A 115343-nucleotide genomic window follows, 5' to 3' on the forward strand; every position below is an offset into this window, starting at 1 on the left:
AGCGACGTGTTGCGGTGGTAGATCCGGCCGGAGTAGGCGGAACAAAAATAGAGCCACGCCCAGACGGTGGTGAACCCGATGGCGAGTCCGACGATGTACGCCGGCACACGGAACGGATCGGGGAGCAGGAACCCGACGGCTCTGAGAAGCGCCCACCCGCCGGAAGTGGCGAGTAACCCGACCAGTCCCCGGCGAACATCAGGATCCTGAAACTTCCGTGCGCGACCGATAGCAGCGAAGCAGACGATACCGCTGAGCGCGAAGACGCCGATATATAGCTGTCCGACTATACCCAGATTGTGTAGCACTAAGTATAGGATAGTCTTTGCTAGCGAAGATAAACGTTAGCTTGTAGAACACAAATTGTTCTTTCAAAAATGTTTAACAAATTACCAATAATTGAGTGGATTTGATGCGGGGTATCACATCTCGAATCCAGAATGCTAAATGCGCATCTCTCATCGACCGGTTGTTTCAGATAAGATTCTGTCTGAAGAAGAGGATTTCAACAGAGCCGAAGTCAGAGATGTTGCGATTGAGAGAAGTTGGGCTGAGAACAGCTACGTCAAGCGAGCCCGGTCGTTGCTCGATTGAGTCGGTGGTCACTCCGAGTAAGAGGCTCGTATCCGGTGACACCCCAGTGTTTCATCGAGGAGCTCGCCGCCGTAACCAGCGCCTGATTCTTGTGGTTTCGAAATTCGAACGTGGATTGTTCAACCGATGTCGGATCCATACCCGCAATAACGGACGAGATTCTTGTCGTGAAAAATAGAGTCAAGAGTCACTCCCTCCGCTGTTCGAGTTCTAGCTGTGGTTCGCCCTCCTGTGTATGTGAGGGTACCCGCTTATGCCCTCGTACTGAGCTATCAGTGTATGGCACCTCTTGTTGACGACTCGCTCTCTGAGGAGACGCGGACCGACCTAGAGAACTTCGTCACCGACTGGATGGAAACACACGACGTCCCCGGCGCAGGCGTCGCTATCGTCGACGGAGATGAGACAGTCTACTCCGCTGGATTCGGCGCGAAAGACCTGGAATCGAACGCAGCGGTAACACCAGAGACGCTATTCGGGATCGGCTCAGCCACGAAGTCGTTTACCGCGGTTGCGATCATGCAACTCGTCGAACAGGGTGGCCTCGCCGTCAACAACCTCGTTGCCGACCACGTTGACCGGTACGAGGGGACAGACATCACCATCAGCGACCTCCTGACGCACAGTTCCGGGATGCCGAGCGATGGCAGCGCAGTTGCACTCATCTCTCGTCTCGTCGGGCTCGATCCCGTCGAAGTACCGATGAGCAGCTCCGACGACTTCGCTCGGCATCTCCGGGAGTCCAGCTCAGAGCGGCTGACCGACAGGGACCAGTTCTTCTACTACAACTCGGGGTACACTGTGCTCGGCGAGGTGATCGAAGCGATCACCGGTCAGTCGTACGAGGCGTACATCGAGGAGTCAATCCTCTCACCCCTGGGGATGGAACGCTCGACGTTCGACCGCCAGACGTTCGAGGACGATGGAGACCGGATGACTCCCTACTACAAGGAGGACGGGAACACGACAAAGGGAGAATTCCCGTTTGACGAGATTATCTATGCCCCTGGAGGGCTTCTGAGTTCGGTCGACGAACTCACGTCCTACCTGCGGTTTCATATGAATGGCGGCACTGTCGACGGGCGAGCGATCCTCGACTCGAGTCTTGTCGCGGAGATGCACGAACCGGTTTCGACGCGGCGGGTGAGCCTCTCCGGTACTCCACAGGAGTATGGTTACGGGTGGATGGTGTCCGAATTCCTCGACGATACGCTCGTCGGCCACGGGGGATCGATCACGGTGTCGACAGCGTACGTCGGCTTTCTCGAGGACGCGGGCGTCGGCGTCGCAGTCGCATGCCAGAGTCAGCCCGCCGCCCACCCGATGGTTCTGGGCCCCGCGCTCTTAGCCATCACGCAGGGAGCAGACCCTGTGGCCGCGGTCCCGCATTTCGCGCTCACTGAGAAGAACGACCTCGTCTCCGGCGACTACAGTTCCTATCGGGGCCTCATGGACGCGACTGTCGAGAACACTGGTGGGAGCCTTCAGCTGACGCTCTCGACGCGCATCGGTGAACAAACCGTCCCGCTCGTCCCCGAGACTACGCATCCCGAGGATCTCCGATACTACACTGTCGACGGACTCGGTGACCGCGTCCCAGCCGAATTCCGCGAAACTGACGACGGTCTCGAATTACTCTACGAGCGCTGGCGACTTCACGCGAAATAGCGTTCCGCGAGGGGCCGGTTACTCTCGGTCGAAGGATTCGACGGGAATCACCTCTCTGAGGCGAGATAGACGGGGACGCTCCGCTTTGACCCGCGATAGTGCGGTCCTCCCCTTTTGTGAGGTCCCCGAAACGGCTCTGTATGGATAAACGGTCTACGTTGACACGACATACGGATCTTCGAATCCCAGTCGGCGACGAGACGGTCGCGGCGAACCGGTATGAGCCACCGGATGGTCCGACTCCGGGGCCTGCCGTGCTGATGTACATCCCCTATCATAAGGACGACTTCATCACCTACGGCGCGTACGACCCGTTACTTGAGTACATCGCTCACTACGGCTATCACGTCGTAGTCGCCGACATCGTCGGTACCGGCGCGTCGACGGGTGTGAAGAACCTCCCACTCGAACCGGCTGAGGGGCCGGACGCAGCGACGATCGTCGAGTGGATCGCCGACCGTGAGTGGTGTGACGGACACGTCGGGATGGTCGGGAAGTCATACGGCGGGTTGACTTGCCTCAAGACGGCAGCCGAGAATCCGGAGCACCTCGACGCAATCGTGCCGATCCATGCGCCCCAAACCGCGTACCGAGATATTACCACCGGGGGCGCGTTCGCGTTTCACTCAATGGGCGGCCACTGGACAGCACTGATGCAGGCGCTTCAAGCGATGCCACCGACGTATCGCGACTCCGAGGGGCGGTGGGCAGAGGTCTGGTCCGAACGGCTCGATGGGCTCCATACGTACGACCCGTGGCTCTTCCAGTTCATGGACCACGAAGCGCGCGACGAGTACTGGGAGGGCCGAGACATCGCCGTCGAAGCGATCCGCGTGCCGACGCTCGCCGTAAGCGGGTGGCGCGATGGCTACCCACAGACGACCATCGAGTACGTCGAGGCCATCGACGCGCCGACGCGACTTGTCCTCGGTCCGTGGCGCCACATCATGCCCCACCGGGGCCGCGAGAGCGCGATCGACTTCCGCCGGCAGGTGGTTACGTGGCTTGACCATTTCCTGAAGGGCGAAGAGAACGAAGCCCTCGACGGACCGCCTATCCGGTACTGGACCGAACGCGACGGCGGAGGTATCGTCGACGGGGGCGTCTGGCGTGGTTGCGAGAAGTGGCCCCGGGCCGCTGACAGTGACGTACTGACGTGGACGCTCACTCCCGCTGGACTCGTCAGCGGAGAGGGCTTCGAGGGTGAGCCACTCGACGTCGAGTACGACGTTGACCACACCGTCGGCGTCGACTCCTTCGACCAGGGACGGCCCACGGACACGACCCCCGATGACGTCCGATCGCTGACCTTCGAGAGCGATCCGCTTGACCGGCCGATCGAGGTAACTGGGACGGGAACCATACGGCTCCGACTCGTTGCGACGACGCCTGATCCCGTCGTCTCGGTCCGGCTTATCGACGTCCATCCCGACGGCGAGGCGCGACTCGTCAGCCACGCCGAACTCCAAGCGAGTCGCCACACGGGCGTCGAGACCCCCACAGACCTCGTTCCAGGCGAGGAAGCAACGATCGCTATCGAGTTGAAACCAACATCGCACGTCTTCGAGTCCGGACATCGGCTGCGTGTCGCGATCGCCGGCGCGTGGTTCCCGGCGATGTGTCCCACACCCGGCGAGCAGTCGCTCACCGTTCGGTCATCGTCGACCAACCCTGCGGTCGTCCGGCTGCCCGGTCGTGAACACGATGGAGAGCCGACCTTCGGCGACGCAGTCGAGATGGCTAAGCCGGACATAGCTGTCGTCCCGACCGTGTCGCCGGCGATCGTCGACAGCGACCGATCGTGGAGCATCACCCGCGAGCAGCATCGCGACAAAGCGACGGTCGCAAGCTCGTCACGTCAGGTGGTCGACCTTCCACACGCCGAGCGGATGACGTATTCCCAAGCGATCGAGACCGCGGTCGTCGCCGACGACCCCGCCTCGGCGACGCTGAACCGACGAACAGAGATCGAAATCGTCTATCCGACCGAGACGATTCGCGTCGCCGCCGAAAACACGGTCTCTCGAGCAGTGACACAAGCGCACACGACCGTTTCGGTGAACGATCGCACCATATTCGACGAGACGTGGACACGCCTTTAGAGCACGTTGGGGAGACTCGACACTGGCTGTTCGTCCGGTCAACTAGCGCTTTGGGGCGACTAGAGGATCGAGGGAGCAAGGAAGTCTCTGCGTCTCGTATCCTGCAACGTGGCGACCCGGTCGAAGAAGCGTGTATCCGCGACTCCACCCTTCTATTCTCGGGGGCGTGTTTTTCCCGGGATCAGGAGCACAACTATTTATGAGCGATGTACTCATAGAGAACGCCCGGATCGTCGACGGGACGGGGGCGCCGTGGTTTCGCGGGGCGATCAGCGTCGAGGGCGACGAGATCGAAACGATCCACCGGGAGTCGTCACCTTCAGTGACGGCAGCCGAGACGGTCGACGTCGACGGCGCGGTCGTCTGTCCGGGGTTCATTGATACCCACTCTCACTCCGATATGGAACTGTTCGACGACCCGACGCTCGCGCCGAAGATCCGGCAGGGGATCACCACGGAGGTACTCGGACAGGACGGCTTCTCCATGGCCCCGATGTACCGCGACGGTGGCGCCGAGGAGTGGTCGAAGCAGCTCGGTGCGCTCGCTGGGCGTGTGGACACGGAGTGGACCTGGGGAAGCATCGGCGAGTATCTCGACGCGGTGGAAGCAAACGGGCTCGGCCCCAACGTCGGGATCTTGGTCGGCCATGGCACAGTTCGTTTCAACGTGCTCGGAATGTCGGACACCGCTCCGAGTGTCGACGAGCTTACCGAGATGGCCGAGTTAGTGACGGAAGCGCTCGAAGACGGAGCCTTGGGGTTCTCGACCGGCCTCATCTACACACCCTGTACGTATGCCGACACGGGGGAAGTGCAGACGCTGGTATCGAGGCTCGCTCCGTTTGGGCGCCCGTTCGTTGCCCACGTCCGGAGTGAGGGCCGATGGATCTGGGACGCGCTCGACGAGTTCGTCGATATCGGTGACGAGGAGGGGATACCGCTCCACCTCTCGCATTTCAAGGTCGCCGGACCCATGCAACAGGGGAAAGTCGACCGGGCGATCGCCCTCATCGAGGCTGCGAGAGAACGCGGCGTCGATATCACGGCCGAACAGTATCCCTACACCGCAGGAAGTACGATGCTCTCGGCGGTCCTCCCTCCCTGGGTCCACGCCACTGGACCCGACGGTGCAATTGAACAGCTTCAGGACGAGGCCGCCCGCGAGCGAATCACTCGCGACATCGAGGAGTGGCGGATCCCCGGATGGGAGAACATTGGCGCCCTTGCCGGGTGGGAGAACGTCGTCATCGCGAACGTCGAGTCTGACGAGAACGACCACCTCGAAGGGATGAGTGTCGCGGAGATCGCGACACAGCGCGATGTCGAACCGGTCGAGGCGGTCTGTGACGTGCTCGTTGAGGAGGAACTGAGCGCGAGCATCTCTCTTCACATGCTCGACGAAGGCGACGTCAGAGACATCCTCTCGTATGAGCGCGTGTGTGTCGGTACCGACGGATTGTTCGGGGGAACGCCGCACCCACGAGTGTACGGAACCTACCCTCGAATCTTAGGTCGCTACGTTCGCGATGAGAACCTCTTGACCGTCGAGGAGGCGGTCAGAAAGATGACCTCACTCCCTGCCCGTGCGATGGGCCTCGACCACAAGGGAGTCATCAGAGCGGGGATGGACGCCGATCTGGTCGTCTTCGACCCAGTGACGGTTGGCAGTCAGGCCACCTTCAAGAACCCCCGCCGGTATCCCCAGGGCATCGAGCACGTCGTCGTGAACGGAACGTTCGCTGTTCGTGACGGCGAGGCGACTGGTTCCCTGCCTGGACGAGCAGTTAGAAAATCAATGTAGGAGTGCTGGATGACGAATGGTACAAATAGGGCCACTTCGTTGCTGGGGTCAATGCCGGGGACGGAGGTCTTTGACGGCTCTTTGCCAACTCGATTCGAGGGTACTGTTTGTGTCTAATCATAGTGGTGTCGGATTTTCCTGACATCCAACTACGACGAAAGTCGTGGGCTTCCTCCTCGAATCTCTGTAACGTCGATTAACGTTGAATAATCGGCCTTCCGATAAACGGTTAACTGTGGGGAATTGTCGGTTGCATCCGTGATCAGAAGATAGAATTTCTAGAATTATAATATAAAAATTATGGCAGTATGATTTATATTGCTCTCACCAGAATTCAATTCGACGTATCTTGTGATCGAATCCCGAACACAACGAGCTACTGGTTTTCCGTTTCCGAGAGCAGGTCCCAGGTGTCAACTCCAACTGAAGTCCTCCGTCTGTCGCAAAATAATTCGCTGTGTTGTCCTGCGCAGTTCCACTCCACTTCATCGCATTGAGGTCAGTTCCAACAGAGTTCCCCGTTGAATCTCGTAGGCTGTCTCCAATCTCCTCACGAATAGCATCTTCAATTTGGCCGCCAACTCCGATATAGTACTCTCCTCAAGTGGTGTCCTTTCCTTGCATATGAAATGAGACGACGGAATCGTATCGACGATCTGCGATCTGCATGAGTCCTGGATAGCTCTGGATCAAGCGACAGGGCTTCTTGAGGTGCCAGCGCGAGAACGCCTTCTCCCTGAACCCGTGGATAGCCCACAGTGAGACATCATATCTCGCTGATTGCAATAGCCCGTATCTACGCATTACACAATCATCCGTTCCCCACTCGACATCTCCTCCGTGAATCGCAACTATAGTAGTGGCTAATAATAATTACTCACGTTTGGGATAGAGAGTTGGTCGAGCGCTGTATCAATGGCTGTCGTTAGCTCGTCAAGCGAGACAAAAAAGCGGTTGCTGAGAACCGATTGAAGCTGTCTCCAGCATTCCTCGACGGGATTTAGCTCCGGTGAATACCGACGGTAACGTCACGAAGGCGAGGTCGTCACGGGCCGCCAGGTCCGTGACGGACGATGCCTGAAAATACGGCGCTCCATCGAGGGCAACGGTCAAGTCTGCTTTAAATTCGTCCACAGTGATAAAATAAAATGTTTGGCGTGGTCTGCGGTGATGTATTCGGTAAATCGGGAAACGAAGCGATCACCGTCCTCGGTGATCGCGCCCAGTAAACACGTCCAATCACGTTGCCCAGAGAGTTCGACAGAGGGCCGCGTGCCGCGCAGAAACCACGCGACACGCGGCCCGACTTGTACAGATATCTTGGTTTGATCGATACAGACTACGGTGGCGTCCATCTCCCGTTGCGTTTTTTGAGCTCGTCGTGGAACCGTTCTTGCTCGTCTTCGTCGGCTTTGGCGGGGTTTTCATGACTCAACTTAGCCTCTTTCAGCAACCGCCGACAGGACGAGACTGAATACTTGACGCCGTGGGTCTCTTCGAGAAATTTTTGCGCGAGCGCCGGCGTCCACGCCGTCGCGTCAATACCAACCTCGTCGGGTGGTTCGTGCACGGTCTCTTCAAATTCTTCAAGCTGAGGTTCTGATGATTTTTTCTTCTAGTTCGCTTATCATCGGATCCGGCCAGATAGTCGCTGTTGAGTTCGTCCATCTTCCGTACCAAGCGATTCCAATCAATTCAGAAGTGCACAAGAGACCAGCGAACGATTCAGAGCCGCCACATGAGTGGCGACTGATGAATGTTCCAAAGTGAAAACCGCGCTTCAGGGCGGGGAGGATGTCAACGCGGCGTCGCCGACTCCGGGGGAACGAGTAAGACGTTGTTGTTCCCCTGCGCGACGATCGATTCAGCGGTGCTCCCGAGAAGCAGCCGCCGGAGGCGACTCGTCCCGCGGGCGCCGATGAGCGTCGTCGTGGCGTCAACGCGCTCCTCCTCGGCGACGATCTCCTCGACGGCGGCTCCGGAACGAACGTTCGTCTCCACGTCGATATCCATTCGATCGCGGAGTTCGTCAGCCATTTCCTCCAGGCGCTCACGAGCTTCCTGATCGGAGCCATCATCCCCCCGTTGTTCGGATCCGCGGACGTGCAGCAGCGTCGCCCGCTCTGTCGCGCCCGTCAGCGCCGGGAAGAACTCGTAGGCGCGCTCGGCGTTCTCTGAGAAGTCCGTCGCGTACAGCGCGTTCTGGAACAAGTGTTCCTTCTTCACCGCGGGACCGGTGTCCGTTTTTTCGATCCGCTCGACGAGCAGCGGTCTAACCGCTGTCCGAGCCACGTTTCGGACCGTTCCACCGATGAGCCGGTTGCGCAGCGGAGATTCCCCACGTGAGCCGACGACGATCATGTCGGCGTCGAGACGTTCGGCGAGACCGTTGATTCGGCGATGTGGTGTGCCGCGCGCGACGTGCGTCTCCACCTCGAATCCGGCCTCCTCGAACACCGCCCGCTGGGTCTTGAGCGCCTCGCGAGCGTCGGTCGCCATCTCCATCCCGGGCAGTCCGCTGGAGACGTTGTCGGGGACGACCGTGAGTAGGTGTACCTCCCTGACCCCGATATTGTCAAGACATTCGAGACAGGTTCGGGACTCGATCGCCGCCTTGTTCGCGTCAGACAGGTCGGTCGCGAATACGATCCGCATACCCCACCCTACGCAGCCATCACTAATATTGTTTGTTATGCGCAATACAAACCTAATCACAAATAGGGAGCGTCGTCCGGGGAGTCTATGTGGGTCGCCGTCGTGTCGAACGTGGATGAGCGAAACGCCACTGACGGTGGGAGTCCTCGGCGGCATGAGCAGCCAGTCGACGGTCGAGTACTACCGCTTACTCGACGACGGCATCAACGAGGCGCTGGGTGGTCATCACGCGGCCGACCTAGCGATTCGGAGCGTCGATTTCGGACAGATCGAACGCTACATCGCCGAGGAACGGTGGGACGAGGCCGGCGCGTTCCTCGCCGACGCCGCGCGCGACGTGGAGGCCGCCGGCGCCGACTTCGTCGTCATGGCGACGAACACGATGCACCGCGTCGCCCCCGCGATCGAGGACGCGCTGTCGGTACCGTTCGTCCACATCGTCGACGCGACCGCCGAGGCGATCGGCGCCGACGGAATCGACACCGTCGGCGTGCTCGGAACCGCCGCAGTGATGAATGGCGATTTCTACGCCGACCGGTTCGCTGACTACGGGATCGACGTGATCACTCCCGACGACGAAGCTCGAACCCTCGTCGACGACGTGATCTTCGAGGAACTGACCAGCGGCGTGATTCGCGATGCATCCCGGGAGGCGTACCTCCGAATCATCGACGATCTAGTAGACGCCGGTGCAGACGGCGTCGTCCTCGGCTGCACTGAGATCGAACTTCTGGTTACACAGTCCGATCGGCCCGAAGTCCCGCTGTTCGACACAACCGCGCTCCACGTCGAGCGCGCTGTTGAGTACAGTCTGCACGGCGTTCGCTGATCGCGCGAATGACGGAACGGCGGGACAAGGAGAGGCAGTGGTCCGAACGGTGATTAGACGAGCAGTTGCACGTCGGACTCGGCCATGTGCTGGAGCGCGGTGGCCGCGCCGACGCCGGTGACAACGTCGTCGTAGAAGTCGTCGTCGTCGTAGTCCATCAGCTCGATGGTCATCTGGCATGCCTGGAGTTCGACGCCCTGGTCGAGCGAGACGTCGATCAGTTCCTCGATGGTGGCGGTACCGTTCTCGTCGATACGCTTTTCCATCATCTTCGTCGCCATCTTGTCCATTCCGGGCAGCGCCGCCAGCGCGTTCGGCATCGGCATGCTCGGGTTGCCAACGGCCGACAGCTGGAGGTTTTTAGACTTCTCTTCGTGCAGGATATCGAGTCCCCAGAAGGTGTGGAACACGACGACCTCCCAGCCAAATGCGGCCGCGGTAGACGCCAAGATGAGCGGCGGGTACGCCATGTCGAAGGTTCCCTTCGTGGCGACGATTGTCATCTTCTTCTGGCCGTCGTCGGTGTTGGCTTCGAGCTGCGCAACCGAGTCTTCGAGCTCTTCGACGCGTTCGCGAAGCTCCGCCTCAGTCATCGTCTCTGCGTCGCCGTCGGCGGAGTTTGTGGAGGTGTCGGTGCTCATCTTACGCGGTCTTCTGGATGTAGTGCTTGAACTCGTCGCCGTCCTCGACCTGCTCGAGCAGCTCGACGCCCTCGGTGCCGGCCGCCCACCCGTCGAGGTCGCTCATGCTTCCGGGGTCGGTGGCGACGACCTCAAGCGTCTCTCCCTCGCTGAGGCCGTCGATTGCGGATTTCGTCTTTACGACGGGCATCGGGCACGATGCGCCTTTCACGTCAAGCGTCTCGGTGATGTCGAATGTGTCGCTCATTGGTTGATCACTCCGGTGGCGTATTGGAGCTATCACGCAATATCAGTGGGTGACATAAAACCATATCGGTTCTTGAAACCCAGCGACAAAAGTAACAGATACCTCCGATATAGAGCGAACTTCCGGAAAAATTGGTCTTCCGGACGGCAGCCGAGTTCGACGATACTCTGCAGATTAGTATTGTGGGTTGTGAGAACTTCTATGAGAACCCTTATGTTCGAGCCCCGAATACGAAGCGGTGCACACAATGAATCCCGATGATTTCCCGACGCCCGAGGCGGACGTCGACACGGTCTCTCCTGAGTCGCTCAAGAGCCGCATCGACGCTGGAGAGGAAGTCACGTTGCTTGACGCACGAATGGCATCCGACTACGAGGAGTGGAAGATCGACGGCGAAACCGTCGAATCCATCAATATTCCCTACTTCGAGTTCCTCGAGGACGATATCGGTGAGGATGTCCTAGACCGTGTCCCGGACGACCGCGAGGTCACCGTCCTATGTGCGAAGGGCGGCGCCAGCGAATTCGTTGCGGGCACGCTCGCCGAGCGCGGGTACGACGTGAACCACCTGGAAGACGGGATGAACGGCTGGGCGCGCATCTACGAGCGCGTCGAGGTCACGAACTACGACGGAGCGGGAACGCTGTATCAGTACCAGCGCCCCTCGTCCGGATGTCTCGGCTATCTACTGAGCGATGGCGACGAGGCCGCTATCGTCGACCCGCTGCGCGCGTTCACCGACCGGTACCTCGAGGACGCCGACGAACTCGGCGTCGAACTGGCGTACGCGCTCGACACGCACATCCACGCCGACCACATCAGCGGTCTCCGCGATCTCAACGAGGAGGGCGTCGAGGGCGTCATCCCCGAGAACGCCGTTCCACGCGGCGTCACGTACGCCGACGAGCTGACCACGGCGGCCGACGGCGACGAGTTCGACGTCGGCGACGCGACTATCGAGACGGTGTACACGCCTGGCCACACCAGCGGCATGACCTCTTACCTCCTTGGCGGGAGTCTGCTCGCGACGGGTGACGGCCTGTTCATCGAGAGCGTCGCCCGGCCCGACCTTGAGGAGGGCGACGATGGAGCGCCTGAAGCGGCCCGGATGCTCTACGAGTCACTGCAGGAGCGCGTGCTGACGCTGCCTGAGGAGACGCTCATCGGCGGCGCCCACTTCAGCGACGCCGCCGTGCCCGCAGACGACGGGACCTACACCGCGCCTATCGGCGACCTGAAAGAGCGCATGGCTGCGCTCTCGATGGACGAAGGCGAGTTCGTGGAGACCGTGCTTGCGGACATGCCGCCGCGGCCCGCCAACTACGAGGATATCATCGCGACGAACCTCGGACAGCAGACCGCCGACGACGAGGAGGCGTTCACCCTCGAACTCGGCCCGAACAACTGTGCTGCCAGCCAGGAATCCCTGGCTGACGACTAACGACCACATCAAATGGTACTCGATCCAGTTCCCTTGCAATTGTTCGCCGAGTACTTCCCGAACGGAATCAGTCGATACGCCATCGGCGGTCTGTTCGTGGGACTCGGCGCCAGCATCATCTACCTCGGCACGGGGATCAGCGCTGGCGCGAGCACGTTCCTCGAGTCGACGCTGTCGTACGTGTCGGGGCGTTCCCGGTTCCAGCAGTACGTCTCATCGCGCGATTGGCGGTTGGTGTTCACTGTGAGTATCATCGCCGGAGCCGCCATCTACTCGCTGACATTCGGTGATAACTTCCAGTACAGCACCGACGTGCAGGTGTGGCGTCTGTTCGTCGGCGGGATACTCGTCGGCGTCGGCACACGAGTCGGAAAAGGCTGTACGTCTGGCCACGGAGTTTGCGGAGTCGGGTCGGCCTCACGAACGTCGCTCATCGGCGTGGCGACGTTCCTTCTGGTCGCGATTGGCACCGCACAGCTGGTCGCTGCTATGGGGGTGAGCCCATAATGGCTGGCTCCGACCGCCACCCGTTGTTCCTGCCGCTGATCGCCGTCGGCGGTCTGGTGTTCGGGTTCGGCCTGGGCTACAGCCATATGGCACGCCCGGAGGTAGTGCTTGACTTCCTCCAATTCGAGGACCTCGGGCTTCCCTTCGTCATGTTCGGTGGGGCTCTCGTCACCGGAGTGGTCTATTTCCTCGCGCCGAAACTGCTCAAACGACCGGCTTTGACGAACCGAAGCTTCGAGCGGCGGCTGAAGCCGTTCGATAATCAAGTCCTCGTCGGCGGCGCCATCTTCGGCGTCGGCTGGGGCCTCTCGGGGATCTGCCCTGGGGCCGCGTACGCCAGCCTCGGCGTCGGGAACGTACCAATTTTGTGGGCGCTCGCCGGGATGTTCCTCGGCGCGTTCGCCCAGGGAGTGTGGCGCAGTCGCAATGACGCGAGCGACGCGGCGCCCACGGGCGCTGACTAACGCCGTTCAGTCTTTGATCCGCCAGGGAATTACCCAACTGACCGCGTGACTCAGGGTCCACCTGTCAAGCGGGTCCCGCCGCTTCCACCTCATTCGCCGCTGCGGAGAACCTGGTCGTCTTTTTCAATCCTCGCTACGGACCGATCGGTTCACGTCCGGCCGGCAGGTGGTTAAGCTACTCTGGAGGTGTCGGATTCACTCCGACGTGCCGTCGTTGGCTGCGTCGCCCGCCGAGTCGGGGCCCGTTGCGCCCGCGGCCTCACGGTCCAGCAGCGGTGAGTTCGGGTTCACGCAGCCGTCGCGACCACAGACGCCGGCATCGTCGCCCGCGCGTTCGACGCCCCCGGAAAGCCCGCCGATGTACCAGTCGGGGTCGTGACCCGCCTCCCGCTCGTGGTCATCCAGCGCCGTTCGTGCTCTCCGGAGAGACTCGAACGTCTCCTCGTAGGAGCAGTCGTCGCAGCTGACGAGGACGTCTGTCGGCATATCTCATTGTTCGTCCTCGAACGTGCTAAGTCACACTATCGGCGGCGCACCCGTAATCTGTTCTGAAGCAAGCGGAGTCAGCTCTCGGTGAATAAAGCTCGAGACTCCTGGATCCAGTATATTGTACACGGCTTGCAAAACTATTATATCGGTCGGCCTCGTATCGTTGGTCGATGAGCGAACGAGATCAGATCCGAGAGCAGAAAGCGGAAGAACTCAAGAACAACCGCAACACGTCGGATAGCGAAGAGAGCGTATCAGACCGTGACGAGCCGGTGCACGTCGAGAGCGCCCAACACCTCCAAGACCTCGTCGACGAGGGAGGTGTCGTCCTCACGGACTTCTACGCCGACTGGTGTGGCCCCTGTAAGATGCTCGAACCGACCGTCGCTGAGATCGCGGCGGAAACCGATGCGACGGTTGCCAAGGTCGATGTCGACGCCCAGCAGCGCCTCGCCCAACAGTACCGCGTCCAGGGCGTGCCGACGATGTACCTGTTCGCCGACGGCGAACAGGTCGAGCAGATGGTGGGAGTTCGCCAGAAGGACCAGCTCCTATCGCTGATCCAACAGTACGCGTAACGCCGGAGACGACCGCCCTCCGACAGTCGCCGGACGACCACCCGACGCGGGGGCCGCGACGCTCCCGGAGCGCTCACTGCATGTCTCCGCGATTTTTATAACGACCGCGGGGTAGCAACGACGCCGGTGCGATAGTATTGGACTAAATTCACAACATTAAAGCCCGACCAAACGGTATTGGGTAATGCGTACAATCGAGACAACCCATGAGCACTGAAATCGACATCACCGAGACCCTCGACGTAAAAGGCCTGAGCTGTCCGATGCCCATCGTGAAGACCAAGGGCGCGATCGACGACCTCGCCGCTGGCGACGTTCTCGAGGTCATCTCGACCGATCCAGGGAGCATAAGCGACATCGACGGCTGGGCGACCGGCACTGACGGCGTCACCCTCCTCGAACAGGAGGAGGGCGACGACGTATTCACGCACTACGTGCGGAAAGAGGAGTAAGCATGGACGAGATCGGAATTATCGTCTCCAGCGACGACCCGAAGAGCCTCGCGATGGCCACCAACCTCGGGCACGTCGCGCTCACGATGGACACCGACGTGTTCCTGTACTTCACTTTCGACGGTCTCACCCACCTGACAGAGGGCGAAAAAGACCTCTCCTCGGTCCAGCCACTCATCGAGGAGGGGATGCCTAACCCCTACGACATGTTGGGGCAGCTGATCGCCGACGGCGGAGACGCAGTGACTTCGGTCGCATGTACGACCACGCTGGACATGCTCCAGTGGGACCGCGACGCGATTGACGACGACGTGACTACGAAGTTCGCCGGAGCGGTCACCTTTCTCGAGGCGGCCGAAGAGGCGGACCAAGTCTTCACGTTCTAACGTCACTCCCCGTTTTCAGCCGGTCGCCTGACGAACAACGCGAACGGGCTTCCATACGGACCGCCAACCACAGACAGCGCTCTTCGAGAAAGTGTACGGTGAGTTTTGACGCGGTAGATGCTACTGGCGGCGTGACCGTTGGGGCCACGTGCAACGCCGAGGCGTTGTTGTCAGCGGGTGCTGATACCGAGGGCAGAGTACAGCGCGCACTTGCTCGTGAACGCGGTCCCGAGCATGAGCGCCGCGACGACCCCGAGCACGAGTGACACGACTCCTTGTACCTCAACCGCACCGGCGAGTCCCGCAAGTGACACTGCACCCGCGAGCGCGCCGACAGCGATTCGAGCGAGTTTGTCAGTGGAACCGACGTTCATTTCCATAGGATCAAATAAGCGCTCAAACTACAAGAAGGCTATTGCCTTATCATGGGAATATCACACCAGACAAAATGACACCAGGCGCTGCTCTGTCTGTACCAACCGAACGACGAACACAGTCACCATCTGTTTGTTCGCTTCAATTCAACAATCGTCGGAATACCGGTCAGATAGAGTGTCAATAGAGAGAAACCGAGACTGGCCTCGGTGTCGTCCGAACGCTTCTCACGGAGTTCGGGGCGCCGTCAGTTCGCCTCATTCAGATACCCGATCTCGACGAGTCGAACGGCTCACTTCTCGGTCGCGCCCTGCACCGAACGTTCAACCTGTAGAGCGGACACGTCGGCGTGCGAACCACGTCCGACTGCGCGCTCGGTATGTTCACCGCGCTGAAGCGCAGGTTTTTCTCTTCGACTATCCGGAAAACCTCGATCATCGGTCACGTGACTCGGGGGCGGTCATCGCGGTGGGACCGACGCAGGCGGAACGAGCAAGATGTTCGTATCCCCGCGGGCGACGACCGACTCGGAGACGTTTCCGAGCAGCAGCCGCCGCAGGCGACTCGTTCCACGCGCGCCCATCACTGTGAGTGTGGGATCGATCCGCCGCTCCTCAGCGAGTATCTCTTCGACCGCTTCGCCAGACCGGAGGGAAATTTCGGTCTCGACATCGATCCGGCCTTCGAGATCCGCCGCACGCTCGGCGAGGAGCTCGCGCGCGTCGTCGGCAGATTCTCCCTGAGTTTTCTGTTCGCGCTCGCGAACGTGCAACAGCGTCACCCGTTCGGTCGCTCGGCGCAGCCGCGGGAGGAACTCGTATGCTCGCTGGGCGTTTTCCGAGAAGTCGGTCACGTACAACACCTCCCGGAACAGATGCTCGTTGTGAACCGCTGTCACGCCGTCCGCGCCAGTCTCGGCATCGGCATCGATCCGCTCGACAAGCAGCGGAACTACCGAGGTGCGAGCGACGTTGCGGACGGTATCCCCGATGAACCGGTTACGCAACGGGCTCTGTCCGCGCGAGCCGATAACCGTCATATCCGCCGGCAACCGCTCGGCAAGGCCGTTGATGCGGCGGTACGGCGTCCCGCGAGCGACGTGTGTCTCCACCTCGAACCCGGCGGCCTCGAACGTCTCCCGTTGGGCGTCGAGCGCCTCGTGGGCATCACTGACGGCGTCCATTCCCGGCAGGCTGCCCGAGACATTGTCGGGGACCACAGTGAACAGGTGGATATCGGTGACCCCGATGGCGTTGAGACAGTGAAGACAGGTCCGCGAGCAGATTGCTGATCGGCTCGCCTCCGAGAGGTCCGTGGCGAACACGACGCGCATGCCCCGCGTTTGTGCTTCGGCTACAAATACTGTGAGGCGGCGGATCTTCGTGGCTGCCAGTAGCCGATATCGTCTCGGTTAGGAGGATCGAGGGGCTAAGTGCATTTCCTCAACCGGGACCCTACGGAAGCAGGAAAGGAGAGAATACAGCGCCGCATGGGTCTCAAACACGTTCTCCGTCTGCCGCCTGTCGCGACTTACTGGAGTGACGCTGTTCAAACTCGACGATCAGGCCGTCGATTCTTCTGTACCATTCGTCGAGATACTGGTGGAGGGAGTCGACGAGCTCGTCCGCATCGACCGGTTCAAATACGTGATAGCAGCCCCCGTCATTGTAACTGACAGGCCGGCGACTGACAGCCCCGACATCAACAAGTCGCCGGAGTGACCGGTACGCGGTCGATCGATCGCTGTCGATCGTATCCGCGACCTGTTCGACGGTGCATGGGTGCCCCTCCGTCGTGAGAACCTCGTACACCTCGCGGTCGAGCTCACTCACGCCGAAGACACACCTGAGTAGTCCCTCACACTGCATGGGCTGCTCAAGCTGTTCGGAGATTGATGTAGTCATAGTAGAAGCGATGCGTCGCCGATCGAAAAGTCTTGTGCAGATCTTGAACAACTGGGATCCAACGGTCGCGGCGGTCTCAACAGACTACCGTCGCCGCGCAGGTTGATGAGTCGCCGCGATTCCGAGGAAGTTGTCGAACACCGTCTTCGCGGCGCGTGCGTGTTCGACCGACTCGTCAGTGATTCCATCGAGAGCAGCCTGAATCCGTTCCTCTGGTAGATCCTTCCCTTCGGTGACCCACTCAGCCGTCTGTCGGTCGTATTCGGGGTGGAACTGGACGCCGTACGCCCTGCCGATGCGGAACGCCTGCACGCCGATTTCGTTGCGGGCGAGTGTCGTCGCCCCGGGCGGCACCTCAGCGACGCGGTCAGAATGCGTCTCGAAGCTCACGAACTCCTGCGGGACGCCATCGAACAACGGGTCGTCGCCGATCCGGGAGATCAGCTCGTAGCCGAGTTCGTACGTTCCCATGTCGACGACGCGGCCGCCGAGAGCCTGTGCGAGGAACTGGTGGCCCCAGCAGATACCGAGGATCGGCACGTCGGCTTCGTGAACTCGTCGGACCCACTCAGTCGCCTCGTGTATCCAGTCGTGGTCGTCGTATACTGAGGTCTGCGAACCGCTGATCACCACGCCGTTGAATCGCCACTCCGACGACGAGACCGAGGGTGGAAACACCCCCTCGCTGATCTTGTACACGGTCACATCGGCGTCGAGTTCGCGACGCAAGTTCTCCTCGGCTGGGGTCTCTCCGACCGACGCATCAAGCACGGCGAGTCTCGTTCCCATACGAGTGGATACGGGCGAAGAGCACATATAGTCTTGGATGTATTAAACAATACAACCGATTAGAAGCTCCACGTCTCGCGTGGGTCATGTACTGAGTCGCGCCCTCGACGATCTCTCGATTTAGGTGTGTCTCACCCTGTTGTCGATTTAGGTATGGCCCACCCTGTAAGAGGTCCACCCAGACGTGTGCAGTCGCTGGTTCGAGGTTGCGGCCTGTCGAGAAAATCGTCGCGGCGGCGAAATTCGAACGGTCAGTCGGCGACCGACGGTTCCGCACTCGACGGCGTCTCGCGGAGCTTGCGGACGCTGCTCACCACGACCGCCCCGCTCACGAGGAGCGCGGCGCCGAGGATGATGGCGAGACTGACAAGATCGAGCACCTCGATCCCGAGGTAGTTCCCGGCCTCGCGGACGGCGACTGCGATGGCGCCCAGCAGCAGCATCACGCCGAAGTACACCTTGATGTCGTCCTCGTCGACCAAGTTCGTCGCGCCGGCACCGATGCGAGCGCCGAGGGCACTCCCTGCCAGCAGCGGGACGACGATCGAAAGGTCGACCGCGCCGGACTGCGCGTAGAGGAACGATCCGATGCCGCCCGAGAAGACGATCTCGAACAGGTCGGTCCCGACCGCGACCGGGACGGGGACGCCGACCAGATAGAACAGCGCGGGCATGCGGATGAAACCGCCGCCGACGCCGAGGAACCCTGATAGCAGGCCCGTGGCGAATGCGACCGCGAGCACCATCCACAGCGAGACGGTGAAGCCACCGCGGATAGAGATCATCGGAGGGACGTTGTACGACTGAATCTTCTGAGCGATCGGAGGGATGTCGTCGGCACCCTCGTCGTCTTCTTCAACGTCGTGCGAGATACCGCCATCACCGCCTTTCAGCGCGGTGTAGGTGACGAACGCACCGATCGAGCCGAGCAGCCCGATGTAGGCGACGCTGACGACGCTTCCCGCTAGCCCGATGTGCTGGAGGTACTCCAGTCCGATTTTCCCGACTTCGATGCCGCCGGTTGTGCCAGCGATCATCAGGACTCCGAGCTTGTAATCAACCTGTCCCAGGTCGCGGTGTTTCAGCGTCGCGATGACTGATGTACCGAAGACGAACGCGAGACCGGACCCGACCGCGACATTCGGTGCATAGCCCATGACCAACAGCGCAGGCGTGACTAAGAACGATCCGCCCATCCCGAAGAATCCGAACAGGATCCCGATCAGGAGACCGAACCCTGTGAACATCACCAGTAATTCGGCGGCGACACCAAGGACCTCCATATCAGAGTCCCCGCAAGAGATCCGTGACGCGCTTCCCGAGAGTAGACTCGAGGAACCCGTAGCCGAAGTACAGTACGATCGCTTCCAGCAGAACCAATCCGATGAGCGCTGCTGCGAGCGTGGTTCCGCTCAGGCTGTCAAGGCCGAGCTGCAATATTGTGCTTACCATGGAATCCTCACATCACCCTCTATCCAGTCGGAGGGTATAATGGTTTTGCAATTGAGCTGCAAGACTGTATTCCGGTAACGAACCCATGGCGATGCATAAGTTATTGATGGCTACACGCCGCAGACGCGGTATCTTTGACACTCCAGAGTACAGCAGGTAGAACGGCCGTTTCCGTGCGCACCGGTGACATTGACCACTGACGTGTTGGGTCCTGAATTTAGAGATCGTCTTGGTACGACACATATCCGGGGCTACAGTATCGTGTGGTTGTCCGACTATCGCACACACAGACACGACCATGAGTGAATCGCATCCGACGGCGCGTGGATAGCGTCCTTTCGTCTGCGGGAGCATTCACCGCGCGCGAGGCACGAGAGCGGAATTGTATACTTAGTACACAAGTATTATGCTCGTGGGGGTAGTAGCATACGATATCCCATGCCCGATGCGATGTCCGACCAACTGCGAGAGGATATGGAATGTGAGGGCCTCCTCGAGTGTTTCCACGGCCTCAAACAACTCGACAGGGAGTGTTATCAAGCGCTCGTCGCCGCGGACGGCGAGTTGACCGTCGACGAGGTCGCTAAGCGCGTCGACCGCGAGCGCTCGACCGCCTATCGGTCGATCCAGCGACTCCTAGAGACGGGCTTCATCGAGAAGACCCAGGTCAACTACGAGCAAGGTGGGTACTACCACGTGTACTCACCCGCGGGCCCGAGCGACATCGCCGACGACTTGCAGCGGATGCTCAACGACTGGTACGCCAAAATGGGCCAGCTCATCGGCGAGTTCGAACAGAAATACGAAGAGCGCGAGTCGCCGAGCGCCGAAGCCGCCGAGCAGTAGCCGGTTCGAAGCCACGGTGCAGTTCGATCGCCCATCTGCGTCGGGTTGTTTTTGTCCCATCGGGTGAGTCACAGCCGTGGTGGACGTAGTGTCCAGTACGCCAGCCGCGACGACACGCAGGCGGCGAGGCTGATCATGCGTCGCAAACAGAACACGATCGGTCACAAAGCGGCTGTTCACCGAGGAACGGGAGGACCGAGATATCGAGGTGGTGGACGAACGGGATGAGTCAGACTACGTCGGCCACTGGTCCCGCGCAACGTCGAAGAAGCCGACCGTGCGGCGCTCAAGACGACCATCGGAGACGGATATCAGGTCTTCTCTACCCACAGAGACACCGAGTTCGCCCACGGCAAGCGCGACCGTAGACGCCTTCGGACTGGTCCAGACCATGGGAGCATCGCCGACGGATACGACTGAGAGGGCACCGGCGACAGACGATCACCGACCGAGTTCGAGCAGTTCACTCACGCGAACGTGGGTGAGAGAGATCTCGCGGCGGGACGGGTTGATCGGCCGGTCGTCTAGACGTGGGTCGTTCGGGTGACAAGGTGAAACCGACTGGTACTATCAGTTATCTATCGGTCCCCGAATAGTGGACTCGTGACCCGTGAGAAGTCTGGTTTCGAGGGACAGGAATCTACCAACGGGACGCCGACTGCCGGGCTGTTACCGTCAAAAGGCGTGTGTCCAGGGTTCGTGTTCGACGCTTTGTCGGCAGAACGTCGCCGGACACTCTGTCGCGTACTCGATCAGAACGACGGCCGTGATCTGAAAGACCTCGCGATGGACATCGCCGCAGTCGAGCACGGCACAGACGGGAGCGAGGGGTCGAACTACGAATGGGAGAGTGTGTACGCCTCGCTGTACCATCAGCACGTTCCCAAACTGGAGACACTCGATGTCGTCGCGTTCGACCGCGACACAAACACGGTCGAACCCGGCGAGCGGTTCGATGCCGTCGATGCTGCGCTCGAAGCCGTCGAAACCGCGCTCGACGGGTGGGCCCTCGGTGGGAGGAGCGATGGCTAATTCGAATGGGCCACGTGGTCGACCCCCTCGAATCCGCTGGCGCGGTCGCGACTGGACACAGACGGCCCAGCGGCAGTTCGATCCGACGGCTGGGAGTGACCTCACGAGCGTCATCGTCCTAGCGATCGCCGACGCGGACGGCGTACCCCCGCACCAGATCACGGAACCGACACTGTTCGAGTATGTCGACGTCGAGGCGGTTTCGCGACTCGTCGAGAACGCCTCGGGAACCGACGCGGGAACCGACTCCGTCCGATTCGGGTACGACGGCTCGCTGATCGAGGTCCGTGCTGACGGCCACGTCAGCGTATTCGTGCCGGTCGGCGACACCAAGTGATCCGCGATCCGTGGCCGAAGCGATCGGCGGCGGCGAGACGAGTTTGCAGCCGGCGGCAGATCGGGACAGTACAGGTGGCGATGTCGCCGACGGCGGGCTTTTAGCTCGCGGCTCCGTTTCGTCGATCGATGGATGTTGCTATCGTCACCGTCGGCGACGAGGTGCTCGCCGGGGAGACGGCGAACACGAACGCGTCGTGGCTGGCGGGCGAGATCGCCGGGATGGGCGGACGCGTCCGGCGGATACTCACGATGCCGGACGACCGATCGGCGATCACGGACCAGGTACTGGCGTGGAGCGACGCCTACGACAGAGTGGTCGTGACAGGCGGACTCGGCGGGACCCACGACGACGTGACGGCCGATGCCATCGCCGACGCGTTCGACCGCGAGTTGGCGGTCCGCGAGGAGGTGCGCGCAGCCGTCGTCGAGACGGTCGCCGCCTACCGCGACGCGAACCCCGAGCTCGTCGAGGAGCACGAACTGGAGATCGACGTCGCCGCGTGGGCGTCACTTCCGGAGGGTGCGCAGTACGTCCCGAACGACGAGGGGCTGTGTCCGGGATTCGTCGTGGAGAACGTGTACGCGATGCCGGGCGTTCCGAGCGAGGTGCGGGCCGTCTTCGGCCGCGTCGCCGACGAGTTCGCCGGCGACGAGGTGGCGCGAACGCTGTACACGTCCCAGCCGGAAGGCTCGATGATCGCGGCGCTTGACGGCGCCCGCAACCGGTTCGACGTGGCTATCGGAAGTTATCCGGATACCGAGGGGCACAACCGCCTGACCGTCCGCGGCGACGACGCGGACGCGGTACAGGAGGCCGCGGGGTGGCTCGCAGAACAGGTCCGCGTCATCGATCAAGAGTGATCCCCGACCGGAGCGGTGACTCCTGGTAACGACTGACCTCGACCGCCTTGCGCCTGGTAACACTCACGTCAGCGCGTGTTCAAGTTTCTCCGGTTCCTACGGGGTAGTAATGACATCTGTCTCTCCCACCCCAGGCATCCACCACGTCACGTGCGTCGCCGGCGACCCGCAGCGGAACATGGATTTCTGGGCGGAGACGCTAGGCCTGCGGCTCGTGAAGCGATCGATCAACCAGGACGACTCCGGTACGTATCACTTCTTCTTCGCCGACGCGGAGGGCACTCCGGGGACCAGCATGACGTTCTTCCCGTGGGAGAATCTCTCGCAGGGGAAGGTCGGCTCCGGACAGGTGTCGCGGACGGCGTTTCGCGTCCCTGAGGGAAGCCTCCACTACTGGGAGGACCGCTTCGACGACTTCGGCGTCGACTACGACGAGCGCGTCGAACGATTCGGGGAGACGGTCCTCCCGTTGCGGGACCCTGACAGCCTCCCGATCGAGCTGGTCGAGGTGGAGATCGCCGAGGACGATCCGACCGTGCCGTGGACCGAGTTCGTTCCCGCCGAGCACGCGATCCGCGGGTTCCACTCGGTGACGCTGTGGCTCGCAAACCCCGATTCGACGATGGACTTACTGGGCGCGATGGGGCTGGAAGAAGTCGGAACCGAGGAGTCGCCAGGAGACACCCCAGGTGACGAGCGGACCCGGTTTGCGGCCGCCGGCCCGGTCGGTTCGTACGTCGACGTGTTGCCGACTGTTCAGGCCGGCCGACAGGGACACGGCACCGTCCACCACGTCGCGTTCCAGACGCCCAGCGACGAGGATCAGTCCGCGATGCGCTCGGCCGTCCAAAGCCAGGGGTTGCGCCCGACCCAGCAGATCGACCGCCACTGGTTCCGGTCAGTGTACTTCCGAGAGCACAACGGCGTGCTGTTCGAACTCGCCACGAACGGTCCCGGCTACGACAGCGACGAGCCGCTCGACGACCTGGGCGGCCGGCTAGTGCTGCCGGGCGAGTTCGAGGCGCGGCGCGAACAGATCGAGGCGCAACTCGCGGACGTGACGGTACCGCTTGCCCCCGACGCTGAACCGACCGAAGCAGACGACTGACCGACCAATCGACTGGACGGTCAGGCGACTGACCGGACCTGAAAACGACCCGAAACGACCGGTTAGAACCCGCCGTAGCGGAGGTACACCATGTCCGCGATCAGGAGCAGCTGGAAGAGCCCCTGCACGAGTCCCACCTTCGCGTTCTGTTGGCCGATCCCCGAGATGATCGCCGGGTCTGGATCTGAAGAGATCATCTGCTTGTACATCCGGATTTCGCCGGGGAGGAGGAATCCGAACCCCTGCACGGAGAGGGCCGTGACGATACCGAGTGCGACCACGATCGCCGGCGTCGTCATCTCGAACTCCCCGATCGTCGTCGCGACCCACGCCAGCGAACCGACAGTCCCGATCACGAAGACCGCCTGCCAACGGCGGTCTCTGAACACGTCCATCCGGTACCCGAACAGCAGGAGGATCGGGACCACGTTGGCGGCGGTGAACAACGGGAGCCACACGCCGGCGTGGGGAAACACGCCGAGACGCTGTGCGAGGGTGATACCACCCGCGATCGTCGCGACCGCGAGCGCCGGGAGAAGAAACGCCGTCTTCGGTGTCAACCGCTCGAACACCGCCGCGCTCTGTTCGTCGTCCAGTCCGCCGATAACCGGGCCGAGCACGGCGCCGATGAAGATGTCGATGCCGGTCCACAACAACCCCGTCATCACGTGGACGTAGGTGTGGATCTGGACGGACGCTCCGGTCACCGCGTAGCCGAGTGCGGCCAACGGGATCGCCACGACGGCGACCGCGAACGCGGGGTTGCCGCGCCGCGCCATCCCCCGAACCGTTCCCCGGACAGATGTCGTTGACATGTCGTTTCGACGACGGTGGGACGAATTCATAAACGTACCCCCACCGTGTCCGCGGTTACTCACGCGAACCGCTGCCGATCACGACCGAGGAGCCGCCAGTCGTTCTCCGCTAGTCCGTCAAGTCGTGTCGCAACACACTGTCCCGATCGCGAGTCGCGTGAAGTCGACTACTCTTCGACAGTCACAGTGCCGTCTGCATCGACGGTGACGACGTACCCGTTGTATCGAAATCGGACATACCCGACAGTGTCGCGAAGGACTGCCGTGAGTGCATCCGGGTCCACCACGGCGGCGAGGGGCGGGTCAAGCTGTCCGGGCGGAACCCCGTCGCGTTCAGCGACTGTCGAGAGGATCGTGTGTATTATCTCGGGATTCGAAATAACGCTGATATATAAGCAGTAGTCGCAAAAAAGAGTTTTGTTCTCATCCACGCTGAAGTTAAATAAGTTGTTTTGGGCAGGGCAATACCAAATCTGTGTGCGGGAGAGTTATCCGATCGGGAGTGGCACCATCGATGTAATGGGCCCGCAGTCGGATCCGACGACCGTTCCGACCGATATCGGGGCGACCACCGCCCTCGACGACGCGCTGGCAGCGTTCGTTGCCCACGTCAGCAAGGGCGAGTCGGGCCGCCACCGGGGCGAGGTCGATCGCGTCGTCGGTGAGTTCGTGCGCAGCGCGGGCGAGCGAGGCGCCGCGACGGCCGCTGATCTCTCTGACCGACAGGTGGAGGCGTACGCGTCCCACCTCGCACGCCGATCCTGGGCGCGAGAAGAGGATCCAGACGCCGGGATCACCGGCCGAACAGCCCACCAGTACTTCGCGCTCGTCCGGTCCTTTTGCACGTTTCTGGTCGAGCGCGACGCCATCGAATCGAATCCCGCAAAGTCGACCGTCGCGACCGACGCGCTCCCCGATCGGTCGATCGGCGTCCGCGGCGACGACCGCGAGCAGTTCTGGAGCCCCGAGACCCGCGACGCGATCGTCCGATGGACGGACTGGCGTGCAGAGAACGCTCTCGATCACGGTTGGCTTGATCCGGCGCGAGCGACGCGGGACCGCGCGATCGTCGCCGTGCTCGCGTACTCGGGCGCTCGCGGCGCCGAACTGTTCCGCGACCCCCAGAACGACCGCCGGAGCGGACTCCGTTGGCGCCACGTCGATCTCGAGGCGGGGACGCTGCGCGTGTACGGCAAGACACAGGAGTGGCAGCGGACGCCGCTGTTGGAACCAGGCGTTGATCGCCTCCGGGCACATTACCGCCGGCAGGACCCGCCGATCGAGGAGTGGCCGGTGTTCGCCACGAGCCACCTCCCAAGCCTCTACCGCATCGTCCGGGAGGCCGAGAGCGTCGACGCCGAGCCCACGAGAGGGACGGTCTGGGAGCTGTTGCGTGAGCACGACCTCGTCCCGCCGGCGATCTCGACGGCCGGCGCACGAACCCTCCTGAAACGGCTCTCGGCCGAAAGCGGGATCACCGAGGACGGCGAACCGCTGCTGCCGCACGGGGCGCGGCGAGGGCTGGGCGACGAGCTATACGACGCGAGCGCGGAGTTGGCACAGGAGGTGCTTCGCCACCAGTCGGTCGAGACGACCCACGCGAGCTACCGCGACGACGACGTTGGGCGGCTACGGGAGGCCGCCGAGGACGCGCTCGATCCGTAGAAAGCTCGGGCGAGTTCGACGACGCTACTGAGCCCGTAGTAGTTCGACTGGAACCATAGTGATCAGTCTGCTCTGTTGAAATCCTCAAAGACAGAGAGGAACTGGTTGCTGAATGCAGAGGGTATATTCAGTAAATCACCCCCTTCGTTTCATCAACGAGAGGGCGGATTAGGCGATAGGCCTGTGCTGCTTGTCAAGCACCGAAGAATTATGAAATAGAGTCGATAGACGGATGTCTTGTTACCCTACTGAAAAGAATTAATACACGCTCGTCGGAAACACCTGCATGGACAGTCGACGAAATCTCTACGTCGCTGCGTTCGTTGGTGCGTCGTTGTCGTACATTTTCAACGTACTCGCGTTCACTGGGACGTTCGATGTGTTCCGTTGGTTTGTGTTCGCTGTTATTTTTCTCGGAGTTACGTACGGGTTCGAGAAGCTCATCGGCTGGCAGACTGGGTAACACTCTCGTGGCGGGTGATCCTGCGGTATCTGTCAGGCAGATATAGCGAACAGTACTTGCTGCGTATCAAATAGATGCTCAATTTAGAATCTCTGAGAGTAAAATGTTATTATCCGACTTTTCGAATGACCGATAATGAGTCAGGAGGCAGCCAACCGTTTAGTGGAATATCTCGATGCACAGGCGGACGATTACCTGAGAGGTGCGATTCACTATTCTGAGGGTGGGTATGAATCGCTGTATCTGCGTGAAGATGTAGATGCGCTGTATTCTGATCAAAAAATGCAGGAGTTGTGTGACTATTACCGCCACCAGAGCAACGTCCAGACTGCCGAGGAGCCCTTTTCATTAGGGAATTGTCACTGCAACGTTTCCTTCTATGATGATGCAATTATATTCCACTTTGCACAAGGCGACGATATCGGGACGGTAGTCACGCTAGAGCCAGAAGCCGGGCGAAACATTGTTGGGTTCATCACACAGTGCCTCAAGCAGCTTCATTTTAATTCTCCACAGAGTATCGAGAACGTTCCAGAGTGGCTTCAAGACTAACTTCTCAATGTCAATTTGTCCGCTGTATGCAGCACGGCCTCAAGAAACTATCAACGAGTGAGGGTTTCAACAGAGCCGATCAGGCGGAAAGTAGGGTGCTTCTGAGTGATCGCAGTACCGACAGCAGCCCTTCCTACCCGACTCAGAGTTCGGATCCCGGAGAGAATCTAGGGAGAAGTTGAACGCAGGTGGAACGGAGTTCGGGATCTTGTTGAAAAATCTACTTTTCTTCCCCTGTTGTCGAGTGAGATGGTATGTCCGATACCTCACGCCGACGGTTCCTGACGCTCGCGGGTAGTACTACGGTCGTCGCCCTCGCTGGGTGTTCGGGACTGGGGGATGACGACGAAACGGACTCGATGGATGAAGAATCCATGGAAGACGGGTCAATGGCTGAGAGTTCGACGGGTACCGAGTCCATGGAAAATGGGTCGATGACTGAGAGTTCGATGGATACCGAAACGATGGAAGACGAGTCGATGACCGAAGATTCGATGGAAGGAAACTCTACGGACGACGATGGCTAACGATCGACTTCCGATAGCAGAGCGTTCGTTCGCGACCCGGACTACCCCGGGAAAGGTCGAGTGGCCGCTATCGGTACCCGCTGGAGCGGGTATACGAAGGCTGGACATTGGGAGCACCGAATGGGAACAGAGTCTAGATGGAATTCGCAAAACACGTTTCAAATGTCGGTTCGGATACCGAATATGATCGAGTCGTTCCGGGAGCGGGACCTTCTCTCGCTCAGCAACCTCCTGTTCGCTGGATTCGCCGGAGTCACGGGAGTTGCAGGGTCGTACGCGGTCGCTGGCAACACGAGACGGTTCGTCGTGGCACCGATCGACGCGCTGGTCGTCCGGATGACGCCCGGAGAGATTGTTGCTTTCGTAATCCAGAACGTCGGCGAAGAGGGCCACCTCCTCCATCTCGCTCTCTCGTTCGCCATCGCGATCGGGGTACTCGCAGCCACCGCACGTGTTGGACTGGCCGTCGGTCGACGCGACGGGCGGCCCGTGACGGGCGTCGTCTTGGCGGGGAGCCTCGCGTGGGCATTCGCCGCCTCGATAACGTCCCAGCCGGCACTCGCGGTGGGTGCTGCCGCCCCCGTCGCGGTGTGGACCGCCGTCGGTACACTGTCGCCGACCACCGTCGGACAGGATCCCTCACGTCGGCGTATGCTCGTTTCGAGCGCAAGCGCCCTCGCTTTCGTCGGCGTATCGCTCGGACTGGGCCGGTCGACCAACGAAGGTGACTCCGTCACCGATGGTCCGACCGACACGAACGGTAAAGTAACCACGCTCATGCAAGACGCCGAGAAGACATCACTCGATATTTCCGGTGACACCCCCGGACTCGTGAGTTCGTTCGATGAGTTCTACAACGTCGACATCGCGGAGTTCGACCCCGACCTCTCGCCGGACGACTGGTCGATGACTATCACCGGCGAAGTCGGCACCGACGTGACCGTTCCGTTCGACAAACTGACCGACATGCCGACCGAGCACCGCTTCGTGACGCTCCGGTGTGTCGGCGAAGGGTTGAACGGTCACAAACTCGACACCGCCGTGTGGACCGGCACACCGCTGGCTCCACTGCTTGCGGAAGCCGATCCCGACGGCGAATGTGACTGTGCGATGCTCAAAGCCGAGGACGACTACTTCGTCCAGTTCCCGACCGAGGCCCTCGAGGACGCGTTTCTCGCTTGGGGGATGAACGGTCAGTCGCTCCCCAGATCCCACGGCCATCCGGTACGCGTGTTGGTCCCGGGACACTGGGGCGAAACTAATGTCAAGTGGATTTCCGAAATCGAGTTACTCGACGAGGAGATGGACGGCTACTGGGAACAGCGTGGCTGGCACGGGACTGGACCGGTGAACACTGTCGCCAAACTCTGGAGTGAGACCACCCTCAACGACGGACGAATTGAAGTCGCCGGCCACGCGTATGCCGGAACGCGTGGCATCGAACGCGTCGAGGTCTCCATCGACGGAGGCGATACGTGGCAGGACGCGGAGCTCTCGGAACCGCCCCCCGGAGACGACGTGTGGCGTCAGTGGCGTCACGCGTTCAGTCCAGACGGAACCCACGAGATCGTCGTACGGGCGGTCGACGGCGAGGGGACGCTCCAGCCCGAGAACCGGTCAGACTCGTTCCCGAGCGGGGCGACGGGCTGGGTCAAGAAGACCGTCAGTCGATGACCGCTGAACTGATACCAGCTCGACACGAGGTCACGAACGGATGGAGAAGGCACTCTGGTATCTGCTCGTCGGAACGCGGGGCGGTGAGAACCGCGCGCGGATCATCTCCGCACTCGACGAGCGGCCCCGGAACGCCAACCGGCTTGCCGAGTGCCTCGACGTCGATTACAACACAGTGAGACACCACCTCGAGATGCTACAGGACCACGACGTTATCGAAGCCGGCGGCGAAGAATACGGCAAACTGTATTTCCTGACCGATCGGTTCGAACAGCATCGCGAGGAGTTCGAGACCGTTCTGGAGGCGATGTAAATGGCCGGTTCGATGGGGCCGTGGATCCTGGTCGCGACCGCCCTCTCGGTCGTGAACGTCTCTTTCCTACTGGTGTTGACGCTTATTTGGGTACGCAACTACCGGACGTTCGGTTCGGAGATGACCGCGGGGTTGGCCGTGTTCGGCGGCGCGATGATTCTCGAGAACCTCGTCGCGATCTACTTCTTCTTCAGCAGCGGGATGCTCTACGTGGACTCCCACCGTGTCCAACAGTTAGTAGCGTCGCTCCGTGCGCTTCAGACAGTCGCACTGGCCTTTCTTACCTATGTCACTGCGAAATAACAGTGAAAGGCTGGTGCAGAGAAGATGGTCGACGCTGTTGAGGCCTTATCTTCGACGGGGTTGCTTCTGAATCAGCGCTGTTCCGACTCTATCCCCAGCGAACCAACCACCGAGGGCGACGTGGTCGATCCGTCTTCTGGTCGTTCCGCATGCTGAACCCTTTTCACTCGAAGCGACGAATCAGCGTGTGATGACTGACCTCGCGGACATCGACTTGGACTTCGTTCAGCTCGGAGGCACCGGCATTCAAACGAGCGAACTCCAGTTCGGCACCTGGCGCTTCGGCAAGGAGACCGAGGAAGGAAACGTCGAGATCGGCGAGAAACGGGCGCACGAACTCCTTGACGCGTACGCCGAGGCGGGCGGGCGATACATCGACACCGCCGACGTGTACGGCGGCGGCGAGAGCGAGCGGTGGATCGGCGACTGGCTCGCAGACCGCGACCGCGAGCGCTACACGATCGCCTCGAAGATCTTCTGGCAGATCCGCGACGATGACCCCAACAGCCGCGGGACGAACCGGAAGAACATCCGCCACCGGATCGACGCGCTGCTCGACCGACTCGGCACCGACTATGTGGACGTGCTGTACATCCACCGGTGGGACGACCAGACCGACGCCAGGGAGCTGATGAAGACGCTCAACGGCCTCGTCGACGATGGGAAGGTCCACTATCTAGGAGCGTCGACGCTTCGACCCAACGCGTGGAAAGTCGCGCGCGCCAACGAGATTGCCCGCAACGAAGGCTGGGAACCGTTCACGGTGCTCCAGCCGCGGTACAACCTCGTCGACCGCGAGATCGAAGGAGACTACCTCGAACTGGCTCGCCACGAGGACCTCGCCGTCTGTCCGTGGAGTCCGCTCGGGCAGGGCTTCCTCACCGGGAAGTACGACCGTGAGGACGGCCTCACGGGCGAGTCGCGCGTCGCCGAGTCCAGCCGGTTCGCGGATGCGTACCTCACCGAAGAGAACTTCGCCGTCCACGAGGAACTCGACGCCGTCGCCGACGAGGTCGACGCCTCGCCCGCCCAGGTCGCGCTCTCGTGGCTCATGCACCGCGACGGCGTCACGGCGCCGATTGTCGGTGCCCGCACCGCCGAGCAGTTAGAGGAGAATCTCGCGGCCGCGACGATCGACCTGTCAGAAGCGCAGGTCGACCGACTCACCGAGTCGAAAGGTGGGCCGTACGCCGAACTGTAACCCGACGCCCGCACTCGCGGGTGAACCGATTTCAGGCGTACAAATTTAACTGACCCTCCGGCGAAGGTGTGATAGTTCAACCGGGGTCATTCAGTATCCTTCGCGTCAAGTTCCACACCGTTCCATCCGGAGTAATCGCCGATTTACACACGGCTATCCCGGACGTACGGCGAATCAGCTACGAGAACATCTTCTATGCCAGCGACGGCGACTGGATCGAGTCGCTCGTCGTCGCCTCTGGCGCGGAGTTCGAGCCGACGAGCGTGATTGAGTCGCTCTCGCGCGTCGAGCTGTTCCACCACCAGTTGGCCGCTGGCGGTCCCGGCGACGGGAGCACTCACCGCCTCACGATCGTCGCACACGAGCCGTACCCGTTCCTCTTGGGCGTCATCCTCAGAGGGAAGGCACTCCCGAATCGGCTCGAACTCCGAGACGGAGCGCTCACCGGACTGGTCACGGTCGCGGAGTGGGCCGACTTCCGGGCCCTCGCAGACACGATCGAAGCGCAGTTCGGGCAGTTCGAGCTGCTGAGCGTCAACCAAGTCGAGACGATCGGCGCGCCGCTTGGCTCGGGCCAGCTCGACCGCGTTATCAGAGATGAGCTCACCGAGGAACAGCTGACCGTCCTCCGGACCGCCCACCGGCTGGGATACTTCGAGGTCCCGCGGAGGGCCTCCGCAGAAGACATCGCAACCGAACTCGACATCGCACAATCTACCCTCTCCGAACGGCTCCGGCTCGCCGAGGGGCGGCTGTTCGACCTAGTGTTCTACGCCGACGCTCCGAGGGACCAGCCCGAAGAGTGATCCGCGTCGGCGATCGGTCACCCGCCGTCCGGGCCATGCGTGCAACCGAAACAGATCACGTCGCGAACGGTCGATCCGCAATATCGGTTCCGGACCCGCCGGGATCTGAGTCCGCGACCCCCGGACTACATAAAGAATGATGATGATTCGGCGAATTCGGGGATGGTTACAGGGGGGTTTCGCCGCATGACGTATCTGCTATGTCGGGAGACAAGCCGTTGGAGATCGAGACCGGGACGAAATCACGGCGGAAGTTCCTGCGTATTGCGGGCGTCGCGGGTGCCGCTGGCCTCGCGGGCTGTGGCGGTGGCGGCGGCAACGGCGACGGCGGTGGCGGCGGCAACGGCGACGGTGGTGGCGGTGACGGCGGTGGTGGCGGCGGCGGTGGCGGCGGTGGCGGCGGTGATGGCCGCTCGATCGAGACGCGATTCTGGGAGGAATGGCCGGTCGAGACGAAGGGCGTCGACGTCAACGACGAGGCGATCCAGTTCGAGTACACGGCCGTGGAAGGCCAGTCCGTTCCCGAGGTCGACACCCACTTCGCGCAGGCGGAGACCCCGTGGATGCGTGAGTTCGCGCTGCTCGTCCAGCAGTCACTCAACGACATCGGCGTGCCGGTTAACCTGATCACCGTCCAGCCGAGCACCAGATACGGGGAGTTCTGGCGGGCCGACATCGGCCACCCGGTGCCGATCACGATGAATCTCCACGGACCGGACCCGCAGCGCGGGCTCGACCCGAACCCGTTCCTCATGCGCGCACACCCGGAGACAGGCGGGAACTACTACAACTACAAGAACGACGAGATTACCGAGCTCCTCGACGAGCAGGCGGGGACGATCGGCGACGTGGAGGCGCGGGCCGAGATCTGCCAAGAAATCCAGCGCAAACTCAGCGAGGACGCCTACCTCATCGCGGCGAACTTCCCGGAAGTCATCACGGTGGCAAACACCGCAGACTGGGAAGGGTACGTCCCGACGCCCGGCAACGGGACGACCCGGGACTCGTTCATCTGGACGCAGGTGAATCTCCAGCCGCAGGGCGACTCGACGACCTGGGTCAAGGGTGTCACCTCGGGGATGCAGGGCACGAACCTCCCGTTCTCCAGCGGCGGCCAGGAGGAGAAGCGCCTCCTCAACGTCTACGACGGGTTGTTCGACGCCTCTCCGGAGCTGGAGATCGTCCCCGCGCTGGCGACGAACGCGGACGTGGTTGACGATACGACCGTCGAGATGGACCTCCGGGAGGGAGTCGAGTGGCACGACGGCGAGCCGTTCGGCCCGGAGGACGTCAAGTTCAGCGTCGAACTGTACCAGCAGAACAACGCCCCACAACAGGGGGCGTTCATCCGGACGATCGACAACGTCGAGGTGCTGTCCCAGAGCGGCGGCGGGCGCGTCAGGTTCAATCTCACCGAGCCCGACGCGGCATTCCTCACCCAGCGGGTGGTTCGAAGCGCCATCATCCCGAAGCACCGCTGGGAGGACGTGGACAGCCCCGCCGAGTACAACCCCGACAACCCGGTCGGGACGGGTCCGTTCTCGTTCGTCAACTGGGAGCAGGGGTCCGAGCTCAGGCTCGAGAAACACGAGAACAACTGGATGTGGGACGACGACGTCCGCGAGGAGCTCCTCGGCGACTACTTCGTCCCCGGCGACGGGATCGACGAGATGGTCCACGCAAACGTCGGCAACGTCTCGACGCTCATCGGCGCGATGCAGTCGGGCGACATCGACGCCATCGGGACGACCGTCTCGAACCAGCAGGCCGAGCGCGCAGCCAACGCCAGCGGCGTCGAGAAACAGACCGCTCGCAACTACGTCCCGACGGACGTTCACCTGAGCCACCTGGTCCCGCTGTTCCGCGACAAAACGTTCCGCGTCGCGTTAAGCCACGCCTTCGACAAGGAGGGGTTCGTCGAGAACACGCTCGGTGGCCGCGGCGAGGTGATCAAGGGACAGAACCTGCTCACGCCGCTGTTGACTCCGTTCCACGGCGAGACCGAGCCGTACGCATACGACGTCGATCAGGCCCGTCAGATGCTCCGTCAGGCCGGGTACACGTTCGACGACAACGACATGCTCGTCTGGCCGGAGGGTGACGCCTGGAGCGCGTTCGAAACACGCGTCGAAAACGGCCACGCGACCCGCTCGGAACTGGATCAAAGCGACTTCTCGTAAGCAGATCTCCCACTACTCCCCATGAGCTTTCGACGCTTCCTGATAAAACGGAGCCTGATCGCGGCGATGCTGACGCTGATAGCCGTCAGTGTAATCTTCGTCACGTTGCGGATGTTGCCTGCGGACCCCTTCAGCGGGCTCGTCGCGTCCGGGGCGCTCACGGCCGAGCAGGTCGCGGAGGTACGCGCGATGTACGGGCTGGACGAGCCGATCTACGTGCAGTACTTCAAGTACATCCAGAACCTGTTCACGTTCCAGTTCGGCATCTCGCTCACCCAGCAGCGGCCGGTCGGCGAGATCATCATTCCGGCGCTGATGAACACTCTCGTCCTGTTGTTGCCCGCGCTCGTCGTGACCGCGATCATCAGTTCGTTGGCCGGGATGTACGCCGGGTGGAACCGCGGGTCGTGGTTCGAGCAGTCGAGCATCGTCGTGACCACCGTCTTCCGCGCGGTCCCCATCTTCGTGACGGGGATCCTCCTGCTCATCATCTTCTCGTACGGGCTGGGCTGGCTTCCCGCGTTCGGGATGCGGAGTTCGCTCGCGAACCCGGACGGCTACTTGGAGACGTACCTCTCGGTCGACTTCCTGAAACACTACACCCTCCCGTTCACGGCGACGGTGTTGTTCTACAGCGGCGACTTCCTGATGCTCGCCCGCAACTCCGTCGTCGAGCGGAAGGGCTCGGAGTTCCTCATGCTCCACCGCGCGAAGGGGCTGTCTGACATGGAACAGCTCGGTCGGGCCGGGCGCAACTCGCTGTTGCCGCTGGTGACGTACTTCGCGCTCCGGACGGGAATGCTGTTTCAGGGAGTCATCACCCTGGAAGTCGTCTTCGCGTGGCCGGGCATCGGTCGCGCGCTCGTCCAAGCGATCCTCAACCAGGACTACCCGACGGTCCAGGCGGCCGTGTTCATCATGGCGCTGGCGGTCATCGTGATGAACCTCACCGCCGACGTGGCGTACGCAAAACTGGATCCGACCGTCGAGGCGGGTGATGTCTGATGTCGGGATACTCACTCGACGTCGACACCGCGAAAGATCGGCTCCGCTCGGAGTTCGGCCGGTCCAGACGGGTGCTCGGCCACGTCTTAGAGGACAACGCGGCGAAAGTCGGAGTCGCGATCATCCTCGCATTCGGCTTCCTCGGCCTCTTCGGGCCGTACATCGCCCCGTATCACCCCATCGAGGACACGCTCCAACAGAGCGGATCGATGATGCGTCTGCAAGAGCCCGGCGGGAAGGCCGTCCTGGGGACGACTTCCTTCGGAAAGGACGTGCTGAGCCAGTTCCTCGCCGGCGCGCGGCCGACGCTCATCGTCGGCCTGTTTGGCGGCGTCGGGACGGGCGTTCTGGGCTTCCTCGTCGGTCTCACGAGCGGCTACTTCGGCGGCCGTGTCGACGAGTTCCTGATGCGGCTGACGGACCTGACGTTCGCGCTCCCGTTCCTGCCGATGGCGCTGGTGATCCTCTCGTTCGTGACGCCGAGCGTCTGGCTGATCACCGCCGTGTTGGTCGTCTTCCTCTGGAAGATGCCGGCGCGGGTCATCCGGTCGGAGGTAATGACCGTCAAGGAGCGAACGTTCGTCAAATCCGCCCGGGCGCGCGGCGCCGGACACATGCGGACGATGTTCTTACACGTCGCGCCGAACGTCTTGGGGATCGGGTTCCTCTACACCGCATACGCCGTCGGTTGGTCGATCGTCGCCGGGGCGTCGCTCGCGTTCCTCGGCTTCGGCGACCCGACGACCACCTCTTGGGGCCGGATGCTCCAACAGGTGTTCCGGTCGGGCGCGATCCGCGTAGCGTGGTGGTGGGTTCTGCCGCCCGCCATCGGTATCGGCGCCATCACAACGGCCGTCTTCTTGGTCGGACGGGCGTTCGAGGAGATAGTCAACCCAGACCTACAGACGGAGCAAGAATGAGTCTACTCGAAGTCGACGACGTGAAGATCACGTATCGGTTGCCGGACAGCCAAGTCCACGCCGTCAACAACGTCTCGTTCAGCATCGACGAGGGGGACAACTATGGACTCGTCGGCGAGTCCGGCTGCGGCAAGTCGACGCTCGCTAAGTCTGTCCTCGGACTCCTCGACGACAACGGCGAGGTCCAGTCGGGAAGCGTCCGATTCGACGGTCGCGAACTGAGCGACCTCTCCGAGCGGGAGTGGCAGTCTGTCCGCTGGGAGGAGATCTCGTATATCCCCCAGAGTGCGATGGACTCGCTCGACCCCGTGATGTCTGTCGGCGCGCAGATCCGACAGGCTATCCGCAAACACCGGAACGTGTCGAAAGCGACGGCGAACGAGCGCGTCGCCGAGGTGTTCGAGATGGTCGGGCTCGACCCAGCACGGACCGGCGACTACCCCCATCAGTTCTCGGGGGGGATGCGCCAGCGCGTCACCATCGCGATGGCGCTGGCCCTCGACCCCGACCTCATCATCGCCGACGAGCCGACGACGGGGTTGGACGTCATCGTCCAAGACAAAATCATCGACAAGCTGATGGAGATCCAAGAGGAGATCGGAAGCTCGCTCCTCTTGATCACTCACGACGTGGGCGTCGTCGCCGAGACCTGCGACGAGGTGTCGGTCCTGTACGGCGGGAAGGTGATGGAGCAGGGCGACACAGACCGGGTGTTCAGAACGCCGACGAACCCCTACACGATGGGGCTGAAGAACTCCTTCCCAGAGGTCGACGAGTTCGACGAGCAGGCCATCTCGATCCCGGGATCGCTCCCGGACCTCATGCGCGAACCGACCGGATGCGTGTTCCGAAACCGATGTCCGTTCGCGACCGAGGACTGTGAGCAGGGACACCCGCCGCTCGTCGAGACCGACAACGGGCAGGCGTCGGCCTGTTACTACACCGACCGGGCCGACCAGATGCGCGCCGACGCCGCCGACCCTGATACATGGGATATCGAAGCCCGCGACGAGCGTGACCGGACGGGCGGGACCGGCGACGCCATCCTCGAGACGCGAGAGCTCGAGAAGTGGTTCAAGCAGCCTCAGGGGATCCTCGAGGACCTTCGCGGCGACGATCCGGACTACGTCAAGGCCGTCAACGACGTCAATCTCACGGTCCACGAAGGCGAGATCGTCGGCGTCGCCGGCGAGTCGGGCTGTGGCAAGTCGACCTTAGCGGAGGTGATCGCTGCGCTCCAAGAGCGGACCGGCGGCGAGATCCTGCTCGACGGGACGCCGATCGACGAGTTGCTCGACCGGAACACCAAGGAGTTCCGGTCGCGGGTACAGTTTATCTTTCAGGACCCGTTCGACTCTCTCAACCCCCGCCAGCGGGTTCGAGCGGCCGTGTCGGAACCCCTGAAGATCCAGGGCGTCGACTCCGAGGAGATAGACCGGCGCGTCCGCCAGACCATCGCGGACGTCGGCCTCGAGCCGGCCGAGAAGTACCTCGACAAGCTCCCGGCCCAGCTTTCGGGCGGGGAGCGCCAGCGGGTCGCCATCGCGCAGGCGCTCGTGCTCGAACCGCAGCTGCTCATCTGTGACGAGCCCGCATCGATGCTCGACGTCTCGCTAAAGGCCAACATCCTCAACATCCTCCGCGAGATGGCCGACGAGCGCGACATCGGCATCGTCTACATCTCCCACGACCTCGCGAGCCTCACCCAGATCGCCGACCGCCTCGCGGTGATGTATCTGGGGAAGATCGCAGAACTCGGCGATACCGAGGACGTGGTCCGCACGCCCAAACATCCCTACACGGCGTCGCTCTTGGCGGCTTCGCCCAAGACCGATCCCGATATCGACCGTCAACGGGTGCTGCTACCCGGTGAGCCGCCCAACCCGGTGAACCTCCCGGACGGATGTAACTTCGCCCCCCGGTGTCCGAAAGCGGGGCCTGAGTGTCGCGGCGAGGAGCCCGGCCGCTCCGCGTTCGCGGCCGACGATCACGAGGCGGCCTGTTACTTCCCGGTCGAGGACGTCGAGACCGAGCTCCTGGAACGCTACGCCGAGGAACACGACCAAGAGGTCTCGCAGGCCATCGGCGACGAAGTGACGCTGTAGCCGGCCGCGACGCCTCTGCCGGCCGCTGTTTTCAGGACCGGTTCGATTCGCTGTCTGTCCAACGGTCGTTCGGACGCAAACGAACACCGGAGAACGTAGCGGGCGGACACGTGGCCTGCCGCCGAACCGACGGCAATCAGTCGCGCGTCCGGACGAGGGCGTCGACTGCCACCGGTCCGTCCTCGGTGACGACGACGGGATTGAGGTCGAGTTCGGCGACAGTCTCCACCGACGTCGCCAACTCGCCGAGGTTCACCAGCACGTCGACCACAGCGTCGACGGACAGGGGCTCGTCTCCACGTCGGTCGGTCAACAGATCCGCGAGCGCCGTCTGCTCGACCGCACGGCGCGCGTCATCACGCGAGAACGGCGGGACGAGCGTCGTGCTCTCGTCCAACGCCTCGACGAGGACGCCGCCCGGGCCGACGGTGACGAGCGAGCCGAACACGTCGCCGGGGGCGACCCCGAGAATCGCCTCGACGCCGTCTCCCACCATCGGTTGCACGAGGACGCCGGCCACGTCTGACTCGTCGGCGTGTGCCAGCGCCGCGTCCATCACGTCGCGGTACGCCTCCCGGACGGCCGCGGGCGACTCGAGGCCGAGTTCCACGGCACCCACGTCCGTTCGGTGGGGGAGCGCCGGCGAGTCGACCTTCAGCACGACCGGGTAGCCGACGGCCGCTGCGGCCGCGACGGCTTCCTCGGCGTCGGTCGCGAGGCGTGTCTCCGCGACGGGGACGTCGTAGGCATCGAGAAGCGGCGCGGTCTCCTCCCACGTCAGGACGCGCCCCCTCGGAAGGTCGAGCGCCGGCTCGTCAGTGGACGCCGAGCGCTCGCGTCTGGGGGGGCGTCCGAGTACGCGGTCGCGGTCTGCGGCGTACGTCGTCGTCGACGCGACCGCGTCCAGACACCGCCCCGGGTCCTCGTACACCGGAACCGACTCCCTGAGGCGAGCGTACGGCGGCGTGACGGTCGGGTCCTCGGGCGCCTTTCGGCCAGTCCAGAGCACGTACACCGGGTCGGCGGCGGCCGCGACGATGGACTGTAGATCGTCGGCGATAGTCTCCGCGCGCTCGTCGGTCCCCGGGAGGCCGATGGCGAAGACGTAGGCGTCGAAGGCGTCGTCAGACAGCACCGCGTCGGCGATCGCTGGAAGCGCCTCTGCGCCGTACCCGCGGATGTCCGCGGGGTTGGTGAACCCACCGTAGGTCAAGAGTTCCTCGACGTCCAGTAGTTTCTGTTCGGTTTCTCCCTCGATGGCGGGGAGCGCCAAGTCGCGCTCAGCGGCCATGTCCGCGAGGAGGCTCGCGAGGCCGCCGCTGGTCGAGGCGATGCAGACGCGGTCGCCGTCAGGGGCGCCATAGGCGGTGTGGGCGTTCGCCCGCGAGAGCAGGTCGGGGATGTCCGGAACCCGCTGGACGCCGGTCTGATCGAACGCCGCCTCCCAGGCGTCGTCGCTCCCGGTGAGCGATCCGGTGTGCGACAGCGTCGCCTCCTCCGCGAGTTCCGAGCGCCCGACCTTGACCGTCAGGACCGGAGTTCCAATGCGGGTCGCCTGCTCGGCGACGCGCATGAACCGCTCGGGGTCGTCAATTCCCTCGACGTAGGTGCAGATCACGTCTACCGTCTCCTGCACTGCGAGGTAGGCGACGTAATCGGTCAGCGTCAGATCCGCCTCGTTGCCGGTCGAGACGATGTGGCTGAAGTGGAGGTCCCTGTCGGCCGCCCGCTCGAAGAAGGTGGTGAACGCCAGCGCGCCGGACTGGCTGACGAGCCCGATACGTCCGGGCGCAGGTTCGCGCGAACACGTCGACGTGAGCGTCGCGCCACGGGCGGCCATCACCCCGATGCAGTTCGGCCCGACGACCCGGATCCCGGTCTCGGCAGCCGTCTCAGCGAGTTGAGACTCCAGCTCGATTCCCTCTTCGTCCGCCTCTGAGAATCCCGCAGTGAGGACGAGCGCCGACGGTACGCCCCGGTCGCCCGCCGCGGCCACTACGTCGACGACGTACTCCCGCGGCACGCTCACGACGACGACGTCGACCGTCTCGGGCACGTCGTCGATGTCGTCGTAACATTCGCGACCCCAGACCTCGTCGCGGCCGGGGTTGACGGGATAGAGCGTCCCCTCGAAACCGTACCCGAGGAGGTTCGCGACGAGATTCCCCGAGTAGAACGAGTCGGGACTGGCGCCGACAACGGCTACCGAGCGCGGATCGAACAGCGGGTCGAGTTCCGGGATCGCGAGCCCTGCGTCCGGTGCCGACGTGTCGATGTTTGGCATGGGAAGTGATAGCCTGTAAATCGGCCTCAAGGTACCCCCGAAGCGCCGCCATAGTAATCGCGATTTATAAGCGACCTGTGAACCGTCTCCACGATTTTAGTGGACTCCACGTCAGGAGCACACACATGACACGCGAAATCGCGCCCGGCATCCACTGGATCTATGAGGCCGGCCCCGACCGAACGGATTCGTGGGAGCTGGCCGACCGCGCTCCGGAGTGGTACGAGGCGGGGCGGGAGGCGTACGTCCCCCAGTGTGCGTACCTCGTTGACGGCGGCGAGGAGACGCTCCTGTTTGACACCCTCTCGCCGGCAAGTACCGACCACGTTCTCGCTGCCATCGACGACGTGGTCGGCGATCGGGGTCTCGACTACCTCGTCGTCTCTCACCCGGACGTCCCCCACGCCGGGAACGCCCTCGCAATCCTCGAGGAGCACCCCGAGGCGACGCTCGTCGCCCCCGGCTACGGCAACGACCACGAACTCTACCGCCTCGACGACGGGATCCACGTCACCGAGGGCGACCGGATCGACGTCGGTGACCGCACCGTCGAGTTCCACGAGGCGACGTTCCTCGACGCGCCCGTGTCGGTGTGGATGACCGAGCGGGAGACGGAGACGCTGTTCCCGGTCGACTGGATGGGATTCATTCACCTCGACGAGGAACGGTTGTCCTTCGTCGACGAACTCGACGGGAGCTTCGACCCGAGCAGGCTCGTCGAGTTCCACGGCCGAGTCCTGTTTTGGTACCAGTACGTCGACGTCGAGAAGACGAACGCGGAGATCGACGCGCTCATCGAGAAGTTCGACCCGGAGATCATCGCGCCCGCCCACGGGCTGGTCATCCGTGAAGACGCCACCGACTACATGGAGTTGATGAAAGACGTGACGCGCACCATCGACGAACAGGGCCGTATCGGCACCCTCGGGTGATCAAATGACAGAACACGACAGCGCGGAGGGACGCGCATGACGGTCCAAGTCACGCCCAGCGTCGAGTGGATCAATCAGTGTTACGACCACGAGGGAGGCCACGAGCACGTCTCGCTGTATCTCCTGCGTGCACCGGAGGGAACAGTGCTCGTGGACTCAGGGTCGTTCTACCATCGCGAGGAGATCACTGCCGCCGTCGACGAGGCGACCGACGGCGACGGCCCGGACGCCATCGTCCTCTCACACTCGGATTACCCCCACGCGGCGAACGTCTCGCCGCTGGGCGGCGACACCGGGAACGTCGAACTCGTCGCGTCGTCGGCTTCGCCGGCCCAACAGGGGCTCCCGGACGCCCGCAAGTGCGACATCGGCGGGTCGCTGACGATCCAGGGACGGGAGTTCAGCTTCATCGACCCGCCGCTGGCCGATCGGTCGCACACAACGTGGATCTACGATCACGGCGACGGTGTGCTGTTCACCGCTGACGGTTTCGGCAACTACCACGATCCCGGTCAGTGTGACTACCGTTCGGGTGATTTCGCGGAGGGGACTCCCGCACAGCGCGTGTACGAGTACCACCGGGACAACCTCGTGTGGCTCCGCTACGTCGCCCCCGAAAAGGTCGACCGCACGCTCGACGACATCTTCGCGTCGTACGACGTGACCGCGGTGGCGCCGATCCACGGAAACCCGATCGAGTCCGACGACCTCGACACCTACCGGGATCGGCTTCGCGCGGCGATGGAGCGGATCGCGTCCGAGCACCCCGTCTCGTGACCTGCTGGGCCGGCGAGAGAAACTGCGAGGGGCTGGAGCGGAAGCCACCGAGGTGAGCAGCGAGAGAGCCGACGCGGCTATCGGATCCCGGCGGCCTCGGCGCGACGGACGATCGTCCGGGCGCGCTCGACCAGCGGCGGATCGATCATCTGGCCGTCGACGGTGAACACTCCAGATCCCCCCTCGCTGGCCTCATCTTGCCGGGCGAGCACCGTCTCTGCCCAGTCGATCTCCTCGCTGGTCGGGGTGAAGGCCTCGTTGATAACCGGCACCTGGCCCGGGTGGATCGCGAGCTTCCCGTCGAACCCGAGGTCGGCGACGAACTCGGTCTGCTCTCGGAGCCCGGTCGTATCTTCGATGTCGGTGTGGACGGTGTCGAGCGCGTCGACGCCCGCGGCCGCCGCGGCGACGACGGTCCGCTGGCGGGCGTACAGCGACTCCGTCTTGTCGTCTGTCACGGTCGCGCCGACGTCGGCGGTGAAGTCTTGATCGCCGTACGCGACGGCCGCGACGCCGGGTGCGGCCGCGATCTCCTCGACGGCGACGACGCCCGCCGCCGTCTCGATCAGCGGAATGATGTCGACGTCGCCTGCCCCGAGGTCGGCGAGGCGGTCGTGGAGAGCCGCCACGGTGGCGGGGTCGTCCACCTTCGGGAGGACGATACCGTCGGGCGGATCGGCCACGTCGCCGACGACCGCGTCGACGTCAGCCCGTCCGGTCCGGTCGTAGGGGTTGACGCGGACCATGATGCTCGGAGTTGGGTCCGTGAGATCATCGAGCGCCGAGCGGACCGTTCGCCGCGCCTCCGCTTTCGCGTCCGGCGCGACCGCGTCCTCGAGGTCGAAGATGACCGCGTCCGTATCTGTCTCGACTGCCGTCTCGAGCATTTCGCGGTCGTCGCCCGGGGAGTACAACAGCGAGCGTCGAACCATACGGAGACCACGCGTATCGGGGTGAAAAATGCGGGGACGCCCCCGTCCGGTCAGTCGTCAGCCGCGTCGCCGACCCGCGCAGCCTCACCCGTCACTGGGTCTTCCGTCGGGTGGAAACACGCCGCCGCGTGGTCAGTCCCCGTCCACACGTCGAGTTCGGGCTCCGCCGACCGACACTGCTCGGTCGACTTCGGGCAGCGGGGGGAGAACCGGCACCCCGTCGGCGCGTCCTCCGGATCAGCGGGCTTCCCGTCGAGAAGGACCCGCTGACGGCTCCCCCGGGGGTCGGTCTCGGGGACCGCCGAGAGGAGCGCCTCGGTGTAGGGGTGTTTCGGGTCGCTCACGATCCGCTCGGTCCGCCCCGTCTCGACGAACCGCCCGAGGTACATGATCGACAGCTGGTCGGCGATCTGCGTGAGGCTCGCGAGGTCGTGAGAGATGTACAAGACGCCGATACCCTCGGTGTTCGCGAGCGACCGGAGGAGGTTGAGCACCTCGGCTTGGAGCGACACGTCGAGCATCGACGCCGGCTCGTCGCAAATGAGGAAGTCGGGGTCGATGACGAGCGCACGGGCGATGGCGACCCGCTGGCGCTGTCCGCCCGAGAGTTCGTTCGGGTACTTGTCCAGATAGCGCTCTGCCGGCGCCATCCCGACCTGTTCGAGCGTCTCGCAGACGGCCGAGTCGCGCTCGTCGCGTCGGTAGTCGTGGATCGTCAGCGGCTCCCCGACCAACTGCTCGACGGTCATCCGCGGGTTTAGGGAGTCGTAGGGATTTTGGAAGACGATCTGTAGCTTCTGGCGGAACGACTGGAGGTTGTCGTCTTGGTAGTGCTCGTGCGAGCGCCCGTCGAAGGTGAATCCCCCGCGCGTCGGCTTCTCTAAGAGTGCGAGCGTCTGGCCCAGCGTCGACTTACCACAGCCGGACTCGCCGACGACGCCAAGGATCTCTCCGCGCGACACCGACAACGAGACGCCGTCGACGGCACGGACGTGCGACTCGTCGTCGTTCAACACTTCGCCGAGGATCTCCCCGCGCTGTTTGTACCACCGGCGGACGCTGCTCGAGATCCCCGTTACGGTCGGCGAGACGCCGCCGATGGGGAGCCGCCCCAGTAGCGACTCCGAGCGCTCGTACCACTTGCAGAGCCCGTCGACTTCGAGCAGAACTTCGCCCGAGTCGGACCGCGAGCCCTCCGTGGATCCTCCCCACGTCGCGGCGTCCTCGGCGTCGCGGCGCATCCGAGCCGCGCGGTCGGCATTGTGGCACGCGACGCTGTGATCCCGGTAGGGGAGTGGCTCCACCTCCGGCTCGGTCGTCGAACACTCCTCGGTCGAGAACGGACAGCGCGGCTCGAAGACGCACCCGGTTGGACTCTCGTCGAGGCTCGGGGGCTTCCCCGGAACCGAGACGAGGTCGTCTCCGTCGTCGTCGAGCGCCGGGAACGCGTTCTTCAGCCCCATCGTGTACGGGTTCGAAGGGTTGATCAGGAGGTTCTCGACGCGACCTTGCTCCATCACCGTCCCGCCGTACATCACCGACATCTCGTCGCAGGTCTCGGCGATGACGCTCATGTCGTGGGTGATGAGCAGCAGCGAGCTGTCGGTTTCCTCCTGTATCTGGAGGATGTTGTCGATGATTTTGTCCTGGACGATCACATCGAGCCCGGTCGTCGGCTCGTCGGCGATGATCAGTTTCGGGTCAAGTGCGAGCGCCATCGCGATGACGACCCGCTGGCGCATTCCCCCCGAAAATTGGTGGGGGTAGTCGTCGATCCGCTCGGGATCGAGCCCGACTGTCTCGAACAGTTCGCGTGCCCGGCGGTCGGCGTTATCCTCAGAGAGTTCTCGGTGCGTCTGGATCGCTTGCTTCGTCTGTGCGCCGACGGTCATCACCGGGTCGAGCGCGTCGATGGCCGTCTGTGGAATGAACGCAATCTCCTCCCAGAGGAGGTCCTGTCGCTGTGAGGACGTCAACGAGCGGAGGTCCCGTCCCTCGAACTCGATCCGACCAGACTCGACCACAGCGTGGTCGGGTAACAGCCCGAGAATCGCCTTCGCAGTCGTCGACTTCCCCGATGCAGATTCGCCCGAGAGCGCGTAGTTGACTCCGTCGCCGATGCTGAACGAGACGCCGTTCACGCTGTGGAGCGACCCCTCACGCGTTTCGTACCGCACCGCGAGGTCCTCGACGGTGAGGAGCGTCATTCGCTCGTCCCGCAGGAGGACGCTCGGGGATCGGTCACGCTCCGGCAGCGGACATCGACACTCACCGCGGAGTCGTTATCGTGCCCACGTCGAACCATCCTTGTCGCGGTCTATCACGTACCATGTTAAGAACCCTCGGATCACACCGATCGGGTATATGGCGGCAGGGAGACAGTATCGTTCCCGCCGGACGTGTCCGCTGACGGCTCATGCCCCGTTTCGTCCGGATACCGAGGCGCGCCAGCTGTCGGGTTCGAGAGACGGACACACCGACGGTGACAGACCGTGACCACGTCGCTGGTCCGTCGGCTCGGCCGCTTCGACGCTGTCGTTATCACCGCCGTCCTGTGGTTCCTCGGCAAGTTCGTCCGCTTCGCGTTCCCGCCGCTATTCGAACGTCTCGGGACGGTTTACGACGTCTCCGCCGCTATGCTGGGTGGTGCATTCAGCGCCCTGTTGTTCGTCTACGCGGCTCTCCAGTTCCCGTCTGGCTTGCTCGCCGATCGGTTCAGCCCCGTGGCCGTCATCGGCGGGGGGTCGTTGCTCGCGGCCGTCGGGGCGCTCGCGCTGGCCGTCGACGGCCCGCTCCCCGTGCTCATCGGTGCGATGTTGATCATCGGCGCGGGGACCGGGCCCCTCAAGACCGTCAGCCTGCAGGTGCTCTCTCGAACGTATCCCGGCCAGACGGGCCGAGTGCTCGGCGTGTTCGACACCTTCGGGGCGTTCGGAGGCGCCGCGGCACCGGCGGCCGTGGTGCTGTTCGCCGGCTCACCCGCGGTGTTCGGCGCCGGTTGGCGGACGACGTTCCTCCTCGCCGGGCTCGTCGGGGTCGGTGTCACCGTCGCCCTCGTCGTCCGAGTTCCCGAACGGCTGCCCGACGAGGACACGGACGAGAACGCTGACCAGGGGTCGGTTGACGCCGAGGCCGCCGCCCCGGTCCGCGAGTACGGGGCGCTGTTCCGGGAGTGGCGCTTCTCCGTGTTCGTCCTCGTCACGAGCCTGTTCTCGTTCGCGTATAACGCCACGATCGCCTTCCTCCCGCTGTATTTCACGCGGGAGGCCGGATTCGGCTCGACCACCGCGTCCCTCCTGTTCAGCGCGCTGTTTGCGGTGAGCCTCGTACAGTTGCTCACTGGAGAGATCAGCGACCGGACCGGAACGCTCCCGGTAATCGTTCTCACAGTCGGGCTCGCGACGGTCGGGTTGGGGTCGGTCCTCCTGTTGACTGGCGTCGGCGGTCCGCTCGCGCTGGGCGGGGCAGTCGTCTGTCTCGGGATCGGCGCGCACGGCTACCGCCCCGTTCGGGGCGCGTACTTGATGTCAGTCATCCCTACCTCGGTCGCCGGTGGGAGCCTCGGCGCCGTGCGGACGATCCAGATGGTCGCCGGCGCGTCCTCCCCTGCCCTCGTCGGCGTTCTCTCCGAGACAGTGGGACTCCGGCCGGCGTTCGGCCTCCTCACCGCGGCGCTGCTCGCTGCGACCGGTCTCTCTATCCTGCTCTGGCTGGCCGACACGGCCTGAGACACTACTCTGACCCGTCCGATCGATGTTTTATGGACGGGTTGTGGATGGCCCGTATGCACGGGCGTCAGCAGTTGGCCAAGACGGTCGAAGAATCGGGTATCGCGGTCGTACCGGGCGTGTACGACGGTATCAGCGCGAGACTCGTCGAGCAACAGGGGTTCGCGTCGGGCTTCCTGTCGGGGGCTGGCGTCTCGAACAGCCGGCTGGCACAGCCGGACGTCGGCTTCCTCACGCTCCCGGACGTCGCTGACCAGTCGCGAGAGATCGCTGACGCGGTCGATATCCCGATTTGGGTCGACGCAGACACGGGCTACGGGAACGCGGTCAGCGTCCACCGAACGGTCCGGCGGCTGGCAGACGCCGGCGCGGCGGCCGTCATGATTGAAGACCAGGAGTGGCCCAAGCGGTGCGGCCACATGGCGGGCAAGTCCGTCATCCCCTTCGACGAAGCCGTGGCGAAAATCGAGGCTGCGACCGACGCTCGCGACGAGCACGCGCCCGACGTACTGTTGAAGGCGCGGACCGACGCGACCGAACCGCTCGGCCTCGAGGAGGCGATCGAGCGGCTGAACGCGTTCGCCGACGCCGGCGCGGACGTCGTCTTCGCGGACGCGCTGCGCTCCGAGGAGGACATCCGACGGGTTGCTGCGGAGGTGGACGCACCACTCTCAGTGAATATGGGATTCGGTGTTCGAAGCCGTCCGACGACGCCGCTGATCCCGGCCGCGCGGTTGGAGGAGATCGGCGTCGACGTCGTCATCTACCCGCGGCTCATCACCGCCGCGGCGACCGCCGGGATGAAGCGAGCGCTGGCGGAACTGGAAACAGCCGTCGAGACGCCCGAGGAGTACGAGGCTCCCGACGCAGTCGTCGACTGGGACTACTACACGGACCTGATCGGCAAGCCGGCTGTCGATGACCTCGAAGCGCGGTTCGCGACCGACGAGGACTGAACACGAGCACGCGGTGTGGATGGGGAACACGCCGGCTCGACGGGGGTACCGCTACGACAGCCATTCACCACTCGTGCGCGCCGCTGTCCGCTGGCCCGGTTGTTCGCTCCGCTTCAGCCACGCGGACGGAGCGCCGTCGGTTGCCGCCGGGCCAGACCAGTTCGTACTCGACGTCCGGTTCCCCGTCCCCGACCTGCTCAGACCAGCTCTCCTCCACGAGATCAATTGGCTCGCCGGCGACCTCCCACGTGACAGTCTCCCCGGGAGGCACCCGGCGCGAGAGGTGTGCGACAGGCCGATGTGGGTACCAGCCGTCGGCGTTGACGCCGCCGACGAACCAGCCGGGAACCTCGCCATCGTTTCTGACCGCGAACTCGAACACCGTTGTGCCGCCGGGTGAGACTGTCCCCGGCACTCGCCACTCGTCCAGTGTCAGCGTCGGTGCCGGCTCGGCCAGGAGTCGCCGCATCTGTTCGTCCGGTCGCCACGTGCCGGCCGGCCAGACGAGCGCGGCGTCGCTCGCATCGCCAGCCGCGGGGAGGTCGAACGCGACCCAGCCTGTCCCCATCTGGTTGGTGTACTGTTCGTCGCCCGACCCCTTCGACTGGCGTGCCGGAATCTGTTCCCATTGCCACGGCGCGTACTCCTCCCCGTCGAACCGGAACCGGAGGGCCGAACGCGAGGGCGGCGATCCCGAGTCCACGGACACCGACAGCACGAGGTACTGGCGGTCGGATCCCGCGACGAGTCGGTAGTAGTCGGTGTCCAGTTCGACGAGTGCCGGCTGGATCGCGTCGAGGTCGACGCGCAACTCACTCGCTGGGAGAGTCCCCGTCGTGGCGGTCGTCGCCGTGGATGCGTCGGTGCGTCGGTTCCTATGGTCGGCATCGCCGCCCCGGAGACAGCCGGCGGTGAGGGCACCAGCGCCGGCGAGCGCGGCCAACAGGGCGCGACGTCGCATGTCCGACTCTCCCAGTGGCGGCGCAATGTGCTTTCTGGAAGCACAAACGACGGGCTGAGCGGCGGCGACGGAGAACTCTGGGTCGATCTGCCCCCCGGTCTGCGATCTCTCCGTCGGCGTTATTTCTGAGCCGAGGACTGGCCACTTCCGAGGGAAGTCGATCCGACACAACGCCTACGGTACACGACCGTGAACCCGGCGGCATGGCCGATCCGACGCACCAAGAGCACCTCGACGGAACGCTGATCCGCGGCGGTACGAGCCGGGGGCTGTACGTGACGCCCGGCGAATTGCCGGACGACAGCGAGCGGCGTGACGAGGTGTTGATCGACATATTCGGGACGCCCGACCCGCTCCAAGTCGACGGGATCGGCGGCGGGAACTCTCACACGAGCAAGGTGATGATCGTCGACGAGAGCGATCGCGACGACGCCGACGTCGCGTACACATTCGGGCAGATCGGGATCGAGAACGCCGTCGTCGACTGGTCGGGGAACTGCGGGAACCTGACGAGCGGCGTCGGCGTCTTCGCGCTCCGTTCGGGGCTCGTCGACACCGCGGCCCCAGAGACTGAGCTAACCCTCTACAACACGAACACGGAGACGTACGTCGACCAAGTCGTTCCCGTCGCCGACGGCAAGCCGGCTGTCCGCGGCGACTACCGGGTCGACGGCGTCCCGGGGACTGGCGCCCGGATCGACTCATACTTCCGACGCCCAGCGGGCGCGGTCACCGGTCGCCTGTTCCCGACCGGAGAGCGCGTCGAGACGGTCACCGTCGTCGGCGACGACTACGCCGTCTCGATCGTCGACGTAGCGAACCCGAACGTGTTCCTCAGGGCCCGCGACCTCGGACTCGACGGAACGGAGCTGCCTCAGGAGCTCAACGACCCGGAGTTGCTCGATCGACTCGAACTGATACGGGGGGCCGTCTGCGAGCGCCTCGGCCTCGTGGAGGACCGACGCGACGCGGCTGACCAGCGGGCCGCGGTCCCGCAGGTCGCGCTGGTGTCGGAGCCCCAGTCGTACGCCACTGTCTCTGGCGACCGCGTCGACGCCGCCGACGTCGACGTCACCTCCCGCATCGTGACGACGCAGACGCCCCACCACTCCTACGCGACGACCGGCGCGATGTGTCTCGCCGCGGCGACCCGCCTCGGCGGAACGATCCCGGCTGAGTTCGCCCGACCCGGCGACGGACCGGACGTGACCATCGGTCATCCGAAGGGAACGATTACGATAGGCACCGAAACGGGGACCAGCGCGGGCGAACCGACTATCGAACGCGTCCGCGTCAGCCGCACCGCTCGACTGCTTGTCGACGGTGAAATGTACTACCGGGCCGACGCCGAGTGAGCTGACACCGCCGAACCGGGTGCCACCCGTTGGGCCGGCGGGCCCGGCGCGGGGTCGGCCTCAGCTACCGAGACCTACTCCGAGACCGACCTCGTCACGCGAGACCAAGGTTCAAATGCACATCCGCCGAATCGGGTCGCCATGGCCACACATGACATCGCTGTCATCCCCGGCGACGGGATCGGTCCGGAAGTCGTAGACGCAGCGCTTCCCCTCGTCGAGGATGCGGCCGCCGCGTCGGGCGTCACCTTCGAGACGACGCGTTTCGAGTGGGGGACCGAGTACTACCTCGACCACGGCGAAATGATGCCCGAAGACGCGCTCGACCGCCTCGAAGGGTTCGACGCGATCTTCCTCGGCGCCGTCGGCCACCCGGAGGTGCCCGACCACGTGACGTTGCACGGCCTCCTATTGCCGATCCGGAAGGGGTTCGATCAGTACGTCTGCAAGCGACCGAACGTCCTCTTCGAGGGCATCGAGAGCCCGCTCCGCGGCTACGGTTCCGGCGACATCGACTTCGTGGTTTACCGAGAGAACACGGAGGGAGAGTACGCTGACGTCGGCGGACGAGAACACCGGGGGCTGGCCCACGAGACTGCCGTCCAGTCTGCGCTGTTCACCCGGCGCGGGACCGAACGGATCGTCCGGGCAGCGTTCGAGGCCGCGACCGAACGCGAGGGACACCTGACCAGCATCACGAAGTCGAACGCGCAGGCCCACAGCATGGTCTTCTGGGACGACGTGGTTGCGGACGTGGCCCGGGAGTTCCCGTCGGTCGACGTCGAGCGCCTGCTCGTGGACGCCGCAGCGATGGACTTGATCCGCCGCCCCCACGAGTTCGACGTGGTGGTCGCCTCGAACCTCTTCGGCGACATCCTCACCGACATCGGCGCACAGATAACCGGGAGCATGGGGCTGGCGCCCTCGGGGAACGTCCATCCAAGCGACGAGTACCCCTCGATGTTCGAGCCGGTCCACGGAAGTGCCCCCGACATCGTCGGCCGAGGCGTCGCGAACCCCCTCGCGACGGTGCTCTCCTGGTCGCTCCTGTTCGAAGATCTCGGCGAGCGACGGACGGCAAACGCGCTTTGGGACGCTGTCGTGGATCAACTCGCCGCTTCGTCGGCGCCTCGGACTCCGGACCTCGGGGGGTCAGAGGGGACCGAGGCGGTCGTCTCCGACCTCCAGTCACGGCTGTGAAGTCGGCGGAGCGTTCGTCGGTGGGTGTCCGCTCGGTCGCGTGCTGGCGCCCGTACGAAGGTTGATTATCCGACAGCATCGTGGGTGCGACGTGCCACGTATCGACCCGCTGGAGCGACTCTGTGTCCACGAGAGCGTCGACGAGAAAGTCCCGATCGAGTCGTTCGCCGCCGCGCTCGACGACCTCCCCGTACCCGTTGAGATTGTCGGCGACGACGCGGGTCTCGACGAGACCGACGCGGTCGCGTCGTACCGACCACGCGACGGGTTCATCGACGCCGGCTGGGTGCACTGCATCCGCGCGGGGTACGACGAGTTCGACACCGAGGCGTACGAGGACGCCGGCACGCCCCTGACGAACAGTACGGGAATTCACGACACGACCGTCGGCGAGCTGGTCGTCGGGTACATGGTGATGTTCGCGCGTCGGCTCCACGTCTATCGAGACAAGCAGACCCGTCGCCAGTGGTACGACCCGCCGTACGATCGTCCGTTCACCGTTGATACCGAATCGGTGTGTGTCGTCGGGCTCGGAACGATCGGTCGGGGAGTCGCGACCCGCGCGAGCGCCCTCGGAATGGACGTCGTCGGCGTCCGCCGCTCGGACGCGTCGGTCGAGGGCGTCTCGGCTATCTATCCGCCGGACGAGCTCAACGAGGCGATCGGCGATGCTCGGTTCGTCGTCCTCGCGGTGCCCGATACTCCGGAAACGGAAGGGATGATCTCGACGGCAGAGTTTCAGCACATGCGCTCGGACGCCTACCTCATCAACGTCGCGCGGGGACCCGTCGTCGACGAGGACGCGCTCATCTCCGCCCTCGATGACGGCGTCATCGCCGGCGCCGGACTCGACGTGTTTCGGACGGAGCCGCTCCCGGAATCCTCCCCACTGTGGGACTTCGAAGAGGTGATCGTCTCCCCCCACCAGGGGTCGACCACGAACTGCTACCACCGCGACCTCGCCGAGTTGGCCGAAGAGATCTTTCGACAGTACCAGTCCGGAGAGCCGCTTCGGAACCGCGTCGCATGATAGCCAGACAGTCACACCTCGGGAGAAAGGCGTTGACGAGCGTATCGCAGTGAGTGGCGCAATCGAATAGACACCGCTCCAGAACGTCCCGGTGGACGTGGGGGCGATTTGGTCGAGACCGAGATCCACACCGGGGACTGTGCTGTGCTCGGCGTCGGCTTCTGGATCGTCCGGCAGCCCCGACTGCACGTAGACTTTCGTTCCGATGTGGACGAAAGACGTGTCCGTCGTGTCGCCGTCGTATACCTCCGGGTCGACAATACCCGTGCGACGCACCTCCGCCGTACTTCAGATGGATTCGGTTTGCTAGAGTGAGGCACCACAAAGTCTACAGGTGGAACTAGTTACTCGGCCGCCCGCCACGCCTGCACTGCAGAGTACGGGGGAATGGCACCGCGAGCCCCCGCTTCTTGAATTGACAATGCTCCGGCGACAGTCGCGGACTCAACCGCTTCTCGTAGCGAGTCGCCCTGGGCAAGCCGTCCGCCAAGGAACCCCGTGAATGTGTCACCCGCACCCGTTGTATCGACAGGTGGCAGATCCGGTGGATCGACGCTGAATTGGGTTCCGTTGTCGACGTGAACAGGGTTTCCGCCACGCGTATGGATTACCGTCCCATCAAAGGCTTCCAGCGCTCCGCGCAATCGTTCACACTCGCGTTCGTTGGGCGTCACGATATCGACCGCACGGCAGTCAAACACCCGTTCTACACCAGCAACTGGTGCCGGATCGACGATCACTGTCGGTCTGGATTCTGCTGTCGCAAGCGTCTGGAGGAGATCACAGACAGGAGCAATCGGGATCTCATTTTGTACTAAGAGATACTCAGCCGCTTGGATCGCCTCGTACTGCTCACTGATGTAGGTGCTGTCGACGGACTCGTTTGCGCCGGCGTGAACGACGATCCGGTTTTCGCCATCGTCGGTGACGAAGACATGGGCTGTTCCTGTCTCTGCAGACGTTACACCGACTTGGTCGACTCGGACCCCGGACTGCCGGAGCGTGTTGAGTACGTCGAAGTCAGCGTGGTCGGAACCGACCTTCCCCAGCAGCATACTCTCCGCCTGTGCAGCGGCTGCGGCGACAGCCTGATTGGCGCCTTTCCCACCGTGGAACCTCGTCGTCGGGAGATCGCCAAATTCTGCTGGGGTCTCAGCGACGGCGACTGTGTCTCCGGATTCCGGAAACCACTCGAAGTTCGCATGGAGATCAGTCAGCGTTGACTTCGTGACTCGATGGACCCTGTCGATGTTAATACTGCCCAGGCTAACGATCTCCGTCATCGGATATCAGTTTCAACTGTCCGCTCTTCAAAAACAGTGGCTCTGTTGAGCCGCTCAGCAGCTGATACAAGCGGCGTAATGAAAATCGGCGTTGGACTCGGTGCGTTTCCAGCAGGTCAATACGATCGTGGACTCATCCCACAGACTGGGCAGTCCAACAGGGCCAAGAGATATTATACCGGGTCCAGACGTTGAAGTGATGCCCTCCAGACGCGCAGTGCTCGCCGGTCTCAACGGTGGGGCTCTCGCATCGCTCACGGGATGTGTGAGTACCGACGGAACTGCAGCGACCCCCGGCACTGAGACAGATACGACGTGGCCGATGGTCGGCGCTGACCGCATGCGGTCCGGCTACCTCCCCTTGGCGGCCGCTCCACGCTCATCACCAAGTGAGCGGTTTACCGCGCCGCTTGAGGGAACGCCGATCGGCCAACCGATCATCGCAGATGGCGTGGCCCTCCAATCGACGTGGTACGGAGTCGAAGCCTTCGATGCGGTGACTGGCGAGTCCATGTGGCGGTTTCGAGACGAAGAGCCGGACGAAACTGCCGTCCAATATCAGCCACCAGCCGTGCACAATGGGCGCGCATATGTCGGAACCGAATCAGGGGTTATCGCACTCAATGTAGAATCAGGGGAGGAACAATGGCGTGTCGACACCGCCAGTCGAGTCTCGGCTCCGCCAGTGGCGGGATACGATTGGAACACCCTGTACATCGGCACTCTCGATGGTACTATCCTGGCGGTTTCTCTCAAGGAGAGGTCATCAAGTTCGCCGGGGACGGTCCAATGGAGAAAGACGGTGTACGGGGAGATCAATCGCCTCGTGTCCCAGCACGTCGCTGGCGTGACGGCGGGGACAACAGGTGGAGAAGTGTATATGGTCTATGATGGCCGTGGGCTCTGGCGAACGAAGGTCCCGGGTGGCGTCACGGCGATGACGGCCGAGCAGGGAAACTCACTGTACGTTGCAACATTCGGCGGGGGCGTTCTGAAACTGCGGACTGCCGCCCACGCCGGTCGCGTGAGTTGGCACGCCGAAGACGGGCCGGTTGCACAGGGCCTTCTCGTTCGTGCTGACGGTGCCTTGTACGGCGCCGATGGCGGTGGGCTCACGAGGCTGGATATCGACCACGGACGCGAACAGTGGACGTTCGATGACGCTGCAAGCAGCGTGCCCGCAGCCGCCGGTGACACGCTGTACATCGGCGGAAGCGATAGCATCCTCGCCTACAAACTCTCCGGCGGAACAGGTGTCGCCGGAGCGCGGATCGATCCACTGCGGTGGCAGTATAGCCACGGCGGTGGCTCCGCCTCGGGTGTGAGTATCGCCGACGGCGCAGTCTTCGCGGCTATTGGCGACGGCCAGCGGCTTCTCGCACTGGAGTGACTATACCGTCTCTGGTCCTAGTGAACCCTTCACACACGCTTGCGGTTTGCTGAGAAGCCAGCGTTCCATCGAAGCTCTGTTGCTTGGGAGACAATCACTGCCAGCAACACCGTAGGCCGACGCCGAGTGGGACACCACCCGACTGAATGGGAACTCGTGCTGAATATGCTCTCTGTATGTTGCACGCAATTCCTGTCCCCTTCTGGTGAGTTCGACAGAGCAAATTTGATCACCCTGACAGTTCGGAGCCGCGACCGTCGCAGCACCGGGACTCTCGTAGTGCACCGCTCGGGCTCGGAGAAAGTGTCTCTGGATATCTCGACGCGAGTCGGGTTCGGTCGCGGCTACCGACACGGCTAGGCTCCTCCCGGAATGGTGATGGGCTCGAACCGCTGGAGGCCGAAGTACGTGTTTACCACGGCGCCGAACCCGACGACTGCGATCGCTAGTTGTGCGAGTCCACCGAGGAACGGTACGAACCCGAAGAGCTCGAGGGCGAGCAGGAGCGTGCCGATTCCGGCGAGCGTCGCGACGCCGTCTGATTCGATCGGAAGGCGCGTTCCGATGAGATACCCGAACACGGCTTGACCGTAGAGAATGGTCAGGAACTCGGCGAACAGCCCGACGATGGCGAGCGGGAGCAGGACGAGGGTGAACGCCATATAGACGAACAGGACGAGCAGCGTCGTTGCACCGAGGCTGCCGACGACGGCGCTGACAAGCGCGTGGTCGGTGATCGCCGCGCCGACGTTCTCGATGACGAGCGGGTGTCGGTCGACCAGCCACCACCCGAACGCGCCGAGGACGAGGAATTGGAGGAGGAAGCCCCCGGCCCGCTGTGCGGGCGAACTGGAAGGGGTTGGTGCCTCGAATTGGGAGACGCGGCCCACCGATGCATCCGAACTGACCGCGGCCGATCCCGAATACGTCTGAAGGGACCCGGTCACAGTCGCGGCGTCGTCTACCGAGAGATTCCCGTTGAGGAGAGTCACGTCCCCGTCGACGGTCCCCTCGATGGCTGCGCTGCCGCCGATCACGTAGATGTCGCCGTCCACTGTCGCGTCCGCGGGGACGGTGGTGGTCCCGCCGGCGACCACGTGGACGTCCGCGAGCGAATCGAGGTCGGTGGCGCCTTGGAACGTCACGGACATCTCTTGCACGTCGCCGCCGCCGACGGAGAGCATGAGGAGGACGACGATGAGAAGCGGGATGGCTTCCGTCGGACTCACGCGCTCGCACCTCCGTCGCCGCGAGCGAGTTCGACCATCCGTCTCGCGTACAGACCCACGGCGAGCCCGAACAAGAGGAGTAGCGAGAGTGCCTGCACCACGTTCAGATGTGAAAGGAGCGTGAGCTCGGTCGCCTGGAAGTACAGCGCGAGCGCGGTACTGGAGAACGTGGCGAGCCATCCGGCGACGCCGATCCCGATCGCTGAATGGGTGCCGATCGTCTGCGGCGTGGAGAGGTCGGGCCAGAGTGCGAAGTTCAGCGTCGTGTAGAAACTCACCGCGACTGCGTAGCTGGCGGGATTCAGCGGGGACGTTCCGTTCCCCGCGATCGCGGGAAACACCGCGGCGAATCGCAGGTCGGACGTGTACATGACGTGTGTGAGAGCGAACAGTGCGAACGTCCAGAGGAAGATCCGCGAGAGCGAGTAGTTCGCGTAGATGACCCCGGCCATCACCGCGCCGACGACGTGTGCGGCGGCGATGAACAGCCGCGTCGAGAGGTCCGGCGACTGCCAGGAACTCAGCAGAAGCGACGGCGTGTCAATAATCCGAAGAAATCCGAGGCTATCGATGAAGAACACGCCGAACATCAAGACGACCGGGACCACGAACGCCAGATTCCGCGCCCGAATCGGTTCCCCGCGACAGAACCGTCCGGTACCGTACCGCTCGTGTTGCGCGCCGAGCGCGTCGAGGACCGCATCGAGACGATCGAAACTGGCGAACGACAGGACGCCAAGCAGCAGGAGCCCCGGTGCCATCGCGGCCACCAGTACTCGACTGAAAACGTCGACTGACCAGGAAAGCGAAATCGCGTTCGCTAGAAAATATGCGATCGCCGTGATCGCTGCGGCGACGTATCCGCGGTCCGGAACCGGAACGAGATCGATGGCGAGCGAGAAGGAAACGGGAAAGCCGACACCGAGCCCGACCGACGCGAAGACGATCCACGCGCCGAACGCGGGGACGGTCCGAATCGTCGGGGCGACGAGCGTGAGTGCGAACTGAACGCAGACGACGCCGAACAGCAGTCGGAGTTTCGTTCGGAGGTCCGTGCTCCAACCGCTTCGGTCCATCGTCAAGCCGGTCACGGCTGCGACGAGGAGTGTCACGAGTGCGAGCGCAGCCATCCACATCGAGACGGCCGTTTCGGTCATCCCGACGAGCCGCGTGCCGAGGTCGATGAGCCCCAACTGGACGAACGTGATGTTGTAATAGTAGCCGGCGACCATCAGCGCGACGAAGAGCGCGTATCCGGACACTGTCGTCCACCGCTGTTTCCGTACGTGCGGTATGTGTTCGCTGCCCATTCGGACGTTCTTGATACGTCGTGAGAGTGCGTTGTACTTAAATCGGTGTCACAGATGTGACTTGTGTCCTGTGGTGTGGCGTCAGTAGGCGCTGTTCCAGCCGCCCGGTAACCCCTCTCAGAGACTGAGCATCCTGCACAAGAATCGCACAGTTGAGAATACGGAGAGTCCAGGTTGGAACTGCTTGGGTAAGTTCCGGAGTGTCAGAGGCCTCCCCGAACCTCAGCTAACGATTGGGTTGAGCGGTAAAATACACACAGTGTCACTCTCTTCCTCACGACACACGACCGGTCACCGCTACTGGCGGTGGTTCCCGCACGGGAGCGGCTTTGGACTGGTTCATTTGGCCGATCAGCCGAGTTCCTGACGTGCCCTACGTCGGTTGTGTCCGAGGCGACGGCCGATTCTACCAAGTGCGGGCGACCTGGTGCGTCGCAAAGCCACACCGGAGCCGACATACGCCTCCCGGGCAAACACGGTCCCGTGACTGACGCCTCCGACACTCGCGGGTACCAACGTCTCTTCGGCGGTGACGGGCTGACGTTCGGCGCGGGCTTCCCGCTGACAGATGCCCGCGAATCGCGTCCGGCGGTCGACGAGGAAATGCGGCTGGCCGCACACGCTGAGTCAGTCGGCTTCGACGGTTTGTGGGCACGGGACGTGCCGCTGTACTGGCCGCGGTTCGGTGACGCCGGACAGACGTACGACACCTGGCCGTGGCTGAGCCACGTCGCCGCCCACACCGACGAGGTCGCGATCGGCACCGCGAGCGTCGTCCTCCCGCTCCGTCACCCGCTACACGTCGCCAAAAGCGCCGCGACGGTCGACCGTCTCTCGGACGGCCGGTTGGTGATGGGCATCGCCACCGGGGACCGCGACCCGGAGTTCCCGGCGTTCGGCGTCGACATCGACGACCGAGGCGAGCGATTTCGCGAGTCAGTCGACCTGCTCCGGACCGTCTGGCGCGGGGAATTCCCTGAAGTCGAGGGCTCGTGGGGCGAACTCGATGGTGATCTCGATGTGGTTCCAAAGCCAGTCGGCGGAACGATCCCCTTGCTACCCACCGGGTTTGCCCGCCAGTCGATCGAGTGGATCGCAGACAACGGTGACGGATGGTTCTTCTATCACCTCCCCGAGTCGACGCTGGAATCGACCCTCGACGACTGGCGAACCGCCGCCGGTGAGACGCCGTACGCGATGGCGGTCCGGACCGAACTCGCAGACGACCCAGAGGCGGGACCGGAGCACCGACACCTCGGCTATCGCGCGGGCGCCGAGTGGTTCGTCGAGTACTTCCGCGACCTCGACGCGATGGGTGTGGACCACGTACTGGTCTCGCCCGCCGGCGGTGACGATCCCGAAGCGTCGCTGACGCGGTTCGCCGAGGCGGTGATCGACCGCGTGTGAACCGAACGGTACTGCGAACTCCATTGTCGATTCCTGATGATTGAATAGGTGGGACTCGTATCGGGTGACATGGACATCGACACGGAGGAGTTGCTCACGTCGCTGACGAAGCGCGAGGACAACGCCGCGATCAAGTCGTACCAGAACACCGTCGCGGTGGCGTGTCCCGCCTGTGGCGACCCGTTCGACGACCTCGTCGTCTGCAAACAGAACCCGACGAGCCTCGACCTGTCGAAGCAACTGGACCTGTGTGTCGGCGTCGACGACGGACAGGCGTACATCTTCACGCACAGCTAACAGAGTCACGCACGCCGAAGCGGATACGACTCGGTTGACCGTCCGATCGACACCGTGTCGGTTATGCCCAGGCGTCGCCACGGTTGACCGTGACTGACTGGCCCCCGGCCGATCCCGCAGATGTCGACGCGGTCGCCGACCGACGCGACGAGTTCGTTGAGGCGGTCCGCGACCACGCGGGTCGGATCGCCTACCAACTCGCGCTGCTGCAGGGCGGCGACTACGGCGACGCCGACTTCGACACCGACCGCGGGACCTGGACTGTGAAGTACGAGGGCGGCGACTTGGAGTACCTCCGATTTTCGCCGAAGAGCGGCTCAGACGTGTACGTCATCTCGACGAAACGGCAGCCTGAGCCGGGACCGCTGGCCGACGCGCTCGCCGACTACGACGCGTTCGTCCGCGCGTATAACGCACACGTCGACTCGCTGATTGGCGTCCTCGACGACGTCTCTGCCGAGTTCCCGGACGCGACGACCACCGAGACTGCCGTCGCAGAGCGCGACCGCGTGCTCGATGCCGTGCGTGAGGCCTGCGACCGGATGGCCGGTGAACTCCACCGCTACGAGGGCGGTGACTACGGCACGTACGCCGCCCGCGTCGACGGCACTCGCTGGGAACTGAAGTGGGACCGCGACGGCACCTCGTATCTCCGGGCGGGCGGCAGCGGTGGCGTCTACCTCCTCTCGCAGTACGAGGCACCCTCCGCAGCCGACGTTCGCCAGTACGCACCCCAGTTCCGCGGCTTCGTGGAGGCGTACAACGAGGAGATCGCGGAGTTGGAGGCGGAGCTGGCGATAATCGAACTGTGAGGTGGGGCGACGCTGGTTCCGTCCTCAGCAGAGTCCGGCCGAGAGACTGTCCCGGGATCGTACAGTGCGGTTCTTGTACCGGCCACCGATGACGATGTCGACGGCCCGCTGAGACAACGCGACTATTTTGGAATAGGCGACTATTTTGGAAGTAGGTGGCTATCTTGACTACCGATGGTCACCAGCAGCAGTATTCATACGAGACTACAACACGAGAACACAACGCACAGATTTCGCCGTCGCCATCAAGAACCGAGGATTCTCCCAGTTCACAAGGCGGAGAATGGTAGGTGGAACGCCGATCGCTACTGTCAGCGAAGTCAGAACGAGAAAGTGAACACCTGCCTCAAACGCAAGTGCGGCACGTTCGTCCGCTCACGGCACAGGTGGAAACAGTTTCGGGAACTCTCTATCGGCTGTCTCACACATACTCGTACCAAGCGTTCTACTCGGTAGAGACAGCGCCTTGACTCGCGGTCGCTGAGTGAGAATCTCAACGGCAACTCGGCAGTCGATTGTACGCCGATAAAACGACGACTCATCACCCGACGGTCGAGTCGACTGAGGACGCGGCGCTGTCGGCTGGAAACGCTACGGCACGGAGTGAATAGCCGATTCCCAACAGAGCGAGTGCCTGCCCGCTGCCGAGGACGAATGGCGCCCAAATCGGGGTCGTGGATCCCAACGTCCCCACTCGAACGATGTTCACCACGAAGACGGCGGCTGGTATAAGCAACAGAACACCGACACGGCGTGGCATCACCGAAGTCCGGAGGCTAGCGAGCCCGACGGTGAGAAATCCGAAGACGATTCCAATAAGCAGGGGCAACTGGAGCGGAGCCAGCCACGCCGGTAATTCGCTTAGTACGCCGATAAGCAAGAGGAGATTTCCCCCTGTAGCAAAGGTTCCCCCCACGAGGCCGAAGACAGCGAAGACGGCACCCGCACTGGCTATCCGTGGGTTCTGGTCGGCGAGAGCGGGATACAGCCCCAGCAATCCGACGAACGCAGCGGTCCACCCAGCGGGACCGACCGCGTTCTGCACTATCTCCGAGCTCAAGTCGGTGAAAGCGAAGGCAGCCCAAAATGCTGCGAAGACGACGAACAGTCCCCCGGCGAGGGAGAACAGTGTCGGACTCCAAGACTCGAGCACTCCCCACTACTGTTTGCTAACTCCACCCATATGTTGGCTTATCTTCATGTATATTTAAAACTCCCTATGGGTAGGACATGGCGCAGATCAATAGCTGCCTGAGGCCCATTCGTACAAGTACAGACCTAGATGGCAGGTGCTTCACTACAAATGGGGCCTAACTGATGGGACGTCGATAGAGCCAACGTAGTACGTCGGAGTTGGCACTTAGCCCTCTCTGTCGCAGTCGGTGCTCTCGCAGACCACCCTGGTGAACACTTACTTTCACTGGTGACAGCGAATCACCGGTACCCCGTCGTGTCTCACCCGACGGGTAGCTATTTGTGAACACACATCAACTAACTGCGTGTCATGTCTGACGTCCCCCCGAACGTTGACCCACCGACCCCCGACGAGATCCGCGAGTTAGCAGAGCAGCACCACATGTCGCTGTCCGACGACGAGGTCGCCGACTTCACAGCCATCATCGACGGGATGCTCGATGGGTACGAGCGGATCGACCAGCTGTCGGCCCCCACGCCGGAGGTCAAATACCACACGCGCGATCCGGGGTACAAGCCGGACACTGCAGAGGATCCGCTCAACGCGTTCGTCCGTAAGTGCGAGGTTCAGGGTGCTGTCGACGGTCCACTGGACGGGTATGAAGTCGGGCTGAAGGACTCCGTCTCGCTTGCCGGCGTCGAAATGACGCTCGGATCGAAACTGTTCGAGGGATACGTTCCCTCGACCGACGCGACGATCGTCACGCGACTCCTCGATGCCGGCGCGACGATCACCGGGAAGCTCAACATGGAGGATATGGCCTTGTCGGGAAGCGGCGAACTCTCCGCAACAGGGCCGGTACTCAACCCACGGGATACCGACTACATCGCCGGCGGCTCATCGAGCGGGAGTGCAGCGGCGGTTGCCACAGGTGACGTAGACGTGGCAATCGGCGGCGATCAGGGTGGATCGATCCGAATTCCGGCGTCGTGGAGCGGGATCGTCGGCCACAAGCCCACCCACAGTCTCGTCCCATACACCGGCGTCGCCGGGTTGGGCCAGTCGTTCGACCACGTCGGACCGATGTGCTCGACGGTCGAGGACTGCGCGCTACTGCTCGACGTAATCTCGGGCGCCGACGGGCTCGATCCCCGCCAGGGTGCCGTCCCGACACAACACTACAGCGAGGCGTTGGGCGTCGAGCCGGTGGACGTCACTGTCGGTGTGCTTGCGGAGGGCTTCGGTCACGAGCAAAGCGAGCCTGGTGTCGACGAGACGGTGCGATCCGCCCTTGACGCGTTCGAGGCTGCTGGCGCGGAGGTGACGGAGGTCTCAGTCCCGATGCACCTCGACGGCCTGCCGATCTGGAACGCGATCGGTCTCGAGGAGATCACGGCGATGGTGAACGCGGAGTGTGTCGGCCACTACGGGAAGGGGTTCTACGACACGCAGTTCGCCGACGCGTTCGGTCGCGCTCGGCGGGCACAGGCGGACGATTACCTCACGACGATGAAGCTCACCCTCATCGCCGGACAGTACCTTTCGGACGAGTACCGCGGGCACTACTACGCGAAAGGACAGAACCTCGCCCGGAAGCTGACCGCAGCGTACGACGAGGCGCTCGAAGATGTGGACGTGCTCGCGATGCCGACCACCCCGCAGACCGCACACGAAGTCGATCACGATCTCTCGCGGGTCGAGGTGATCGATCGAGCGCTCAATATGCTCGCAAACACCGCCCCCTTCGACAACACGGGCCACCCGGCGATCAGCGTTCCAGCTGGGGAGGCTGACGGTCTCCCAGTCGGACTGATGTTCGTCAGCGACACCTTCGACGATGCGACCGCGCTGGCGAGTGCCCACGCCTTCGAACAGCACGTCGACGTGTCGATCTGACGGAGCTCCCACCGAGACTGCTGCCAGTGGCTCTCACCTCTTTGATATCCTCACGGCTCTGAGGGGGCGGGGTTTTAGCCTTGAAACGTTCATAGCTATCCATCCATGCGCGTCCCCGACCCCGCACGGCCCCGGTCTCAACCCGGTTTCGAAGAGCGGTGCCGCTGGTCCCCCAATTCGAACGATGAACGTTGATTCCACGGTCCTCGAGACATCGACGGTAGTGGTAACTGGAACGAGCGATTGGATAGGTGAGTTCAAAACGGCCCTCGAAACGCGGACCGGGGCAACCGTACACCACGTTCGAACTCAGACGGAGGCGGTCGAAGCCATCCGCTCACAGCCGATAGACTGTCTCATCACGGGGCAGACCCTCGAAGACGCCACCGGACTCGACCTCCTCACCGAGATCCGAGAGCGGACGACCGCGCTCCCTGTCCTCCTCGCAACCCCATCTGGGAGTGAAGCACTTGCCAGCGAGGCGACCAAAGGCGGCGTCACAGATTACATAGCGTTCGCGGGGCCGAGTGAAGAGATGTTCGACGAACTCATCGAACGAACCGAGCGTGCCATTCGTTCCGCACGGCGGACAGCGACCCAACGGGATCGGGCCAGGCAGTTCGACGCGATGTTCGACGACTCACGGACGGCAACGTGGGTACTCGACCCGGAAGGGTCACTCACCCGCGTGAACGAAGCGGCACGTGAGATGATCGACGCGGACGTCGACGCGGTCATCGATGAGTCGTTCTGGATGCTGCCGTGGTGGTCACAGGACGGGACGCCGGATACGGACATCCGACAACTCGTTGAGAACGCGCGTGAGGGAGTCTACGGAACTGCCGTCGTCCAACAGCCGCCACATAGCGAAGACCAGCGCGTGGTCGATCTGTCCGTCCGGCCGGTGGAGAACGAACGCGGAGACCTCGTCTCAATCGTCGTAGAAGGTGTCGACATCACCGAACGCGTCGGCCTAGAACGGGACCTCCGCCGCTCGGAAGAACTCCACCGCGTCACGCTCAACAACATGACCGATACGGTCCTTATCACAAACGAGGATGGAGAGTACACCTACGTCTGTCCGAACGTGCATTTTATTTTCGGCTACACAGCCGATGAGATTCGGGATGTCGGAACGATCGAAGATCTCCTCGGAGACGACCTCTTCGACCGGGACGAGTTAGCGGCCGAGGGCGTGCTCAAGAACATCGAGATGACGGCGACCGATAAAGCCGGACGAGAGCACACACTCCTCGTCAACGTCCGTGAGGTGTCGATCCAGGACGGAACGCTCCTCTTCAGCTGTCGGGACATCACGAAACGGAAGCAACGCGAGGAGGCCCTCGCGACCTTGCAGGAGACCGCCCGCGAGTTTCTCTACGCGGAGACGCACCGTGAGATCGCACAACACGTCGTCGACGACACGGCGGACGTACTCAACTTGGATGCGAGCGCCGTCTACCTCTTCGATGCTGATGCCAACGAACTGATCCCCACAGCCAATTCGGCGGCAGTGAACGAACTCAACGGTCCGCTCCCTACCGTCCATCCCGACGGAGAGACGCTTCCGGGATACAGTTTCGTCGAGGACGAAGCGCTGTTTTTCGATGACGTCCACGAATCAGATCGGCTCGACAACCGGGCGACCGACCTCCGCAGTATGACGTTCATCCCGCTCGGAGACCACGGCGTTTTCATCGCCGGCTCCGAACGAGTCGGCGCCTTCGACGACGTAACCCGAGAACTCGCAGATCTCCTCGCTGCAACTGCCGAGGCAGCGCTCGATCGAGTCTCACGCGAATCGCAGCTTCGGAAACAGGACCGCACGCTCCAGCAGCAAAACGAACAACTCACCGCGCTGAACCGGGTCAACGAGACGATTCGGGAGATCGATCAGGCCCTCGTTCGAGCCGAAACCCGAGCGGAGATCGACCACGCCGTCTGTGAATTGTTGACCGGTGACGATCGGCTTCAGTTCGCGTGGATTGGGACGGTCGATCCGACGACCGACACCGTCGAGCCGCGGGCGTGGGGGGGAGCAGAACAGGGCTATCTAGATAGCCCGTCGTTCGCCGTCGAAGCCTCGGGAACAGAGCCGACGGGACGAGCCGCCGCGACGGGCGACGTGACGATGGTGGAGAACGTCGCCGAGGGCCTTCGGGAAGAACCCTGGCGGAAGGAGGCGCTCTCTCGCGACTTTCTCTCCGTGTTGAGTATCCCGCTCAAGTACAACGACCTCACACACGGCATTTTGACGGTGTATGCACCAACGCAAGACGCGTTCGATGAGACGACAGAGGCCGTCTTGACCGAACTGGGTGAAACCATCGCCTCGGCACTCAGCGCGATCGAACGCAGGAACGCACTCCTCACGACGTCGATGACCCGCGTCGAGTTCGACGTCGACGACCCGTCGTTCGTTCTCTCACAACTCGCCCAGGCGACGAATTGCAGCATCTCGTACCAGGGAGGAGTCCAGCGATCCGCGGACGGGAACTACGTGTTCGTCACCGTCGACGGCGCGTCCGTACAGGCGGTTGCCAACGCCGCCGCACCGCTGGTCGCGATCGACGACGTCCAACAGATCAGTACAACTGGGGACGGGGGCGTCGTACGACTTCGGCTCACACGGCCGTTTCTCGCCTTGGAGCTCGCCGACCACGGGGCCGTCTTCCGGGAGGCGACCGCCGATCCGGACACGACCACGCTCATCATCGATATCCCGGATAGTATCGATGCCAGAACGATCATCCAGCTCGTCCAAGACACGTTCGAAACTGCCGAACTCCGGTCCAAACAGACGCTCGATCAGACCGCAGAGCACGATCTCTACGCGAGGTTTCTCGAGAAAGTGACTGACCGCCAGCTCGAGGTGATCCAGACGGCATACTACAGCGGTTTCTTCGAGTCACCGCGTGAAAGCACGGGCGAGCAGGTCGCAGAAACGCTCGGCATCTCCCCACCCGCGTTCTACACGCACGCACGGACTGTTCAACGAAAACTGTTTGACACCCTATTCGACGAGCACGCACTTTCTGTCGCTGGCGCCCCCGGCGTGGTTGAATAACGAACCATCTGCCAGAGCAGCTGTTTGATAGTGAACCCCCAGGTACACACACATACACCTAGTACACCGCATTCAGAGTGTCACGCATCACCCCGCGGCACTCGTGAACTACCAATGAGAGACGTTGCCCAACAACCCGAGGAAGGGACGCCGTACGAGTGCTTCGAGTGTGGAAAGATCATCCTCACGGAGGATCCGCCTGGCCAGTGTCCGGATTGTGCCGGTGAGATGCGAAACCGTCGTACGCCTATCGAATGACGATGGACTCACCATCGGGTTCCACACACGGGGACGAACCGACAGAGTCGACTGATGCCGCCGAGCCTGAATCCGCCTTGGGGATAGCCCGACGACAGCTACAGCATGCCGCGGATCACCTCGACATCGATCCTAACATCGTCGAGCGGCTCAGCCATCCCAAGAAGGTACACGAAGTCACCGTCCCAGTCAAGCGAGACGACGGCACCGTCGAGGTGTTTACCGGCTATCGAGCTCAACACGATAGCGTTCGTGGCCCGTACAAGGGCGGCCTTCGGTATCACCCAGAGGTCACGCGAGACGAGTGTGTCGGGCTCGGGATGTGGATGACCTGGAAGTGTGCCGTGATGGACCTCCCCTTTGGTGGAGCCAAAGGCGGTGTAGCAGTCAACCCGAAAGCATTGAGCGCCGAGGAAAAAGAGCGGCTTACCCGCCGATTTGCCGAGGAAATTCGGGGAGTGATCGGCCCGACTGTCGACATTCCTGCGCCCGACATGGGGACTGACCCACAGACGATGGCGTGGTTGATGGACGCCTACTCGATGCAGGAAGGCGAAACCGTTCCCGGCGTCGTCACCGGGAAGCCACCCGTCGTTGGAGGGAGTGAGGGTCGCGATGAAGCTCCGGGACGGAGCGTCGCCATTATCGCCCGCGAAGCGATCGAGTACTACGAAAACGAGATCGAAGAAACGACAGTTGCTATCCAAGGCTACGGGAGTGTCGGTGCAAACGCCGCTCGATTGCTCGACGAGTGGGGGGCAACTGTCGTCGCAGTCAGCGACGTCAACGGCGGCATCTACGACGCCGACGGCCTCGATACCCACTCGATTCCATCCCACGATCAACAGCCCGAAGCCGTGATGCAGCATGACGCTCCAGGCGCCGTGACAAACGCGGAGCTCCTGGAACTCGACGTCGACGTCCTCATCCCGGCCGCGCTGGGGAACGTACTCACGGCCGAGAACGCCGACGACGTGCGGGCAGCCATCATCATCGAGGGTGCGAACGGGCCGACGACGAGCGCGGCCAGTCAGATCTTCGCAGAACGAGAGATTCCGGTCATCCCGGACATTCTGGCGAATGCGGGCGGCGTCACGGTGAGTTACTTCGAGTGGTTACAGGATATCAACCGCCGTGCTTGGTCGTTGGAGCGTGTGCACGACGAGCTCGAAGCGGAAATGTTGACGGCGTGGAAAGTCGTCAAAGACGAGTTCGCCACCCGCGATGTGACGTGGCGGGATGCTGCCTACATCGTCGCGCTCTCCCGGATCGCCGAGGCGCACGAGGCACGTGGCCTCTGGCCCTGAATCCTTCGCGACACAGCTAACCCAAAATCTCACTATTCCCGGCGCTACACGCGACCCGATTCTCAAGCCAACGCTCGTCGGGTCATTCGCTGAAGGCGTTGGGGGACAACTTCCAGTTCGGTCAGGTTGACGCGGAAAGCCGAAGACACCTGATGAGACACAGGAGCGCTTAGTGATCAGTACTGTTGACCACTAAAACGGGCACCTGATCGGCCCGTAAAATCGCCTCAGTTGTGCTCCCGAGTAGTACAGTCTGGAACGCGGAGCGTCCTTTCGCACCCACAACGACAAGATCAACCCCCTGATCTTCGGCGTACGAGAGAAGCTCTTCGTGCGGAACACCTTCCCGAATCGAGGTGATGACGGAACCGTCGGGCTCCCCCTCCGTCCTGACGGAGGCCAGCGCTTCTTCACCATCCGCTCGAAGGTTCTGCCGTACGGTATCAGGATCGACGATCGCGTTATCGTACTCCGTTCTCGTCTCTATGACATAGACCGCGTGGAGTTCGGCCCCGTACTGCCGAGCCAAATCGAGAGCTCGGCGTGTCGCCCGCTGCGCATTGTCACTCCCATCTGTGGCGACAAGAATCCGGTCGTACATCACACTTCACGACGTGTTGAGGAGTAAAGAAACGAGGGTTCAATCAGGTTATCAGCGACACCGTCGCCCACAATTCGATTGCGGTCTTCGACACCCTCACTCGCGAAATCCGAGCAACCGGAGGCCGTTCAGGGAGACGAGTACCGTCGACCCCTCGTGACCGACAACGGCCAGCGGCAAGGGGATACCCCGTACAAGAATCGTTCCGACCATCAACGCGATCGCACCGAAGGCGATCGTGAGGTTAACCGTCAGTGTCCGACGTGTCCTGCGTCCGAGTCCGAGCACGTACGGTATCTTCCCGAGGTCGTCTCCCATCAACACGACGTCCGCCGTCTCAAGGGCGACGTCAGTCCCAGCGCCACCCATCGCGATCCCGAGCGTCGCCGTCGCCAGCGCGGGGGCGTCGTTCACCCCGTCGCCGACCATCGCCACGTTCTCGTGTCGGTCGACCAGCGCCTCGATGGTCGACACCTTCTCTTCGGGCAGCAGTTCCGCCTGGACTTCGTCGATGCCGACCTCGTCGGCGATCTGCTGTGCGACGCGTTCGTTGTCCCCGGTCAGCATGACGATATGCTGCACTCCGAGCGCACGGAGGTCGGCGATCATCTCGGCTGCGCCAGGGCGGACCGTATCAGTGTACGCCAGCCATCCCAGTACTGTGACCTCGTCGTCGCGCTCGCGGGCGACGAGAACGCTCGTCTTCCCCTCCGACTCCAATGTCTGGAGCCGATCGAGACCCGATTCGAGCCCCTCGATAACGGCGTCTTCGAGGACCGTCTCGACGTAGCTTCGATTCCCGATGTGGACGGTCCCGTCGTCGACGTCGGCGCGGACGCCTTTGCCGGCCTCTGACTGAAACCGCTGCGCGTCGGGGACGTCGAGTGATCGCGCTTCGGCTTCCGAGCCGGTCGCACGAGCGAGGTGATGCTCCGAGCGGGCCTGCACGGCGGCCGCGAGCGAGAGCAGTTCGTCGGGCGTCAGTGACTCGTCCACGAGGTCGTCGCGGACGAACACGTCCGTCAATTGGGTCTCTCCCTGCGTGAGCGTGCCCGTCTTGTCGAACGCGACCGCGTCGATGTTCGCTGCAGCCTCGACGTGTTCGCCACCCTTGAACAGGACGCCCTGCCTACCTCCGGAGGCGATCGCCGAGAGGACCGCCGCAGGCGTGGAGATGATCACTGCACACGGCGAGGCAGCAACCATGAGCGTCATGGCGCGGTAGAACGTACTGGTGAATTCACTTCCGAGTGCGAGCGGGATACCGATCGCTGCGATCGTGAGCCCAAACACGCCAAGGACGTACGGCTGTTCGAGGCGATCGATGAGCCGCTGTGTCGGCGCTTTCTCGCTTTGAGCGCGCTCGACCATGTGAATGAGGCGACTGATCGCCGATTCGTGGGCCTGTCGGGTAACTTCGATTTCGAGGCTGCCGCTCTCGTTGATCGTCCCGCCGAAGACCTCGTCGCCGGGTTCCTTCGGCACAGGAACGGATTCCCCGGTGAGCGACGCCTGGTCGACCGTGCCCTCGCCCGACGCGACAACGCCGTCGAGGGGAATCTTGTCGCCGGGACGGACGACGAACACGTCACCGACGTCAACGTCATCGATTGGTACGGTGACCTCATCGCCATCGCGGAGGACCTGCGCCTCGTCCGGCCGCATCTCGACGAGGGACCTGATCGCCCGGCGCGAACGTCCGATCGCGTAATGCTGGAGCGTGTTCGACAGCGAAAACAAAAAGAGGAGCATCGCACCCTCGAACGGGGCGCCGATCGAGAGGGCTCCGAGCGCGGCAACGATCATCAGGAGATCGATATCCACCGCCCGATGACGGAGCGTCTCGATCGCGCCTTTGAGCCCGTACCAGCCGCCGAAGACGTACGCGACGGCGTAGCCCGTCCACGCGAGCAACTGTGGACCACCGAGCCATCCCGTCGCCAGGCCGGTCACCATCCCGAGCAGCGTCAGGCCGACGAACACGGCCTCCCGCTTGAGTTCCGACCGAGTGCTCACCTCATCCGTTTCCCCCTCAGATTCGTCTTGGATCGACACATTCCGGTCACGGACGGCGTCTCGGATCGATTCTTCCGAGGTAACGCTCCCGTCGTAGGTGATCCGAGCACTCCCCGTCCGAAACGAGACGTCGACGTCGTAGACGCCGGATAGACGCTTGAGCTGCCGTTCGAATGCTCGCGCCCCCGCGTCACCACGACCACCTCGTCGTTCAATTCGGACAGAACACGTCGAGAGAGACTGTGAATCGGTGACCCCCACGTTCTCGGTATCCATGGTCGGTGAGGAGTTCACGTTTTAGCGGCTCCAACGGATACTCGTTCGACTGCATACGGAGTCGTCTGTCGTGTCCTCGGAGATTCCCGTAGTACCAGTACCTTTGGTGAAGCGATCATCCAACGACCGTCACCGGAATCCGTGCCCGGCGGGTGACTGTCTCGGCGACGCTTCCGAGCAACGTCCGGTCGATCCCCGAACGGCCGTGGCTACCCATAACGATCTGATCGATGCCATAGTCGTCAACGCATTCGAGAATTGCCCGTGCCGGTTTCCCAACTTCCGTGACGGTATTGAGGGTGACACCGTGGTCTGCGGCCCGATCCGTCGCGTTTGTGTGAATCTCTGTGGCACGGTCTTGGGCATCATCATACCAGTCCTTTGCGACTGGCAACCCGCCCGCTTCCACATCGATCACCGAGTCGATCGGGTTGATGACATAAATCGCGGTGATGGCAGCGTCCGGAAAGGTCTCAAGTGCGTACGCGAGCGCACGCTCGGCAAGTGGGGAGCCGTCGAAAGCGACGAGCACATTATCAGGCATACAACAGGGTTCGAGACGACTCGGAAAGAGTGTACTGCCGAAACCCACTCAGCTGGGGTATCGTTAACTACGATGTGGTCACAATCCGGGGTATGTCCAGTATCCGTACGTGGATCGATCGACATCGGTTACTGAGCTTCGTCGCGATAGCGTACGCGTTCACCTGGACGGTCCAAGGGGCACTCGCGTATTCGGGCATGGAAGCCTCTTGGACGCATTCGATCCTGATCGGGTTCGGCGGGTTCGGTCCGCCGATCGGCGCAGCGGTCGTCATCTGGGCCTCAGGTGGCAGTCTCCGCAGGTGGGTCGGCCAGCTGTTCAAGTGGCGGATTGGTGCGAAGTGGTGGGTGTTCGCGATCAGCCTGCCGTTCGTTATCCTCTCTATGGGCGTCCTGCTATTCGTGCTGGCCGGTGGTCCGATCGACCTTACCGGATTCGAGTCGCCCTTCATCTACCTGTTTGCGATGGCGTGGGGAACTGTCTGGGGTGGCGGCCAAGAGGACCTCGGGTGGCGTGGCTTCATGCTGCCCATCCTTCAGGACTCGTACAGTGCGTTGGGTTCAAGTATCATCGTGGGCGTCACGTGGGCGACATGGCACCTCCCGCTGTTCTTGAACGCCACGACCACCCACGGCGGCTGGCCGCTCTCCCAGCAACTTCTCTGGATGGTCTCCATCCTTGCGGGCTCGATCCTCTGGACGTGGATGTACAACAGTACTGGCGGGAGCGTACTCGCCGTCGCCGTGTTTCATGCCGGCATCAATGCGATGGGGATCTTCCATCCCGCCGACCAGGACGCGCTCATCCCCAACGGTGTGCCGGACCCGTGGCTGAACGTGCTCGCTGAAGTCACGGGCGCTATTCCGCTTGTGTTAGTCGCCGTTGTGTTGGTGGTCATCTACGGGAGGAACAACCTCGCGAATCGCGAGCCGCCAACCCCCCAAGACGCTGGGCTCCCACCAGAATCCTGATTTGGTCGAACTCTTGGTGATGCGTATGGAGGTACTTCCTCGGATGGTGTTTCGTGAGCCGGACGGACGACGGAAGGGGCTCTTTTTCTCTTCGTTGTCGTTTATTTGCCTCGTTAAGTGGGTGGTTACCGGAGTCGTACTCAGTAGCTCTCATTTCTTCCTCTTTCTGGGGATCGCGCTCGGACTTTCGGGGGTCGCCGAATCGCTGTCGTCGGACCAACGACGATCGGCAGGAATACTTCGAGTGATAGCCGTTGCTACTCTCGTTGTCTTTCTCGGCTTTCTCGCATCTGTCCCAGCATTACTATTGAACTAGGAGTGATTGTTCGAGGGTGCCAGAGGTTCAAACCGCTGAAAGCGCGACGTAGCTAATTCCGAGCAGGATGGTGTTTAGATCGCGTGGACCAGAATCGGCACCATCAGATTCCCCGTCCAGTCATACAGTATTCCGAAGACGCTCCCAACAATGGCGATCATGAGCGCCCCAGCCACGATTGCGACAGGGTTCCCAGAGTAATTCGCCAAGTGCAACGAGCCGAAGAGGAGACTGGCTCCAGCGATGCCGGGGACTGGACCGAACCGGTCACGAAGCCGACCCTGAATAACACCTCGGAACACAAATTCTTCGACCGGCGCAACGACAACGATCGAGAGGGCAGCGAGCCCAAGGAGGAACGTCGGGTTCGTCGTCGCAGTCTCTCCAATGACCGAAGAGGGGACGAGATCGAGGGCGGTGAGGACGATCGAGACCACGACCGCTGTACCGATGGCGGTGACTACCCCGCCGGCGACGTAGCCCAATTCGCGGAGCGATGGAAGGGCTGCAGACAGGGAGATATCCCGGGAGCGGTAGTAGATGTACGCGACAGCGAACATCGAGAGTTGCCCGGCGGCGGTGGCTCCGACGAGGATCGGTGTACTCTCGATGGTATACCCGAGCGCGATCAGCGGCGCGATGAAGACGACGCCCGCAACGAGCGAAATACCGAAGATGAGGACAGTGAGTGCGACCGTCTCGAGTACTGTTCGCAGTCCGGACTGAGACTGGTGAGTTGCGTCCATACTACAGAGGTGGTCTCGAAAACATGTAAATGAGAGTAAACTACGGCCAGTGGGGATCAACGTCGACCAAGTCGGCGCTGAGATTCCAAAGTCGCTCTCGATTTTCTGGATCGATTGCATCGCTCGACGGAGCTGTGATTCCTTCGCCGGTGACGTACGTTCCGGTTCGCTCACTGAACTCCGGAGCCGTGACGAGGTCACAGAGTCGCTGTGCGCCTTCCTGTTGCGTGGTTCCGACACCGGGAACGATGGCCGCCGCCCGAATCATCGCTCGTGTCCAGATAGCGGCGTCACGGAACAGGTTTGTCGAGGGGATGAAGCCCGGGTGAAAGCAGTTCGCCGTGATCTCGGTCTCTTCGAGTCGATCAGCAAGTTCGCGCGTGAACGCGATGGTAGCGAGTTTCGATCGAGCATATGCTTGAAGCGAGTCATACTCGTTACTGAATTGAAGGTCGTCGAAATCGAATGTCGCGCGACGGTGAATGTCCGAGGCGGTGACGACGACTCTGCTCGGGGCTGAGGCTCGAAGTCGATCCAGTAGTTGCCGCGTCAGAAGGTATGGAGCAAGGTGGTTAACAGCGAACGTGAGTTCGATTCCCTCCTCCGTTTCTGTGCGATGGCGTGAAGAGAGCCCTGCGTTGTGAACGAGCGCATCGATCCGGTCATACGTATCGAGGAGCTCCGCGGCGAGGGAACGAACGGTGGCTTGCGTTGCTAGGTCCGCCTGGTGAAACCGGATATCGCCGTCAAGCGGAGCCGCGTTGCCGACAAGTGTGTCACCGCGCGCTTGGTTTCGCCCAACAACCGCAACAGTCGCCCCCTGACCAGCAAGGGCTGTCGCGGCGATACGACCGATGCCACTCGTTCCGCCCGTCAGTACCACGACCTGCTGGGAGTCCGGGCTAGCAGTCACGTGTGGTTGTCCGATTTAAACGGTGGCCTCGTAATTATGTTTGATCTTCTGAAATGCGGTTTCACCCAAGCGGTGTTTGGACCAGCTGAGGTGTGACCACTCCCAACGCAATCGCTCTATGCCATATTCATGCCCTGGATCGTGCACGGACAGCGAATCCTCCTGCCAGACTGGTGAACCGCCTCGGGGTCAAGCCCCGAGGCACTCGCCTTGCTTATCTGTAGAACATTCGGTCGTTCAGAGACTCAGCCCGGTACTGTATTCCAACGTTCCGAATCCGGTACCCATTGACTCGGCGTCGATCGGCGTGTCGCTGACGCGTCCGGCGAGTCCGGCCATCCGGAACATGAACTCGTTGTAACTCCAGTGAGACGTGAACTGACCCCCGAGTCTCGGACGGTCGAGCCAGTTTCGCGCACGGCCATAGGTCCGCGCAACGAACCGCACGTAATCGCCCTCCTCGTTCTCGACGCGGACGTCGAAGTCGGGCTGTTCGCCAGTACCCAGCAACGGCTCGACAGAGATCGTATCGAACTCGACATGTCCATCTTTCGAGCCCCAGTTCCAGAACGCGGACTGTCGAAGGGGTATCGTCAGCCGTTCGAGTCTGTTTGAGGAGAAGAACTTGTAGCCCCGCCGGAACAGTTGAGGCCCGAGAAACGGAATCAACACGGAAAACGAGGTTCCGTCCGGGAAGATCGCCCAGATCCACTTCCAAGGCATCAGCGGCATGTCGAAACACACGCGCTGGAAGTAACATGACCCAGACAGTGTCTCGGGACCGTCCGGGAGATCGAAGTCCCCCTCGAACTCCATCTGGCGCCACGCAACGACCTCGGCGCCACCAAGCGGTGTGTCAATATTCAGTGAGCGGTGTGGCGAGGTCATCTTCGAGTCGAGGGCACCCCACGCTTCGAACTCCGCCTCGGCGTCGTCGCCGATGACGTGGGCTTTCAGTCCGAGGGGCCGGTCCGAGAGCGCTGCCATCTCGCTTCCGCGTTTGGTGTCGTCCTCGCGGTCTGCCCAGGCTTCGAGACGCTGGTCCTCGCGAGAGAGCACCGCTTCGGCTGATTGCCTGACGACGTGGTCGTGGACCACTTCGTCGTCGCCGGCCCAGCCGACCGTTGTCGCGTTGAATCTGTCCACACCGTCAACGACGGGACGGTCAGCGTCCATGTCCTGGGGCGGGAGGTCGTTCACACGGCACTGCTCACCCACACAGGCAGCGATCGAGAACATTAGCTGTCTCGGACCGTAGCCTTCCTCGCCATCCGGAAACAAGAGAAAGAACCACCAAGATGAGGAAGTCCCGTTCTGTCGCTCGGGGTTTTGCCACCATATCTTCTCGAAAACACGCCGGTGCTCAGCGAGGGTCCTATCTGCGAACGCGTCAGTCACTGGGTTACCTTCCGCTGGGCTGCTCAAGTAAGGCTCGAATCGGTTGCTGGGCCTTCATCAGCTACCCTACAACGCCGCAGTTCCGGTCCTCGTTGGTACCAGTGCTCGCTTGACACCGGTACCTCGAGTTCTGACAGTATCGACGTGACCGAATGAGGCACTCATCAGTACCCAAGCATCGCTGTTCATCCGTTTTCCCGGCTGATAGCTCATAGAAGGGCGATCTGAACATATCGATCGAACAGTTCTGCCTACGTCGGGTCGGTCATAGCTACCGGACTACCGATCGGGCCATTCCACAAGGGATATAATTCTGTTTTCATAACACCTAGGTAGATTCACCATGTCACGGTCCAAACTTATCGCGGGTATCGCAGTCATCAGTATCGTCGCAATCGCGCTCCGCCGTCGGGGCGAGGACGAACCGGAATCCGACGACTGAATCCGCCGTAGCTGCTACTGTCGTCGGTGCATCACCTCGGGGATGATGTCCCCGCAGTCCGCCCGGATTTTGTTGTAGCCAATGTTCGGATTGAGTGGACAGATGAGCGAGAGCGACGATCCGGCGTCGTCCGCTGATGCAACCACCTTCGTCGTTGGCGGATTCGGAGAGAAACAGCAGGTCGACAAGGGACCGTTCTCGTCGTTGGAGCGCACTATCTCAAAACTGCGTTGGAGCTGCTCGGACCGGGGTTTCAGACAACTCCCCACGGCAGTTGAACTGCTATGTAGACATGTACCGTCTATTGTAAAAGTAAACACCGTTGTTTCTACGTACGCTCACCAAAGGTGAGCCATCGACGGCAGAATCGTGGCTCCAACCTCCTCTCGTGGCCGGAGGGAGACTCGCGCTCCTTGTCTTGCACCGTACTTCGAACAGTACCTAAGAGTGGTTGGGGTCTCAGTGGTCGGTACGTAGCACCTTCCGATCAGTCAATTCAGTCGCTCGTCAGTGAAATGAGCGGCAGTCAGCTGCTGAATACACCCGCTAGGTTCACCACGCTACTCCCGTCACAGTTTGCAGCGTTCAACAGCGTCCAGTTACCGTATCGGTGGGCCTACAATTCTCGCTCCCGGACGGTCTCGACATCAGAGAGTGCAGTTTCATAGATCTCCTGGAGCGCCGCCTCCAACATCGCCGCCAGTTCCGCTGGGTCCTCTGTCGGCACATCTTCGACAGTGACGTACTTGTCACCCTCACTGCTGAGCTTGAGTTCGTGGTCTTCGATGAAATCGACTGCTGTTGCTTTTTGTACTGACGAGAGCCCTGCGAAATTCAAGATCCCCCATTGGTACTGAACAAGCGGTTCCGGTGCCCCTGTCTCAGCGAAGACGAGTTCGACGAAGTGGTTTGATTCAGGCCGTTCTCCGCTGTCCATCCGGTCAAGATGGGTCGTGACCAGATCCGCTAGGGTCTCCTGGGTTGACTTAGCTGGCACTACTCCGGTTCAAGTGAATGCCGCCGAAAAGGATGTCGCCAGCGGTGGACGGTAGTCGCATCACAACTGGAAAGGGCGACAATCGGACCGAGTAGCGAACAACTACTCCTCCGAAATCTCAACTGGTGAATGGGCGAAACTCCCCCGCCGTCGCCAGTAGTGGCCCTCTCGGCGGGAATCGAGGATACGCACAGAGAATCCGCGCGAGAGGAGAGGCTTATATAAGCATGATGCGACTATCGCTCAGACAAATGGCCGAACAATACAGTAATCCGACGCGAAGGAGGTTTTTGAGCGGCATCGGGGCCTCCACGGCAGTTGCACTTTCAGGGTGTTCTGGAGGTCCTTCGTCCTCTTCAGACGATGGAAACAGCGAATCCCAAGCAGCTGACGCGGTCCAATTCCTCAACAACGACATTGAGACCGTTGGAGGGGTCACTCAGTCACAACTGACAATCGAAAATACGGCCGAAGAAGCGTTGGATTTCACCGTGAGCGTCAACTTACTCATAGGAACTGACGGGATCTACGGCGATCTCACGGATTCAGCAGAAGTGTCAATCCCTGCTGAGGAACAGGCAGACACTTCGCTCGATCTCTATGACGGTGATAACCTGAGTCGCCTAGCCATACACGAAATTCAGAACGGCTACTTCTCGCTCGCATACGCTGTTGATGGAACGGAGGTTTCATTTCAGGAGTTCGGGGAGAAACCTCGCCAGTACGTTTCGTTTAAGATTCGCTACGACGGGGAATGGTCCGGCGCGTTAGGAACGGAAGGCGGACAGCGGAGTATCTCAGGTGTCGGTGATAGCCACTTACCCGTCGATAACTCAGCATCAATTGTCTCTGGAAATGCCCAAAAGAGAGATACGGGAAGCTCTGCGCTCACCGTTCAGATACTCGTCGATGGTGATGTAGTGGCTGAACAATCGACCACTGCGGAATACGGCGTGGCCCAAGTTTCAGAATCGATCTGAATCCACCCTGCATCAACCACAACCCCTGAAAAATGATGCGTAGCGGTCACCTGTGGAGGTTCACTGGGTATGGCCCCACGCGCCAGCGTCGACCCGATGTTCGCACTCGGACTGGCTGACGACTGTACCCCGAGCAATCCGACACGACTGGCGTTCGCCCGCAGCGTCCATGATGCGCAGGGCTTCGCCGAGAGCGACGCCGTCGACGGAACGATCGCGATGCAGGAACATCTCCAGCCAGAACGCGAGTTTCGTCCGGCCGGCGGCGTCTCACTCTCAGTTTGACTCAGTCTCTTGCGGCGGTCCGCGCTGTACCACGAAGACAGGGCCGAGAAACCGAGTAGCAACTTTGTCCGCCGGCAGCCCAAACACGAAGGTCGCCAGAGAGGGGTTAGATTCCCCCATGACGACGGTATCGAACTCCTCGGCCGCCTCGATGATCGCCTCGAAGGCCTCTTCGTTCCGGTCGACACGCGTCTCGATCGCCGACCTGTCAATCCCCAAGTCCCCCAACCGTTCCGCCAGTCCATCGAGGAGTGTGGCGACGTCCTCGTCCGTTTCATCGGTTTCTGCGGCGTGGTACAGCGTTACCGAAGCATCTGTTTCCCCGAATACGCCCGCAACGACACGGGCGAGCCGGTCGATCCCCACGGCACCACGGACAGCGACGAGGACATCTTCGACTTGGCCTGTCGCGTTCGGAACGAGTGCAGCCAGACAGTCGTGTTCGGTCGTCATCCGGTCGATCGTCTTCTGGCCATCGTGGGTGAACACCAGCCGTCGTTCGACGGTCGCGCCCGACGCTTCGAAGATCGCCTCGTATTCGTCGAGCCGCTCAGTAGCACGATCCTCGAACTGCAACTGCGCTTGTCCCGGCGCCGTTTGCTCCGGGATGACGTGATATCCCAAGAGGACGACGTGGGCGTTCGCAAGGAGGTCGGGAACACCCTCTGGGATCGACTCCCCTTCGAGCACGCGAATCGGGACGAGTATGGATGGACGGTCCGTCATGGCTAGATGTCCCCCTTGAGCGTGACATCCCCAGCGTAATAACGGTACCAGAGGTACGAGATGAGCATCACCACGATGCCGATGCCGATCGACGCGGGCTGCATGAACGCGATCAGTCCGAAACTGGCGAGGGCGCCGACGGAAGGTAACACCGGATACCATGGGGCCCGATAGCTGGGGGAATACCACTCGGGATTCCGCCGTCGCAACACGATCAACGCGACACACATCAGTCCGTACATGATCAGGTGGAGGAACGAGGCGACCTCCGCGAGCAGTTCGACCCGACCGGTCGCGACGAGGACGAGAATCGGCCCGCCGGCAGCGAGCAACGCCACGTGTGGCGTGCCGTATCGGAGGTTGATCTCGCTCGCTTTTCTTGGGAGCAGGGCGTCGCGACTGAGCGCGTACACAGCCCGCGACGCACTGAGAATCGACGCGTTCGCGCTCGAGAACGTTGCAAGCAGTCCAGCGCCCAGGATGGCGACCGCGCCGGGCAACCCGAGAAAGTCACGGGCGACCTCGACCATGGCGGTTTCGCCGAACTGTCCCAACCGGTCGGCGCCGAACGCGCTGGTCGCAACGAAGATCGTCACGACGTAGAAGACTGTGACAACCAGTACTGACCCGACCATCGCCAGCGGAAGGTTCCGTCCCGGTTGTTTGATCTCGCCTGCGACGGTCGCGACCTGGGCGAACCCCAGATACGACGTGAACACGAGCGCCGCGGTCGTCAACACCGGGAAATAGCCTCGAGAAAAGAACTGCTCTGGAACGGTTCCACCACCGAACACACCCACGGCGTCGAGGACACCGTACGAGAGAAAGCCCGTGAGTACCACCAGAAGAATTCCGACCACCACGTTTTGAATCTTCGCGGTGTTCTCCGTGCCGCCGAGACTCACTGCCGTCAGTGCGGCGCCGAACAGCAGTCCGATCCCGATGACGGGGCTAAACGGGAGCGCGACACCGAGTTCACTGAAGACGGCGCTCGCGTAGTGACCGAGCCCGACGAGATAGAACGCGGCGGCGAACATTAAGCCAAGCCACAGGCCCAGGCCAACGATCGCGCCGTAAGCGGTTCCCATCCCGCGGGAGATGAAGTAGTATCCGCCACCGCTGCGAGGCATCGCCGTAGCGAGTTCTGAAGTTGGAAGCGCCACAAGCAACGCGATCAGTCCGCCGATCGCGAACGAGAGTGTGGCGGCTACCCCCGCGTTGTTTGCAGCCAACCCCGGGAACACGAAGATCCCCGCACCGATCATGGTCCCGATCCCGATCGCGAGTCCTCCGACCAGCCCGATTGTCCGCTCGAGTTCGACATCGTCATCGTGGACAGTCGCGTCGTCGGTGACTGTCTCTGGCTCCGCAGCGGGTGCCTCACCGGCGACGTTTTCGCCCGATAGCTTGACCTCGACGGGCCGTTCGGTCATACGAGACAGATCGGTTCAGCCGTTGAATAAACCCGGCGGCCAACTGTCCGCTCAACACGTTACGCGTTTATTTAGAGGACTATGGAGGCAGATTCCGGAATCGCTCTGACCGCCGGTCAGAATGATAGAGTCGCCGGGGAGTGAATCACGGGATGTGCAAATGAACGGGTCACTATTGCTGAACTCGTGTGTGAGAGGTGACTCAAGACAGTGCGGCCCGGCCGGGGCGCCGCCGGGCGAACATTTAATCCCTGCCTCTATCGAAGTGGTCGGCATGACTCGCATCCCCGTCCGTGGAGGACTCTGAGCGTGGCGGGACTCGTCTTCTGGTCGCTGGTTGTACTGGCAACGCTCACCAGCCTCGCCACGGCGTGGGCGCTTGGTGCCAACAGTAACTCGCCGCCGTTCGCTCCGGCGATCGGCGCCAACGCCATCTCGACCATGCGGGCAGCCTTCATCATCGGGATCCTCGCTGCGCTCGGCGCACTCACTCAGGGTGGAGCGATCTCCGAGACGGTCGGCGCCGGTCTCATCAACGGCGCCCAGATCACCTCGCTCGCTGCAACGGCGGGCTTGCTGACTGCGACCGGATTCATGGTGTTCGGCGTCTACACCGGGTATCCGGTTCCGGCAGCGTTCGCGACTACCGGAGCGATGGTCGGCGTGGGGCTCTCGCTGGGCGGCGACCCCGCTTTCGACACCTACCGGCGAATCGCGCTCTTCTGGGTGCTCGTCCCTCCCGTCTCCGGGGGACTTGCCTATCTCACCGCGACGCTTCTCCGACGTGATGACATTCCGGAGACCGTTGGTGTCCCGTTGCTCGCAGCTGTTGTCGCCGGCATCGTCGCCAATGTCCAACTAGGAGTTATCCCCTCGCCGCCGGAGGCGGCCCAAAGTTCCATCGCCGGGTTCATCGCCCGACAAATCGAGACGCCAACTGTCGCCGGCGTCGACCCGCTCGCGGTGCTTGTGACGCTAGCAGCCGCCGCAGCGGGATTCCAGCTCATCCGACGCCGGACACAAGCCTCGACCGAGGACGGCATCCGGACGTTCCTCATTATCCTCGGCAGCGTCGTCGCCTTCTCCAGCGGCGGCAGTCAGGTCGGCCTGGCGACCGGCCCGCTCGAGAACCTCTACAGGACCGAACTCGGCCTCCCCGGCATCGTTCTGTTGACGCTGGGCGCAACTGGCATCATCGCGGGCGCGTGGATGGGCGCGCCAAAGCTGCTCCAGGCGACTTCTCGGGAGTACGCACAGCTGGGGGTGCGGCGCTCTATCGCCGCGTTAGTTCCCGGATTCATCATTGCACAGGTTGCCATCGCGCTGGGGATCCCGATATCGTTCAACAACATCATCATCTCCGGTGTCATCGGAGGTGGGCTCGCCGGGGGTTCCGCCGGCGTCTCGCGCCGAAAAATCGGCGTGACCCTCGCGTTCTGGATCATCACGCTCGCTGCCTCTACTGCGATCGGGTTCGGACTCTACCAGGGTTTCGCTGCGGTACTCGGCGGGTGAGACGTGCCAGATCAGCGGACGACGGTCACGGTCACGGGAGCGTTCCCGACGACGCTCGTCGCCACGGTTCCGAGCAGCCGGCGAGCGATATCACTTCGTTCGCCGCCGTGTCCCCCCATCACGACGTGATCGATGTCGTGGGCGTCGACGTAGTCGAGAATAGCCTCGGCCGGATCACCGGTTTCCACCGCTGTCTCGATCGGTCGGTCGATTTCGGTGGCCTGTGCCTTCGCTTGTTCGACAACCTGATCTGCCCGCTCGCGTGCGCTCTCACGACGCTCCTCGCCGGGTTCGAGAATCCCACCCTCGCTCATTGCCGTGTCGATCGCCGTCACTACGTTCAAAACTGTCAGCCGACAGTCGAAAAGCTCGAGCGCCTCGCTAAAGGCCTCGTCAGCTAGCGGCGACCCATCGAGTGGGACGAGAACGTGTGTTGGAGCCATAAAATTGCTTGACCCCGCCTGCACATATTGGCAGTGGTCGGCTTCGTGGGCGGATAGGGATCTCCAACGGACGTGCTGGTGGGACCAGCGTTACAACTCTCCTCGCAGCGTTCCTCGCGACTCAGGACGTGCGGACTCGCTTGCTGCAAGACTGACGCCGTACGCGCTCGCCTGTTCGGAGCTCAGTAATACATATTTCCACACACATGTTATCGATCTGAATCAGCCACCAACAGAATCTCAGAATATAGACGGCACTCGATGCGGGATCCACGCGGTGTATACACCACAATTAGGCCAGAGTTTGTCACGTAGTATAGATTTCAACAGAGTCGCTCACTCCCAATCGCTGGGATAGGTGAGACCGACGCCGAGCGCGAAATACCCCATCACGACGATCGAAACGAGCATATTCACCGACGCGAGGATGTATCCGAGCTCCATGAGCGGAACAGTGCTGACCCCTCCGGTGTTTGCCCCCACGATGACGATGACACCGTTGGCGATCACGAACGCGAGCCAACCGAGCAGTCGACGGATACGACGGAGCTCCTGTATGGAGGGCGAGTTATGCATTCGATCTGCCGATGCACCGGATTGGGCGTAATACTTGTGCGACCGAGAGATGTGGCCGTACTGGATACACAGCACCATCCAGCGGCCGCCGTTACTCGGGATCCCCGTGGTTGAGGCGATCGTGGACCCCACCCCCGATGATATCGGTGATCGGGCCGGTATTACGGACTGGTGCGGAACTCGCCGTATTTCATCCCGAACAAGAACGCGACGATCGAGAAGACGATCATCGAGGGCAGAACCATCATGAAGACTGTCGAGGGAGTCATCACGGTCGTGAGCGCGACCGCCGCGACGGCAACGATCACGACGAGTGGAACCACCGAGCGCGTGAAGTCGAATTCCATACCGACCGTTGTGGCCGGACAGACAAAACCGTTGAGAAAGTTGGCTTCCCGAACCGGTGACTCCTCGGCTGGAACCGTCGATTCTGCTTCGATGTCCGTGCTCTCGACACCGTCGCCGGAGAGAGCGAGAGACACCTACGCCCAGGCGCTCGCTCGTTGTCGACGAGAGCCCTCGTCCATCGGTCAGACCCTCCGAATCAGATGGTCTCGCACGGTTCATTTGCACTCCTGACACGTTTCATCGAGCGTGGCGACCGTCGCCAGGACCGGATGGTCGACCGGGGGATCATGAGACAGATGCGGTTTGAACTCCGGTGGCGGACGCCGGCGTCGACACCGTTATTGGTCGTCTTCTGGAGGAATTCCTGCCGGTCCCGAGCTCCCCTCCAACAGCAGTCGTAATAGTCGGTAAGCGTTTCGTGGGGCTGTTGTAGCGCGTCGAAGCCGAGGGTGGTCAACGGCGTTTCGTTGGCGTCGATGATCTTGGGCCCTGCCACATCCAGGTCGGTTACGAAGACACGCCGGTCGACCGGCATAGAGCGACGTTTCTTGATGCGCATCCACTCGCCGTCCTCGATGACCGACTACAGGATTTCACGTCCGCGTTAGATGTGATTCACTGGGAGAATGAGAGACCGGTATTGCCCGAATGGTCGGCGTAATTGGCAGAACCCGCAGCTACGAGGTAGTCCTACTCAGTCGCGAGTTCGTCGTGAATCTCCGCGTGCTCGTCGAGGTCTTGGCGGCCGATGAACCGGATGAGATACTGCCGCGCCTCCTTGGCAGACAATTCATCTAGGCTCTCGAGAGTCACGTCCAGTGGTCATCCTTACGGTGGACTTGATGCGCTATTCAGTCGATCCAGATACTGGATGCCACGCGGTCGAGAAAGCAAATAATTTCTTGAGGAAATTATCTACGGATTGTGGCTGTGTAGTCGGCACTCGTGTCGTCGTGCGGAGCAGAATCAGGCATAGTGAGCCCCACGAGGACACACTCGACGAATGAGCCGATGGAGAGCTGACTTCTCTTGTTGGGAACCGCCAGTTCGATATCCGCCCACTGCGCTTCGGTTGATTGCTCTCTCTGTTCCCCACGTGGAACTGTCATTAAATACGGCGTCGTGCAAGTCGAACACACATCGCTGAGTCTTCTCTATGTCTGAACCCATCATCGTGATGGACCGTCGTATCTCCCCATTCCGGCATGGAGATGGCCATCGAGGTGTGTCCATCCTTGGCGGCCGTCGACGTAGATTGCGGGTGACGTCGTCGCTTCGAACGTGTTGAAACTGTTCGAGAGCCAGAATCCCCACTCATTCCAAGCTTCGAACCTAATCTCGTCGATGACAACTGTCGCCGGGTTCGGTGCCTCGTACGTGGCCGCAGCGACGGTAGCGAAATCCCAGCAGGCATCCGAGTCATCCCACCTATACTCGCAGTCGGCAGTGGCCACGTCAGTGATTGGTGCGAGGAACGACGCGTTCCCGATCGGGTATCGCGTTTCGATGTCATAGTCGACCGAGTGATGCCACGAAATCGAGTACCGTGTCGGGTCGGGTGAGAGTTCTCTGTTGCTCATGTCCTCGGGGATTTCGTCGGAACCGATCTCTTCTCGGTCTACCACCGAACCGTTGGGAGCGTAGGTCCAGAGGATGTACCGATCCTCACCGACGACTCGATCAACGTTGAGACGGAGCATAGGCCCGCGGTCGGTTTGGACGATAGCGGTATCCCAGTCTGTGAGTTCTGTGCCGTTATCATCGTAGATCCACAGATCGGATAGGGCGTCAGCCTCTACATCAGCGCCGGCGGGGAACGGGAGATGGACCGTGACGTTCTCGATCGTCGTGTTCGTACTGAGAGAGGTGGTATAGGAGTACGTCGATGTATGCGAATACGCGAAGTCGGGTGGGAAGATGAGAAAGCCCACTGCTGCGATCGGAACGAGAACGACGATGACGACGACTCCTAAAACGACGAGCTGTTTTGAAGTAACCATATCGTGAATACGGTCATGTCAATCATAATGTTGCTGAGCCCCCAGATAGCAGGTGACAGTACCCTGTACAACCTCGGGGGATAGAATCGATGTGTGCCTTCTTTTCGGTTATATTAGTACAGAACTGGCTGCCCTGTACGTCTGCGTATCGTGCACAATACCGATCCAGAGATTCGAGAGGTGAATCGGTCAGTCCATCCCCATACGAAACACTGGGTTGCGCATCAGGGCGAACCACATCTGTATATCGATATACGGTATATATCTGAGCGTGGTTGTCGGTCAGTCTTGGTGTTTGTCTCGCTGTGGTATCGAAGACGCATCTCCGAGACTGTGAGGTCGGCGTGCGGTTCGAATGCAGTCAGACGCACGACGAATTCTGCCGAAATCACCAAATCGTGGTTGAGCCATCGAAGCCATAGCTGTCTCGCTCACGTTTTCGAGTCAAGTTCGATGCGAATGCCGTACTCCTGACAACACGCGCGAGCTATGGTGGGCAGGTTGAACGCCCAAACTATCCCGTGACTTCTCATTCATCCTGGCTGACCGTGTGTCTCCAGCACCTCAATCAATTGCCCGCGTACACCGTCGTCACGCTTTCCTCGTCGAACCGTTCATCGAGACAGCATACCAGCGTGTTCTGTGCGTGGTCACGGCGAGTTTCCCGCTGTCCGTACAACCGTCGGATCCGTTCAACGAAGGGCTACTTTACGGAGTTTCAATTGTAGGTGGAATTAGCCGCCTAGATCGCAAAGCAGCTGCGCAACCCTCAACGCTAGTACAGATCAGGATGCTACCTTAGAGTAGTTAGCTATGCCAGCTATTGTATCTATTTAACCTATCTCACCGATTGTTGCTGTTTTGAATAGTATTCGGACGCGTATGTTTGCGAGACTTGTTGACGTGGAGATGGAACAACTTGTGCTCGAACGCGCTTCAGCCTAGTTCGCACCGTTAAAAACCTCAGGTGCCTATCGTACGAGTATTACTTGAGATGGCTAGAGTACCTGAGGTAGCTGAGGTAGCTGAGATAGCTGACTAGGATGAGCTATATAAGCTATCTTAGATTTCTGGCTCAGATGTCTTGCGCACCTTCTTGTATGATGGATCTATATATGAGATCACGAGCAGGCATCCTGAGGGGTCGACTCGAGTCAGGCCACAGGCGCTAGCGAACCAGTCGGGATCTGCACCTATTGTAAAATAGGTGCGGAAGCTGAACGAGGTGTGATACCTTGCTCAGCTACCTAACTCAAACAGAGACCCCTTCGAGGCCTGTAACGGTGACACCATGTCCGAAACAGACACACAATCGCGTGCCGTCGCGGTCGGCGTCCTCAAAGGCGGCTTCGCGAAGACGACGACCGCGATCAACCTCGCCCGCGAGTTGGCACACCGCAACGAGACCGCACTCGTCATCGACCTCGACGACAACGGGCACATGACGCAGAATCTCGGTTTCATCGAAGAGTACGAGGCCGAGACGAACCATGTCCATGAAGTGCTCCTCGAGGATAGCGATCCGCGCGAGGCGATCGTCTCGGTCGTCGACGGCCTGGATCTTCTCCCTGCACACCAGGATCTCGAGGACGTCCAGACACAGCTGAAGAACGCGATGGGTGGCTCGACGCGATTGAACACAAGGGTCGTCGAGCCGCTACTCGAAGACGAATACGACTATATCGTCGTTGATTGCCCCGCCAATCAGGGGAAACTCAACGAGAACGCACTGTACGCGACGAACAACCTCATCATTCCCGTTCGCCCCGAAACGGGGTACGACTCAGGGATACACAACACCGTCAATCGACTGGTGAAGGAAGCACGCCAGTACTTTGAGTTAGACATCCTCGCGGTGGTTCCATCGGGCTTATCCCAGCGTCTCGATCAGGATCGACGCGACCGTGCGCTGTTAGAGGAGATTAACTCGATGGAGATTGCCGACTCTGTCGTTCCGAATTTTTGTCGGATCTCAGACGACGACTGGGCGGCGATCGACGAGGGAACGTACGACGGTCCACTTCCCGGAATCCGGTATCGGTCAGCGATCGACGACGCCAACGACGCGGGACTTCCGCTGCGTGATTACGATGACACGTGTGATCAGCTCCCCGCTTACGGGGAATTAGCGGCGATCGTCGAAACTGGCGGTGTTGTCCGCGAACGCGAGGTGATGGTCTGATGGCGTTTGACGACTTAGACCAAGCCGAACAAACCGAGGCTGACACAACTGAGACTTCGGATGCTGCGGAGGAACACCGCGAGTCGGTCGTCGAGGACGATCAGCCGACGGATTCAGATTCTCACGTAGAGGACTACTCCTCGGACGACGACCCGGAGTCATCTGCCGGGGCTGGTGGAGACACGGTGGCAGGTTCGGAACCGGCGTTCGGGTTCGAGGAAGCGAAACAACGCCCGTTGTACGCACGTCAGCGGGCGTGGGACGCGTTCGAGGACGCACTCGCGATCGATGTCGAACCGACGCTGCGCCGCCACGATATCCGGGACGCGTCGAAGCGGGAGCTCCACGACGCGGCGCTTCGGGTGCTCGCAGACCACCCTGAGGAAGTCGCAGACAAGGTTTTGGCCGCTAGAGGAGTCAGCTCAGATGTTGACGGCGACCCCCATCAATAAATCACTTAACGCTATACTCAGTTTCGCTGCCCGCTGTTTCGACACACATCACGGACGAGCAGCGGCGGGAGATGTTTGCAGATCCACTTGCAGTGATTCTCTCGCACGAAGATCGATTTGCCGGGTTATCGCCTGGTTCAAGATGAGTCCCACGCGGGCATGTCGATCCCGCCGTCGGTAGCCACATCTTCAGGTTCTCTGCCCTCGGTGGTCGTTGTGGTCATCATCCGTTCGATTGCCGCTTCATCGACAGAGCGGCCGGCAACGATGACCAGCGGTGTGTTGGCGGGTCCGTACACCTTCATCTCCCGGCCGCGCTTGGAGTACCAACGGTCGACGACCTCGACTACGTCGACCTCCGCTAACTGGTCGAGGTGATAGCTCGCGTTCTGGACCGAAATGTCGAGTGCCTCCGCGAGGTCCGACGCGGGTGCAGGTGACTCGGTGATCCGTCCGAGAATTGCTCTTGCGGTTTCGCTGGTGAGCGCCTCAACCACCTCGCCCGCGTCGGCCAGTGCAACCGTCTTCGCTGACTGATCGACGTCAGTCTGGTTGCGCATCGGGAAGATAGATCGTTGTGACGCCATGCTCACTCACCCCCAGCGAGGCGCGGGTGACGCCGGTAGGGAGCGATTCGATGGCCAACTCGGTCAATCACTGAAGCGACGCGTTGGGTGATCCGAATGGTGCATCGAACGAGCTGCGAGGAGAGGACGACCGATGTGAAGCCGAGTGCTACTGTCGGCGCTTCGACCTCAAGGAGCCACACGGACATCACGATGCCGAACCCCGCCCGAGTGAGCACAATCGCTCGCCAGATAGGGTTGCCGCTAGAACGGGCTATCGCAGACGTCCGTCGGTTGTACCATCTCATCTGTATCTGTCTCTATCCAACTGTTCACCCAGGAAGGTGATCGCTACAGGTGTTCACACGACGGTCATCGGGGGCTATATCTATTGACACCGCCCGTCCGTGAGAGGATTTACCGGGGACTTCGCAGTGAATCTGCGCGTGAGCAACGCACACTCCGGATTGTTTGCTTGTTCGAGGGAAATGTTCAACACACTGTCTCCAAAATTCGATGAATGTGTCAGAGGAAGGGATAGAGACGCTCACCGTTTTGGTTGTGGCGAAGGAGGAGTCATTCGCCTCGGCCGTCGCTGATGGGCTCGAGGCTGCAGGGGCCTCAGTCATCACCAGTCCGGTCCCTCCAGCGGGCGGGGCCGTCGAACGGGGCGCCCACATCGAGGCTGATGCGCTCGTCGTGAGCGACGGGGTAGACGCACCAGCGATTATGGACCGACTCGGTGTGGGGGCGGAGTTCCCTGCGGTTCTGCTGGCGGATGCCGATAGCGAGGGAACCATCGCCGCAGCTGTCGAGCGCGGTGCCAGCGACGTGTTCCCACGGACGGCGGCGACAAGCCAGTGTGCACTCGTCGCCGATCGACTCGCGAGTATTGCCAACCGCGGGGTCGATCCAGAGAGTAGCCTCCCCTCTGGCGGAGGTTCACCGGACGTGGCTCCGGTGACCGGCGACCGTGCGTACCGAGCGGTGTTCGAAAACGTCTCCGACGGGGTCGTCATCCACGACCCCGAAACCGGCGAGATAGTCGACGTGAATAAGCGGTACTGTGAGATAAACGGCTACGAACGGAAAGAACTCGTCGGCGAAGACATCGGTATGGTGACCGTCCCGAGCGAAGAGTATGGCCAGGAGGCGGCCCAGGGAATGATCGAGCAGGCTCGAGAGGAGGGCCCCCAACTGTTCGAGTGGCGCAACCAGCACGAGAGCGGCGAGACGTTCCCCGTGGAGGTACATCTAGCCGTCGTGGAACTGGACGGTGTCGAGCGGGTGTTGGCGAGCGTGCGGGACATCACCGAGCGAAAACGTCACGAGCGCGAGTTGCGTGCAAGCGAGCGGCGCCTGCGGCTCATCGCCGAGCACATCGACGAGGTGATTTACCTGTCGACAGCAGATCTCTCGGAGATCCTCTACATCAACCCTGCATACGAGGATATCTACGGTCGGCCGGTCGAGGAACTCAAAGCGAACCCGCAGGACATCATTGAGGCGACGCATCCGAACGACCGGGAGCGTTACGAGGCCGACGTCGCCGAGTTGATCGCCGACGTTGAAGCCAGGGACACCCGGGACGTGTACGACGGGGAGTACCGGGTCGTAGTCGACGACGAGGTTCGTTGGGTCCGAGTCGCTCGCTTTCCCGTCGAGAATGACGAGGGCTCGGTCGACCGTATCGTCGGGCGCGCCCGAGACATCACCGAACGCAAGCGTCGCGAGCGGGAGTTCGAGCAGATATTCAACGGCGTCACCGACGCCATCGCCATCCAGGACCCCGAGACTGCGGAGCTACTCGACGCCAACCAGACGTTCGTTGAGCGGCTGGACTACGAGAGCATCGAGACAGCCCGCGAACAGGGGGTAGAGGGGCTCAGCGCGGCCGATGCTGGGTTCTCCCGGCAGCGGGCTCAGGAGCTGTGTCACCGGGTGATCGAGACCGGAGAGTCCGAGACCGTCGAGTGGGTTCAGGAAACGAAAGCTGGCGACAGGATCCTGATCGAGGCGACGGTGAGCCCGGCAGTCATCGGCGGTGAGGAGCGGATCGTCTCGATCCAGCGGGACATCACCGATCACCGCCAACTCGAGCGTCGCTTCCGGAGGATCGCCGAACGGGTCGAGGAGGTCATCTATCTCGCGGACGCGGATCTGACCGAGGTTAGGTACGTCAACGACGCGTTTGCCGACATCTACGGGCGACCTGTTGAGGAACTGTCCGAGGGCACACAGGCGTTCATGGAGGCAGTCCATCCCGAGGACCGCGACGACTACGCGGCCGAACTTGAGGCGATGGTCGCTGACATCAGGGCGGGCGACCCCGATGACAACTACGAGTTCGCGTTCCGCATCAAACGCCCGGACGGAGAAACGCGGTGGCTAGAAGCGACCGGGTATCCCATCCAGGGTGCGGTCCACGAGCCCGACCAGTTCGTCGGTGTGGTCAAAGACGTCACTGAGCGCCACCAGCGTGAGCAAACACTCGAGACATTCCACGAGGCGACTAGTGAACTCACAGCCGCTGACTCTCGAATTTCGGCCTGCCGACAAGCCGTGCGGGCCGCTGAAACAGTGCTGGGGTTCCCGCTGGTGTCGACGTATCTCTACGAGGAGGAGACGGGCCGGCTCGAGCCGACCGCGGTGACCGACCGACTCGCGGAACTCGATGTCGAGCCGTCGTCGTTCGGCCCCGGTGAGTCGTTACCGTGGCAGGTGTACGTCGAGGGAGAGGCGGTCACCAGCTCGGAGCTGCCGGCTGACGTGTACGGGCCTGAAGTCCCCAACCCGGAGTTCGTGCTGCCGCTCGGCCCACACGGCGTGATGCTCGTCGGGGCACCCTCGGCAACGTTCGACGCCGAGGACGTGGAGCTCGTCCAGATCCTGGTGGCGACGTTAGAGGCGGCGCTGAACCACGTCGCCGGCAAACGTGCACTTGACGAGCGGGAGGCAGAGCTCCAACGCCAACAGGAACGCGCCAACCGACTCGAGGAGCTCAACACCATCATCAGGGACATCGACCATGCGACGGTCGAGCAGTCCTCACGTGCCAGCATCGAGGATGCCGTCTGCGAGCGGCTCATCGATGTCGATCGGTTCGATCTCGTATGGATCGCCGAGGAGTCAATCAAGGGCAATGAGCTTCGCCCCCGTACGAGTGCCGGCGGCAGTGAGGGCTACGTCGCCGGGTTGACGAGCGTCGTTGATTCGTCTGGTGCCGGCGGTCACCCAGCAGTCGCTGCCGCCCAGACGAACGAGCCACGGACAGTCGAGAACGTCGCCACGGAGGCAACGGCAGGATCGTGGCGCAAGCATGCGCTGAGACACGGCATCCAGTCGGTCGTCGCCGTGCCGGTTCGCTACGAGACGACGACTCACGGCGTACTCTCGGTGGCATCCAGTGACCCTGGCGCCTTCGACGAGGCGACGCGGGACGTGCTTGCGGAGCTCGGTCGGTCGATCGGGTACGCAATCACAGTCACTGAACGCGAGCGTGCGCTCGAGTCTGAGGGAACTACAGAACTAGAGTTTGAGATCGCCGACGAGGGGCTGTTCATGTTTCGGGCGGCAACCATGGCGGACTGTCGGGTCCGGCTTGAACGCACTATTCGACGGACCGGGGGTTCGTTCTCGATGTTCTACGCCATCAATGGGGCGCCGGTCGAAGAGGTAGTCGGACTGGCCACCGCCGCCCCGGAAATTGAGGCCGCCCAGGTTGTCAACACCGACGAAGGTACCGACGATAGCCTCATCGAGGTGACAGCGCCGACGTGGTTCGGGGATGTATTCACCGAGCACGGGGCCGTGGTCCGAGGCGCCACCATCGACGGCAATACCGGGAGGCTCGTAGTGGAAGCGCCTCGCGGGAGTGACGTACGGACGCTCGTTGAGGGGTTTCAGAACGAATACCCAGAGACCGAATTCGTGGCCCAGCGGCAGCGCGAGCGGACCATCCGGTCGCTGTTCAAACTGCAGGACGCACTCCGAGAGGAGCTCACCGACCGCCAGTGGGAGTCCTTAGAGACGGCGTACTCAGCAGGGTACTTCGAGTGGCCACGAGAGGTCAGCGGCGAAGAGGTAGCGGCCCTGATCGGCGTCTCTCAGCCGACGTTCAACAAGCACCTCCGGGTCGCAGAGCGGTCCGCGTTCAGACTGCTGCTCGATCACGAGTATCCAGACGGTGACGACTGATCGCCCAGCCGACGGACACTGGATCAAGAATCACCTGAACCACCCGAGTCGCCCAAAAACGATGTGTCGGTATCGACGTTAACTCCTTTAACAATGTTCACGAAACCGACAGCACGGCAGTGGAGTCACTCGACTTCTCGGGTGAACGTGACCGCTTGGAGCGCGCGCAACGGAAGCCTACACTGAAACAACATATTCGAATGCGAGTGCGAGCGTGAAGAGACGTACTTCGTTGCAGTCACCCCGAGAGGAAGCCCGAGGAATGCGCGGCACGTCGCGATGAAATGCAGGGAAACTTCAGGGCAGAGTGACGTGGACTCGAGACTGTGAGCGAGCGGAACTCATGAATCTTTGAGCGCCCCGATGGCCTGATTCATGTCGGGTGCGTCGACGTCGGGCTTGGAGCGCCACTGCCAGTACGCGTACTTGTACCCGTCCTGTGGTTCTTTGATCGAGATGTACGCGCGGTCAGGAACACCCTCGTAGTCTGCTGGGTTGGCTGAGTAGCCTGCTGCTTCGATACGGCGCTCAAGCACCTCTTGATGATTAGCGTCGCGGTCGGTTGCTGTTTTGTAGTCGGCCAGCGTGGCCGCCCACGTTGCAATCTCTCGAAGTCGATCCCCCGGCTGCCGTTGAAGTGGATCGACGACGTACGCGGGTGCATCTTCTGGCGGTGGAGGTGGCGACTCGCCATTCATGATTATCCCACGATTTGAACTGTGGGGTATTATGGTATTGGGTGGATTGGCGAGTTCGCGCCCCGAATACCAGGAACCGGCTATTGGCGTTCGCGCCTTGGTGTTTGACACACAAATGCAAGTTTGAGTCTTGAATATTTATTTACACATATTGCTATTTTGTTCCGCTATGGACCGACGCTATTTGATTGTCCTCGTAGTCGGACTCGTAGCAATTGGCATCGGGGTGGTCGCTTTCACGTCTTTATCATCCCCTCAGGCAACTCCACTAGGTTCCGACCAGAGGTATCCCGCGGGGGCAGGCCCAGATCATATCAACTTTTCAGCGCTCGACACAGACGATCACAACGTTTCGCACACTCCTCGCAAATCCTGGGATTCGTACGCTATCATCTACACCGGCCCCCCCGAGCGGCGACTTGTAGAGGGTAGTTACTATATCAATTCTAGCACGGGAGAGATCATCGGACAGCGCTGGCACAATGCCACGGTATACATCAATGGGTCAACATACGCATTTGTTCAACCTGCAAACAGTATCCCGGAGCACCAACGCGATCAGTTTAAATTAGACCCACAGTTCGTCTACGAGACCACCACCGACGCGTATTACCGATACGATCCACACTACGGACAGGTTGCTCCCACGAACATCGGTCGACACCCCGACATCCTCAATGCGTACACGTGGATGGCGATCAATACGACGACCCACCATGGAGTTCCTGTGATCACGTACCGCCTCTCAGACAAACGGCCGGCTGCCACCCACGTCCCATCGCCTATTACTGGCACACTCCGACTCGGAGTCGAGGATGGAATCGTCTACGCGTTCGATATCAGGCTTGACGCGGACGAGCGCATCTATCAGTACAGGTACAGCGTGCGTCCCGCACCCTTCCCAGATCACGGCTGGGTAAACACGGCCCGGGAGGTCGGTTCCGCAAACAGATCCTCGAACGGAAGTTCTGACAATTAACAACGTCACCGGTCAATAGTAAGACGCCCGGGCAGCCACGGATACAGCTCAAGAGACAGGTGAACTAATTTATTGAGCTCGACATTTCGAACTCAAACCGTGCTCCACCATCGGTTGAATCGGTCACAGACAAGTCCCAGCCGTGGGCTTCCACGATCCGTTTTATAATAGTCAACCCAAACCCCGTTCCACCACGGGCTGACGAATGGCCGGGTTCGAATACGTCTTCACGCCTGTCCGCTGGAATCCCCGGCCCATCGTCTTCGACGTATATCACGTGGTCGCCGTGACATCCGACACGGACGGTCACGTCAGAGCCACCGTGTTCAACGGCGTTCCGGAACAGGTTCTCGAATACATGCTGTAACCGGTCGAGGTCGCCAGTGAAGGTCACCTCGTCGATGATCTCGATGGTTGCGTCGTCCGTGTCTACTGTCGCCCAGCACTTCCCGACGAGGTCAGTCAAACTGATCGACTCTGTATCGCCTAATGTGTCACCCTGGCGAGCAAGCGTCAACGTGTCCTCAACGATTGCTTCCATCCGGTTGAGCGCTCGGAGGAGTGGATCAAGATGCTCGCTTTCCGCTTGCTCGGCGAGGAGCGTCGCACGCCCCTGTGCGACGTTGAGCGGGCTGCGCAAATCGTGCGAAATGACACTTGCAAACTCGTCGAGGCGCTCGTTTTGCCGACGCAGCTGTCGCTCCCGTTCGACGCGTTCAGTCACGTTTCGTGTGATCCCAACGAGGCGAGTTATCTCATCATCGGTGACTACTGGCGCAAGTTTCGTTTGCCAGAAGCGTGCCCCCTCATCGACCCGTAGTTCTTCTTGATACGAGATTGGCGTACCGGCATTGACACAACGGTGGTAGTTTGTCTCAAGACTTGATCCTTGTTCATCGCCAAATACGTCTCGCGGTGTCCGTCCTTGCACTTCTTCGGTCGTAATGCCAGTCTGACGCTCATAGGAGGGACTGAGTCGTTCAAATTCAAATCTAACGTCACCATCCACATCCTCGACATCAACAAGAAAGATAGCGTCCGCTACGTTATTCAGAAGAGCCTCATACTCTTCGGCGAGTTCCCGAGCTTCGACCTCGTACTCTTTTCGCTCGGTGATATCTCGACTACTGAGGAGAATCCCATCGATGACGTCGTCGTCAAGCCGGTTTCTCATTGTGGCCTCAATCCAGCACCACGAACCGTCTGCATGCCGGAAGCGGACTTCGACGGTCGCGGATTCTGAAGGGTTCGATAAGACAGCCTCAACCGCCGCGGCGTTTCGCTCCCGATCGTCGGGATGGACAAATTCGTAGCCCTCGTGGCCAATCAACTCAGTAGGTTCGTAGCCAAGAATACGTGTGACTGCTGGGCTAACATAGGTAATCGTCCCGTCGGTATCGACGACTGTTGCAAGGTCGTTTACTTCCTCGACGAGCGTCCGATACCAGCCAGCCACGTCATTTTCATGCTCTTCGGGAGTCACACTGTCTTTCATCGATTTCACTATGCATAGTTTATACAAAAATGGCGGCTAGATCCGATTTCAGGCGTTCTATTGTAAGTTGCGCGATATCCCATAGATTAGTTTACATACTGTGGGTCTAGGCCATCAGTTGTTCTCGCGTGGCGAATATCTCTTCCAGAACCGAACACGTGCGCCGCTTGTTGTGACACACAAGGGTACGTCTCATTTGCAGGAGCCGGATTGGGTATTTCAACGTATTTGCTCTAGCGAGACTCCCTGTCGTTGATCCATTTTGGCTCAACTGTAGTGAATATAAAATAACAACATCCTCTGAGATGATGCTCTGGAGCTGATTGTCTCGAAGTAGGTGGTTACACGAACGTAACTGGGTGACGTTGACGCCCGGAAACGGGTAAGTCACTACAAGCCGTACAATTGTCCGAGAGCATCAAATCCGACCGCTGTCGGAACCCAAATTATAGTTCTCGTTGACATGACAAGCGCCCATCAGACCCAATCGACAACCGAATCGACCGAGAACGACGCGACTCCGGCGGGAGCGACCGATGACGGATCTACTCCGGAGTCCGAATTGTTCGCGGAACTCCCACCCAGTGCGAAACTCGTACATTTTGTACTCGACCGCGACGATGAACGGACCCAGACGCAACTCGTCGAAGAGACCGCACTGTCGGCACGGACCGTCCGAACTGCGCTGGGTCGGCTTGAAGAGGCTGGACTCGTGAATGAGTCGATCTGTCTGCGCGACGCCCGCAAGCGCGTGTACTCGCTGACTGACGATGGAGCGTCCGCCGGCGACGCCACAGAAGTCGAAGCGAACGCGTAGCCACAGTTCGGCCACGGGACCGTACCTCCGGCAGAGCGTTACGGGGGTCGGGCCGAAAAAGAACGAAGTACGTACCTCCCGATGTGGAACGCCTCCGTCTACTCCTCAGCAGCCATGCCGCCGAAGACGGCCTCGGCATCGTTTGGCACGTCGAAGTCATGGTAGTGCTCACCTTTCTCTGCAGAGAGGATGTTCAGTGCAGCGGCAGCGCCGTCACCGGCGGAGATAACGGCTTGCCACTCTTCTGCTCGGACCATTGCACCCGTCGCGTACGCTCCGTCGACACTCGTCTCCATCGTCACGTCAGCGTCGACGACATCGCCGTCGAACGCGCAACCGAGCGACTCCGCGAGGTCGCGGTTCGCTCCCGTCGCGAGCACCAGGTACCGTCCCTCAACAGCGTCGGCGTCAGTGACGACTCGGAATCCATCGTCGGTCTGTTCGACGTCGACCGCTTCTGTGCCTTGAAGCCGCTCAACCCCGAAGGAGTCGACCTGCTGTCGGAGCGTCTCCATGTACGCGGAACCGTCGATGGAACCGATTCCAGGGTAGTTGAATAGGTGCGCCTTGTGCATCCACGTTCCGTCGGTGTCGAGAAGCGTCGTACCGAGACCGTTCTTTTCGGCGAACAGTGCCGCAGTCAAGCCGGCGGGACCGCCGCCGACGATTACAACGTCATTCACATCGTGAACGTCGGTGCCCACAGTCATAACAGTAATCTAATCGGAGGATGGTGAGTCTATCACTCAGAATTGTCCTTGGCTGTCGTGGACCGACTTGACCCATCTTCCTTAGGGGCTGGAAGTGACTCGCGATGGAGGTGATACCACTCTGCGAGCGTGCCGCGTGTTCCTTTGGTCTCGACTGTGACCGACCCGTCGAACCCCCATTCCGCTCGGTCGGCGTCTTCACCGAACGCCAGCGGAACGTCGATTCGGAGGTCCTCGGCTGAGAGTTCGACTCCCCCTTGGCGTTCAATCCCCTCATCGATAACCAGTTCAAGTAGCCTCAGCCACTGCTCTGGTACCCGCCGAGATCCGATCGTGTCGTCTCCCATATCACCCCCTTCGTGCTCCTGCTACCTGTTGGTTTCCGTGGACCCGGAGCAGTCGGCGCGAATTTTCCTCCTCGGAGCCTATCCAACCCAGAGCCCAGGTCGACTGATACGAGTCGATTCTGAGACCGTCGAACACCACCGTGTCCGCCGTACGATCACACCACAATGTCCGCGGAACAACCCACCGTGGGAACGCCCAAAGTCGAAATGACGAGGCCCCGGAGACACACCACTGTGTCCGTTGTTCGGCTTCGATATCGCGCTAACAGCGGACTTGGTGGTGTGGCGTGTTTCGTATCCCAGTTGTGGATTACGCAGCAGAGCAACGGAACCGACTGAGAAACAGCGGTCTCACACGAGACAAGTAGTGTTCCCAGACAAGGTGGCCCCGAACAACACCGGTGTGTCCGCAGTTCGAGCGACGAATCGACACCAGCATGTCCGCGGTTGTATCGAGACCGCGTAGGATCTCCGGACAGCACTTGGTCGAACGGAGCGACACCACTTCGTCCGCAGTTCTTCGATGGACCGTAGTCTCAGTTGCCCGAGGCGAAGTCCGTGACTCGGGCGTCGGTCATCTCGTCGCTCGGGTCGTCCACGAGAAACTCTTTTACCGAGCGGTGGACGCCGACGTCCTGTACCGTGTCCGACATCGCGTCAAGAACCAGGTCGACGTCCATGTCGAGCGCGTACTCTCGGTAGGTGCCGCCGCGGCGCCCCTCGTTGCGTTCGGTCACCGAGATGATACCCAACATCGCCAGCTCCGAGAGGTGATCGCGCATGCGACGGGGGACGAGTGGATCGCGGTCGGCCATTTCGGCAAACCGAGAGTATCGCGGGCGGACGTCTCGCGACCGCACGGGAGCCTCGTTTTCGAGGTCGAGAGTGAGGAGCGCGTAAAGGACAAGATGGCCGTGCTGGGTCAACCCGGTGATCCCCTCCTTGATCCTGCCACGTTCGAGCGCGCGCCGTCCGCGTTCGACGTGCGCTTCGGCGACTCGTTCGGTATCGTCGTCGCGGGCGAGATCGCCAGCTTTCATCAGGAGGTCGATCGACTGGCGGGCGTCGCCTGCGTCCTTCGCGCCGTAGGCGGCACACAGTGGAATGACACCAGGGTCGAGGACGCCCTCGTGGAACGCGACCTCGACGCGTTGTTCGAGGATCTTCTGGAGGTCCGTAGCGTCGTATGCGGGGAAGTGGATCTCCTGTTCACACAGCGAGGATCGGACCTTGGGGGAGAGATCGTCGCGGAAAGAGAAGTCGTTGGAGATGCCGACGATCCCGACCTTGGCCGTCGAAAGATTCCCGTTCGCGCGAGCGCGCGGTAACTGGTAGAGGATCGAGTCGTCTTCGACGTGGTCGACCTCGTCGAGGACGATGAGGATAGTCCCGCCACAGATGTCGAGTTCGTCCCAAAGCATCTCGTAGACGCTTGCTCTCGGATAGCCGGTGGTAGAGATCTGCTCGGTGTCGTCGCGAAACTCGTTGACGAGCCGGGTTGCGACCTGGTACGACGAGGTGAGCCCGTCGCAGTTGAGCGCGACGACAGTGAGCTCGATATCGTCGTACTGTGCAGCGTCTTCTTGGAGGTGCTCCAAGAGATATCGTGTCGCTGCAGTCTTCCCCACTCCCGTCTTCCCGTAAAGGAAGACGTTGTTTGGTTGCTCCCCGTTGATCACCGGTTGGAGCGCGGCTCGGTAGGTGTCGAGTTCCTCGTCGCGACCAACCAACTGCTCCGGCTGATAATCCTCACGGAGAGCGTCACGGTCGCGGTAGATGTCTGTGTCCCGCTCGAACATCCCCATTGGTAGTCATCGGTGGATACGTGGGATAGATGATAAAACCACCGTGTCCGCAGTGTCCGGAGCGTCCGCTGTTTCCGCCGTTCTTGGATCTCTTATATAATATTTAAATAAAGCACGGAACACACTCACCCCACTTTGTCCGCAGTTGTTGTACAACGATACCCACCCACTGCATGTTGGTTATTATATACCGACGGTTTTATACATACATGAACTAATTAGTCCGCAAACCAGCAAACAAAGATATCAGTATTAGTCGTTATCTGATATCTTACCATCGCTGACTCTTATTTTCGTCGTGCGTCCGTGCCAATTACGCCTAGATCTATCGGTACCGTTCTCTCACGAGCGAACAGCGGACATAGTGGGGGGAGAGTGTTCACCAACAGCGTCCCGCAGTTGGTCGGACCGATCTTCCACAGTGAGCTCGTCTGTCGGCGATTACAACGATTTGTCGGATAGGATCAGCTGAGCCGGCCCCACTATGTCCGCTGTTCTCCTCGTCCCGTGTCAAAGCGAACTGCGGACACAGTGGTGTGTCACTCCAGTCTACCGATTACGTTCGGGCGCTACTACCACTTCAGATAGGTTGTCCTCGTGAACAGCCGCTCATTAGCTGCTGCCGGGAGCGAGACGGACACCACCGCGTCCGCTGTTCTGGGTTGGTTCTCCGGCTAACTCCGCGGGTCCGATTGCTTGAGAGCCGAAGGGTAACGCACTGACACGCTCCGGGCTGAATGAACAGCGGACACTGTGGTGTGGGTCTGCAGATACTCAACAACTTACTGCGATTGCAACTCCGAGGCGAGTTCTATTCACAGGTACAGCGGACACAGTGGTGTGGAACACCGTGGAGTCGTCCACGAATTGATACACGCCAGCCATTCGATTACTGTCGTTCACGTCGACTGTCCGATCAGTTTCAGCCCCAGGGACACGTAGGGTTAACATAACTGGGGTGTGAACTGAGACTCAATGGAGATATCAGATGATCTACGCTGTGTATTCAGTGCCGAAGTCGAAGAGCAGGACGGATCGTACGTCATCGAAGTACCGAAGCGAGAAGTCGATCTAAACGCTCTTCGGCCCGAACAAGTCTACCGGGTAGCCATTCTCGGGCGGCACACGGGTTCAAGCGAAGGCGCTCTGAGTGAGAATGAATCTGATGCTTCGACCGACGGCGACGCCGACGAAGTGAACGGAGCGGCGACGGCTGCTGGTTCGGACGACCCCGACGCCGAGGGGTCACCACGAGGGCCTCACGCCGACCGGACAGATGGTCCCAACGATACCAACGGTACTTCCACAAGTACGGCCGAACCGGAACCGCCTGTCGACCGGGGCGACGAAGTCACGGTCGACATCGAAGGCATCGGCGATCAGGGTGACGGAATCGCCCGCGTCGACCGCGGCTACGTCATTATCGTCCCCGACACGGAGAAAGGTGAACGGGTCCGGATTCAGATAACGAGCGTGAAACAGAACGTCGCGTTTGCCGAGGTCGTCGATCGGATCGAACACCACCACTACGAATAGTATTCGCTTCACGCCCCCACATGGGGCCGGAGGTACCTCCGACGGCTCGATCTCCGAGCACGACAGGGGTTTGTCCTCGGAAGACCGCACACTTTACGAATACAGCATGGCCGACCCAGACGCCGTCGCCGACCTCCTCCAACTGGATCACGACCGCTTCGCCGACCGGCTCCCCGATGTGCTCGACAGCAGCGAGTACGACGGCGAGCGGCTCACTCGCCTGACCGACGAGGCCACCGTGGACTCGATGCTGGAAACCCTGCCGGAGTCCGGGTCGCTCGCCGACCACGAGGCCGCGTACGTCCGCCGGATTCGGGTTCTCGACCACGCGTCCGTTGGCATCACCCTCGCCGGACCGGCCTACGCCGACAACCCTGTTGTGTACGCGAACGCGACGCTCAGGGACATCACCGGGTACGAGTTGGAGGAACTCCGCGGCGAGAACCTCCGGCTGCTTCAGGGTCCCGAGACCGAATCGGAGGCGGTCGCGGACCTCCGGGAGGCGCTGTCGACCTGGAGAGCGACGACGGTCACGCTGACCAACTACCGGGCGGACGGGTCACGGTTTCGGAACCGTGTCACGCTCGCGCCCGTCACTGACTCTGCAGGGACCGTCGTCAACTGGCTCGGCATGCAACAGCCCGTCGACGGCTGATCGACGCACGAGCGCCCGCCGAGAGCCGACCGGAGGGTCACCCCTCCATTCCGGAGAAAGAGAGCCCGCCCTCGATATACCGCTGTGCGAATAGGTACACGAGCATGACGGGCGAAGCGAACGTGAGCGCGAACGCAGAGAAGCGCGCCCACGGGATCGAGTACTCGTCGACCAGTGCGAAGAGCCCGACAGGGAGCGTGAACTTGTCGGCCGACAGCATCGTCTGGGCGACGACGAACTCCATCCACCCTGTAAGGAACGTGAAGATGGTGACCGTCGCCAGGCCCGCCGCCGACAGCGGGAGGATGACTTCGACCACGACGCGCCACGGCGGTGCGCCATCGACGAGGGCCGCCTCCTCGTAGCTGACGGGAATTCCGTCCATGTACGTCTTCAACAGCCACGTGTTGAACGGCACCGCGGTCGCCGCGTAGTACGCCGCCAGTGCCAGTCGGTTGTTGTTGAGTCCGACCTGCACGAACATGGCGTACAGCGCGATGAGCGCGGCGATCCCGAGGCCGCCACCGACCTGCGTGAACAGCACGTAGCCGAACAGCACCTTCCGGCGCATGATGAACTCTCGGCGCGAGAGCGCGTACGCAGCCGGGACGATGACGCACATCGCGAGGATGAGCGTCGGCACCGACACGATGACGCTGTTGACGAAGTACTGCTTGAAGTTCGAAGGGTTGTCGACCCCGTGGTCGCTGGCGTCGAGGAACGCGATCTCGGGCGTATTGAACACCAGCGCGAGGTCGGTGAACGGAACGTTCACCGTAACCGCGAGCGCCGGGACGATCAGGTCCCCGAGCACCCACACGAACGGCTGAATCGAGGGGTTGTCCGGGAAGAAGCTGAACCCGCCGGCGGCGTACACCGTGCCGCCCGATCCGGAGATCGCGGACATCGCGATCCAGTAGATCGGGAACAGGAGCACCGCGACGACCAGGATCGCGAACCCGGTCACGGCGGCGGTCCGACCGAGCTGCGTGGCCGACACGTCGCCGCGTCGGTACGCTTGAACGGTGTACCGCGCCTCCAACGCGAGCTCTCGGGGAGTGTTCAGCACGTTCCGGGCGTCGTCGGCGATCTTACTGGCGACACGCGAGAGTAAGCTCACGCTTCGTCCACCCCGTCTGCGAGACGGCCTTTCTTCACGTTCAACCACATGAACGCCCCGATGAACACGACCGCGACGAGCATGATGGCGGCGCCCTGCCCGTACTCGGAGAACTGGAACGCCTCACGGTAGCCGTAGACGATCACGAGCTCGTTGAGGCGTGCGGGACCGCCCCTGTTGAACGCGTACGGGATGAGGAACTGCTGGAACGAAGCGGCCGCCGTCAGGATAGACGCGAACAGCACTGGGCGCTTGACGCTCGGCAACGTCACGTGGAAGAAGCGCGAAAAGTAGCCCGCGCCGTCGACCATCGCCGCCTCGTGAAGTTCCTTCGGCACGTCCTGAAGCGCGCTCACGGTGATGATCACCATAAACGGATACGCCAGCCACATCTCGGTGATGTTGTACGCGATGAACGCGGGCCAGCGCTCGTTGAGCCAGGCGACGGTGCCGGCGCCGAGCCACGAGAGGAGTTGGTTCGCCAGACCGAACTGGGCGGACGTGAAGATCCCCCGCCAGATGGTGATCGTGAAGATGGCGGGCAGCCCCATCGGGACGATGAGCAACGAGCGCATGAATCGCGCGCCCCGCACACGCTCGTTCGTCACGACGAGTGCGACGCCGAGACCGAGCCCGATCTTCAACACGAGACTCGTGGCGACGAACAGCCACGTCGTTCCCAGGGAGTTCCAGAACGTCCCGTCGGTGAGGACGGCAACGTAGTTCTCCAGACCGACGAACGTCGCCTCGCCGAAGGTGAGAAAACCGCCGCCGGCGAAGAGGTTCGACGGCCGGGCGTTCGTGAACGAGATCCCGAGCAGGTACAGCATCGGGAAAAACATGAACGCGGCGAACAGGAACAGCCCCGGAAGGACGAGCAGCAGGGAGACGTCCTCCCGTTCGATGGCCGGGACCTCGGCGACCCGGTCGGCGATTCTGCTGGTGGCGCTCATGACCTAGTCCCAGTTGCTCCGGATCGTCTCCTCGGCCTCGACCATCGCGTCGTTCACGGACATGTTGCCGTCGAGCGCTTTGCCGAACCCGGTCTCGAGCGGGCCCCACACGCTTCCCATCTTCGGGTGCGTCGGCATCGGGACACCCTGCTGGACCGCCTGCGAGAACCCCTGGACGGCGGACGGGAGGTTGTCGTCCCCGGCCAGGCTGTCCAACACCGGGATGAATCCGTGGCTCTCGGCGTTGGCCATCAACTGCTCCTCGTTGGTGACGTACCACTCCACGAATTCGCGCGCGGCGGCGGCGTCGGATTCGGACTCCTCCATCCCCTTTGCGAAGTACCACAGCTGGATGCCGGTGTACGGGCTCGGGGAGCTCCCTTCGAGCGACGGAAGCTTCGTGACGCCAACGTCGACTCCCTTCTCTCGGGCGGTGCCGAGGAACCACGGGCCGTTGATCGCAAACGGTGCGTTCCCCTCGGAGAAGGCAGCCGCCTGCGGGCCGTACTGCGTGTCGTTCGGCATGTACGGGACGAGCGTGTCGAGAATGAACTCGAAGCCGTCGATCGTTTCGTCGTTCGAGAGGCCGAGCATCTCGTCGGCGTCGGGATCGAAATAATACCCGCCGTACGCCTGCGCGAAGCCGCTCATGAAGTAGGCGTTAAGCGGGTAGCCAAGCCCGTACATACCGTTCGACGGGTCGTGGTGCTCCTCCATCACGTCGACCATCTCGCTCACCGACTCCGGCGGCGTGTCGACCAGCTCCTTGTTGTACAGGAGGCTCACCGTCTCAGCGGCGAACGGGAGGCCGACGACAGCGCCGTCGAACTGGGCCGCCTCCGCGGCCGCGTCGGTGAACGTGTCCATGCTCACCGAGAGCTGACCGCTCTGGTCCGAAAGGAAGTCGCGTTGGTAGTAATCGCCGACCCAGTCGTGGGCCCACTCGAAGATCTGTGGCCCCTGGTTCGCGGGGATCGCCGACTGCGTCTTCTTCTCGAGGTCCGAGAGGTCCGACCCGTCGACGGTGTGTCGAGACTGGTTGTTGAACTGCTCGATCACGGTCTTCAGGGTCTCGCCCTCGGCGGACGAGCGCGCATACCACGTCGTCGCGGTGCCGGGATCGACCGCGGGCTCGGTGGTCTGTGTCGCCGTCGATCCGCCACCGCTGTTTTCACTGTCGGACCCGCCTGACCCGCCCGACGTCGGAGTTCCTTGCTCTTCGACGCCGACGCAGCCCGCCAGCGCTGCCGCGGCCGCCATGCCGCCCATCTTCAGCAGCTTCCTGCGATCAGTTGCCATGGTGTGAACACTGGATGAATAAGTAGTTCATACCTTAAACCTTCGGGTACGACCGTGCAGGATCGGGTCCGACGGACCTCTTTCGGGTTCTTCAGAACCGCTCGGTGCCACCTCACTCGACGACAGAAACGTCGACGCGAGCACCGGCGACACCGGCGCGATCTGCGGATCGGTCGGGATCGCCGGCTGCGACGACAAGCGTGTTTCGTCCCGAAGAAAGCGAAACATCCGCCGTGAACCGACCGTCGTCGACGGAAACAAGTCTCGCGTCGCCGTCCACGGCGACCGCGACGGCCTGCGCGTCGGTCTCGCCAGCAATAGTCACGTCGCCGGAGTCGACGGTGTCATCGGGCAAGGACACGTCGAGCGTCGGCCGGGGCGGCAACCCGCCGCCGTAGCGATCGCGCACCACTGACGGCGTTCCGATCGGTTCACCGGCGTCGATACCGTTCGCGACCCGGACGAAGGCGGCGTGACTCCACGACAGGGGCGTCGCACTCCCGGTTCCGGCGCCGAACGACCACCCGTAGTCGGTCGGTTCGTTTCGGTCCCACACCTGTTCGGGAAGCATGCGCCCCTCGTTGGCGAACCCGGCGAGCGTCGAGAGGAGGGTCGCGGGCCGGTCCGGTCCGGAGTCGGTACCGGCTGCGAGTTCGTACTCGGCGCGTTCCCCGGTGAGCAGGGGCCACAACCGACCGGTGGTGTCCGTCCCCACGGGGAACGGCGCGCCGTTGTCCCCTTCGCCGTAGCCGTCGCCAGTGTATCGATAGAATCCGGGACCGTGCGGCGTCTCGATGCGGATAGCGTCGTCGACGACGGCAACCGAGTGCTCGACGATCGCATCGTCGGCGGGTAGTACGCCCAGTCTGACGAGTTCCAGGAAGCCGGCGTCGATCACGTTCCGCTCGTCGAACGTCCGGCCGCCGTTCGCCAGCGATCGCTCGGTGCCATCATCCGGATTCCGGTTGCCGTTGACCCTGAAGTAGTACGGCGGTTCGTGGCGGTCAGTCCCGTCCTGCGTCACACACCACTTCTGGACTCCCTCCCGGAAGCGGTCCGCAGTCGCGAGCCAGACCAGTGCGTCGGCTGCGCTCCCCGTTTCCGCCGCAATATCCGCTGCGGAAACGAGCCCGGCGATCTCCGCGGCGATCGTTGACGGCGAAAGGCCTCCTTCCTCTTCCCACCGTTCCTGCCCAGTTCCCGGGCCGTTTCTGAGCACGTAGTCCGCGGAGGCCGCGATGTCCGAGTACGCGAACCCGAGATCGTCGAGCGCGCGATCCAGTTCGCCGGTGACTCGACGCGCCAGCACGAGTGGGAACGCGATCTCGTCCAGCTGTTCGCCGCCCCATCGCGTTCGACCATCGAGATAGGTATTCTGCGGCAAGAAACCGCCGTCGCGCTGTTGGACGCCGAACAGGTACTCGACGGCCGCGACTGCGGCCTCCGATTTTCCCATCGCTTCCAACGCGGTGAACGACTGGTAGAGATCGCGCGCCCACACGTACTGATAGCCCACGTCGGAGGGCTCGCTCGCGGGAATAACCTCGCCCCACGGGACACACGGACTCGCGACGCCGGCGCCGGGAAACGTCGCGTCCTCAGCTGCACGAAGCGTCATCGCGCTCGTCACGTACAACGGTTCGAGCGTCCCGTCGCCGGCGACGGTCTCGGGTACGTCGACGCCGTCGAGCCACGATCGCCATCCGGCGCGGTACGTCTCCCGGACCTCGTCGAACGGCGCATCGGCACTCTCGCGCGCGACAGTCACGGCAGCGGTTGGATCGGCTCCCTCAGCGAACCCGAGCGCGATCGTCGCGTCGGTCGACCCGGTCCCGACTCGACCGATCAGCGCGGCGTTCCCCGTCGCCGTTCGGGAGCGTTCCCCTTCGATACCCCGGCGCAACAGTCTCGCGGTCGCCGGCTCACCGACCGGCGACGCGGTCGCCCACTCGAACCCGGGGGTCGACGCGAGTGCCATCGACACGTCGTAGTCGTCGCCATCGGCGTCGCGAACAACCCCGCCGTCACTCGTGTCAATCGCAGAAAGGACGGCGTCGCCGTCGGCGGTCGGTCGGGCGTGACGGTCTCCCGCCGTCCCGGTGGTCACGGCCGGTCGGCAGACGGCGTACAGCGAGAGGCCTTCCCCACCGTCGTCGAACGTCAGGTCGGCCACGACGGCGTCGCGGTCGGGATCTGCGACGTACTCCACGCTCAACGTCCAGTCCCGTGAGGTGGACGCGAATTCGTGGCGGTAGCAGAGCGCGTCGTCGGCACTGGGAACGGTTGTCCGCTCCACGTCGTCCTCGGCCCGTCGATCAAGCTCGGCCGTCCGGACAGCGTACCCTTGGCCGTCGGCGATGAGGAAATCCATTCGTCGCGCGTTCAATAGGTCGGCGCGCGGAAAGCGGACCCCGGTGAGTGCGCCGCGAGTCAGCGTGTACCACACTCGGCCGTCTCTCGCCTCGCCCGCGCGCCCGCTCCCGGTCCCGTCGCCGACTGCCGTTCCGACGCCGACCTTCTCCCCGGTCGTCCAGAACGGCGCGAGCTCGACGGGCTCCGGATCGGCTCGCGGGGTCGCGGCCGGCTCCGTGTCGGTCGCGCCCGTCGTGGACTCCGTGGCTTCCCCGTCGGGAGCGCTGTCGCCTCCGGACCCACCGCAGCCCGCTACCGCCGCCAGGCCACCGGCGGCAGCCCCCGTGAGAACGCGCCTTCTCGTCGATCCGCCGGTAGATCTGTGCTCGCGCTCGTCGGTTCCTGACCGGTCGTCTCCCGTGTCACGTGTCGGCATGCCGTGCCGGACTGACGCATCAGATAAAAGAACGACGAAATACCACTTCACAAATCGCCGTTCGAGGGAAAGAGCTAAACCGTGGTACCCGATCACATCGGACCATGGCTACCGTCCGAATGGAGAACCTGCGGAAGACGTTCGACAGCGGTCGGCTCGTCGCGGTCGACGATCTCACGCTGTCGGTCGACGACGGCGAGTTCCTCACCGTCGTCGGACCGTCAGGCTGCGGGAAGTCGACCACGCTGCGGATGATCGCGGGACTGGAGCGCCCGACGAGTGGGAGCGTCATCATCGGGGACAAAGACGTAACCGACCAGCACGCTCGCAAGCGCGACGTCGCGATGGTGTTCCAGAATTACGCGCTCTACCCGCACAAAACCGTCATGGGGAACATGGAATTCGGCCTTCGGATGAGCACCGACCTCTCGAAAGAAGAGCGTCGCGAGCGCGTGCGAGAGACGGCCGAGATGATGGACATCGAGGGGCTACTCGAAGACAAGCCGAGCGAACTCTCCGGCGGACAGAAACAGCGCGTCGCGCTCGGGCGCGCGATCGTCCGTGAGCCGGACGTCTTCCTGTTCGACGAACCGCTGTCGAACCTCGACGCGAAGCTGCGCACCACCATGCGTACCGAGATCCAGCGCCTCCAAGACGAACTGGACATCACTGCGATCTACGTCACTCACGACCAGGAGGAGGCGATGACGATGGGTGACAAGATCGCGATCCTCGACGACGGCGAACTCCAGCAGACCGGCCGGCCGACCGAGGTATACAACGACCCGGCCAACGAGTTCGTCGGCGGGTTCGTCGGCTCGCCGTCGATGAACGTGCTCGACGCCGTCGTCGACACCACCGAGACGGGTGCGGTCCTCCGTGGGACGAACGCCGACTTCACGTACGACCTCGGGACGCGGGCGTCCGACGCGCTCGAAGGCGTCGAGGAGGTTCGAATGGGCGTCCGCCCCGAAGACATTCGGGTCGCCGACGACGGCCGGGGGATCACCACGACCGTCGACGTGATGGAACCGATCGGATCGGACAACTACCTGTATCTCGACATCGGACCCGAGTTCATCGCTCGAGTCGACAGCGGGATTACGCCGAGCGTGGGCGGGACCATCGATATCACCTTCGACGAATCTGACGTGCACGTCTTCGATACGCGAACGGGCGAATCGCTCACCCACGGTTCGGCCGTTTCAGGACCGGACGTGCGAGAGACGCCTGAGCCGACAGCAGACTGACGGCACTCGTCGTTTCGAACCCGCACGGGTTTCGATATCGGACCTTCCTGTCTCTCTCGATATCTTCGATTGTGCCGAGGACTGCTGATCTGATTTCCGGTCCTGTCCTCGGATCGCCACAGGGAGTAACGGTCGTGTAACCTCCTAACATCGGTGTCCGCGAGCGCTTATGCCTGTCTCGCCGCTAGTCGGATGCACAGGACCCAATCATGTCTCAACAGAAATCCGACTACGAATCTGACGCCGATATCGACACGACACTCGATGACCTGCCCGACGAGGAGACAGTCCAGGCGACCGCCGAGCGACTCCGAGATAACGGCTTCAACGTGATCGTCGTCGACACCGGCGACCAGGCCGTGGACGCCATTCAGTCGCAGATTCCCGCCGGTGCCTCGGTGATGAACGGCCACTCGACGACGCTGGAGGAGATCGGGTTCACCGAGTACCTCTCGGACGGGGACCACGAGTGGGAGAGCCTCCCGGACGAGATCTGGGGCATCGACGACGACGCGAAGCGGCAGGCGGCCCGCCGCGAGTCGCAGACGGCTGAGTACTTCCTCGGTGGGATCAACGCGATCGCAGAAAGCGGCGCGCTCGTTGCCGCCGACCGGTCTGGCAGCCGGATCGGCGCGTACCCGTTCGCCGCGGGGAACGTCATCATCGTCAGCGGCACCAACAAGATCGTACCGAGCCTCGACGACGCACTCGACCGGCTCGAGTCCGTGGCGTATCCGCTGGAGAACGAACGCGCCAAGGAGGCGTACGGCGTCGAATCCGCGATCGCCAAGCAACTCATCTTCCGACAGGAACTCGAGGAGGACCGCACGACGGTGGTCCTCGTCCGTGAGGCGCTGGGGTACTGAGAGCCGGCCTGCCAGGAAGGCGACGAGACGACTATTTTTGGGGTGTGGATATTACGTGATCGAGCGATAGTGTCAGGATCGGCTCAGTCGTCGGCGGGGACGGGGTCCTCGTCGGAGTCGCCAAGCGCGCCCCGATCGTCCAGCAACGCCGTCGTCGCCAACCGGATCGCGTGGGGCCACCCGAGCGGCGTCGCGCTGTCGGGGGACCCGTCGTCGAAGAACTGCTCGGGGAGGAAGCCGCCGGCAATCGAGAGCGGGCCGTCGGGCGATAGGACGTCGAGTAACTCGCGCGCGCGACGGTCGAACTGTTCGCTCCGGGCGTCGTCTTCAGCCGACAGCAGCGAGGCGAGTTCACCGGCCGCGTTGGCTCCCCACGCTGTCGAGACGGTCCAGATCTTTTCGTGGCCTTGGCCGCGCTGGCGCCAGCCGTCCCCCTCGTAGCGGACCAGTCCGGCGACATCGCTCTCGTCGGGGTCGTGGTACAGCCCGTCGAGGGTGGCGGTCAAGTGCGAGACGAGGCGGTCGCGACGGACCTCGTCGATCTCCCCGATCGCGGCGTACGCGCGGTGGGCGTCGGCGAGCGCGAACGTCGCCGAGTCGAGCCGGTCATCGAGGCTCCCGTCGGCGCGTTCGCGCACCGCAAACACGCCGCGATCGGGCACCCACAGGTCGTCGAGCGCGTCGAACAACAGCGCGGCGCGGTCGGTCGCCTCAACCGCCCGATCGAACCGGTCCGGTCCCAGCGCAGCGACCGCCGAGAAGGCGTCGAGGAAGCGTGCAGCCGTGTGGGCGAACCGCCCGCTGGCGTCCTCCCAGGCGTTCTGACACGCGACCGGGCGGCCGTCCTCGGCCAGCGACGCGACCATCCCGTCGAGGCCGTCGTCCACCGCTGCGGCGACATCGTCCGCGAGGGGGTCGCCCGCGGGCAGTCTGGCGAGCAGTCGGGCGAGGAACGCGACGACGCTCGCCGTCTGATCGGCCTGGTACTCCACGTCGTCGAGCGCCTCAATGCGGGCGTTGGCCCACCCCGGTGCGAGCGCTCCGTTCCGGGGCCACACCCGGTGGGGCCAGGTGCCGTCCGGGAGTTGGGTGTCGAGATAGGCGCGCGCGCTCCGACGGTGCCACTCGTCGAGCCCAAGGTCGAACGTCGCGTCGGCAGCCAGCAGGAATCCGGAAATTTCCGCGTCGTCGCGGAACCAGGTGTACCCGTAGCCGCCGGAGTGGACGTAGTGGGGGTCGAAGTCCGGTCCGGCGATCCGCATCCCGGTGGGCGCCGACAGCAGTGAGAGCACCCGGAGGTCGTCGACGGCGGCCTCCGACCGCGGGGTCTCGGGCGGGAGCGACACGTCGGCCTCGCTGTCGGCGGCGAGCTCGGTCACCGCGGCCGCGCTGTCCGCCTCCGCTAAGAGGTCGTCGAGGGCGTCGAGCGCTGTTTCGCGCTCGGTCTCCTCACGGTCGGTGAGCAACGTCGCGACCGCTGCGGCGCCGTTCGCGAACCCGACTGAGGCGACGACGTGTCCGCCGAGATGGTCCTCCTCGCGTCGATCGCCGAGCGCGTCGGCGTCCCGTTCGTGGGGCTCGGCAGCGAGCACGGCGTCGGGACCGGCGGGAAGACCGCCGCCGATCACGTCGAGGCCGCCGGCGCCAGCGAGGAAGTCGCGCTCGCGGTCGTGGAACACCTCTATCGCGCGTTCGTGGCGGAGCTGCCCGACCCGCGCGTCGCGTCCCTCGGGCGCGAACGTGGACCCGACGAGCAGCGACGCGTCGGCGTCGAGCGGGCCGTCGGCGTCGTCGAACGCGACGCGCGTCACGTGTGCCTCGCCGGCGCCAGTCTCGACTACGGCGTCGAGGCGGCGGAAGCGACCGATAGGCGTCTCGTGGACGGTTTCGACGAGCGAAGTCGGATCGTGGTACGACTGGTCCCCGGCGCCGAGATCGATCACCGCACCGCCGTCGTCGGACTGGCGGACCGCGTCGGCCTCCCAGTCCAGATCGGACGGAGGATCGTCCAGACGGACCGCGAAGCTGGAGTCTGCCAGACCGGAGCGTCCGGAGAGAGGATAGCCGAAGTCACGCAGCGTGCCGTCGGGCGCGACGTGAAGCAAGCGTCCGCCGGCCCCACAGAACAGGCCGGCGGTGGTGCGCCGCTCGCCGGGGAACCGAGTCGGGTGATCTCGGTTCCGCTTGTGGTCATCGAGTGCGTCACGAAGTCGCATGTTTCGATCGGAAGGGGCCCGAGACATAATTCTTGTTGTAATCGTATTTCATTCGTTCACAGATCCGGAACGCTCAAGAACCGGGCGGAATCGAACTCGCCCATGACCGAATCCGCGGACGCCGATTCTCACGACGGTACTCGTCCGATGGGGGATCCCGCTGATCCGACGCATCACCCGGGTCCACCGCGCACGACCAGCGTCGGCGAGTCGATCGAACTCGCGCCCCGAAACCTCGACGACCTCGTCGACGTGGGTCCAGACGGCGCGGCGACCGAGCGCGACGGCCACGGCCTGTTCTCGTGGTCGATCGTCGACGCGCCGGCCGACAGCGAGGCGTCTCTGGAACACGGTGATGTCCCCGGGCGCGATGCGGGCGCCGACACCGCTGTCGTCCAGTTCGCGCCAGATGTACCAGGTACCTATCAGATCGAGATGACCGCCCCCGACAGCGTCCACGAGCAGACGGTTCGCGCGTACCCGGACGAGCGCGAGGATGTGACCCTGCGCGTCGCGAAGGCGGACTTCGACGCGCCGACTGCGCGGGTGACGCCCGACCGGGTCTCCGTCGCGGGGCCGTTCAACGACTGGAGCGTCGCCGAGGTTCGGCCGTACGACGACGGCGACTTCCTGGCGTTGGACGTGCGTCTTCCGCCCGGTGAACACATCTATTCGTTCGCGCTCGACGACCAACTCGGCGAGGGAACGATGGGGGAGCTGAGGGTTTCGGGCCCGGGTCGCCCTCGCCTCCACCTCGATGCGACCGTCGACGGCGACGAGGTCGTCGTGTCCGTGGACGCAGAGGCGGCGCCGGCGGGTCCCGATCCTGAAACCACGCCTGCAGGCGCACAACCAAGCGTCGAGTGGCTGTTCGACGGTCGCGACGGTCTCAGCGTCGACCACGAGGCGGTCGCGATCGACGGCGAAACGCTCAGAGTCGAGCGAACGGCGCTACCTGACGACGGTGTCGCGCGTGTCCACGCGGTTCCCGTCGCCGACCGCTACGGCGTGATGGACACAGTGGAACTGTCGGGTGCCGGCGATGACGACGCCGGCGATATCAGGGACGGAGTCGACGATACCGAGGACGCTCCGGTCGCGACGCGACCGAATGACCCGCCGGCGTGGGCGGAGTCACCGACGATCTACGAGGTGTTCGTCAGGTCGTTCGCGGGGGAAACGCCGCGGACGACGTTCCGAGAGATCGAGCGGCGGGTCCCGTATATCGACTCGTTGCACGTCGATGTGCTGTGGCTCACCCCCGTCCTCCAGAGTCCGACGACCCACGGCTACCACATCACTGACTTCACCAGGACCGCGGACGACCTCGGCACGCGCGAGGAGTTCGAGTCGCTCGTCGAGACGTGCCACGACCACGGTATCCGGGTCGTCTTCGATCTGGTGATCAACCACACCTCGCGGGACCACCCGGCGTTCCAGCAGCACTCGGCGGGCGTCGACGCGTTCGCAGAGCAGTACCCCCGTCGGCCGCCCGAGGAGAACCCCTCCGACGTGGAGTGGGCCGGCGAGGGGACGCCGTCGTTCCGCTTCAACTGGGTGCGGATCCCCGACGTGAACTACGACTCGCCGACCGTCCGCGCGTGGATGCTCTCGGTGATCGACGAGTGGGCCGGCGTTGTCGACGGCTTCCGGTGTGACGTGGCGTGGGGCGTTCCCCACGGCTTCTGGAAGGAGGCGGCTGAGCGGCTCCGCCGCTCGGACCCAGAGTTCCTCCTGCTCGACGAGACGATCCCGCGGGACCCGTTCATGCACGAGGCCGAGTTCCACATGCACTACGACACGACGCTGTACGACGCGCTCCGCCGCGTCGGCTCGGGCGACGCTGATGCCGACGCCGTCCTCGACGCCGTCGACGCCTCCGCAGTACAGGGGTTCCCCCGCGCGGCCGTCCAGATGCGGTACGTCGAGAACCACGACGAGGACCGCTACCGAGCGGAGTGCGGACCCGAGGCGCTGCGGGCGGCGGCGGCGGCGACGTTCACGCTGCCGGGTGCGCCGATGCTGTACTACGGACAGGAGCGCGGCATGACCGACTACCGCGGCGAAATGTCGTGGCACGACGGCGACACCGAACTCACCGACTACCACCGCCGACTCGCCGCCGCCCGACGCGAGCACGACGCGCTGCGCGACGGCGACGTCATCCGACTCCACTACGAGGTTCGGGGCGAGTCCGGCAGGACAGGAACGGGGAGCGGAGGCGGTCTCGGGATCGTCGGCGGAGAAGATGACGGAGCGGCCGGTGTCGCCGGCGCGGGCGCGGTCACGGCGTACGTTCGCGAGTCCGCCGACGAGCGACTCGCGGTCGTGTTGAACTTCGGCGGCGGCGAAGCGACCGTCGAACTCTCGGAACCGGTCGACACGACGGATCTGCTTACCGGGCACGACGTCGCTGTAGAGATCACCGGCGACGACGCTGACCTGGGAGCCGAGGAGAGCGCTGCCGACGGTTCGAACAACTCGACCAGCGTGATCTGCGTCGCCGACGCGGTCGTCTGTCGGCTGCAATAGTCACTCGGGAATAACCGGTTGGAAACTCGATGGGAGCGGGCTGCTGCACCCCTCCGCCAAGGACGCTGGATACCATAATCGACCCGAATGCCCCGGTATGATCATCCTACTGCATCCGTCTGGCCAGCGGATGGCTTGGCCGGGCCGCCTGTTGCTCGCCGACCGCGCGATCCCCTGCGGGGAAGTCTGGGGAAACAACGCGCTGAGTGTCCTCGAAAGCGCTGTCGGCTAAAGCGTGCGGTCTACGGCGATCTGGCGGTGGACGAGGCGATCACCGGCGGCGAGTGTTCAGGCTCGGTTGGTGATCGAACCTGCTTTTCCGTGTCGGACCGAAGCCGACTGCATGCACGATGCGGAGGACAACGCCCCCGAGCGAGACGCCGGCGACGCCGCCGCTGCCGATCGAACCGGCGAGGCGGACCAAACGGTCGAGGAACTCGTCGAGTACTGCCGCGTCCAAGCGGGGCTCCTCGCGGGTCGCGTCGAGACGATGGCAGCGGAGGCGAGCGACCGCATCGACGAGATCGATGAGGGGATCGCCGCTTTGCGCGCCGATCTCGACGCCACCGACGCCCACGAGGAGACGGGCGCGAGCGGCGCCGGCGACGATGCCGGTGCCGAGGCGTCGGGAGACGACCCAGAGCGGACGGCCGGAGACGTCGGTGACGAGGTAGCGAACCTCTCGGAGGCGGAGTCCGACCTCCAGCGCAAACAGGCGA

The 115343-nt window shown here is 62.4% G+C and carries 108 protein-coding genes and 3 pseudogenes (2 of these 111 cut by a window edge); 60 read left to right on the top strand and 51 right to left on the bottom strand.

Going from position 1 to position 115343, the window contains the following annotated elements; translation table 11 throughout:
- Positions 1-308 carry the 5' end (the start) of an ATP-binding protein gene (locus tag P0Y41_RS15270; RefSeq protein WP_284063650.1) on the bottom strand. The gene continues 1744 nt to the left of window position 1, outside the view, so only the first 308 of its 2052 coding nucleotides appear in the window; its start codon is at positions 306-308; its stop codon lies beyond the left edge, outside the window.
- Between the two features lie 565 nt (positions 309-873).
- Between P0Y41_RS15270 and P0Y41_RS15275 the strand changes: the two genes are divergently transcribed.
- From P0Y41_RS15275 to P0Y41_RS15285, 3 genes are all read left to right on the top strand, one after another.
- Positions 874-2262 carry a serine hydrolase domain-containing protein gene (locus tag P0Y41_RS15275; protein ID WP_284063651.1) on the top strand — a complete coding sequence of 463 codons (1389 nt, stop codon included), beginning with the start codon at positions 874-876 and terminating at the stop codon, positions 2260-2262.
- Between the two features lie 140 nt (positions 2263-2402).
- Positions 2403-4364 carry a CocE/NonD family hydrolase gene (locus tag P0Y41_RS15280; RefSeq protein WP_284063652.1) on the top strand — a complete coding sequence of 654 codons (1962 nt, stop codon included), beginning with the start codon at positions 2403-2405 and terminating at the stop codon, positions 4362-4364.
- Positions 4365-4563: 199 nt separating this feature from the next.
- Positions 4564-6165 (top strand): N-acyl-D-amino-acid deacylase family protein, encoded by a 1602-nt coding sequence (locus P0Y41_RS15285; RefSeq protein ID WP_284063653.1) that lies wholly within the window; start codon positions 4564-4566, stop codon positions 6163-6165.
- Positions 6166-7028: 863 nt separating this feature from the next.
- On the opposite strand, the pseudogene P0Y41_RS15290 reads toward P0Y41_RS15285, so the two are convergent.
- From P0Y41_RS15290 to P0Y41_RS15295, 3 genes and pseudogenes are all read right to left on the bottom strand, one after another.
- Positions 7029-7520 (bottom strand): annotated as a pseudogene (locus tag P0Y41_RS15290) (transposase).
- Entirely contained in the window at positions 7505-7735 is a 231-nt protein-coding gene (locus tag P0Y41_RS18075; protein WP_390214271.1) for a helix-turn-helix domain-containing protein, read from the bottom strand. Before P0Y41_RS18075 ends, P0Y41_RS15290 begins: the two are co-directional and overlap by 16 nt.
- A 227-nt stretch (positions 7736-7962) precedes the next feature.
- A complete protein-coding gene (locus tag P0Y41_RS15295) occupies positions 7963-8820 on the bottom strand; it encodes a universal stress protein (protein WP_284063654.1) in 858 nt (285 codons plus the stop codon).
- 115 nt (positions 8821-8935) lie between these two features.
- On the opposite strand from P0Y41_RS15295, the gene P0Y41_RS15300 reads away from it, so the two are divergent.
- Positions 8936-9649, top strand: coding sequence for an aspartate/glutamate racemase family protein (locus P0Y41_RS15300; RefSeq protein WP_284063655.1), 714 nt, complete (start codon positions 8936-8938; stop codon positions 9647-9649).
- A gap of 53 nt (positions 9650-9702) precedes the next feature.
- Here the strand turns inward: P0Y41_RS15300 and P0Y41_RS15305 are convergent, their stop codons facing one another.
- Positions 9703-10290, bottom strand: a complete 588-nt coding sequence (locus P0Y41_RS15305) for a DsrE/DsrF/DrsH-like family protein (RefSeq protein ID WP_284063656.1) — start codon at positions 10288-10290, stop codon at positions 9703-9705.
- Between the two features lies 1 nt (position 10291).
- The gene (locus P0Y41_RS15310; protein ID WP_284063657.1) at positions 10292-10537 is read right to left on the bottom strand and encodes a sulfurtransferase TusA family protein; all 246 of its coding nucleotides are present in this window, start codon (positions 10535-10537) and stop codon (positions 10292-10294) included.
- Between the two features lie 247 nt (positions 10538-10784).
- Between P0Y41_RS15310 and P0Y41_RS15315 the strand changes: the two genes are divergently transcribed.
- From P0Y41_RS15315 to P0Y41_RS15325, 3 genes are read left to right on the top strand one after another with little or no spacing between them, the layout of a single operon-like run.
- On the top strand, positions 10785-11978 hold the full coding sequence (locus P0Y41_RS15315; protein ID WP_284063658.1) for an MBL fold metallo-hydrolase: 1194 nt from the start codon (positions 10785-10787) through the stop codon (positions 11976-11978).
- A 12-nt stretch (positions 11979-11990) separates the two neighbouring features.
- Positions 11991-12485, top strand: coding sequence for a YeeE/YedE family protein (locus P0Y41_RS15320; RefSeq protein ID WP_284063659.1), 495 nt, complete (start codon positions 11991-11993; stop codon positions 12483-12485).
- Complete coding sequence (locus P0Y41_RS15325; RefSeq protein ID WP_284063660.1) at positions 12485-12949, top strand: YeeE/YedE family protein; 465 nt, start codon at positions 12485-12487, stop codon at positions 12947-12949. The genes P0Y41_RS15320 and P0Y41_RS15325 overlap by 1 nt, the downstream gene beginning before the upstream one ends.
- Positions 12950-13144: 195 nt before the next feature.
- Here P0Y41_RS15325 and P0Y41_RS15330 read toward each other — a convergent pair whose 3' ends face one another.
- A complete protein-coding gene (locus P0Y41_RS15330) occupies positions 13145-13435 on the bottom strand; it encodes a DUF7542 family protein (protein WP_284063661.1) in 291 nt (96 codons plus the stop codon).
- Positions 13436-13608: 173 nt separating this feature from the next.
- On the opposite strand from P0Y41_RS15330, the gene trxA reads away from it, so the two are divergent.
- From trxA to P0Y41_RS15345, 3 genes are all read left to right on the top strand, one after another.
- A complete protein-coding gene (gene trxA / locus P0Y41_RS15335) occupies positions 13609-14016 on the top strand; it encodes a thioredoxin (protein ID WP_284063662.1) in 408 nt (135 codons plus the stop codon).
- Positions 14017-14222: 206 nt separating this feature from the next.
- On the top strand, positions 14223-14468 hold the full coding sequence (locus P0Y41_RS15340) for a sulfurtransferase TusA family protein (protein WP_284063663.1): 246 nt from the start codon (positions 14223-14225) through the stop codon (positions 14466-14468).
- 2 nt (positions 14469-14470) lie between these two features.
- Positions 14471-14854, top strand: a complete 384-nt coding sequence (locus P0Y41_RS15345; RefSeq protein WP_284063664.1) for a DsrE family protein — start codon at positions 14471-14473, stop codon at positions 14852-14854.
- A gap of 170 nt (positions 14855-15024) precedes the next feature.
- Here the strand turns inward: P0Y41_RS15345 and P0Y41_RS15350 are convergent, their stop codons facing one another.
- The 6 genes from P0Y41_RS15350 to P0Y41_RS15375 all read right to left on the bottom strand — a co-directional run bounded on the left by P0Y41_RS15350 (position 15025) and on the right by P0Y41_RS15375 (position 19359).
- The gene (locus P0Y41_RS15350) at positions 15025-15234 is read right to left on the bottom strand and encodes a YgaP family membrane protein (protein WP_284063665.1); all 210 of its coding nucleotides are present in this window, start codon (positions 15232-15234) and stop codon (positions 15025-15027) included.
- Positions 15235-15689: 455 nt separating this feature from the next.
- On the bottom strand, positions 15690-16562 hold the full coding sequence (locus P0Y41_RS15355) for a universal stress protein (protein ID WP_284063666.1): 873 nt from the start codon (positions 16560-16562) through the stop codon (positions 15690-15692).
- A 163-nt stretch (positions 16563-16725) separates the two neighbouring features.
- Positions 16726-17133, bottom strand: coding sequence for a helix-turn-helix domain-containing protein (locus P0Y41_RS15360; protein WP_284063667.1), 408 nt, complete (start codon positions 17131-17133; stop codon positions 16726-16728).
- An 84-nt stretch (positions 17134-17217) separates the two neighbouring features.
- Complete coding sequence (locus P0Y41_RS15365) at positions 17218-17922, bottom strand: type 1 glutamine amidotransferase (protein ID WP_284063668.1); 705 nt, start codon at positions 17920-17922, stop codon at positions 17218-17220.
- 251 nt (positions 17923-18173) lie between these two features.
- Positions 18174-19205 (bottom strand): sulfite exporter TauE/SafE family protein, encoded by a 1032-nt coding sequence (locus P0Y41_RS15370; protein WP_284063669.1) that lies wholly within the window; start codon positions 19203-19205, stop codon positions 18174-18176.
- Between the two features lies 1 nt (position 19206).
- A complete protein-coding gene (locus P0Y41_RS15375) occupies positions 19207-19359 on the bottom strand; it encodes a DUF7512 family protein (protein WP_284063670.1) in 153 nt (50 codons plus the stop codon).
- A gap of 453 nt (positions 19360-19812) precedes the next feature.
- Here P0Y41_RS15375 and P0Y41_RS15380 point away from each other — a divergent pair, with 453 nt between their 5' ends.
- Complete coding sequence (locus P0Y41_RS15380) at positions 19813-20220, top strand: helix-turn-helix domain-containing protein (RefSeq protein WP_284063671.1); 408 nt, start codon at positions 19813-19815, stop codon at positions 20218-20220.
- Between the two features lie 234 nt (positions 20221-20454).
- On the opposite strand, the gene P0Y41_RS15385 is transcribed toward P0Y41_RS15380, so the two are convergent.
- Entirely contained in the window at positions 20455-20613 is a 159-nt protein-coding gene (locus tag P0Y41_RS15385) for a hypothetical protein (RefSeq protein ID WP_284063672.1), read from the bottom strand.
- Positions 20614-20823: 210 nt separating this feature from the next.
- Here P0Y41_RS15385 and P0Y41_RS15390 point away from each other — a divergent pair, with 210 nt between their 5' ends.
- The 4 genes from P0Y41_RS15390 (at position 20824) to P0Y41_RS15405 (ending at position 23560) form a co-directional block, all read left to right on the top strand.
- The gene (locus P0Y41_RS15390; RefSeq protein ID WP_284063673.1) at positions 20824-21252 is read left to right on the top strand and encodes a DUF7344 domain-containing protein; all 429 of its coding nucleotides are present in this window, start codon (positions 20824-20826) and stop codon (positions 21250-21252) included.
- Positions 21245-21589: a HalOD1 output domain-containing protein gene (locus tag P0Y41_RS15395; protein WP_284063674.1), complete on the top strand. Its 345-nt coding sequence runs from the start codon at positions 21245-21247 to the stop codon at positions 21587-21589. The genes P0Y41_RS15390 and P0Y41_RS15395 overlap by 8 nt, the downstream gene beginning before the upstream one ends.
- A gap of 128 nt (positions 21590-21717) precedes the next feature.
- Entirely contained in the window at positions 21718-22452 is a 735-nt protein-coding gene (locus P0Y41_RS15400) for a competence/damage-inducible protein A (RefSeq protein WP_284063675.1), read from the top strand.
- A 109-nt stretch (positions 22453-22561) separates the two neighbouring features.
- The gene (locus tag P0Y41_RS15405) at positions 22562-23560 is read left to right on the top strand and encodes a VOC family protein (RefSeq protein WP_284063676.1); all 999 of its coding nucleotides are present in this window, start codon (positions 22562-22564) and stop codon (positions 23558-23560) included.
- Between the two features lie 62 nt (positions 23561-23622).
- Here the strand turns inward: P0Y41_RS15405 and P0Y41_RS15410 are convergent, their stop codons facing one another.
- Both P0Y41_RS15410 and P0Y41_RS15415 read right to left on the bottom strand, forming a co-directional pair.
- Complete coding sequence (locus P0Y41_RS15410; protein WP_284063797.1) at positions 23623-24339, bottom strand: hypothetical protein; 717 nt, start codon at positions 24337-24339, stop codon at positions 23623-23625.
- A 203-nt stretch (positions 24340-24542) separates the two neighbouring features.
- Positions 24543-24806, bottom strand: coding sequence for a HalOD1 output domain-containing protein (locus tag P0Y41_RS15415; RefSeq protein WP_284063677.1), 264 nt, complete (start codon positions 24804-24806; stop codon positions 24543-24545).
- A gap of 88 nt (positions 24807-24894) precedes the next feature.
- Here P0Y41_RS15415 and P0Y41_RS15420 point away from each other — a divergent pair, with 88 nt between their 5' ends.
- The 12 genes from P0Y41_RS15420 to P0Y41_RS15475 all read left to right on the top strand — a co-directional run bounded on the left by P0Y41_RS15420 (position 24895) and on the right by P0Y41_RS15475 (position 38089).
- Positions 24895-26040 carry a tyrosine-type recombinase/integrase gene (locus P0Y41_RS15420; protein WP_284063678.1) on the top strand — a complete coding sequence of 382 codons (1146 nt, stop codon included), beginning with the start codon at positions 24895-24897 and terminating at the stop codon, positions 26038-26040.
- 598 nt (positions 26041-26638) lie between these two features.
- Positions 26639-27055: a DUF7522 family protein gene (locus P0Y41_RS15425; RefSeq protein ID WP_284063679.1), complete on the top strand. Its 417-nt coding sequence runs from the start codon at positions 26639-26641 to the stop codon at positions 27053-27055.
- Between the two features lie 254 nt (positions 27056-27309).
- Complete coding sequence (locus P0Y41_RS15430) at positions 27310-27582, top strand: hypothetical protein (RefSeq protein ID WP_284063680.1); 273 nt, start codon at positions 27310-27312, stop codon at positions 27580-27582.
- Positions 27583-27765: 183 nt separating this feature from the next.
- Positions 27766-29256, top strand: a complete 1491-nt coding sequence (locus P0Y41_RS15435; protein WP_284063681.1) for a molybdopterin-dependent oxidoreductase — start codon at positions 27766-27768, stop codon at positions 29254-29256.
- 40 nt (positions 29257-29296) lie between these two features.
- Complete coding sequence (locus tag P0Y41_RS15440) at positions 29297-29569, top strand: winged helix-turn-helix domain-containing protein (protein ID WP_284063682.1); 273 nt, start codon at positions 29297-29299, stop codon at positions 29567-29569.
- Positions 29570-29872, top strand: a complete 303-nt coding sequence (locus P0Y41_RS15445) for a DUF8036 family membrane protein (protein ID WP_284063683.1) — start codon at positions 29570-29572, stop codon at positions 29870-29872.
- A 190-nt stretch (positions 29873-30062) separates the two neighbouring features.
- Positions 30063-31073, top strand: coding sequence for an aldo/keto reductase (locus P0Y41_RS15450; protein WP_284063684.1), 1011 nt, complete (start codon positions 30063-30065; stop codon positions 31071-31073).
- A 68-nt stretch (positions 31074-31141) separates the two neighbouring features.
- The gene (locus P0Y41_RS15455; RefSeq protein WP_284063685.1) at positions 31142-31879 is read left to right on the top strand and encodes a helix-turn-helix domain-containing protein; all 738 of its coding nucleotides are present in this window, start codon (positions 31142-31144) and stop codon (positions 31877-31879) included.
- A 200-nt stretch (positions 31880-32079) separates the two neighbouring features.
- Positions 32080-34059, top strand: coding sequence for an ABC transporter substrate-binding protein (locus P0Y41_RS15460; protein WP_284063686.1), 1980 nt, complete (start codon positions 32080-32082; stop codon positions 34057-34059).
- 21 nt (positions 34060-34080) lie between these two features.
- Positions 34081-35064, top strand: a complete 984-nt coding sequence (locus tag P0Y41_RS15465; protein WP_284063687.1) for an ABC transporter permease — start codon at positions 34081-34083, stop codon at positions 35062-35064.
- Positions 35064-35984, top strand: coding sequence for an ABC transporter permease (locus P0Y41_RS15470; RefSeq protein ID WP_284063688.1), 921 nt, complete (start codon positions 35064-35066; stop codon positions 35982-35984). Before P0Y41_RS15465 ends, P0Y41_RS15470 begins: the two co-directional genes overlap by 1 nt.
- Positions 35981-38089 carry a dipeptide ABC transporter ATP-binding protein gene (locus P0Y41_RS15475; protein ID WP_284063689.1) on the top strand — a complete coding sequence of 703 codons (2109 nt, stop codon included), beginning with the start codon at positions 35981-35983 and terminating at the stop codon, positions 38087-38089. Before P0Y41_RS15470 ends, P0Y41_RS15475 begins: the two co-directional genes overlap by 4 nt.
- Before the next feature lie 136 nt (positions 38090-38225).
- On the opposite strand, the gene P0Y41_RS15480 is transcribed toward P0Y41_RS15475, so the two are convergent.
- Positions 38226-40373, bottom strand: coding sequence for an acetate--CoA ligase family protein (locus tag P0Y41_RS15480; RefSeq protein WP_284063690.1), 2148 nt, complete (start codon positions 40371-40373; stop codon positions 38226-38228).
- A 125-nt stretch (positions 40374-40498) separates the two neighbouring features.
- Between P0Y41_RS15480 and P0Y41_RS15485 the strand changes: the two genes are divergently transcribed.
- Positions 40499-41305 (top strand): oxygen-binding di-iron domain-containing protein, encoded by an 807-nt coding sequence (locus tag P0Y41_RS15485; RefSeq protein WP_284063691.1) that lies wholly within the window; start codon positions 40499-40501, stop codon positions 41303-41305.
- A 36-nt stretch (positions 41306-41341) separates the two neighbouring features.
- Entirely contained in the window at positions 41342-42082 is a 741-nt protein-coding gene (locus tag P0Y41_RS15490; RefSeq protein ID WP_284063692.1) for an MBL fold metallo-hydrolase, read from the top strand.
- A 77-nt stretch (positions 42083-42159) separates the two neighbouring features.
- On the opposite strand, the gene P0Y41_RS15495 is transcribed toward P0Y41_RS15490, so the two are convergent.
- Both P0Y41_RS15495 and P0Y41_RS15500 read right to left on the bottom strand, forming a co-directional pair.
- Positions 42160-43014 carry an HpcH/HpaI aldolase/citrate lyase family protein gene (locus P0Y41_RS15495; RefSeq protein ID WP_284063693.1) on the bottom strand — a complete coding sequence of 285 codons (855 nt, stop codon included), beginning with the start codon at positions 43012-43014 and terminating at the stop codon, positions 42160-42162.
- A 50-nt stretch (positions 43015-43064) separates the two neighbouring features.
- On the bottom strand, positions 43065-45221 hold the full coding sequence (locus tag P0Y41_RS15500; RefSeq protein WP_284063694.1) for a dipeptide ABC transporter ATP-binding protein: 2157 nt from the start codon (positions 45219-45221) through the stop codon (positions 43065-43067).
- Positions 45222-45506: 285 nt separating this feature from the next.
- On the opposite strand from P0Y41_RS15500, the gene P0Y41_RS15505 reads away from it, so the two are divergent.
- A complete protein-coding gene (locus tag P0Y41_RS15505) occupies positions 45507-46742 on the top strand; it encodes an MFS transporter (RefSeq protein WP_284063695.1) in 1236 nt (411 codons plus the stop codon).
- A 56-nt stretch (positions 46743-46798) separates the two neighbouring features.
- Entirely contained in the window at positions 46799-47698 is a 900-nt protein-coding gene (locus P0Y41_RS15510; RefSeq protein ID WP_284063696.1) for an isocitrate lyase/PEP mutase family protein, read from the top strand.
- Between the two features lie 64 nt (positions 47699-47762).
- On the opposite strand, the gene P0Y41_RS15515 is transcribed toward P0Y41_RS15510, so the two are convergent.
- Positions 47763-48659, bottom strand: a complete 897-nt coding sequence (locus P0Y41_RS15515) for a hypothetical protein (RefSeq protein ID WP_284063697.1) — start codon at positions 48657-48659, stop codon at positions 47763-47765.
- A 203-nt stretch (positions 48660-48862) separates the two neighbouring features.
- Between P0Y41_RS15515 and P0Y41_RS15520 the strand changes: the two genes are divergently transcribed.
- The 3 genes from P0Y41_RS15520 to ddh all read left to right on the top strand — a co-directional run bounded on the left by P0Y41_RS15520 (position 48863) and on the right by ddh (position 52244).
- Positions 48863-50014, top strand: coding sequence for a 2-methylaconitate cis-trans isomerase PrpF family protein (locus P0Y41_RS15520; RefSeq protein ID WP_284063698.1), 1152 nt, complete (start codon positions 48863-48865; stop codon positions 50012-50014).
- Positions 50015-50155: 141 nt separating this feature from the next.
- Positions 50156-51214 carry an isocitrate/isopropylmalate dehydrogenase family protein gene (locus P0Y41_RS15525; RefSeq protein WP_284063699.1) on the top strand — a complete coding sequence of 353 codons (1059 nt, stop codon included), beginning with the start codon at positions 50156-50158 and terminating at the stop codon, positions 51212-51214.
- A gap of 100 nt (positions 51215-51314) precedes the next feature.
- Entirely contained in the window at positions 51315-52244 is a 930-nt protein-coding gene (gene ddh, locus P0Y41_RS15530; RefSeq protein WP_284063798.1) for a D-2-hydroxyacid dehydrogenase, read from the top strand.
- Positions 52245-52588: 344 nt separating this feature from the next.
- Here ddh and P0Y41_RS15535 read toward each other — a convergent pair whose 3' ends face one another.
- A complete protein-coding gene (locus tag P0Y41_RS15535; protein ID WP_284063700.1) occupies positions 52589-53527 on the bottom strand; it encodes a PfkB family carbohydrate kinase in 939 nt (312 codons plus the stop codon).
- A gap of 199 nt (positions 53528-53726) precedes the next feature.
- On the opposite strand from P0Y41_RS15535, the gene P0Y41_RS15540 reads away from it, so the two are divergent.
- Positions 53727-54917 carry an outer membrane protein assembly factor BamB family protein gene (locus tag P0Y41_RS15540; RefSeq protein WP_284063701.1) on the top strand — a complete coding sequence of 397 codons (1191 nt, stop codon included), beginning with the start codon at positions 53727-53729 and terminating at the stop codon, positions 54915-54917.
- 356 nt (positions 54918-55273) lie between these two features.
- Here the strand turns inward: P0Y41_RS15540 and P0Y41_RS15545 are convergent, their stop codons facing one another.
- Positions 55274-56146, bottom strand: coding sequence for a DUF8173 domain-containing protein (locus tag P0Y41_RS15545; protein ID WP_284063702.1), 873 nt, complete (start codon positions 56144-56146; stop codon positions 55274-55276).
- Complete coding sequence (locus P0Y41_RS15550; RefSeq protein ID WP_284063799.1) at positions 56143-57378, bottom strand: MFS transporter; 1236 nt, start codon at positions 57376-57378, stop codon at positions 56143-56145. Before P0Y41_RS15550 ends, P0Y41_RS15545 begins: the two co-directional genes overlap by 4 nt.
- A 561-nt stretch (positions 57379-57939) precedes the next feature.
- Between P0Y41_RS15550 and P0Y41_RS15555 the strand changes: the two genes are divergently transcribed.
- The 4 genes and pseudogenes from P0Y41_RS15555 to P0Y41_RS15570 all read left to right on the top strand — a co-directional run.
- Positions 57940-58863 (top strand): TIGR03571 family LLM class oxidoreductase, encoded by a 924-nt coding sequence (locus P0Y41_RS15555; protein WP_284063703.1) that lies wholly within the window; start codon positions 57940-57942, stop codon positions 58861-58863.
- 69 nt (positions 58864-58932) lie between these two features.
- Positions 58933-59160, top strand: a complete 228-nt coding sequence (locus P0Y41_RS15560; RefSeq protein ID WP_159663903.1) for a DUF7385 family protein — start codon at positions 58933-58935, stop codon at positions 59158-59160.
- A gap of 89 nt (positions 59161-59249) precedes the next feature.
- The gene (locus P0Y41_RS15565) at positions 59250-59972 is read left to right on the top strand and encodes a profilin-fold protein (RefSeq protein WP_284063704.1); all 723 of its coding nucleotides are present in this window, start codon (positions 59250-59252) and stop codon (positions 59970-59972) included.
- A gap of 267 nt (positions 59973-60239) precedes the next feature.
- Positions 60240-60428, top strand: a pseudogene (locus P0Y41_RS15570) (IS5/IS1182 family transposase); the annotation flags it as partial.
- A gap of 85 nt (positions 60429-60513) precedes the next feature.
- Here the strand turns inward: P0Y41_RS15570 and P0Y41_RS15575 are convergent.
- Positions 60514-61125: a hypothetical protein gene (locus P0Y41_RS15575; protein ID WP_284063705.1), complete on the bottom strand. Its 612-nt coding sequence runs from the start codon at positions 61123-61125 to the stop codon at positions 60514-60516.
- 351 nt (positions 61126-61476) lie between these two features.
- On the opposite strand from P0Y41_RS15575, the gene P0Y41_RS15580 reads away from it, so the two are divergent.
- From P0Y41_RS15580 to gdhB, 4 genes are all read left to right on the top strand, one after another.
- Positions 61477-63003: an amidase gene (locus tag P0Y41_RS15580; protein WP_284063706.1), complete on the top strand. Its 1527-nt coding sequence runs from the start codon at positions 61477-61479 to the stop codon at positions 63001-63003.
- A gap of 184 nt (positions 63004-63187) precedes the next feature.
- Positions 63188-66070 carry a bacterio-opsin activator domain-containing protein gene (locus P0Y41_RS15585; RefSeq protein WP_284063707.1) on the top strand — a complete coding sequence of 961 codons (2883 nt, stop codon included), beginning with the start codon at positions 63188-63190 and terminating at the stop codon, positions 66068-66070.
- A gap of 114 nt (positions 66071-66184) precedes the next feature.
- Positions 66185-66328, top strand: a complete 144-nt coding sequence (locus tag P0Y41_RS15590) for a rubrerythrin-like domain-containing protein (RefSeq protein WP_284063708.1) — start codon at positions 66185-66187, stop codon at positions 66326-66328.
- Positions 66325-67635 carry a glutamate dehydrogenase GdhB gene (gdhB, locus tag P0Y41_RS15595; protein WP_390214288.1) on the top strand — a complete coding sequence of 437 codons (1311 nt, stop codon included), beginning with the start codon at positions 66325-66327 and terminating at the stop codon, positions 67633-67635. The genes P0Y41_RS15590 and gdhB overlap by 4 nt, the downstream gene beginning before the upstream one ends.
- Before the next feature lie 169 nt (positions 67636-67804).
- Here the strand turns inward: gdhB and P0Y41_RS15600 are convergent, their stop codons facing one another.
- The 3 genes from P0Y41_RS15600 to P0Y41_RS15610 all read right to left on the bottom strand — a co-directional run bounded on the left by P0Y41_RS15600 (position 67805) and on the right by P0Y41_RS15610 (position 71072).
- Positions 67805-68236: a universal stress protein gene (locus tag P0Y41_RS15600; protein ID WP_284063709.1), complete on the bottom strand. Its 432-nt coding sequence runs from the start codon at positions 68234-68236 to the stop codon at positions 67805-67807.
- Positions 68237-68332: 96 nt separating this feature from the next.
- Positions 68333-70513, bottom strand: coding sequence for a heavy metal translocating P-type ATPase (locus P0Y41_RS15605; RefSeq protein ID WP_284063801.1), 2181 nt, complete (start codon positions 70511-70513; stop codon positions 68333-68335).
- Positions 70514-70643: 130 nt separating this feature from the next.
- Positions 70644-71072 (bottom strand): universal stress protein, encoded by a 429-nt coding sequence (locus tag P0Y41_RS15610; RefSeq protein WP_284063710.1) that lies wholly within the window; start codon positions 71070-71072, stop codon positions 70644-70646.
- A gap of 92 nt (positions 71073-71164) precedes the next feature.
- On the opposite strand from P0Y41_RS15610, the gene P0Y41_RS15615 reads away from it, so the two are divergent.
- Positions 71165-72043 carry a CPBP family intramembrane glutamic endopeptidase gene (locus P0Y41_RS15615; RefSeq protein WP_284063711.1) on the top strand — a complete coding sequence of 293 codons (879 nt, stop codon included), beginning with the start codon at positions 71165-71167 and terminating at the stop codon, positions 72041-72043.
- A 43-nt stretch (positions 72044-72086) separates the two neighbouring features.
- Entirely contained in the window at positions 72087-72359 is a 273-nt protein-coding gene (locus P0Y41_RS18145; RefSeq protein ID WP_465260672.1) for a DUF8011 family protein, read from the top strand.
- Positions 72360-72433: 74 nt separating this feature from the next.
- On the opposite strand, the gene P0Y41_RS15620 is transcribed toward P0Y41_RS18145, so the two are convergent.
- From P0Y41_RS15620 to P0Y41_RS15640, 5 genes are all read right to left on the bottom strand, one after another.
- Positions 72434-73105, bottom strand: coding sequence for a CPBP family intramembrane glutamic endopeptidase (locus tag P0Y41_RS15620; RefSeq protein ID WP_284063712.1), 672 nt, complete (start codon positions 73103-73105; stop codon positions 72434-72436).
- A gap of 40 nt (positions 73106-73145) precedes the next feature.
- Entirely contained in the window at positions 73146-74018 is an 873-nt protein-coding gene (locus P0Y41_RS15625; RefSeq protein ID WP_284063713.1) for an SDR family oxidoreductase, read from the bottom strand.
- A gap of 237 nt (positions 74019-74255) precedes the next feature.
- Positions 74256-75218 carry a hypothetical protein gene (locus P0Y41_RS15630; protein ID WP_284063714.1) on the bottom strand — a complete coding sequence of 321 codons (963 nt, stop codon included), beginning with the start codon at positions 75216-75218 and terminating at the stop codon, positions 74256-74258.
- Positions 75219-75872: 654 nt separating this feature from the next.
- Complete coding sequence (locus P0Y41_RS15635; protein ID WP_284063715.1) at positions 75873-76004, bottom strand: hypothetical protein; 132 nt, start codon at positions 76002-76004, stop codon at positions 75873-75875.
- A gap of 470 nt (positions 76005-76474) precedes the next feature.
- Positions 76475-76855 (bottom strand): hypothetical protein, encoded by a 381-nt coding sequence (locus tag P0Y41_RS15640; protein ID WP_284063716.1) that lies wholly within the window; start codon positions 76853-76855, stop codon positions 76475-76477.
- 251 nt (positions 76856-77106) lie between these two features.
- On the opposite strand from P0Y41_RS15640, the gene P0Y41_RS15645 reads away from it, so the two are divergent.
- Positions 77107-77835, top strand: coding sequence for a hypothetical protein (locus P0Y41_RS15645; RefSeq protein WP_284063717.1), 729 nt, complete (start codon positions 77107-77109; stop codon positions 77833-77835).
- A 69-nt stretch (positions 77836-77904) separates the two neighbouring features.
- Positions 77905-78120: a hypothetical protein gene (locus tag P0Y41_RS15650; protein ID WP_284063718.1), complete on the top strand. Its 216-nt coding sequence runs from the start codon at positions 77905-77907 to the stop codon at positions 78118-78120.
- Here the strand turns inward: P0Y41_RS15650 and P0Y41_RS15655 are convergent.
- Positions 78112-78846: a universal stress protein gene (locus tag P0Y41_RS15655; protein WP_284063719.1), complete on the bottom strand. Its 735-nt coding sequence runs from the start codon at positions 78844-78846 to the stop codon at positions 78112-78114. The two genes, P0Y41_RS15650 and P0Y41_RS15655, sit on opposite strands and share 9 nt — an antisense overlap.
- A 2-nt stretch (positions 78847-78848) precedes the next feature.
- Positions 78849-80279, bottom strand: a complete 1431-nt coding sequence (locus tag P0Y41_RS15660; RefSeq protein ID WP_284063720.1) for an APC family permease — start codon at positions 80277-80279, stop codon at positions 78849-78851.
- Between the two features lie 309 nt (positions 80280-80588).
- On the opposite strand from P0Y41_RS15660, the gene P0Y41_RS15665 reads away from it, so the two are divergent.
- Positions 80589-81794: an inorganic phosphate transporter gene (locus tag P0Y41_RS15665; protein WP_284063721.1), complete on the top strand. Its 1206-nt coding sequence runs from the start codon at positions 80589-80591 to the stop codon at positions 81792-81794.
- A gap of 11 nt (positions 81795-81805) precedes the next feature.
- Here P0Y41_RS15665 and P0Y41_RS15670 read toward each other — a convergent pair whose 3' ends face one another.
- The 4 genes from P0Y41_RS15670 to P0Y41_RS15685 form a co-directional block, all read right to left on the bottom strand.
- Positions 81806-82237, bottom strand: coding sequence for a universal stress protein (locus P0Y41_RS15670; RefSeq protein WP_284063802.1), 432 nt, complete (start codon positions 82235-82237; stop codon positions 81806-81808).
- A gap of 336 nt (positions 82238-82573) precedes the next feature.
- Positions 82574-82813, bottom strand: coding sequence for a hypothetical protein (locus tag P0Y41_RS15675; RefSeq protein WP_284063722.1), 240 nt, complete (start codon positions 82811-82813; stop codon positions 82574-82576).
- Between the two features lie 161 nt (positions 82814-82974).
- Positions 82975-83160: a DUF7333 family protein gene (locus tag P0Y41_RS15680; RefSeq protein ID WP_284063723.1), complete on the bottom strand. Its 186-nt coding sequence runs from the start codon at positions 83158-83160 to the stop codon at positions 82975-82977.
- Positions 83161-83357: 197 nt separating this feature from the next.
- Positions 83358-83720 (bottom strand): DUF7260 family protein, encoded by a 363-nt coding sequence (locus P0Y41_RS15685; RefSeq protein WP_284063724.1) that lies wholly within the window; start codon positions 83718-83720, stop codon positions 83358-83360.
- Between P0Y41_RS15685 and P0Y41_RS17870 the strand changes: the two are divergent.
- Positions 83640-83822: pseudogene (locus P0Y41_RS17870) on the top strand (hypothetical protein); the annotation flags it as partial. The gene P0Y41_RS15685 and the pseudogene P0Y41_RS17870 overlap by 81 nt on opposite strands.
- A 29-nt stretch (positions 83823-83851) precedes the next feature.
- Here the strand turns inward: P0Y41_RS17870 and P0Y41_RS15690 are convergent.
- Positions 83852-83974, bottom strand: a complete 123-nt coding sequence (locus P0Y41_RS15690; RefSeq protein ID WP_284063725.1) for a hypothetical protein — start codon at positions 83972-83974, stop codon at positions 83852-83854.
- A 356-nt stretch (positions 83975-84330) separates the two neighbouring features.
- On the bottom strand, positions 84331-85161 hold the full coding sequence (locus P0Y41_RS15695) for a hypothetical protein (RefSeq protein ID WP_284063726.1): 831 nt from the start codon (positions 85159-85161) through the stop codon (positions 84331-84333).
- A gap of 1291 nt (positions 85162-86452) precedes the next feature.
- Between P0Y41_RS15695 and P0Y41_RS15700 the strand changes: the two genes are divergently transcribed.
- On the top strand, positions 86453-87343 hold the full coding sequence (locus P0Y41_RS15700) for a ParA family protein (RefSeq protein WP_284063727.1): 891 nt from the start codon (positions 86453-86455) through the stop codon (positions 87341-87343).
- Entirely contained in the window at positions 87343-87795 is a 453-nt protein-coding gene (locus P0Y41_RS15705) for a DUF7970 domain-containing protein (protein ID WP_284063728.1), read from the top strand. Before P0Y41_RS15700 ends, P0Y41_RS15705 begins: the two co-directional genes overlap by 1 nt.
- A gap of 137 nt (positions 87796-87932) precedes the next feature.
- Here the strand turns inward: P0Y41_RS15705 and P0Y41_RS15710 are convergent, their stop codons facing one another.
- Complete coding sequence (locus P0Y41_RS15710) at positions 87933-88382, bottom strand: winged helix-turn-helix domain-containing protein (RefSeq protein ID WP_284063729.1); 450 nt, start codon at positions 88380-88382, stop codon at positions 87933-87935.
- A gap of 501 nt (positions 88383-88883) precedes the next feature.
- Between P0Y41_RS15710 and P0Y41_RS15715 the strand changes: the two genes are divergently transcribed.
- The gene (locus P0Y41_RS15715; protein WP_284063730.1) at positions 88884-92558 is read left to right on the top strand and encodes a PAS domain S-box protein; all 3675 of its coding nucleotides are present in this window, start codon (positions 88884-88886) and stop codon (positions 92556-92558) included.
- A gap of 341 nt (positions 92559-92899) precedes the next feature.
- Here P0Y41_RS15715 and P0Y41_RS15725 read toward each other — a convergent pair whose 3' ends face one another.
- Complete coding sequence (locus P0Y41_RS15725) at positions 92900-93367, bottom strand: hypothetical protein (protein WP_284063731.1); 468 nt, start codon at positions 93365-93367, stop codon at positions 92900-92902.
- Positions 93368-93425: 58 nt separating this feature from the next.
- On the opposite strand from P0Y41_RS15725, the gene P0Y41_RS15730 reads away from it, so the two are divergent.
- A complete protein-coding gene (locus P0Y41_RS15730) occupies positions 93426-94235 on the top strand; it encodes a hypothetical protein (protein WP_284063732.1) in 810 nt (269 codons plus the stop codon).
- A 64-nt stretch (positions 94236-94299) separates the two neighbouring features.
- Here P0Y41_RS15730 and P0Y41_RS15735 read toward each other — a convergent pair whose 3' ends face one another.
- Positions 94300-95730 carry a PAS domain S-box protein gene (locus P0Y41_RS15735; RefSeq protein WP_284063733.1) on the bottom strand — a complete coding sequence of 477 codons (1431 nt, stop codon included), beginning with the start codon at positions 95728-95730 and terminating at the stop codon, positions 94300-94302.
- 463 nt (positions 95731-96193) lie between these two features.
- Between P0Y41_RS15735 and P0Y41_RS15740 the strand changes: the two genes are divergently transcribed.
- Positions 96194-96547 carry a helix-turn-helix transcriptional regulator gene (locus P0Y41_RS15740; protein WP_284063734.1) on the top strand — a complete coding sequence of 118 codons (354 nt, stop codon included), beginning with the start codon at positions 96194-96196 and terminating at the stop codon, positions 96545-96547.
- Positions 96548-96645: 98 nt separating this feature from the next.
- On the opposite strand, the gene P0Y41_RS15745 is transcribed toward P0Y41_RS15740, so the two are convergent.
- The 3 genes from P0Y41_RS15745 to P0Y41_RS15755 all read right to left on the bottom strand — a co-directional run bounded on the left by P0Y41_RS15745 (position 96646) and on the right by P0Y41_RS15755 (position 99409).
- Positions 96646-97230, bottom strand: coding sequence for an NAD(P)/FAD-dependent oxidoreductase (locus P0Y41_RS15745; protein WP_284063735.1), 585 nt, complete (start codon positions 97228-97230; stop codon positions 96646-96648).
- Between the two features lie 59 nt (positions 97231-97289).
- A complete protein-coding gene (locus P0Y41_RS15750; RefSeq protein ID WP_284063736.1) occupies positions 97290-97604 on the bottom strand; it encodes a hypothetical protein in 315 nt (104 codons plus the stop codon).
- Positions 97605-98140: 536 nt separating this feature from the next.
- Positions 98141-99409: an orc1/cdc6 family replication initiation protein gene (locus P0Y41_RS15755; protein WP_284063737.1), complete on the bottom strand. Its 1269-nt coding sequence runs from the start codon at positions 99407-99409 to the stop codon at positions 98141-98143.
- Between the two features lie 975 nt (positions 99410-100384).
- Between P0Y41_RS15755 and P0Y41_RS15760 the strand changes: the two genes are divergently transcribed.
- Complete coding sequence (locus tag P0Y41_RS15760; protein ID WP_284063738.1) at positions 100385-100945, top strand: TRAM domain-containing protein; 561 nt, start codon at positions 100385-100387, stop codon at positions 100943-100945.
- 106 nt (positions 100946-101051) lie between these two features.
- Entirely contained in the window at positions 101052-101600 is a 549-nt protein-coding gene (locus tag P0Y41_RS15765) for a PAS domain-containing protein (RefSeq protein ID WP_284063739.1), read from the top strand.
- Between the two features lie 37 nt (positions 101601-101637).
- Here P0Y41_RS15765 and P0Y41_RS15770 read toward each other — a convergent pair whose 3' ends face one another.
- From P0Y41_RS15770 to P0Y41_RS15785, 4 genes are all read right to left on the bottom strand, one after another.
- On the bottom strand, positions 101638-102720 hold the full coding sequence (locus tag P0Y41_RS15770; protein WP_284063740.1) for a sugar ABC transporter permease: 1083 nt from the start codon (positions 102718-102720) through the stop codon (positions 101638-101640).
- A complete protein-coding gene (locus tag P0Y41_RS15775) occupies positions 102717-103673 on the bottom strand; it encodes a carbohydrate ABC transporter permease (RefSeq protein WP_284063741.1) in 957 nt (318 codons plus the stop codon). The genes P0Y41_RS15770 and P0Y41_RS15775 overlap by 4 nt, the downstream gene beginning before the upstream one ends.
- A gap of 3 nt (positions 103674-103676) precedes the next feature.
- Positions 103677-104972 (bottom strand): extracellular solute-binding protein, encoded by a 1296-nt coding sequence (locus tag P0Y41_RS15780; protein ID WP_284063742.1) that lies wholly within the window; start codon positions 104970-104972, stop codon positions 103677-103679.
- Between the two features lie 112 nt (positions 104973-105084).
- Positions 105085-107760: a glycoside hydrolase family 15 protein gene (locus tag P0Y41_RS15785; protein ID WP_284063743.1), complete on the bottom strand. Its 2676-nt coding sequence runs from the start codon at positions 107758-107760 to the stop codon at positions 105085-105087.
- Positions 107761-107864: 104 nt separating this feature from the next.
- On the opposite strand from P0Y41_RS15785, the gene P0Y41_RS15790 reads away from it, so the two are divergent.
- Positions 107865-109010: an ABC transporter ATP-binding protein gene (locus tag P0Y41_RS15790; RefSeq protein WP_284063744.1), complete on the top strand. Its 1146-nt coding sequence runs from the start codon at positions 107865-107867 to the stop codon at positions 109008-109010.
- A 209-nt stretch (positions 109011-109219) separates the two neighbouring features.
- Positions 109220-109876 (top strand): lactate utilization protein, encoded by a 657-nt coding sequence (locus P0Y41_RS15795; protein WP_284063745.1) that lies wholly within the window; start codon positions 109220-109222, stop codon positions 109874-109876.
- Positions 109877-109959: 83 nt separating this feature from the next.
- Here P0Y41_RS15795 and P0Y41_RS15800 read toward each other — a convergent pair whose 3' ends face one another.
- A complete protein-coding gene (locus P0Y41_RS15800) occupies positions 109960-112092 on the bottom strand; it encodes a DUF7997 domain-containing protein (RefSeq protein ID WP_284063746.1) in 2133 nt (710 codons plus the stop codon).
- A gap of 102 nt (positions 112093-112194) precedes the next feature.
- Between P0Y41_RS15800 and P0Y41_RS15805 the strand changes: the two genes are divergently transcribed.
- Positions 112195-114624, top strand: coding sequence for an alpha-amylase family glycosyl hydrolase (locus P0Y41_RS15805; protein ID WP_284063747.1), 2430 nt, complete (start codon positions 112195-112197; stop codon positions 114622-114624).
- Between the two features lie 343 nt (positions 114625-114967).
- A protein-coding gene (locus tag P0Y41_RS15810) for a hypothetical protein (protein WP_284063748.1) crosses the window boundary here: on the top strand, positions 114968-115343 show its 5' portion. 236 nt of this gene lie beyond the right edge of the window; only the first 376 of its 612 coding nucleotides appear in the window; it begins with the start codon at positions 114968-114970; its stop codon lies beyond the right edge, outside the window.

It is taken from the genome of Halobaculum halobium (assembly GCF_030127145.1).
Taxonomy (GTDB): Archaea; Halobacteriota; Halobacteria; order Halobacteriales; family Haloferacaceae; genus Halobaculum; species Halobaculum halobium.

Excerpts from the sequence above, each read along its gene's own strand:
- P0Y41_RS15520 (WP_284063698.1), top strand. The coding sequence starts at position 48,863 with ATGGCCGATCCGACGCACCAAGAGCACCTCGACGGAACGCTGATCCGC.
- P0Y41_RS15695 (WP_284063726.1), bottom strand. The coding sequence starts at position 85,161 with ATGGTTACTTCAAAACAGCTCGTCGTTTTAGGAGTCGTCGTCATCGTC.
- gdhB (WP_390214288.1), top strand. The coding sequence starts at position 66,325 with ATGACGATGGACTCACCATCGGGTTCCACACACGGGGACGAACCGACA.
- P0Y41_RS15740 (WP_284063734.1), top strand. The coding sequence starts at position 96,194 with ATGACAAGCGCCCATCAGACCCAATCGACAACCGAATCGACCGAGAAC.
- P0Y41_RS15700 (WP_284063727.1), top strand. The coding sequence starts at position 86,453 with ATGTCCGAAACAGACACACAATCGCGTGCCGTCGCGGTCGGCGTCCTC.
- P0Y41_RS15685 (WP_284063724.1), bottom strand. The coding sequence starts at position 83,720 with ATGCGCATCAAGAAACGTCGCTCTATGCCGGTCGACCGGCGTGTCTTC.
- P0Y41_RS15285 (WP_284063653.1), top strand. The coding sequence starts at position 4,564 with ATGAGCGATGTACTCATAGAGAACGCCCGGATCGTCGACGGGACGGGG.
- P0Y41_RS15500 (WP_284063694.1), bottom strand. The coding sequence starts at position 45,221 with ATGACGCTCCTCACCGTCGAGGACCTCGCGGTGCGGTACGAAACGCGT.
- P0Y41_RS15400 (WP_284063675.1), top strand. The coding sequence starts at position 21,718 with ATGGATGTTGCTATCGTCACCGTCGGCGACGAGGTGCTCGCCGGGGAG.
- trxA (WP_284063662.1), top strand. The coding sequence starts at position 13,609 with ATGAGCGAACGAGATCAGATCCGAGAGCAGAAAGCGGAAGAACTCAAG.
- P0Y41_RS15735 (WP_284063733.1), bottom strand. The coding sequence starts at position 95,730 with ATGAAAGACAGTGTGACTCCCGAAGAGCATGAAAATGACGTGGCTGGC.
- P0Y41_RS15395 (WP_284063674.1), top strand. The coding sequence starts at position 21,245 with ATGGCTAATTCGAATGGGCCACGTGGTCGACCCCCTCGAATCCGCTGG.
- P0Y41_RS15730 (WP_284063732.1), top strand. The coding sequence starts at position 93,426 with ATGGACCGACGCTATTTGATTGTCCTCGTAGTCGGACTCGTAGCAATT.
- P0Y41_RS18145 (WP_465260672.1), top strand. The coding sequence starts at position 72,087 with ATGGTGTTTCGTGAGCCGGACGGACGACGGAAGGGGCTCTTTTTCTCT.
- P0Y41_RS15540 (WP_284063701.1), top strand. The coding sequence starts at position 53,727 with ATGCCCTCCAGACGCGCAGTGCTCGCCGGTCTCAACGGTGGGGCTCTC.
- P0Y41_RS15800 (WP_284063746.1), bottom strand. The coding sequence starts at position 112,092 with ATGCGACTTCGTGACGCACTCGATGACCACAAGCGGAACCGAGATCAC.
- P0Y41_RS15655 (WP_284063719.1), bottom strand. The coding sequence starts at position 78,846 with ATGACGGACCGTCCATCCATACTCGTCCCGATTCGCGTGCTCGAAGGG.
- P0Y41_RS15650 (WP_284063718.1), top strand. The coding sequence starts at position 77,905 with ATGGCCCCACGCGCCAGCGTCGACCCGATGTTCGCACTCGGACTGGCT.
- P0Y41_RS15475 (WP_284063689.1), top strand. The coding sequence starts at position 35,981 with ATGAGTCTACTCGAAGTCGACGACGTGAAGATCACGTATCGGTTGCCG.
- P0Y41_RS15590 (WP_284063708.1), top strand. The coding sequence starts at position 66,185 with ATGAGAGACGTTGCCCAACAACCCGAGGAAGGGACGCCGTACGAGTGC.
- P0Y41_RS15310 (WP_284063657.1), bottom strand. The coding sequence starts at position 10,537 with ATGAGCGACACATTCGACATCACCGAGACGCTTGACGTGAAAGGCGCA.
- P0Y41_RS15295 (WP_284063654.1), bottom strand. The coding sequence starts at position 8,820 with ATGCGGATCGTATTCGCGACCGACCTGTCTGACGCGAACAAGGCGGCG.
- P0Y41_RS15795 (WP_284063745.1), top strand. The coding sequence starts at position 109,220 with ATGTCTCAACAGAAATCCGACTACGAATCTGACGCCGATATCGACACG.
- P0Y41_RS15660 (WP_284063720.1), bottom strand. The coding sequence starts at position 80,279 with ATGACCGAACGGCCCGTCGAGGTCAAGCTATCGGGCGAAAACGTCGCC.
- P0Y41_RS15510 (WP_284063696.1), top strand. The coding sequence starts at position 46,799 with ATGCACGGGCGTCAGCAGTTGGCCAAGACGGTCGAAGAATCGGGTATC.
- P0Y41_RS15615 (WP_284063711.1), top strand. The coding sequence starts at position 71,165 with ATGTCCAGTATCCGTACGTGGATCGATCGACATCGGTTACTGAGCTTC.
- P0Y41_RS15560 (WP_159663903.1), top strand. The coding sequence starts at position 58,933 with ATGGACATCGACACGGAGGAGTTGCTCACGTCGCTGACGAAGCGCGAG.
- P0Y41_RS15320 (WP_284063659.1), top strand. The coding sequence starts at position 11,991 with ATGGTACTCGATCCAGTTCCCTTGCAATTGTTCGCCGAGTACTTCCCG.
- P0Y41_RS15380 (WP_284063671.1), top strand. The coding sequence starts at position 19,813 with ATGCCCGATGCGATGTCCGACCAACTGCGAGAGGATATGGAATGTGAG.
- P0Y41_RS15680 (WP_284063723.1), bottom strand. The coding sequence starts at position 83,160 with ATGGAATTCGACTTCACGCGCTCGGTGGTTCCACTCGTCGTGATCGTT.
- P0Y41_RS15330 (WP_284063661.1), bottom strand. The coding sequence starts at position 13,435 with ATGCCGACAGACGTCCTCGTCAGCTGCGACGACTGCTCCTACGAGGAG.
- P0Y41_RS15775 (WP_284063741.1), bottom strand. The coding sequence starts at position 103,673 with ATGAGCGCCACCAGCAGAATCGCCGACCGGGTCGCCGAGGTCCCGGCC.
- P0Y41_RS15705 (WP_284063728.1), top strand. The coding sequence starts at position 87,343 with ATGGCGTTTGACGACTTAGACCAAGCCGAACAAACCGAGGCTGACACA.
- P0Y41_RS15360 (WP_284063667.1), bottom strand. The coding sequence starts at position 17,133 with ATGACTACATCAATCTCCGAACAGCTTGAGCAGCCCATGCAGTGTGAG.
- P0Y41_RS15710 (WP_284063729.1), bottom strand. The coding sequence starts at position 88,382 with ATGGCGTCACAACGATCTATCTTCCCGATGCGCAACCAGACTGACGTC.
- P0Y41_RS15485 (WP_284063691.1), top strand. The coding sequence starts at position 40,499 with ATGACACGCGAAATCGCGCCCGGCATCCACTGGATCTATGAGGCCGGC.
- P0Y41_RS15760 (WP_284063738.1), top strand. The coding sequence starts at position 100,385 with ATGGAGATATCAGATGATCTACGCTGTGTATTCAGTGCCGAAGTCGAA.
- P0Y41_RS15495 (WP_284063693.1), bottom strand. The coding sequence starts at position 43,014 with ATGGTTCGACGCTCGCTGTTGTACTCCCCGGGCGACGACCGCGAAATG.
- P0Y41_RS15805 (WP_284063747.1), top strand. The coding sequence starts at position 112,195 with ATGACCGAATCCGCGGACGCCGATTCTCACGACGGTACTCGTCCGATG.
- P0Y41_RS15365 (WP_284063668.1), bottom strand. The coding sequence starts at position 17,922 with ATGGGAACGAGACTCGCCGTGCTTGATGCGTCGGTCGGAGAGACCCCA.
- P0Y41_RS15385 (WP_284063672.1), bottom strand. The coding sequence starts at position 20,613 with ATGGTCTGGACCAGTCCGAAGGCGTCTACGGTCGCGCTTGCCGTGGGC.
- P0Y41_RS15785 (WP_284063743.1), bottom strand. The coding sequence starts at position 107,760 with ATGCCGACACGTGACACGGGAGACGACCGGTCAGGAACCGACGAGCGC.
- P0Y41_RS15550 (WP_284063799.1), bottom strand. The coding sequence starts at position 57,378 with ATGGTCGCCGGCTACTATTACAACATCACGTTCGTCCAGTTGGGGCTC.
- P0Y41_RS15430 (WP_284063680.1), top strand. The coding sequence starts at position 27,310 with ATGTCCGATACCTCACGCCGACGGTTCCTGACGCTCGCGGGTAGTACT.
- P0Y41_RS15675 (WP_284063722.1), bottom strand. The coding sequence starts at position 82,813 with ATGCATAACTCGCCCTCCATACAGGAGCTCCGTCGTATCCGTCGACTG.
- P0Y41_RS15580 (WP_284063706.1), top strand. The coding sequence starts at position 61,477 with ATGTCTGACGTCCCCCCGAACGTTGACCCACCGACCCCCGACGAGATC.
- P0Y41_RS15445 (WP_284063683.1), top strand. The coding sequence starts at position 29,570 with ATGGCCGGTTCGATGGGGCCGTGGATCCTGGTCGCGACCGCCCTCTCG.
- P0Y41_RS15620 (WP_284063712.1), bottom strand. The coding sequence starts at position 73,105 with ATGGACGCAACTCACCAGTCTCAGTCCGGACTGCGAACAGTACTCGAG.
- P0Y41_RS15765 (WP_284063739.1), top strand. The coding sequence starts at position 101,052 with ATGGCCGACCCAGACGCCGTCGCCGACCTCCTCCAACTGGATCACGAC.
- P0Y41_RS15645 (WP_284063717.1), top strand. The coding sequence starts at position 77,107 with ATGGCCGAACAATACAGTAATCCGACGCGAAGGAGGTTTTTGAGCGGC.
- P0Y41_RS15315 (WP_284063658.1), top strand. The coding sequence starts at position 10,785 with ATGAATCCCGATGATTTCCCGACGCCCGAGGCGGACGTCGACACGGTC.
- P0Y41_RS15670 (WP_284063802.1), bottom strand. The coding sequence starts at position 82,237 with ATGGCTCCAACACACGTTCTCGTCCCACTCGATGGGTCGCCGCTAGCT.
- P0Y41_RS15490 (WP_284063692.1), top strand. The coding sequence starts at position 41,342 with ATGACGGTCCAAGTCACGCCCAGCGTCGAGTGGATCAATCAGTGTTAC.
- P0Y41_RS15460 (WP_284063686.1), top strand. The coding sequence starts at position 32,080 with ATGTCGGGAGACAAGCCGTTGGAGATCGAGACCGGGACGAAATCACGG.
- P0Y41_RS15600 (WP_284063709.1), bottom strand. The coding sequence starts at position 68,236 with ATGTACGACCGGATTCTTGTCGCCACAGATGGGAGTGACAATGCGCAG.
- P0Y41_RS15340 (WP_284063663.1), top strand. The coding sequence starts at position 14,223 with ATGAGCACTGAAATCGACATCACCGAGACCCTCGACGTAAAAGGCCTG.
- P0Y41_RS15355 (WP_284063666.1), bottom strand. The coding sequence starts at position 16,562 with ATGCGCGTCGTGTTCGCCACGGACCTCTCGGAGGCGAGCCGATCAGCA.
- P0Y41_RS15410 (WP_284063797.1), bottom strand. The coding sequence starts at position 24,339 with ATGGCGCGGCGCGGCAACCCCGCGTTCGCGGTCGCCGTCGTGGCGATC.
- P0Y41_RS15535 (WP_284063700.1), bottom strand. The coding sequence starts at position 53,527 with ATGACGGAGATCGTTAGCCTGGGCAGTATTAACATCGACAGGGTCCAT.
- P0Y41_RS15345 (WP_284063664.1), top strand. The coding sequence starts at position 14,471 with ATGGACGAGATCGGAATTATCGTCTCCAGCGACGACCCGAAGAGCCTC.
- P0Y41_RS15425 (WP_284063679.1), top strand. The coding sequence starts at position 26,639 with ATGAGTCAGGAGGCAGCCAACCGTTTAGTGGAATATCTCGATGCACAG.
- P0Y41_RS15440 (WP_284063682.1), top strand. The coding sequence starts at position 29,297 with ATGGAGAAGGCACTCTGGTATCTGCTCGTCGGAACGCGGGGCGGTGAG.
- P0Y41_RS15450 (WP_284063684.1), top strand. The coding sequence starts at position 30,063 with ATGACTGACCTCGCGGACATCGACTTGGACTTCGTTCAGCTCGGAGGC.
- P0Y41_RS15370 (WP_284063669.1), bottom strand. The coding sequence starts at position 19,205 with ATGGAGGTCCTTGGTGTCGCCGCCGAATTACTGGTGATGTTCACAGGG.
- P0Y41_RS15755 (WP_284063737.1), bottom strand. The coding sequence starts at position 99,409 with ATGGGGATGTTCGAGCGGGACACAGACATCTACCGCGACCGTGACGCT.
- P0Y41_RS15350 (WP_284063665.1), bottom strand. The coding sequence starts at position 15,234 with ATGGAAATGAACGTCGGTTCCACTGACAAACTCGCTCGAATCGCTGTC.
- P0Y41_RS15435 (WP_284063681.1), top strand. The coding sequence starts at position 27,766 with ATGATCGAGTCGTTCCGGGAGCGGGACCTTCTCTCGCTCAGCAACCTC.
- P0Y41_RS15610 (WP_284063710.1), bottom strand. The coding sequence starts at position 71,072 with ATGCCTGATAATGTGCTCGTCGCTTTCGACGGCTCCCCACTTGCCGAG.
- P0Y41_RS15790 (WP_284063744.1), top strand. The coding sequence starts at position 107,865 with ATGGCTACCGTCCGAATGGAGAACCTGCGGAAGACGTTCGACAGCGGT.
- P0Y41_RS15750 (WP_284063736.1), bottom strand. The coding sequence starts at position 97,604 with ATGGGAGACGACACGATCGGATCTCGGCGGGTACCAGAGCAGTGGCTG.
- P0Y41_RS15525 (WP_284063699.1), top strand. The coding sequence starts at position 50,156 with ATGGCCACACATGACATCGCTGTCATCCCCGGCGACGGGATCGGTCCG.
- P0Y41_RS15470 (WP_284063688.1), top strand. The coding sequence starts at position 35,064 with ATGTCGGGATACTCACTCGACGTCGACACCGCGAAAGATCGGCTCCGC.
- P0Y41_RS15780 (WP_284063742.1), bottom strand. The coding sequence starts at position 104,972 with ATGGCAACTGATCGCAGGAAGCTGCTGAAGATGGGCGGCATGGCGGCC.
- P0Y41_RS15275 (WP_284063651.1), top strand. The coding sequence starts at position 874 with ATGGCACCTCTTGTTGACGACTCGCTCTCTGAGGAGACGCGGACCGAC.
- P0Y41_RS15300 (WP_284063655.1), top strand. The coding sequence starts at position 8,936 with ATGAGCGAAACGCCACTGACGGTGGGAGTCCTCGGCGGCATGAGCAGC.
- P0Y41_RS15480 (WP_284063690.1), bottom strand. The coding sequence starts at position 40,373 with ATGCCAAACATCGACACGTCGGCACCGGACGCAGGGCTCGCGATCCCG.
- P0Y41_RS15305 (WP_284063656.1), bottom strand. The coding sequence starts at position 10,290 with ATGAGCACCGACACCTCCACAAACTCCGCCGACGGCGACGCAGAGACG.
- P0Y41_RS15420 (WP_284063678.1), top strand. The coding sequence starts at position 24,895 with ATGGGCCCGCAGTCGGATCCGACGACCGTTCCGACCGATATCGGGGCG.
- P0Y41_RS15585 (WP_284063707.1), top strand. The coding sequence starts at position 63,188 with ATGAACGTTGATTCCACGGTCCTCGAGACATCGACGGTAGTGGTAACT.
- P0Y41_RS15325 (WP_284063660.1), top strand. The coding sequence starts at position 12,485 with ATGGCTGGCTCCGACCGCCACCCGTTGTTCCTGCCGCTGATCGCCGTC.
- P0Y41_RS15515 (WP_284063697.1), bottom strand. The coding sequence starts at position 48,659 with ATGCGACGTCGCGCCCTGTTGGCCGCGCTCGCCGGCGCTGGTGCCCTC.
- P0Y41_RS15465 (WP_284063687.1), top strand. The coding sequence starts at position 34,081 with ATGAGCTTTCGACGCTTCCTGATAAAACGGAGCCTGATCGCGGCGATG.
- P0Y41_RS15280 (WP_284063652.1), top strand. The coding sequence starts at position 2,403 with ATGGATAAACGGTCTACGTTGACACGACATACGGATCTTCGAATCCCA.
- P0Y41_RS15405 (WP_284063676.1), top strand. The coding sequence starts at position 22,562 with ATGACATCTGTCTCTCCCACCCCAGGCATCCACCACGTCACGTGCGTC.